This is a genomic window from Idiomarina sp. ST10R2A5, assembly GCF_051842325.1.
Classification (GTDB): Bacteria; Pseudomonadota; Gammaproteobacteria; order Enterobacterales; family Alteromonadaceae; genus Idiomarina; species Idiomarina abyssalis.
On the sequence record NZ_JBNIEX010000001.1, the window covers coordinates 115344 to 230686 of the forward strand.

Consider the following 115343-nt stretch of genomic DNA (forward strand, 5'->3'; position numbering starts at 1 on the left):
CGCAATACGCCGTTATGGGCTCTCAAAGCAGTGCGTCAGAGCTCAAAGAGCTTTTAGGCACTGAGGTATCAACACAGGTAACCTACGGCGAAAAAGCTTTAGCAGAAGTTAGTGCCGCAGGCGACGTCAATATTGTTATGGCAGCGATAGTTGGCGCTGCAGGACTTGCCCCGACATTAGCTGCTATTGATGCGGGTAAAGATGTCTTGCTGGCCAACAAAGAAGCCTTGGTAATGAGCGGTCAATTGTTTATTGACCACGCACAACGTTCTGGCGCTCGAATAATACCAGTAGACAGCGAACACAATGCTATTTTCCAGTGCTTACCCCAGGCTGCCCAGCAGTTGGTTGGCACTATGTCTTTAGCAGAGCATGGTATTCAGCATCTGTTATTAACTGGCTCCGGTGGCCCGTTTCGGGATATACCGCTTGAAGAGCTATCGAAACAAACTCCAGGGGCGGCATGTAACCATCCCAACTGGTCTATGGGACGAAAGATATCTGTCGATTCGGCCACTATGCTTAATAAAGGACTGGAATATATTGAAGCCCGCTGGTTATTCAATTGCTCACGTGAACAGTTGAAAGTGGTGATTCACCCTCAAAGTGTTATCCATTCTATGGTCCAGTACACAGATGGCTCGGTTCTGGCGCAAATGGGGGAGCCTGATATGCGCACCCCAATTGCCCATTCATTGGGGTATCCTGAGCGATTAGAAAGCGGTGTATCAAATCTGGATTTTACTCAAATTGGACAGTTAACGTTTAAACAGCCCGAGTCAGCTCGCTATCCCTGTCTGCAGCTTGCAATAGAAGCGTGTTGGGCAGGGCAGTGGGCAACGACAGCCTTAAATGCTGCCAATGAAATAGCCGTTGATGCGTTTTTGCAGGAACAGGTGGGCTTTACCGATATCGCTAAAGTCTGTGATTCCGTATTACAGTCGGTAACAACTCATGAGGCTGATAGCATCGAGACGCTATTAGCTATCGATAAAAAAGCGCGTTTAGCAGCTAAACAATGGTTGCAGGAGTACGCACAGTGATAGACGCAATTTGGTATTTCTTTTCGTTTGTTGTCACATTGGGAATTTTGGTTGCGTTTCACGAGTTCGGGCATTTTTGGGTTGCTCGACGCTGTGGCGTTAAGGTAATAACCTTTTCTGTTGGTTTTGGTCGCGCTATTTGGAAGCGTACCGGAAAAGACGGTACGGTCTATCAACTAGGTGTTATCCCTCTTGGCGGTTATGTTCGAATGCTGGATGAACGCATTGATGATGTTACCGAAGAAGAGCGAGATGTAAGCTTTAATGCACAGTCGGTTTATAAACGTTTTGCCATAGTAGCGGCGGGTCCTGTTGCTAACTTTGTCCTTGCGGTAGCGGTGCTATGGCTCATGTTCGGTATTGGTGTGCCGACGGTAAAGCCTGTTATTGGTGATATCAAAGAAAACTCCATTGCTGCAAAAGCAGATCTGGAAAGAGGCAGTGAAATTTTGTCAGTCGACGATGTAGAAGCTTATGACTGGCAACAAGTGCAGCTGGGCTTAATGTCCGCTATTGGCGATGACGAGACGATAATAACGTTAAGAACTCCGGCGGGAAGTGAAGTTCAGCGCAGGCTGGACTTGACCAGCTGGCGGTTTGATCCTGAGACAGAGTCGACCTTTGGAAGTTTAGGTATTGAGGTTTATCAGCCTGAAGTCTACACCGAGCTTAGTCAGGTTGAAGCAGACTCACCTGCTGATGCGAGCGGCCTTAAAGCGGGCGACACTATTATTTCTATTGACGGTGAGCAGGTCGATAGCTGGGAAAAAATACGTGAAATTATTGCTCAGTCGGCTGGGCAGAGTCTGTTGTTTACGGTTGAAAGAAATAGCGTTGAGCAGGAAGTTTCTGTTCAAATAGGGGAACGGGAAAGTCAAAATGGTGTCATAGGCTACCTTGGCGTAGTTCCGGTGACTGAACCGTTACCTGATAATTATGTTTTCAACCATCAATACGGGTTTTTCGGGGGCTTAGCGAAAGGCGCAGAAAAAACTTGGGAGTTGATGGTTGTTAGCGTGAAAATGATAGGTAAACTGCTGACCGGAGATGTTTCTGTAAAGAACCTGGCAGGGCCTTTAAGTATTGCTGAAGGTGCTGGTGTTAGCGCTAGTAACGGGTTCGTCTATTTTTTAAGTTTTTTGGCATTATTAAGTGTCAATTTAGGGATAATAAATTTATTACCTTTACCGGTGTTAGACGGCGGTCATTTAGTGTTTTACAGCATTGAATGGATTCGTGGTAAGCCGGTATCCGAAAGAGTGCAAGACGTTTGCTATAGGATTGGTGGGGTGCTGGTATTCGCGTTGATGGCGTTAGCAATATCAAATGACATCGCCCGTTTCGCATTCTGAGTCACGAATTAACAAAAAAGTAGCTAGTGATAATGACGTTTAAAAAGCTGTTAGTGAGTGCCATGATTGCAGGTGCAGTAGCACCAGCCTACGCACAAGACGAGTTTGTTGTTCAGGATATTGAAGTTAAAGGGTTACAACGTGTCGCTTTAGGTGCTGCGTTAACTTATATTCCGGTTAGGGTGGGTGATGAAGTGAGTGAGTTACAGATTCGTAGCGCCATTCGCTCACTCTACTCTTCGACTCACTTTAACTATATTGATGCACGGAGAGATAACGATACGTTAATTTTCACCGTCAGTGAGCGACCAACCATTGCTGAAATTACCTTTGAAGGTAACAGCGATATCAAAGACGAGCAGCTTGAAGAGAGCTTGCTTGATAATAATATTGTTACTGGTGAACCTCTGGATAGAACGACTATTTCAGGCATAGAGAAAGGTCTGGAAGATTTCTATCATAGTGTTGGTAAATATAATGCATCGGTGGATATACAAGTTGTTGATTTGCCGCGCAACCGAGTTGAGTTGCGTATGAACTTCGACGAAGGCGACGCTGCTGAAATTGCACAAATTAATATTGTGGGTAATAAGGCGTTTGCCGATGAGCAACTTCTTGATGCTTTCGAACTTCGCGATGACCTCCCGTGGTGGAACGTTATTGGCGAAAAGCGCTACCAGAAACAGCAGTTAAGTGGTGACTTAGAGACTTTAGAGTCTTTTTATCGGGACCGTGGGTATTTGCGTTTCCAGGTTGAATCAGTTCAGGTTTCTATGACACCCGATCGTGAAGGTATTTATATCACCATCAATGTTAAAGAGGGTGATAAATACAACGTAAGCGAAACCGATGTTATTGGGGATCTAAAAGGCCACGAAGAGCTAGTCAGCCGAATTGCGACTATTGAAGAAGGTACCCTCTATAACGCCGCACAGGTGACTTATATCGAGGATATGATTAGCCGCTTTTATGGTCGTTACGGTTATGCTTACCCTGAAGTTCGGGCCATTCCAGAACATAATGACGATGACAAAACGGTTAAAATTACTTTCTCGGTAGAACCGGGTAAGCGTGTCTATGTACGTCACATTAATTTTGAAGGTAATGGTGCGACAAAAGACCGGGTGCTTCGTCGTGAAATGCGCCAACTGGAAGGTGCCTGGTTATCTGACAATAAAATTGAACAAGGTAAGGTTCGTCTTGAACGTCTTGGTTTCTTTGAGACAGTTGAAACATCAACTGAGCGAGTCGAAGGCAGAGATGATCAGGTTGACGTGACCTATAAGGTGAAAGAGCAGCCATCGGGCTCCTTTAACGCCGGCGTTGGTTATGGTGACTACTCAGGTTTGCAACTTAATGCGGGTGTTCAGCAAAATAACTTCCTGGGCACTGGTAACAGAGTTGGATTTAATGTCAGTACCAGCCGCTTTAATAAAAACGTTAACGTTTCCTATACTGACCCGTACTTCACAATGAATGGTGTTAGCCTTTCAGGACAAGTGTATATGAGTGAGTTTGATGCCGGTCAGGCGGAAAACTTAATTCGTTACAATCAGAGAACCTTTGGTGTTTCAAGCGGTGTAGGCTTCCCGGTTGATGAAATCAACAGCTTTAACTTTGGTATTGGTTATAAAAACCAGGAAGTAACGAACGTTGACGGTTATGAGCAAATACGGAAATTTTACTCCGCATACTTAAACCGGGAGAACCCTGACGACGGTGTCGCTTTCGATATTTATGAGTTTAATATGGGCTGGTCCCGTGTAACCTTAAATAGAGGGCGCTTTCCAACTAGTGGTTCTTCTCAACGCGCTGGCATTGAGATCTCTGCGCCGTTTAGTGATGTCCAGTATTTCCGGACGAACTATGAATATAAACATTACTACCCACTAACGCGTGACCAGCAATGGACATTCCTGACACGCCTTAACCTAGGTTATGGTAATGGTTATGGTACAGATGACAGAGGCAATGATTACTTATTGCCATTCTGGGAGTCTTTCCGAGTTGGCGGACAGGGCGACTTACGTGGTTTCGAAGCTAACACTGTTGGACCACGAGCTATTTACAGTTCTGCAAGCCAGCTACCGGCACCACCAGACGTAACCGGGGCGCCAAATGGTTTGCCATCTGGCTCAGATTCACAACAAGTTCAGGTGAGCCGCTTTGCCGTTGGCGGTAACGCAAAAGTTGTCGGGGGGCTTGAGCTTATCGTACCGACACCTTTTGTCGATGAAGGTATGCGTAATAGCGTAAGAACAAGTGTCTTTGTTGACTTCGGTATGGTCTGGGATACAGAATTCGACTACGATAGGTATAAAGACCTGCAGCTGGCTCAGGGAAGTCAGCCGTTAACGGATTACAGTTCGCCAGGCGACTTCAGAGCTTCAGCGGGTGTATCCGTTCAATGGATATCACCAATGGGTCCGCTGACCTTTTCTCTGGGGCGGGCTCTGAAAGAAGTTGAGGGTGATGAAACTCAAGTGTTCTCGTTTAATATCGGAACCACATTCTGATAATAATAATTAAATATTAGTAACAAAATTTGAAGGAGTTTTACCTTGAAAAAGTTAATTAAATCTACAGCTGCAGCTGTTGCTGTTTCAACAGCACTTTTTGCAGGCGCCGCGCAAGCACAGCAGAAAATTGGTGTGGTCGATATGATGGAAGTATTCCAACAGCTACCACAGCGTGAGCAAATTTCAGAGCAGTTACAGAACGAGTTCCAGGATCGCTTTGAAGAAATGCGTCGTCTTGAGCAAAAGGTTCAGGAATTGCGTCAAAAGCAAGAACGTGATGCGTCAATTATGTCTGCGTCTGAAAAAACTCAGCTAGAGCGTGACCTGGAAGAGACTATCTCTCAGGCTCAGCTAAAAAGCAAAGCGCTTCAGGAAGACACCCGTCGTCGCCAAAACGAAGAGCGTAATAAGTTGCTTGGCAAGGTACAGGATGCAATTACTGCAGTAGCTGAAGACAAAGACTACGATATGGTTCTTGAAAGTAACGCTGTAACTTACATGAAAGCAGATAACGACTTGTCTGGTGCGGTTGTCGAGAAAATGACCTCAGGTAACTAATCTATGACTGAGTACACATTGCAGCAGTTGGCTGACCATGTGGGTGGGGAGGTGCGAGGAAATGCGCAGCTCCCCATTTTGCGCGTGGCGACCTTGCAGTCTGCTACTGGTGACGCTATAGCTTTTTTGGCAAATAGTCGTTACAAAAGTCAGCTAGAAACTACGTCTGCCGGGGCGGTTATTGTCTCCGAAAAAGACGACAGTGATGCCGTTAATAACGCAATTCGGGTATCCAACCCTTATGCTGCATTTGCCAAAATTGCACAGTTATTGGATACCACGCCTAAGCCTGCGAAGGGCGTGGCTGATTCCGCGAAAATTGCTGAATCAGCAAGTATTGGTGTTAACGTTAGTATTGGTGAATACGTCGTTATTGAAGACGGGGCCATCATTGGGGATAACACCAGTATTGGAGCTCACTGCTATATTGGAGCTGAAACACAGCTTGGTTCTGGCTGTACGCTCTGGTCGGGAGTAAAAGTTTATCACCGTTGTGTTATTGGTGATAACTGTCTATTTCATGCGGGGGCGGTTATTGGAGCTGATGGCTTTGGTTGGGCGCCTGAAAATGGTAAATGGTTGAAAATTCCCCAACTGGGCCGTGTTGTTATTAAAGACAACGTTGAAATTGGTGCTAGTACTACGGTTGACCGTGGTGCACTCGATGACACCGTTATTTCATCGGGTTGTATCATTGATAACCAGTGCCAGATTGCTCATAACGTATTTATAGACGAAGACACTGCTATTGCCGGTTGTACGGTTTTAGCCGGTAGTTGTCATATCGGTAAACGCTGTATGATTGGTGGTGCCTCAGCCATTAATGGTCATATTAGCGTATGTGATGATGTGCAAATCATGGGATTTGCTATGGTAATAAAAGAGATCACTGAGCCAGGTGTTTATGCGTCAGGTATACCTGCCAGCGGACACCGTGAATGGCGGCGTAATGGTGCCAGGTTCCGCCAATTGGATGATCTCTTTAAGCGTGTAAAAGAACTGGAAAAACAAGCTGACAATAACAACTGAGTAAGGTGAAAGGTTTGAAAATTACGGAATCAGGGTTTGATATTCAAGGGGTATTAGATTTACTTCCCCATCGTTATCCGTTTTTATTAATAGACAGAGTTATCGAGACAAACTCGAAAGACTCTTTGCACGCGATAAAGAATGTCAGCTTTAATGAACCGATGTTTAATGGCCACTTCCCGGGCAAACCAATTTTCCCGGGAGTTTTGTTGCTGGAAGCAATAGCTCAGGCCTGTGGTTTACTCGGTTTTAAAATTACAGAGAGTAAAAAGAGCGCAAACGACTTATACCTATTCGCTGGTATTGATAACGCGCGTTTCAAGCGTCAGGTTATCCCGGGCGATACAGTAGACTTTTATGTCACCTTTGAAAAAGAACGCCGTGGTATCTGGAAGTTTACCGGGCGTGCCGAAGTTGATGGCGATGTCGCCTGTACTGCTGAAATTATCTGTGCAAGAAGAGAAGTTTAAGTGATTCACGAAACCGCAATTATTGACCCGAGCGCAGAGATTGGAGCCAATGTCAGCGTTGGCCCATGGACAGTCATTGGTCCAAATGTTGTTATTGGCGATAACTGCGACATTCGCTCGCACGTTGTTTTAAAAGGCCCTACGACCATTGGGAAAAACAACACTATTTATCAGTTTGCTTCTGTTGGCGAGGATTGTCAGGATAAAAAGTACGATGGTGAGCCAACTGAATTAGTGATTGGCGATAATAATGTATTTCGTGAGTCCGTAACCATTCATCGTGGCACCGTGCAGGATGACTCGCTCACCAAGATTGGCGACAACAACTTATTTATGGCATATGTGCATGTGGCACATGACTGTGTAATAGGTAACGACAACATCTTTGCCAATCAGGTTACTTTAGCCGGGCATGTTCATGTCGGGGACTGGGTTATCCTCGGAGGTATGACGGGAGTGCATCAGTTTTGCCACATTGGTTCACATTCATTTGCTGCAGTTAATTCTATTGTGGTTCAGGATATTCCTCCTTTTGTTATGGCGCAGGGACATAATGCTAAACCCAGAACCATCAATGCAGAAGGCTTAAAGCGCCGAGGTTATACTCCTGAGCAAATTCAGAATGTGCGCCGGGCATACAAAATATTATATCGCTCCAGTCTGACAGTAGAAGAAGCATTGGAAGGTATTACTGCATTAAATGAACCGGCGCTTGACGGCTTCACTGCTTTTGTAGAAAACAGTTCACGAGGCATTATTCGTCCGTAATGAATAGCAAAAAGCCGCCGAAAATAGCCATTGTTGCCGGTGAGCACTCGGGCGATCTTCTAGGGGCCGGGCTTATGCAGGCCATTTCAAAACGTCATCCTGGTGCAAGCTTTATTGGCGTCGGTGGTCCTTTAATGGCAGCGCAGGGCATGGATTCTTACTTTCCCATGGATGACTTAGCCGTTATGGGGATAGCCGAAGTCGTACAGCAACTTCCTAAGCTGTTACGACACCGGAAAAATTTGGTGCACTATCTTATCGAAGAACAACCCGATGTAATGATAGGTATTGACGCTCCGGACTTTAACCTGACGGTTGAAACTCGCCTTAAGAATGCCGGTATAGCAACGATTCATTATGTTAGTCCATCGGTATGGGCGTGGCGAGAAGGGCGTATTAAAGGCATTAAGAAGGCAGTAGATCATGTACTGTGCTTGCTGCCTTTTGAAAAGGACTTTTACGATAAGCACGGTCTCCCGGCGACTTTTGTCGGCCACCCTCTGGCCGATGACATCCCAATGCAATGGCAGCAGACTCCAGCGAGAAAGGAGTTAAAACTCGAACCTGAAAGCGAGTATTTGGCTATTCTGCCTGGTAGCAGAAAAGGTGAAATTGCCCGTATGGCGCCTGTATTTTTGCGAGTTGCCAAAAAAATAGCAGAGAAGTATCCGAACCTTCGTTTCGTGGCACCGATGATAAGCGACGCTCGTGCTGAGCAGTTTCAGGAACTCATTAAGCAATACAGTCCAGAATTGACCATTGCGCTTCCTGTAGGCGAAAGCCGTAAGGTTATGGCGGCATCAAATTACCTGCTGCTGACATCGGGAACTGTGGCGCTTGAAGCATTACTTATTAAACGCCCTATGGTGGTAGCTTATCGGTTCCACTGGTTGTCTTATCAAATTATTAAGCGTTTATTCCATGCGCCGTTCTTTTCATTGCCGAACCTTTTAGCGGGCAAAGAAATTGTGCCGGAACTCGCTCAGTCAGAGGCGTCTGAAGAAGGTATCGAGCAGGCCTTAGTTGAGTTAATCGAGCAGGACAACACCGCTTTGCTTGAACAGTTCAAAACTATCCATCAGCAGTTGAAAGTCTCAGCCAGCGAAAAAGCGGCTAATGTTGTAGACTCCTTTCTATAGTTCTATTTTTTAGAAATAAAACCTGAATTCAATGCGCTAATAATTCCAAAAAATAGACCTTATTATAGGGGTATCTAAACAGGAGGAATTTATTATGGGTTTATTAGTGGATGGTCAGTGGCACGATAAGTGGTATGACACTAAAAAACATGGTGGGCGCTTTGTGCGCAGCGAATCACAGTTTCGCAGTACAGTCGCTAAAGGTACCGAGTTTGAGCCCGAATCCGGCCGATATCACCTTTACGTTTCTTATGCCTGCCCCTGGGCTCACAGGGCATTAATTTTTCGCAAGTTAAAAGGTCTGGAAAATCATATCGATGTCTCGGTAGTACATCCCTTGATGTTGGAGAATGGCTGGAAGTTTTCTGAGCCTCCTCTTAACGAGCCACTCTATGACGCTGACTTTCTCTATCAAATTTATCTGAAAGCAGATCCCGAATATACGGGACGAGTTACTGTACCAGTGTTATGGGATAAGAAGACCCAGACCATAGTCAATAACGAGTCAGCGGAAATTATACGAATTTTCAATTCTGCGTTTGATGAGCTGACCGGAAATACTCTGGACTTTTTTCCGGTGAGTAAGCAAAAGCAGATAGAAGAAATTAACGAGTGGGTTTACAACGACATTAACAATGGTGTTTATCGTAGCGGCTTTGCGACCACGCAAAAGGCTTACGAAGAGGCTTACCAGTCTTTATTTGCGGCACTGGATAAAGTCGAAGACATTCTCAGTCAGAGGCGTTACCTTGCCGGTGATGAACTGACAGAGGCGGACTGGCGATTATTTACAACTTTGGTTCGCTTTGATGCGGTTTACTTCGGTCACTTTAAGACCAATAAAAAACGCATTGTCGATTATCCTAATATGTGGAACTACTTGCTGGAGCTGTATCAACACCCGGGTGTGGAAGAAACGGTCGTGATGGATCATATAAAAACTCACTATTATGCCAGCCATACTACAATTAACCCGACTCAGGTGGTGCCTAAGGGCCCTGAAATCGATTTTCATCAAACACATAATCGGGGTCAAAATGGAGGTAAAAAATCATGAGCGCTATTTTGGCAAAACACCGGGGCATGCCGGCTCAGGACGGTGCAGGGGTTAAGCTTACCCGCATTATTAATCAGCCGGGTTTGAAACATCAGGATCCATTTTTAATGTTGGACGAATTTCGCTCGGATAATCCCGATGACTATATTGCAGGCTTTCCACCTCATCCGCATCGCGGATTTTGTACTTTGACTTATATGCTGGCCGGAACCATGGAGCACAAAGACTCGGTTGGCAATACGGGCGCAGTAGAGGCCGGTGGCGTACAATGGATGAAAGCAGCTAAAGGCATCATACACGCTGAAATGCCGAAGCAGGTTGAAGGTCTGATGTGGGGCTTTCAGCTATGGGTTAATTTGCCATCTGACGAAAAAATGAGCGAGCCTGATTGGCATGACTTTCCATCGGCGATTATTCCCGAAGTAAAAAGTGATGATGCTCTTGTCAGAGTTATTTCGGGGCAATATGAGCAGCAAGAAGGTCCGGTCAGAGCGCCCGGGCGTGATTTCTTAATGCTGGACGTACACTTAGGGAAGAAAGACTTTAGCTTGCCTTCTCAGGGACAAAAACGTCGCTTACTCTATGTTTATCAGGGCGGTTTAACGGTTAACGGAGAGCTCGCAAAGGAAGGTGAGTTGCTCGTGCTTGATCCGGCGGACACGTTAACGTGCACTGCTAACGAAGGTGCACGATTTATTCTACTGGCTGCAAAACCCATCGAAGAGCCGATTGCTCAGTATGGGCCGTTTGTCATGAATAACTCAGGTGAGATTGAACAGGCGATAAAAGACTACCAGGCAGGGACTCTGGCAGCCAATCAAAAGCTAAGTTAGCGCAGTTCTAATGCTTCAGTCTGCTCCAGTAATCGCTCATAGCGGTTACTGTGGCTGCTGGAGAGCTGCAGCCCCTCTAACACTTTAAAACAATGGTCACATTCTTTTTTCAATAACTTTCGTTCTGCGTTAGGAGTCTCTTCGATAAAGCGCACGGCCGCCTGGATAAAGTTAAGTGCAGCGCCACTATTCATTGGAGCCACCTCCATCGCTTCACGGAACAGCTCTAATGCGCGACTGTAATGACCTTCCTGATAAGCTTCAGCACCTGCTTTGTGCACTTTAAAGAAGGCGTCCTGCTGCTTTTGAGCGGCGGCAAGTCTGGCTTGCAGGATTTTAGTGGTGTAACTGTCAAGTAGCAGGTTGTCGTCTTTATACGCGGCAAGCGCATTGGCTTTTTCGTACTCGCCGACATCCAGAAGAACTGCGATAACGTCTGGTAGTAAATCTTTATTAATGGGTTGGTTCGTTGCCAGATTTTCCCCGACAACTTCGTTTAAACGCTGTTGGGCTTCACGTAAACGACCGTTAAACGAATCAATTCGTGACAGTAAAATGGCTTCTAAATCTTCAAATGAAATATCGGCATGCAATAGATGCTCATCGTAACGGGCTCGCTGAAGCTCCATCGTAGCTTCGGTTTGGTACTTACTAATCTGCTGTGGCGTGTCGCTGTGTTCAGCTGCATCAAGAATACTGCGCAAGTAATTACATAAGTGCTGTGCATTACGAAAGACCGATTTTCGTGCTATTTGCAGAACGTTATTCATGGCTTGCTTGGCTATATCAAAGTCACCATTGTCGCGTGCTATGTGAGCCAGTTTGGTTTGTCGCTCAATAGAAAAGGGCGCCATGGTTATTGCATCGCGTGCACTTTCCAGTGCCTCTTCAAGCTGTTGTTGTTGCAGGTAGCATTCGGTTTTTAAATCATGGGCCTCAATGGCATTGGGCATACGCTTAATAATATGATTAAGAATATTAAGCGCTTCTTCTGGTGAGTTTTGCAGCAGTCGGGTTTCCGCCAGCTTTAGAAACACCCAGCTATGGGAATTTTCTTCCAGCAGATCTTTAATGGCTATTTCGGCTTTATCCAGTTGCCCGGTTTTATTGTACAGCTCAATTTGCAGTTTTCGGCAGTAATTGCTGTAACGGCTGTTTGACTGGATGTGTTTCTGGCAAGCGCTAATGCAGGCTTCATAATCGTGTTTAGTCAGAGCTTTAAATACATCTTTTAACCACATGCGACGCTTGTAGGCACGCATTAAACGAGAGCGCAAAACACGATGGGAAAAAGGCTTCATCAAATAGTCGTCTGGTTGCAGCTCCAGCGCGCTTAAAACCATTGGACGGGTATTGTCGCCGGTAATAATAAAGAACAGGGTGTGCTCTTTCATTAAACCGCGAACCTGAAGCTCTTCCAGAACCTGTCGGCCATTTCGACCTCGGCCCAGATTATAGTCTACCAACAGAATATCGTGCGGGTTTTTGATGTAGGCAGCAATGCCCGCTTCACCCGTTGTCTTGATTTGGACGTCTTTTGCCCCCAAGTTTAACAGCAGGCCTTTGAGCATAACCTGAAAGGGCTTCTGGTCATCAATCAATAACACTCGTTTATCATTGAGCTCTAAGGTTTTGTCCATTAGTGTCAAACAGTATCCTGATAGTATTCAATACCGACAGCATACTGGCTAATTTCAATAATGTTAAGCGGCAACGGAGGCTGATGTGAAAGCAATTCAGATTTCAGAGCAAAAAGTGACATGGAAAGACGGTATTAATTTAAGCGAGCCGCGTGCAGATGAGGTTCAGTTGCGTGTTTTAAGCGCCGGGGTTAACCGCGCAGATCTAATGCAAATAGCAGGGAAGTATCCTCCGCCTAACGGCGTATCCGATATTCCCGGGTTAGAAGTCTGTGGCGTTATAGAGCAGGTGGGCAGCCAGGTTTCCGACTGGAAGACAGGGCAACGTGTTAGTGCCTTACTAGCCGGAGGCGGTTTTGCAGAGCGGGTCAATGTTTCGGCAAAACAACTGCTGGAAGTGCCGGATGACTGGAGTCATGAAACCGCAGCTGGCTGGCTTGAGACTTTTGCTACTGCTTATCTCAATGTTTTCCAGTTAGCCGGGCTAAAACAGGAAGAGCGGGTATTGGCGCATGCCGGTGCCAGTGGGGTCGGAACCTCGCTAATACAGTTGTGCCGTGAAAGCGGTAATGACGTTATTGCCGTCGTAGGCAGCGATGAAAAATCACGATTTTGTCTGAACCTCGGCGCGAAGCATGTAATTAACCGATATCAGCAAGACATTGTTGAAGAAGTTAAGGCGCTGGGAGAAGTCGATGTCATCCTCAATCCGGTTGCCGGCGAATCTATCGCAAAAGACCAGCAGTATTTAAAGCAAGACGGTCGTATTATTTTGATTGGCTTAATGGGCGGTCGTACGGGAGAAGTTGATTTCGGGCGAATGCTAATGAAGCGTCAGAAGCTTATGGGCTCGACGTTGCGGGCGCTGTCTTCAGTACAAAAAGGTCATATTTTAAACGGTTTATGGCATGACTTTAGCGATAAGTTTAAAACCGGCAAAATAAAACCTATTATCGATCAGGTTTTTACAGCTGATGATATTCAAAAAGCGCTGGACTATGTTGCGGCGAATAAGACGCAGGGAAAGGTAATACTGAAGTTGGCCGAGCAGTAGTAAATGGTGGAGGGGGCAGGATTCGAACCTGCGAAGGCTGAGCCGTCAGATTTACAGTCTGATCCCTTTGGCCACTCGGGAACCCCTCCACTCAAGTGGCGCGTATAATAACAGTCTTAGCTTAGCTGTAAAGAGAAAACTTAAACTTTTAGGACTTTGGCCGATACAGAACTATCGGTAATTGATAATCCAGAGTCTTAATGAGTCAAGTTTCTGCTGTTCAGAACAATGCCGCTCATTTTTTTGAGCAACACGCGAGCGAAGCCGTTAACCACGGTTTCTCCGGTGAGTTCGCTTATTGGGTCTCGGCACTCGGTGCTGACCCGGTTGTCTCTGAACGCCCAACTGAGGTGAATTGGCAGCGCTCTATCGGTGCAGGCAGGGCAAGACCTTTAGATGTTCAGCCAGGTGCTGTGATGGCCTCAGGCGTTTATGCAACCGTAAGCCAGCTGTCGGACTTTAAATTACAGGACGCGACTCATCCTCAACCCCTCATTCCGGATGCAACGCCGGATCGTTTGCCTTTAGAGCTGATTCAGAACCTGGACTGGAAAGTACGGCAGCGACTTGAGAAGAAAAAGCAACCTCAGGCTGATGACAAAAACGACTACCGACACAAAGGGCCCGCCGGTCTTTACGATGTGCTGCAAAAACTGGGAATTACCCACTAAGCTTTTTATTGGTGTTAAAGAGTTCCCGAGAACCTCTCTATATTGCATAATGCTGTTACCATTTCGCAAATTCGATAAAACATGAAGCAACTGCGCCCAGAGGACGAAGATCGTATTGACGCCTTTACTGAGCATTTGTGGCTGCATCATGGTTCCAGCGAAAACACTCAGGCGGCTTACCGTAGCGACTTACGACGTTTTTGTGAGTACCTTATACCCTCGAAAAAATCGCTGATGGACACCGATGAATTAGTACTTCAGGACTACTTGCTTTGGCGCAGAACTCAAGGGCTCTCGCCAAGAAGCACATCGAGATTTTTAAGTTCGGCAAAAAAGTTTTTCCAATTTGCGGTAAAACAGCAATGGGTAGCGGTTGATCCAACTGCGCGCCTGAAGCGTCCTAAATTGCCACAGAGCATTCCTCACTCATTAAGCGAAGCTGACGTTGAGTCGTTATTGCAGCAGCCTGATACAGAAACTCCCATTGGCCTGCGTGACAGAACCATGCTGGAAGTGCTTTACGCTACGGGGTTAAGGGTAACGGAGCTTATTCGTCTGCAGTATGACCAACTGAGCCGCCAGCAAGGCTTGGTAAGGGTTGTTGGGAAGGGAAATAAAGAGCGTTTGGTGCCTTTGGGTGAAGAAGCACTGGAATGGTTAGACACATACTTAAAGCATGGTCGCCCAGCGATAACGGATAAAAGTAGTCCCTGGATATTCGTGACGCAAAGAGGTTCGTTACTAACGCGTCAGGCATTTTGGTACCGTTTGCGGCATTACGCAGAGGAAGCCGGAATTTATGCTCATTTGTCGCCCCATACGTTACGGCATGCATTTGCCACGCATTTGCTGAACCATGGCGCCGATTTGCGCGTATTACAGCTACTTTTGGGGCATAGCGACTTGTCGACCACTCAAATTTACACCCAGGTTGCACGCGAGCGTCTGCAGGCCTTGCATGCTCAGCATCACCCTCGCGGTTAATTGCATTTTAGCCGTTAAAAGGGTAGGGTTCGGACAGTTAATTTACGAGGTTATTATGCGCAATTTGATGTTTGTATTAGGGTTTGCGGGGCTGGCAAGTGTCGGCTTTAGTACCAGCGCTGTTGGTGCTGGACAAAATGAAGTTGATGCCCGCCATTTGAATAAAATTGGTATTGAGGTGTTGTCGACCGCGCCGGGTGAAATAGACGGTTATGTCCGTGCTGTTACTAATCAGGGTATGTTTTATGTTTCTGACGATGGTACGCGCTTAATCAGTGGAAATGTTTTCGATATTACCGGTAAAGAGCCTGTTAATTTAAGCGAAACCGCAATGGCCAATGTGCGCTTAAAAATGCTGGAAGGTTTCACTGATGACATGATTGTTTATCCGGCAGAGAACGAAAAATATGAAGTTACCATTTTCACCGATACAACCTGTGGCTATTGTCAGCGTTTGCATCAAAACATGAGCAGTTATCATGCTGAAGGAATTACCATTAAATACTTAGCCTTCCCTCGTGGTGGTATGAGTAGCAAAGGTGCGCGTCAGTTGCAGACCGTCTGGTGTGCTGATGATAAAAAAGCAGCCATTGCCGCCTTTAAAGATGAAGAAAGTTTTAGCGGCAGCTCTAACTGTTCAAATCCGGTTGCTGAGCATTATCAACTGGGTAAATCCTTTGGTGTAACCGGTACACCAGCTATTATCCTGCCGGACGGACGTATGGTGCCTGGCGCATTACCGGCCTCAAGATTAGTGGCTGAAATCAAAAAAGGTGAGTCGCAGTAATTCATGAGTGACTATGAAATACGTCGTTATCAGGTTGTTGACGATGGTTTTCTGCCGCAGCAAATGCCTCCTTTGTTGCGGCAAATTTATGCACGGCGCGGAGTTCGCAGTGCGGACGAATTGTCTCTTAAAGCTTCAGGGCTTCTTCATTTCTCTTCGCTGAAAGATATTGCTAAAGCTGTTGAACTGCTTCGAACTGCATTAAAAAAGCAGCGACGCGTATGCATCTGTGGTGACTTTGACGCTGATGGAGCGACCAGCTCGGCGCTGATGGTTTCCGCTTTGCAGGCTTTTGGCTTAGAAAAGGTTGGTTACCGTGTTCCGAACCGAATGACAGACGGCTATGGGCTTTCTGTTGCTATGGTAGAACAACTGACCGCAGACAACGTCGATCTTATTATTACTGTTGATAACGGCATTGCGGCACACGACGCCATCTCTCTTGCGCGGGATAACGGCATACAAGTTTTGGTAACCGATCATCATTTACCTCCGGCGGAGCTTCCTCTTGCTGACGCCATTGTTAACCCAAACCAGCAGGGTTGCGAGTTCCCAAGTAAGAATTTAGCCGGGGTTGGTGTTGCATTTTACGTGTTGCTGGCGTTGCGCGCAGCGTTAAGAGAAGAAGGCATAGAACCTTTACCGAATCTGGCAGACTGGCTTGATCTTGTGGCTTTAGGCACTGTCGCCGATGTCGTACCGCTGGATTATAACAATCGCGTATTAGTGCAACAGGGTATAGCCCGTATTCGTAAAGGTATGAGTCGCCCCGGAATTAAAGCGTTGTTGGAAGTTTCCAACCGTGACGCGAGTCAGTTGGCAGCCAGTGATTTGGGGTTCGCCCTGGGGCCGCGTATTAACGCTGCAGGCCGGTTAGACGACATTGGGCTCGGAATAGAATGTTTATTAGCGGGTGAGTCCCGGGCAAAGCAGTTAGCGCAGCAACTTAACGATTTAAACCAACAGCGTAAGTCTATTGAAACGGAAATGCGTGAGCATGCCGAAAGTGCAGTCGCGAAATTACGTTTTGACCAGGGGCAGGTACCGGATTTAGTCACCCTGTATCAGCCAGACTGGCATGCTGGTGTTATTGGTATTGTTGCGGGCAGGGTAAAAGAGCAGGTGAACCGCCCGGTTATTGCATTGGCGAATGACGATGACAATTTACTAAAAGGCTCGGCGCGTTCGGTCAGTGGCCTGCATATGCGTGACTTATTGGAGCGTATTCATAGTCTGGAGCCTGGCATTATGGAACGTTTTGGCGGACACGCTATGGCAGCGGGGTTAACGCTAAAAAAAGTGAACCTAACGCGGTTTTCCGAACTGGCTGAACAAGTCGCATCCGAATGGTTATCGGAAGAACAAAAGCAGCGGGTATTCTGGTCAGATGGTGAGTTGACTGTACCGCAGTTGTCACTCGACAGTGTGAATACTCTGCAAAATGCAGGTCCATGGGGGCAGCAGTTTCCTGAGCCCATGTTTGACGGGCAGTTCGAATTGGTTGACCAGCGGATCGTTGGCGAACGCCATCTAAAATTGGTGGTGCGTCATCCTCAGGGGGAGTTGTTAGACGGCATCGCTTTTAACGTTGATACACAACAATGGCCAGCGCGGCAGGCTACGGTTGTTGAACTTTTATACAAGCCGCAACTTAATCACTTCCGCGGACGCACAAACGTCCAGTTGTTGGTGGAGCAAATCCGCGCAATACGTTAAACTACGCCCCTTTAAAATAAACAGAATTAGGTAGTCGCATGTTTGAGACCAACGCAACCTACAATAACATTAAAGATATGCGTGAGCGTAGCAATGCGCTTAGGGGGTATCTTTGACTACGATGCTAAGTTAGAGCGTCTGGAAGAAGTTACCCGTGAAATGGAACAGCCCGATGTCTGGGATGATCCACCAAAAGCGCAGGCGTTAGGTAAAGAACGTGCCGCATTAGAGCAAGTAGTAGAAACTCTGGATAAACTTCAGCAAGGTCTGGATGATGTAGAAGGCCTCGTCGATTTAGCTGTAGAGGCTGATGATGAAGATACCTTTAACGAAGCTCAGGAAGAATTATCAGGCTTAGAAAAACAGCTTGAAAACTTAGAGTTTCGCCGGATGTTCTCAAAAGACAATGACTCTGCCGACTGTTATCTGGATATTCAGTCAGGCTCTGGCGGAACCGAGGCTCAGGATTGGGCCAATATGTTACTGCGCATGTATTTGCGTTGGGCTGAAGCGCATGACTTTAAAGCGGAAATTACTGAGCTGTCAGAAGGTGATGTTGCCGGAATAAAATCAGCAACGGTGCGTGTAGCCGGAGAGTACGCTTATGGCTGGCTAAGAACCGAAACTGGTGTTCATCGCCTGGTTCGTAAATCACCTTTTGACTCAGGTAATCGTCGGCATACATCTTTTGCATCGGTATTCGTTTATCCGGAAGTTGACGACGATATAGACATTGAAATTGATCCGTCAGATTTACGAGTTGATACCTATCGTGCTTCTGGCGCAGGTGGTCAGCACGTTAACCGGACTGATTCCGCCGTTCGCTTAACACACGAACCGACAGGCATTGTTGTACAATGCCAAAGTGACCGTTCGCAGCATAAGAACCGTGACTCAGCAATGAAGCAGCTAAAGGCAAAATTGTATGAGTTTGAGTTACAGAAGCAGAACGAAGAGAAGCAGGCACTGGAAGACTCGAAAGCAGACATTGGCTGGGGCAGCCAAATTCGTTCATATGTTTTAGATGATGCACGTATAAAAGACTTACGTACCGGCGTTGAAAACCGCAATACGCAAGCCGTGCTAGACGGCGCTTTAGACCCATTTATTGAAGCCAGCTTAAAAAGCGGGCTGTAAGTTTAATTTAAGTATCCCGACAGAGGAAAATCGATAATGACTGATAAATCGCAAGCACCCGAAGTAGACGTAAACGAACAGATCGCGCAACGAAAGGCGAAACTGTCGGCGCTTCGCGATAAGGGTATCGCATTCCCGAACGATTTCCGTCGGGACTCGTTAGCGGCCGACTTACATGCAGAATACGATGAAGTGAGCAAAGAAGAGCTGGCTGAAAAGGGCATTCGTGTCAAAGTTGCCGGCCGTATGATGACCCGCCGTATTATGGGTAAAGCGAGCTTTGCCACCATTCAGGATATGAGCGGGAAAATTCAGCTTTATGTTGCCCGCGACAATCTGCCTGAAGGTTACTACAACACTGAATTTAAAAAGTGGGACTTAGGCGACATTATTGGCGCGTCAGGTACGTTGTTCATTACCGGTACCGGAGAGCTGAGTGTTCAGGTAGACGACATACGCTTGCTGACTAAGGCATTACGCCCATTGCCAGACAAGTTTCATGGCTTAGCCGATCAGGAAACACGTTACCGCCAACGTTACTTAGACCTTATTACTAATGACGAGTCACGCAGCACTTTCGTGGTTCGTTCTAAAGTTATTGATTACATTCGTCGCTTTTTAAGTGAACGTCAGTTTCTGGAAGTGGAAACGCCTATGATGCAGGCAATTCCTGGCGGTGCGGCAGCGCGTCCATTCAGTACGCATCACAATGCGCTGGATATGGAACTGTTTTTACGTATTGCGCCGGAACTTTATCTGAAGCGTCTGGTGGTGGGTGGTTTTGAAAAAGTTTTTGAAATTAACCGCAACTTCCGAAACGAAGGTTTATCGACGCGTCATAACCCAGAGTTCACAATGTTGGAGTTCTACTGGGGCTATGCCGATTATCACGACCTGATGGACTTAACCGAGCAAATGTTACGCGGAGCGGCTGAAGCCGTGCTGGGTTCCGCTCAGTTTACCAGTCAGGGTGTTGATTACGACTTCGGTAAGCCATTTGAGCGTATGACGGTACTGGAAGCTATTCTCAAATATATGCCGGAAGTGAAGGTCGAACAACTGAACGATCTGAACAGCGCGACAGAAATTGCTGAGCAGGTAGGTGTTAACGTTAAGCCTTCCTGGGGCCTGGGTAAAATTCAAATTGAGATATTTGAGACGGTTGCAGAACACCGCTTAATTCAGCCGACCTTTATTACCGCATACCCGGCAGAAGTATCACCGCTTGCTCGTCGTAACGATGACAATCCATTTGTCACGGACCGCTTTGAGTTTTTTGCCGGTGGACGAGAACTAGCGAATGGTTTCTCTGAGTTGAATGACGCAGAAGACCAGGCTGAGCGCTTCCGTGAACAGGTTGAACAGAAAGAAGCGGGCGATGACGAAGCGATGTTCTACGATGAAGACTATGTTACGGCTCTTGAGCACGGCATGCCCCCAACAGCGGGCGAGGGTATTGGTATTGACCGTCTGGTGATGTTGTTAACTGATTCAGCCTCTATTCGTGACGTACTTTTATTCCCTCACATGCGCCCAAAAGCCGACTAATTTAACCGGCTGAAAAGTGAATTTAATGCGCATAAAAAAACCCGGCTAATTAGCCGGGTTTCTTTTATCGAAATCAAAAAGCTGTGCTTAGTGATCTTCGCCTTCAGTATGCACGTGACCGTGCTCAAGTTCTTGCTCAGTTGCTTCGCGAACTTCAACAACTTCGACGTCAAAGTTCAGGTTAACACCAGCTAATGGGTGGTTACCGTCAACAGTCACTTCGTCGTCTTTTACTTCAACAATAACGACAGACTGTTCGCCTTGATCCGTGCTTGCACGGAACTGCATGCCAGGCTGTACTTCGTTGTCGCCGAATAAATTGCGCGGTACAGTCTGGATTAAGCCGTCATGGCGTTCGCCATAAGCTTCTTCTGGCTTAACTTCTGCGGTAAAGCTATCGCCAACTGATTTGCCTTCCAGTGCATTTTCCAGACCAGGAATCAGCATGCCACGACCGTGGATGAAGTTCAGTGGGCTGCCATCTTTAGACTGGTCCAGGGTCTGGCCATCTTCCGTTTTAACGGCATAGTTAATAGCCACGACTTTGTTTGGTGCAATGGTTTCGCTCATAAGTTTAACCTAATTGATAAGGCAGTGAGTGTATTTCCAGAAGACTTGCGTCGTCATCCCGAACCCGAATAGCTGTGTCAGCGTCTATATCGCTGGGTAAAACAGCTAGTAAGTCCACGTGGGTGTCGGTGCGGTTCACTGCCATAATGACCGTACCTGCACGACGCCAGTTATCGCCAATGGCTTTCTCTAATTGCATACCCGGGGTAACTTGAGCCGTTACTTTACCTGATAAGCGAAAGAGTGCCCGTTTCTGTTTGCCCAAATACTTCATTCGGGCAATAGTCTCCTGGCCGATATAACATCCTTTGTCAAAACTGATTCCATCCCACGCCTGCAAATTCATCATTTGCGGGACAAACGCCTGGCTGTTTTCAGACGTAAGTTGTGGGCGAACCCGTTCAATTTCCAACGCATCCCAGTAGGGTTGCGAATAATCCGTAGAAATTGGTTGTTGGCTGAGTAACAGATATTGGTCGGGACTTGTCCCAACCTGCATTACCCGGCCATCAAATTCTGATGCAACGCTGGCTGCTTTATTGCCAAAAACACCTGCAATGTTCCAGTCGTCACTGACATCTTCAGCTGTAATTTTACTAAACACACCGTATTTCTTTAATTGTGCCAAAGAGCCTTCAATTGCACTGCGATGCATAATCAGCAATACGGCATCGGCTTCACGACAAAGCCAAAAAACGCTAAAGGCTTTTCCGGTTTGATCACAATGTGCGCCATATAACCAATTATCCTGGTCGAGTTTGCGTAAATCACATGTCAGCTGACCCTGTAAAAAACTGTCAGCATCTGCACCGGAAACAGAAAGGATACCATAATCCGTCAGTTGAACGGAAAGGCTGTCCAGATTTGCGTCACTAAAATGCTGTGTTAACTCAACCACAATGACTCCTTATTAAATGGCTTACGTGGTAATATTAGGGCACATTATCGAATTACAAGGGCAATTGCTGCGGAGATTTTATGTTGCCGTTAAAACAATCGGAAGAAGCACTTAAAGACAAGCGTCGTTTACGTTGGGCCTGCCGCCGGGGAATGCTGGAGCTGGATGTATTATTTGAACCTTTTGTCGATCAGGCTTATGACGAATTGAGCGAAGAGCAGAAAGCGGTATTTCGTCGTCTGGTTACCTGCGATGACCCGGATCTTTTTGCCTGGTTTATGGGACACCAGAAGTGTGAAGATGAAGAGCTCGACGCCATGGTTCAGTTTATGCTGTCACGCGTCAAAGTGTGAATCCTGCTCATTTCTTTAATTTACAGCGGCCAATGGGGACACTGTCGGTTTCTTCATGTGGCCGTTATTGGTGGTGGCAACAGCAGCGCTGGCAGTTTTTTAGTAAAGCGTTGGTTATTGCTGGCTTGTTGGTGCTTTTACCTCTCACCCGTAGAACTGAAGCGAACAAAGAAGTACGCCACTGGCTATGGATTTGGTGGTTTCAGCTGCCGCAGGCGCAGCAATTTAAATTGCGACGCCAACTGCAGCAGTTGTCTGATTATTAACACTCAAGAGCTAAGCCTGGGTGATTAACTTAGGAGAGAGTACGGTTGGCTTTGTTTCAGGCAAAGTTTCAGGATAATCGAGTGTATAGTGCAAGCCTCGGCTTTCTTTGCGACTCATAGCACTTCTTACGATTAACTCAGATACCTGAACCAAATTTCGTAATTCAAGCAGGTTATTACTCACCTTAAAGTGAGAGTAGTATTCGTGAATTTCACGCTGTAACAACTCAATGCGATGTAACGCGCGCTCCAGCCGCTTGGTAGTGCGGACAATGCCGACGTAATCCCACATAAAGAGGCGTAATTCGTGCCAGTTATGCTGAATAATGACTTCCTCGTCAGAGTCTGCGACCTGACTTTCATCCCAGCCCGGTAGATGGGTCAACGCTTGTCGCTGTGACTGTTTCGACAAAATATCTTTAGCCGCGGCACGAGCGAAGACCAAACACTCCAGTAACGAATTACTGGCCATGCGGTTTGCGCCGTGCAGGCCAGTACAGGCAACTTCACCAACTGCATAGAGGTTCGGTAAATCGGTGGCAGCATTCATGTCTGTCTTTACACCACCACAAGTGTAATGTGCAGCGGGCACCACAGGCATAGGTTCTTTACTGATATCTATCCCAAGCGACAGGCATTTTTCCATAATAGTGGGGAAATGATGCTGGATAAACTCTTTAGGTTTATGAGAAATGTCCAGGTACATAGAGTCGGCACCCAGACGCTTCATTTCGTAGTCTATAGCCCGGGCGACGACATCGCGGGGTGCCAATTCTGCTGACTCGTGAAAGTCAGGCATAAACCGGCTGCCATCCGGACGCTTAAGTAATGCGCCTTCGCCACGCAAGGCCTCTGTGAGTAAAAAACTTTGTGCGTTGGGGTGAAACAAGCAGGTTGGGTGAAACTGATTAAATTCCATATTAGCAACCGAGCAACCTGCACGCCATGCCATGGCTATACCATCACCGCTGGCAATATCTGGGTTACTGGTATATTGGTACACTTTACTGGCACCGCCTGTTGCCAGAACAACACAGCCAGCAGCGACAGTTTCAACTTGTTCTTTGGGACGGTTCCAGATGTAGGCACCGTAACAGCCGGCAGGTTTCCCAATGCGTGAGCCGGTAATTAAATCAACGGCATTGTAACGCTCTAAAATGGTGATATTAGGGTGTTCTAAAGCCTTTTTCTGCAATGTTGTCTGTACTGCCTTGCCGGTGGCGTCAGCGGCGTGCAGAATCCGGCGGTGACTATGCCCACCTTCCCGGTTTAAATGGTAGGTAGGGCTGTCATCCTTTGATTGCACCTGATCGAAGCCCACTCCGGCATCTATAAGCCATTGCAGACTTGCACGAGCATTTTCTGTGGTAAACTTAACCGCTTCGGGGTCACAGAGGCCCGCGCCGGCTATTAAGGTATCTTCGATATGGCTTTCGATACTGTCATTTTCATCGAAAACAGCTGCGATGCCGCCTTGAGCATAAAACGTTGAGCCTTCTGTCAGCGGGCCTTTGCTTAAAACGGTGACTTTTAAATCATCGGCCAACTGTAAAGCGGTGGTTAAACCCGCGGCTCCCGAACCAATAATCAGCACATCGCATTGATAATTTGCAACAGGTTCCATAAAGTACTCAATGTGAATTTTGAACGATTTTACGCATTTGGCGATATTTTTGCGAACTTTTTACATGCGGTCCTGTCACAGTCAGTAAGATACAGGACGGGCCGCCAGTTCCAGCAGTTCCTGGGTTAAGGGAGAACAGGCTCGGATGAGCGAACAGGTGAGTGACCAACAGCTGGTCGAAAGAGTACAACAAGGTGATAACCGGGCTTTTGATCTGCTGGTAAAGAAGTATCAGCACAAAGTCATGAGTTTGATATCGCGTTATGTCAAACAACAGGGTGATGTAGCTGATGTTGCACAGGAAGCGTTTATAAAAGCGTATCGAGCGCTACCGAACTTCCGTGGTGACAGTGCTTTTTATACCTGGCTGTACCGAATTGCGGTGAATACAGCGAAAAACCATTTGGTTTCGCAAGGTAGAAAGCCGCCCGCATCCGATATTGATGCTGAAGACGCAGAGTTCTATGAAGGAGCTGGAGCACTCAGAGACAGTGCGTCTCCGGAAAGACAAATGTTGTCTGATGAAATCAGAGATGTGGTACTGAAAACAATTGATGATTTGCCTGAAGATTTACGTCGGGCAATTACATTAAGGGAAATTGAGGGTCTCGGTTACGAGGAAATTGCGCTAGAAATGGATTGCCCTATAGGGACTGTCCGCTCTCGCATCTTTCGCGCTCGGGAAGCAATAGATAATCAACTCCGACCGTTGCTGGAACGGTAAACTAAAGAGGGGCAGTTATGTCTCGGAATGAATCAGAATCAACATCCGCGCTGTTTGATGACCAGGTCATCAATGCTGATGAAATAGAAGCGCTACTGGATGATGAACAGGCAACGCAGGAATGGCATCGTTATAGTGTTATTCGTGCAGCCATTAAAGGGGATTTAAACGCCGATATCAGCCTGGACATTAGTGAACAGGTTCGTATTAGTGTTAATGAGGAATCTAATAAAGTTGTGACACCAGGTTTTGGTCGCTCTAAGAGCCAAAATAAAGCTGCGTCACGCTGGTTCCAGCCTTTCGCTAAAGTGGCTGTCGCGGCCAGTGTTGCTGTTGTTGCGGTAATGACTGTACAAACTTACCAGCAGCCGGCAATGCCTGAAGGGGGGAGTGCGGAACCTGCGTTACTAACCAGCCCAATTGGCGGTGGTCGTGAGCCTGTCAGCCTGAATCGGGTTGAACCAATGTCACAGATTAACGATCAGCAACGCCGTCGCCAGGTTCAGTCGTACATGATTGATCACCAGCAACAGCTTATGTTGCAGCAAAAAGCAGAAAGCGAAGAGAAACAATCTGAGCAGGAGCTCAACAAAGGTAATTAAAATCATGATATCTCGGTTGTACCGGTCTATTTTATGCGGGGCTTTTTTATTAGCAGGAAGCTCTGCTGTCAGTGCACAGCAAAATAGCGAACAAACAGAGAACGGTGCTGACTGGTTCAACCGTATGGCGGTCGCCTTAACCGAACTGAATTTTGAAGCTTCTTTAGTTCACGCGCATGGCGATCAAATCGAGCCCTACCAATGGTTACAGGGCAACGATCCTGAAGCAGGTAGTGCCGAACTTTTAATTCAAATGAACGGCCCTGATTTTCGTATTTTAAGAGTCGATGATCGGGTTGCTCACTTCAATACCTCTGCCAGTAATTACGCATTAAAATCTGATAGCATCACTGCAATTCTTCCAGCGGCTTTTGCTGAACCTTTCGAACGCTTAAGTCATAGCTACCAGGTAACAGTTGGTGGAGGCGCGAGGGTTTTGGGGCGCAATGCGCAACATATTCGCATATTAAGCAGAGACAGCCAGCGTTACAGCTATTCGTTATGGATTGATCGTAAGCATGGTATGCCGCTCAAGGTCATTATGCTGAATCAGTCAGGCGATGTGGTAGAGCAGGTACAACTGACCAGCTTATCTGTTCGTGAAACTGCGCCCGAAATAATGACCGAAATTAAAAATATTGAAATGCCCCCCATGCTTGAGGACCTTCGAGTTAAAAGGCCAACACAGTATGATGCGCACCCCCGCTGGGCACCACAAGGTTTTAGATTATTAAGTCAGCAAAGTCATACCCTGGTGTTGGATTCAACGCCAGTCGACCATTACTTGTTTTCAGATGGTCTGGCAGAGTATTCAGTTTATGTTGCAGAACTTACTGAGGGCATGGAAACCGATCTTGCGCTATCTTCCTCACAAACTTTATTCTCAAAGCGGTATAATAATTTTCTTGTGACCGTTGTGGGGCAGGTGCCGTTGGCCATGGCTCAACGCATAGCGACAGAAGTTAAATAATGAAAGAGATTGCCGAAGTTACTGCGGTTGAAGGTAACCGGGTTACAGTAACAACTGAACTTAAAACAGCCTGCTCTGGGTGTGCACAGGTTTCTAACTGTGGTGCCGGTATTCTGAGCAAGGTCTTTGCGGACAGAAATGCACAGTTCACGGTAGTAACGGAACAAGCTTTTCGTCCTGGCGAACGTGTGCAACTTGAAGTGCCTGACACTGCCGTAACGCGTTTTGCTTTATTACTTTATGGCTTACCTATACTGATGCTGCTTCTAATAGCCGTATTACTTGAGAATACAGGCACCTTAACTGAAGGCTTTATTATTTTGCTGTCTTTTGCGGGCTTCGCTTTAACCTTTTGGGGGCTAAAACGCTGGTTTCGCAAACGTGATATTCAAGTCAACGCAATGGTTAAACTGGAAACTTCAGCTGAGGTTCAGCACTCAAACCCCTGAACCGGCATAAAGTCCTTTGTTCTTGCCGCTAACATGAGTATGATCGGGGCTAATTTTTTAAGTTCCAGAATTTAGTTTTACAGAGGTATCATCAATGCCGAATAGGGCGTTCAAGCAAAGTAATATTCGTAACTTCTCGATCATCGCTCACATTGACCACGGTAAATCGACCTTGTCGGATCGCTTGATCCAGCATTGTGGAGGACTGACAGACCGCGAAATGGCCGAGCAAGTGCTGGACTCCATGGACTTGGAGCGCGAACGCGGTATTACGATAAAAGCGCAAAGTGTAACGCTCTATTACACGGCAAAAGACGGTGAGACCTATCAGCTAAACTTTATCGACACGCCCGGACACGTTGACTTTTCTTATGAAGTATCACGTTCATTAGCCGGTTGTGAAGGTGCCTTGCTGGTTGTTGATGCTGCGCAGGGTGTAGAAGCCCAGACGTTGGCAAACTGTTACACCGCAATTGAAATGGATCTGGAAGTAGTACCGGTACTGAACAAAATTGACCTGCCACAAGCCGATGCCATGGGTGTTGCTCAGGAAATTGAAGACATTGTGGGCATTGAAGCCGTTGATGCGGTTCAATGCTCTGCAAAAACAGGTCTTGGTATTGACGATGTACTGGAACGTATTGTTCGTCAGATACCGCCACCTAAGGGCGAACCGGAAGAGCCGTTGCAAGCCCTTATTATTGACTCCTGGTTTGATAACTATCAGGGCGTGGTCTCTTTAGTTCGAGTGCGTAATGGTACTTTACGGGCTGGTGAGAAGATGACTGTGATGTCTACCGGACAGTCTCATCAAATAGATAAAGTTGGTTATTTCGACCCTAAACCGCACGAAACCGGTATTTTGCATACCGGTGAGGTGGGCTATGTCATTTCTGGCATTAAGGATATTTTAGGTGCTCCGGTTGGGGATACGCTGACCAACACGCGTAATCCGGCGAAAGAACCGGTTCCGGGCTTTAAAAAAGTAAAACCTCAGGTTTATGCGGGTATGTTCCCGATAAGCTCGGACGACTACGAGTCGTTTCGTGATGCCTTAGGGAAACTGTCGTTAAATGACGCCTCGCTTTTCTATGAACCAGAAAATTCAGCAGCGCTTGGCTTTGGTTTCCGTTGTGGCTTCCTTGGTATGTTGCACATGGAAATTATCCAGGAGCGACTTGAACGTGAGTACGATATTGACTTAATCACCACTGCGCCGACCGTGGTTTACGAAGTTGAAAAAACTGACGGTAGTATGGTGAAAGTTGATAACCCGGTTAACTTGCCGCCGGTTAACGATATCGAAACCATTTATGAACCGATTGTAGAAGCTAATATTTTGGTTCCTCAAGAATTTTTGGGGAATGTCATCACTCTTTGTGTTGATAAGCGTGGTGTGCAAACTGCCATGGCTTATCATGGTAAACAAGTCTCGGTAACTTACGAACTGCCTATGGCTGAAGTGGTTATGGACTTCTTTGACCGATTAAAGTCGACCAGCCGTGGCTACGCATCGTTAGATTATCAGTTCAAGAAATTTGAACCTGCGGACATGGTTCGTGTCGATATATTGATTAATGGCGACCGCGTCGATGCTTTAGCAATGATCACTCACCGTGATCATGCGGAAGGGCGAGGCCGGTTGCTGGTTGATAAAATGCGTGAGTTAATTCCACGGCAAATGTTTGATATCGCGATTCAGGCGACCATTGGCAACCATGTTATTGCACGTTCAACGGTCAAGCAGCTGCGTAAAAACGTAACAGCTAAATGTTATGGCGGTGACATTAGTCGTAAGAAGAAGCTTTTACAAAAACAAAAAGAAGGTAAAAAGCGCATGAAGAACCTGGGTAACGTTGAAGTGCCTCAGGAAGCCTTCCTTGCGGTTTTAAAAGTGGGCAAATAGGAAATGGCCAATTATTTTTCAATTATTTTAACCTTTATTACTGTTATCTCCGGATTGTTCTGGCTCTACGATGCCAGAGTATTAAAGCCAAAGCGCAAAGCGGTTATTGCTGAGGTTGAGAACAAAACAACCAGTGCTTTAACCGATGAACAAAGAGAGAGTCTGGCACCTCAGCCTAAATTAATGGAACTGAGTGAGTCCATTTTTCCTGTTATCGCTTTGGTGTTAGTGGTTCGTACTGTGCTGTATGAGCCATTCCAGATACCTTCCGGCTCAATGATGCCAACTTTGCTGAAAGGTGACTTTATTCTGGTAGAGAAGTTCTCTTACGGTATTAAGGACCCTGTCTTTCAGGAAACTTTAGTTGAAACAAATCAACCTGAGCGCGGTGACATCGCTGTGTTTAAGTATCCGGAAAACCCAAATATTGATTATATAAAACGTATCGTGGGTTTGCCCGGTGATCGCATTATATACCGTAATAAAACACTTTATATTCAACCGGCGTGTGCTGAAGGTCAACGCGACTGTGAAGAAATGAAAGTCGTTAAATCGTCATTAAAAGAAGACGGAACCTACTTTTCCGGTTCGTCACCGCTACGGACGTACAGCGAAGACTTAGGTAACGTAACTCACGACATTCTCGTAGACCCGCGTGTTGCGTCACGTATGGCAATGTACTTTAATCAGCCGGGCACCCAAAGAGATGAATGGGTGGTACCGGAAGGCCAATACTTTGCAATGGGTGATAACCGCGATAACTCTCGTGACAGCCGCTACTGGGGATTTGTTGATGAGGAATTACTGGTCGGTCGAGCCGTATTTATCTGGATGAGTTTTGAAATGGATCGCAGTCGCGATAGTTGGTTGCCGTCATGGGTTCCTACCGGAGTTCGATTTGAAAGGCTAGGGAGTATTGAGTGAGTTTGCCCAGACCACCGTTCACGGAACTGGAAAAAATTGTAGGTCATCGTTTTGAACAGCAGGAATTGCTGCGCCAGGCAATGACCCACCGTAGTGCGTCATCGAATCATAACGAACGTTTAGAGTTTTTAGGTGACTCCATTTTGGGTCTGGTTATAGCAGAGGCTCTATACCAGCAGTTTCCTAATGTTGCCGAAGGTGATTTAAGCCGTATGCGCGCAGCCATAGTCTGCGGTCGCTCGTTGGCTAAGCTTGGTAAAAAGATGGGCTTGGGTGACTTTTTGTCTCTGGGGCAAGGCGAGCTGAAAAGCGGTGGGTATCGTCGTGAATCTATATTGGCTGACGCAGTAGAGGCAATTATTGGCGCCATCTATCTCGATAGTGAAATAGACACTGTCCGCCAAGTGATACTGAACTGGTTTCAGCCACAACTGGAACAAATTAAGCCGGGGGTCAGTCAGAAAGACCCTAAAACCCGATTGCAAGAATTACTGCAATCACGCCAGCAGCCTTTACCCGAGTACGACGTTGTTGCTACGCAGGGTCAGGCTCACAACCAACAATTTACCGTAAACTGTTCTGTAGAAGGTATCGATGACCCTTTTAAAGGCACAGGTACCAGCCGCCGTAAAGCCGAACAGGCAGCAGCAACGGCCGCTTTAGAACATTTGCAGGAGAGCGCATGACGCTGGATATTGAACTGGATGAGAATAAACACAGTGGCTTTGTTGCCATCGTTGGTCGTCCTAATGTCGGTAAGTCGACACTGATTAACCATTTACTTGGGCAAAAAATCAGTATTACCTCCAATAAACCTCAAACGACCCGACACCGTATTCTGGGCGTTGATACTGACGGTGACTGCCAGGCTATTTATGTGGATACGCCGGGTATGCATAAAGAAGAACCCCGTGCGATTAACCGTGTAATGAACCAAACCGCTTCTTCTGCTCTAAAAGACGTCGACTTAGTACTCTTTGTTGTCGAGAACTTAAAGTGGCTGGAAGATGACAAAATGGTGCTGGAGAAAATTCAGCGCAGCAAAACACCTGTTGTACTATTGGTTAATAAGGTCGACCAGCTTAAAGACAAAGAGCGGTTATTGCCGCATTTGCAGTGGTTGAATGAACAGCATTCATTTGCTGCTATTTTGCCAATATCGGCGACTCACGGCGATAATATCGACGAGTTGCGTAAAATTGTCCGTAGTCACTTGCAACCGGGGTATCACTATTATCCGGAAGACTATGTCACCGATCGTTCAGTACGCTTTATGGCGGCAGAAATTATTCGCGAGAAACTGATGCGCTTTACCGGCGACGAGCTGCCATACGAAACCACGGTAGAAATTGAGCAGTTCGGTCACTCCGAAAAGGGCACTACCCACATTCATGCATTAATATTGGTAGAGCGCGACGCGCAGAAGCGTATGATTATTGGGCAGGGCGGCAGTAAGTTAAAAACTATAGGCACTGAAGCTCGTCGTGACCTGGAAAAACTGCTGGATAATAAGGTGATGATGAAGCTTTGGGTAAAAGTGAAATCGGGCTGGTCAGACGACGAGCGTGCATTGAAGAGTCTGGGTTACCGCGAGGACTAAACAGTGGCGCAGCGGGCACTGGTGTTGCATCGTTGGGACTATCAGGAAACCAGTCTGATACTGGACTTGTTCACCGAAGATGACGGTCGAGTCCGGGTTGTTGCCAAAGGCGCAAAACGCCCGAAAAGCCCGTGGCGTGGTCTGGCTCAGCCCTTTATACCTCTACTGGCCGAATTTCAGGGGCGCAGCGAGTTAAAAACCTTAACCTTACTCGAGCCGCAGCAGACCACCGAAAGGTTGCAGCTACAAGGCGAGAAACTCTATAGCGGCTTTTACCTTAATGAGCTGATTCAGCGCTTGGTACCAGCAGAAGGTGAAGCTTCTGAATTGTTCCAAAGTTATTTATCCACTTTGCATAATATGACCGCGAGTGAGCGTGTAGAGCCTGCTTTACGTCAGTTCGAATGGCATTTGTTGCAACACCTTGGCGCTGCTTTTGACTGGTATTATGATGCCGATAGTGGTCAGGCATTATCGAATTACGACTGGTGTTACTTTATTCCCGATCATGGCTTTGTGACACAAGCCAGAGATGATCAACAACGAGCGTATTTGGTGGCTGATATTGAAAAACTGGCTGCCTGGGACGTTGACGACGAGAGTCGTTTACGGCAATTGAAATACATTATGCGTGAGGCATTATCTGTTTACTTAGGCGATAAACCACTGCGCAGTCGTGAACTGTTCCGCGGAAGCCACCCAAGCGAAAGGAGCTAAATGATGAAAGGTCTGCGTCTGGGCGTTAACATTGACCACGTAGCCACTTTACGTAATGCACGAGGCGTGCGCTACCCCGATCCTGTTGCCGCGGCTGGCATTGCCGAGCGTGCAGGTGCCGACGGCATTACCATTCATTTGCGTGAAGACCGTCGCCACATCACTGACCGCGATGTTGCCATGCTAAAGCAGACTCTGAATGTGCCAATGAACTTAGAAATGGCCGTAACAGAGGAAATGCTGGATATAGCGATAAAAACAAATCCGACATTCAGTTGTCTGGTGCCGGAAAAGCGTGAAGAACTGACGACAGAAGGCGGCCTTGATGTTGCTGGTCAACTGAACTCTATTACTCAGGCAACTCAACGTCTGACTGAGGCTGGTATTCAGGTGTCGTTGTTTATTGATGCTGATCGCGAGCAAATAGACGCCGCTAAAAATGCTGGTGCCCCTATTATTGAACTGCATACGGGGCAATACGCTGAAGCAGAAACTGAGCAGGAGAAAACACGGGAATTAGCTCGCTTAATGGAAGCTGCCGAATATGCGCACTCTATTGGGTTGCAGGTAAACGCCGGGCATGGTCTGCACTATCACAACACATTAGAAGTTGCACAAATACCACAAATGGTAGAACTGAACATTGGTCATTCTATTATTGCCCGTGCGGTACTAGATGGTCTGGATAAAGCTGTCCGCGATATGCGGGAGATACTCGATAAGGCAAGATAATGGCGATAGTAGGACTGGGTACGGACATCATTGAAGTGTCTCGTATCGAGAAGTCGTTAGCGCGCGGCGATAGTTTGACCAAGCGTGTATTGACCCCGACAGAACAGGAAGAAATGAGCGCATCGGTTGACGAAGCGGCGTATTTAGCCAAACGATTTGCCGCTAAAGAAGCTTGTGCTAAAGCCTTTGGGCGGGGTATTTCGGCCGGACTTTCATTCCAACATATGCAAGTGGTTCACGACGAGTTCGGTAAGCCGGGCTGGCATTTCACAGATACTGCCGCACAATGGATTGAAGAGATGGGGGTTGTTGCAAGTCATTTGTCGATAAGCGACGAGCAGCATTACGCCGTCGCAACGGTCATTTTAGAATCTGAATAAACTGGGTTAAAAACAACCAAAATGGCGCAATTCTTTAAACCGCAGAAGCGTAATAAATCCGTGAGTAAAACCCTGAGAGCGCAGGTTTCTGCGTTGGATCATCAGGCGCGGGCGGTTATCCGGGGTGAGGGTAGTAAAAAGCAAACACGCTTTATTATGGGGGCCTTACCCGGCGAAGTTATTCAGTACAAAACAACCGGCAAGCATAGCGGCACGCTTGAACGCATTCTGGAGCCAAGCGCTGACCGCCGGGATGCTCCCTGTAAATACTACGACCAATGCGGTGGTTGCGACTTTCAGCATGTGGCTGAAAGTTATCAGTTAGGCCACAAAAAACAAGTGGTGGAAGAGCTGTTCCAGAAGTTCGGTGTGTTTGACTCAGCGACCGAGAATTTGCCCTGGCAAGCACCGCTAGTTAGCGAGCCCACAAGGTACCGCCGGCGAGTGCGGTTAGCAACGCGCTGGTTAGGCAAAGAGCAAAAGCTGCTTATTGGTTTCCGGGAAGCGCAAAGCCATCAGATTGTTGCGGTTGATGACTGCTTAGTGGCCGACGAAAGTTTGTTGCAAGCTGTGAATAGGCTGTATCCGGTACTGAATACTTCAAGTATTGCAACTAAGCTGGGCCATTTAGAAGCTATTCACACCAATAAGCCAGTTATTTTATTGCGTATAACGGACAGCTTGCCAAAAGACGCTCTGCAGTCACTAGGGAGTTGGCAGGCAGAACATAATGTCGATATCTGGCTGCAAAGCGAAAACGAATTAACGCCACTGAACAACGCAGGTTTACCCTTTGATACATCCATAGACGGCGACAAACTCTACTTTCAGCCGGGTGACTTTCTGCAGGTTAACGGCGGTATTAACGAACGTATGGTGCAGCAGGCGGTCGACTGGCTAGCACCTGAGAAAACACAGCGAGTGTATGACTTTTTCGCAGGTATTGGTAATTTCAGCATTCCACTGGCACGCCGGTCGAAATCTGTGTTAGCCGTCGAAGGAGTCTACCGCATGGCGAAGCAAACGCTCAGCAACGCAGAAGCCAACGGTTTGAATAACTTAACGTCGCTGTCTGCTGACTTGAATGACATTAGTGCGTCCGACTTAAAAGATCCTGCAGATTTATGGTGTCTGGACCCGGCACGTCCGGGTGCGGAAGGTGTCATGACATTACTCAAAAAGCTCAAACCTGAGCAACGACCTTCCCGAATTGTGTATGTGTCTTGTGCGCCTGACACACTCGCGCGCGACTTGGCTATAATCGCTGGGTTAAAATCTGATAAAAAGAGCTCCGACTACCGTATAACTAAGCTCTGCACAGTTGACATGTTCCCGCAAACGCATCACATTGAAACCATGGTTTGTCTGGAACGAGCGTCGTAAATCATGGTCCATGTACGCAGTACCCACGTGGATGATCCCAAGTATAAAGACAGTGAACAGCATTGGCTGAACGCTGTGAGTGATCCTGAGCCATTAGAAAGCACTCTGGAGCAGTTAAAGCAGCAATTTCCGAAAGAAGAAGCAGCGCTGTTAAAAGGCCAGGAAATGGTTGAAATACTGGCTCCACTCAAGCTCGATGCCGAATCGCTGCTGGCGGCGCTGTATATGCCTCTTTTAGAAGCCGGCAAACTCGATTTAGATAAATTAAACGGTAAACAGTCTAAAACCCTGGTAGTGCTGTTGCGCAATGTGCAACAAATGCAGAGTATCGGTGACTTACAGCATTTTCAGCACGGCCAGCCCGACGGCGGCCAAATAGATAATGTGCGACGCATGCTATTGTCCATGGTAGAAGACGTGCGTGCCGTATTGATAAAACTGGCAGAGCGTATCTGCTACCTGCGTGAAGTGAAAAAAGCCGATGAAGAAACTCGGGTGCTGGCCGCCAAAGAGTGTGCTGAAATTTACGCGCCGTTGGCCAATCGCTTAGGCATAGGCCAGCTGAAATGGGAGCTGGAAGACATCTCCTTTCGCTATTTGCACCCTAATACCTATAAAACCATTGCCAAACGCCTGCATGAGCGTCGGACCGACCGCGAGCAATATATTGATAATTTTGTCTCTGAGCTGCAAAACGCGCTGAGACAGCAAGGTATCGATGCAGACGTTTACGGACGCCCTAAGCACATCTACTCGATTTGGCGCAAAATGCAGAAAAAGCATCTGCAGTTTGATCAGCTGTTCGATATTCGCGCTGTACGTATTCTGACGCACAACCTGAAAGACTGTTACGCAGCCTTGGGTGTGGTGCACTCGCGCTGGCGGCATATCGCGTCGGAGTTTGATGACTACGTGGCAACACCAAAGCCAAACGGTTATCAGTCTATCCATACGGTGGTTATTGGTCCCGAGCACAAAAACGTTGAAATTCAGATACGTTCGCACGACATGCACGACGACGCCGAGCTGGGCGTAGCCGCGCACTGGATGTACAAAGAAGGCGCGTCGGCGGGTAAACGTCACGGCTTTGAAGACAAAATAGCCTGGCTGCGTAAGCTATTAGCCTGGCACGAAGATATGGCTGGCAGCGAAACTCTGGTGGATGAAATTCGCTCGCAGGTATTTGAAGACCGCGTTTACGTTTTTACCCCAAAAGGCGAGGTAGTCGATTTACCCATGGGCTCTACGCCGCTGGACTTTGCTTATTACATTCACAGCCAGGTTGGTCACAAGTGTATTGGCGCGAAGATCGACGGTCGCATTGTGCCTTTTACCTATCAATTGCAGAATGGTGACAGGGTTGAGATTTTAACTCAGAAGAATGCTCAACCACGGCGTGACTGGCTTAACCCACAGCTAGGGTACTTGCATTCCTCTAGGGCGCGAGCCAAGGTTCATACCTACTTCAAAAAAGAAGACAGAGAAAAGAACCTTCAGGCGGGTAAAGAACTGCTGGAAAACGAACTGCAGAAGCATCAATTACATGTTCAGGACGCGAGCAAAGCGGTAGGGCGATTTAATGTGCCCACACTGGATGACTTACTCGCCGCCATTGGTGCTGGTGATGTGCGCCTGCATCAGGTGGTGAATTTCCTGAAACCTCAGGAAACCGAAGTAGAAAAAGTTGAGCGTTTAACTAAACGCCGTAAAGCCAAGCAGTCGCCGAAAACACCGAAGTCTGATGTAACGGTAGAAGGCATTGGTAATTTAATGATGCACTTTGCCAATTGTTGCGAGCCCCTGCCGGGTGAGCCTATTACCGGTTTTATTACTCAGGGCCGGGGCGTATCTGTGCACCATAGAGACTGTGATCAGTTAACGCATTTATTGCATCAGCACCCTGAACGCGGCATTGAAGTGTCCTGGTCTGGGCACTCCAAGCAGGAATACCGGGCCAGTTTGCGAGTATCCGCATTAGACCGTAACGGCCTGCTGCATGACATTACCAGCGTGTTGTCGAATGAGAAGGCTGCGGTAGCGCAAATGGACAGCGAAAGCGATGCTCAGTCACAGTCGGCTACGGTGGTGTTAACCTTAACGGTAAAAGACAGCGACGCACTCAGTCGAATTATGGACAGACTGCGGCAGGTGCATGGTGTTGAACAAATCCAGCGAATCACTTTAAAGCATTAGCCATTTGAAACATCAGCCAATAAAACAGTGGGGGTAGCTCAGTGAAAGGAATGCAACAGCTGCAACAGGTTATGGCACAGCTGCGAAATCCAGAAAGCGGTTGCCCATGGGACTTAAAGCAGAACATGATCTCGTTAATTCCTTACACCATCGAGGAAACCTATGAAGTTGTTGATGCTATTCAGTCGGGAAACTGGCAGTCGATAAAGGACGAACTGGGTGATTTGCTCTTTCAGGTGGTGTTCTATGCCCAATTAGCGCGAGAAGAACAGCAGTTTGAGCTCGATGACATAGCTGCACACACCGCCGATAAGCTTATAAGCCGACATCCTCATGTATTTGGTACTGATTCCGAACGGAACCTGTCTGACGCGGAAATTAAGGCTCAGTGGGAACAAATAAAGCAGCAGGAGCGTACAAAGAAAGACGCTAAAGGCTCCGTGTTTGATGACATTCCCAGTCAACTGCCCAGCGTTTTAAAAGCTGCTAAGCTGCAAAAACGTGCTGCGTCAGTGGGCTTTGACTGGACCGAGGCGGAGCCTGTTTACGCCAAAGTGGACGAAGAAATACAGGAAGTAAAAGAAGCTACAGACCAGGACCACATTGAAGAAGAAATTGGTGACCTGCTGTTTGCCGTTGTAAATTTAGCCCGCCACAAACAAGTAAACCCCGAAGCCGCACTGCAACGCGCCAATGAAAAGTTCAAAAGCCGTTTTCAGAATATAGAGCAGCGCTTAGGTGAGCAGGGTAAAAACGCTACCGACTGTAACCTCGACCAGCTCGAAGCTCTTTGGCAGCAAGCTAAGCAGGTCTAGTGGCATGGCGTAGCCTGACATTCAAATCAGGCACCTGGAACGTTCGCCCCAAAGTTGATGTTGAGTCGGTGGGTGATTGGTGCGAAGGTAATATCTTTGAAGAAGATCATGCTCATGGGGTGAGAAACCTGGTAACGGATCCTGAGCTGCTTTCCGAAATAAAATAATAGAGGCAGTGATGCGATTGTGGATGTAAGTTATAGAGTGTAAAGCTGAAAAACTGGAGACTGAAGATGCCTAATTTTTTATCATATAAATTAATGTCTGCTGCTTTAAAATGCAGTTCTCAGCTTATGCTCGGAGCACTCTTGATTGGCGTTCTTGGCTTTACACCTCAGTCTTATGCTCAGAGTTCTCAGGGCGCCACCCTGGATGCAACTTCTCATGAAGAATTAGCACAGTCGCTGGACGAGCTTTCTTACACGACGACCAAAGCTGACTACGAAGCTATGATACACACGTTGAATCTAATGGTGATTGACCGGTCCCATGGGGAAGTATTTCGACCCTTGCCTTCTGCAGTAAAAGAGGTAGGTGACATTGTGCACGGTATGACTCCTACCGAGATCATTGAGCTGGGACAATCACTGAAAAGTCCTCCGGGGACCGAATTGGTAGACCAACTCTATTTAATGTCGATACGACCACGCACAGAAGAGCAGAGCGAGAGAATTTACTCGCAAATTTTGCTTATTGCTCTTGCGGGGTCTGCATCACACCTGAAGTTTTCCGAGGACGTTTCAAGCGATATTTCTCTCTATAGCGGCTCTTCGTCCCCGAACAAGAAGCTGGAAGAAAATGTAAAAAAAGTGAGTCGCACTCTGATACCGACATTAGAGAAATGCTCTATAGCGGCTGAGGAGTTGAGAGCTAGTGGCGAGGATAATCTTAGTGATTTTCCTAAACTTGTGGCTATGAATAGTATTATTGACGTGATGTCTGATCGCCTAAGTAATATGGAAGAATTTAAACGCTACAGGGATACGCTTTACTCTTATTTCTCGGTGTATTTTTCCAGTCGGTCAGATCGACGAGTTTGTAAGAATACTCTTTTACCCGGACTGGGACTGGAAGAAGAAGATGAAAAATCACTCCTTTTGTGCGCAGTATATGACTCATTGAATACTTGTATGACCGAATTGCGTCATGAACAAAGAGTAATAAGAGGGACGGTTTCAGAAACGCCGTGAATAAACAAGAGATGGACAAAGACGCTCGGCGTATACGTTAGTTTGTTGAAGCCGTTGTGTGCGGGCAAAAACTCATAGCCACTGATTTGCTTTTCTGGGCTAAAAAAATTACCGTAGTTAACGTTTTTATAACGATTCGCTTAGAGTTTCACAGTCGGTTAGCGAGGTTACCCACAAAGCACAGGGGAAGTGGCATGATAAAACAGTTTATTTTTACTCTAGTTGGTGTCCTCGCTGTCAGCGGCTGCGCATCCACAAAAAACACCGTTGAATACCCTAACTTAGCAGTAACCGATAATGAGTTGGCACAGCCTAAGTGGGCTGCTCTAAAAAGGTTTCCCGCAAGGTATCCCGAGCAAGCGGTGGTTAATTCGCTAGAGGGCTGCGCCACAGTTGAATACGTTATAACGCCGGATAACGAAATCAAAGACGTTGCGGTTGTCGAATCTACTAATAGGCATTTTTCTGTGGCAGCCAAAGACGTTATTACAAACTGGAAATGGAAAGACCTTTCCAACAACATTATTTCTGAGCCCGTTAAAACACAAACACGCTTCGATTTTTGTTTCGATAAAGCAAACCAGGCTTGCTCAACGATAGAACCAGAGTATTCCTGCCCGGGGGAAGATATTATTTATTCACGTGGGATGAAGGTGCGTTAACTGGGAGTAAATAATGACGGATTTAAAAGATTCTTTTTTGTTTATAGTCGCAGTTGTTTGTTTATTAGTTTTCATCGGAGCAATAATTGACATTGTTTTTTACTGGCCAAGCACCGGCTTTGACTGGATGTTTCTTGGTAAAAATATCCTTTACGCCTTAGGCACCGGTTATTGGGTTTGGAGGCTTCTGATTATGCTTTACCGAAAACGAAAAGTGCTTGAAACAGAGAGTTATTAGGGAAGTGTTGTAATGCGTTGCATGGAATACGTCAGATTTAGACATATTAGCTAGTGAAAAACGTGCTAACGACATTCGGAGAAAAGTTGTGAGTGATTCATCTTATCAAATGCCTTTTGGTTCGCTCCTTATTCCCTGCATTATTGCCGCTATTGGAGCCCCTATATTGCTGAATCAGTTTGGTTTTGAATATAACCCAATAAGTGACGGATTTGATATTGCAAACTTTGCGATAGATATGGGCGTATTTGTAGCCATTGCTGTGATTGCTTCGTTCCTCTATCAATCAATTTTTAAGGTAGTCAAGAAAGAACACTAGGAGACTCCCATTAAATACCTCTGGATAGTGATTTTTACCATAGTTTTAGTCTGGTCGGGTATTAACCCTAAAGACCCATTTACCTGGTTGCTTGAAGTAGCTCCGGCGGTAATTGGGGCTGTGCTGTTGGCTCTCACCTATAATTCATTTCGTTTAACGCCTTTGCTATACGCATTCATTCTGGCGCATTGTGTGGTTTTAATGGTGGGCGGACACTACACATACGCGGAAGTACCTTTCTTCGAGGGGCTATTCGGCGCAGAGCGAAATAACTATGACAAGTTAGGTCACTTCTTTCAGGGCTTTGTGCCTGCGCTGTTGGCAAGAGAAATATTAATTCGAAAAAACATTGTGAATGGTGCTGTATGGCGCAACATTATTATTGTTTCAATATGCCTGGCCTTTAGCGCCTTTTACGAGTTACTGGAATGGTGGCTTGCCCTTGCAACCGGTGAGGATGCTGAAGCTTTTCTTGGTACTCAGGGTTACGCTTGGGATACTCAATCTGACATGGGCTTTGCTCTGATTGGTGCCATTCTCTCGTTGTTTATCTTGTCCAAGAGTCATGATAAGCAACTTAAAAGTAAATAAGGTTTCATGTGAAGTATTCGTGATGTTTTTCTAGCGAAATCTCTTTAGAGATCATGAACTGATCTTTTAATTAGGTATATATTTCTGTATAAATAATGTTTCAATTTTGCATTGGAAGGCTATTTAGGCTTAAGGACAGGGCGTTGAAAAAAGTAAGTATTATTTTTGCGAGCACGTTATTCGTTATTTCTTGTAGCTCAAATACCCAGAGCGATAAGACAGAGACAAAGTTCCTGGATCTGTCAGCTGCGGAGCACTCGGAACTTGCTGATGACTACTGGACTATCAGCAAACATATCCCTCCTCAATACCCGGCTTCAGCCGCGCGGAATGATGTGTCCGGTTGCGTCAATGTTGCTGTAGGTATTGGTTCAGATGGACGCGCTAAAGGGTATGAAGTTCGCTCATCTTATCCAAAGGGTGTATTTGATGACTACGCAGTTGCGGCACTTCAAAAATGGAGGTGGGAAGCAACTGAAAAAAATTCGGGGCGTACACCGATATTAAAGACCGTTCAGTTAAACTTTGCGATGAAAGAAACCCCGGATGACCATGAATATATTGAGAATTGCTCATCTAAAAGGTAAGAAGATTAGCGTGTAAGAAGTTTTTCCAATGGAGCCTGTTTGAAGGCTATAAGTGGGCTAAGAACGAATCAATCGTTTAACGACATAAGGAATTAAGTTTTGAACTTTAATGCAACACTGTTAGGTCAAGTAATTTTAATCTTTATCCCAATAATAGTCATTTTAAGCTACTACCTTGGGAAAAGGAAAACACAAACACCTAAGCTGGCAACCTTAATCGGTTTTATTTTAGCTTTCATTCCACCCTTAGCGTTAATCTATGTAGCGGCATTAGTGATTAAAAATGACGTTCGGGTCTCAGAATAAAAGGTTTTTATATGAATAAAATTTTATTACTTCTCGGCGCTTTACTTTTATCGGGATGCACAAGTTCGGACATGCTTTACTATTTGACTCATCCTACCGATTCTTCCGATAAACCTTCTACGGCGGCTATCTATACAGGAGCGGCACTTATTCTAGGTGAAATGAAAGAAGAGTGCAGTTATGGTCATCCTGAAGACCAAATTAACTGCAAAAAAGAAAAGGAAGCTAGAGAGCGCAAGAAATAATGCCGACTTTAAAAAGTCAGCCTACTTTAGCCGATTTTCAGGAATATGTTACTGAGCTTGAAGCGGAACGGGGTTTTTCTGAACAAACCGTTAAAGACAAGTGCTTGCTACTCGGAGAGGAAGTGGGTGAGTTATTTAATGCTGTTAGAAAAGTTGAAGGGCTAGCGATAGATCACCAATCTGAGATCGGTGAGGTCAATGATGAACTGGCAGATGTTTTTATTTATTTATGCGCTATTGCTAACCGTTACAACGTAGATCTTGAAAAAGCTTTTCTAGCGAAAGAAGCGAAGAATAAGCAACGAACCTGGACAAAAAGTCGATGAGCTTTAAGTTTTAACGTGAAGATTAACCACAACATCCCGAAATATCGGTTTTATCACCGGCTTTTACTGCTCGAGCATCGCGAATAATGCGTATTGCAGAGCGCAGCACAATTAAAGCAATTACTGTGGCTATCAGTAAATCTGGCCATGCCATGTCTAGCTGAGCAACCAGCAGAGCAGAAGCAATTACACCCGTGTTCATGAGCATGTCATTGCGAGAACATATCCAGCTGGCGCGGATATTAATATCACCGTTTCTGGAACTGTATAAAAGCGCAAAGCAAAGCACGTTAACCACCAGCGCTAAGCCTGCCACCCATAACATCATGTTTGCATTGGGTTGGCTGCCAAAAATTAAACGTTGCAACACATCTGCCAAAACCACCAGCGCTAGGACGGTTTGTAGTGTACCGTTAAAAATTGCTGCATTGGCTTTGTATTTAATGGCTTTGCCAACCGCGTATAAACTGACCGCATAAACCAATGTATCGGCCAACATATCCAGTGAGTCAGCAATAAGGCCACTGGACTGTGCTAACCAACCAGCAATAAATTCAACGAAAAACATAACGCCGTTAAGAACCAGTACAGTCCATAACAATCGTCTTTGTGCTTTATCGATGTGTTCTTGTGCGGTGGTGCCACAGCAGGATGACATAAGGTAACTCCAGATGGGTTTGGCTGGCGCTATACTAACAAAAGTGCTTTGCAAAAGACTAGGCGGCGTGCTTTTTATTTGTTGTTGGGGCGGTCTTTCGGTATACTACTTTCCCGTCTGAATGCAATCCCAAATTTGACCTGACCAACTAGGTATCACATGGCGACAAACTATATTTTCGTAACCGGCGGAGTTGTATCCTCGCTGGGTAAAGGCATTGCTGCAGCCTCTCTGGCGGCAATTCTAGAAGCACGGGGCCTCAACGTTACCATCATGAAGCTGGACCCCTACATTAACGTAGATCCGGGTACCATGAGCCCAACTCAGCACGGTGAAGTTTTTGTCACTGTAGACGGGGCTGAGACCGATCTTGACCTGGGACACTACGAGCGTTTCATTCGCACCCGTATGACCAGCAGCAACAACTTTACCACCGGCCGTGTCTATGAAGACATTATCCGCCGTGAGCGTAAAGGTGAATTTTTAGGAGCGACCATCCAGGTCATTCCTCACATCACTAACGAAATTAAACGTCGTGTTATTGAAGGCAGTAAAGGCTTTGATATTGCCATTATTGAAATTGGCGGCACGGTAGGTGACATAGAGTCACAACCTTTCCTTGAAGCTATTCGCCAGTTGGGCACGGAAATAGGTCGTGATCACACCTTATTTATGCACCTGACTCTGGTGCCATTCTTAGGCGCTGCAGGTGAGGTGAAAACCAAGCCGACTCAGCACTCTGTGAAAGAACTGCGTTCTATTGGTATTCAGCCAGATGTATTGGTGTGTCGTTCGGATCGCTCCTTACCGGCAACAGAGCGTTCGAAAATCGCTTTGTTTACCAATGTAGAAGAGCGAGCGGTTATTGGCTTGCGCGACGTAGACAGCATTTACAAAATTCCTTCTATGTTAAAGGCCCAGAGTTTGGATGACATAGTCACCAAGCGCTTTAATTTAGATTGCCCCGAAGCCGACTTGCATGAATGGGAAGAGGTTCTGTATCAAGAGTCGAATCCGAATGGTGAAGTGACCGTCGGTTTTGTCGGTAAGTACGTTGAACTGCCGGATGCCTATAAGTCGGTGAACGAAGCCTTGGCTCATGCCGGCCTTAAAAACCGTTTAACGGTAAACATTCGTTACATCGATTCTCAAGACTTAGAAACCAAAGGTACGTCTAAGCTTGAAGATGTGGACGCTATTTTGGTGCCAGGCGGTTTTGGTGATCGTGGCATAGAGGGCAAGCTTATTGCGGCGAAATACGCGCGCGAGAATAACATTCCTTACTTAGGCATTTGCTTAGGCATGCAAGTGGCAATGATTGAATTTGCCCGTAATGTTGCTGGTTTAACCGGCGCTAACAGCACTGAGTTTGATGAAAATTGCAGTGACCCGGTAGTTGGTCTTATCACTGAATGGATGGACGCCAGTGGTCAGAAAGAACTGCGCGACAAGCATTCTGACTTAGGCGGCACGATGCGTCTTGGTTCACAGGAATGTCATTTAGAAAAAGGTTCTAAAGCGCTTAAAATGTATGGCAAAGAAACCATTGAAGAGCGTCACCGCCATCGCTACGAAGTGAACAACCATTACATTGAACCGCTGGAAAAAGCAGGCTTAAAAATCACGGGTTACTCGCATGACAAGCAGTTAGTTGAGATTCTGGAAAACCCGAAACACCGTTGGTTTGTTGCGGTACAGTTCCATCCGGAGTTCACTTCAACGCCGCGTGACGGGCACCCGTTATTTAAAGGCTTTATAGAAGCTGCAGGCGAATTTCATAAAGAGCGTTTGGGTTAATAACCCGGCTAATGATTAAGCATTAAACAGGATTAAAGCATGAGTAATATTGTTAAAGTTATTGGTCGCGAAATCATGGATTCCCGCGGTAACCCAACCGTTGAAGCTGACGTTTATTTAGAGTCGGGCCATATGGGCCGTGCAGCGGCACCAAGTGGCGCTTCAACCGGGTCACGTGAAGCTCTGGAGCTGCGTGACGGTGACAAGTCGCGTTACCTGGGCAAAGGTGTTGAAACGGCGGTTGCTAACATTAATGGTGCTATTGCTGAAGCATTAAGCGGTATTGATGCGACTAACCAGGACGCTGTCGACAACATTATGCTAAAGCTCGATGGTACTGATAACAAAGAAAAGCTGGGTGCTAACGCCATTCTGGCTGTTTCTCTGGCGGTGGCTAAAGCAGCGGCTTTGAGCAAAGGTATCGAGCTTTACGAACACATTGCTAACCTGAACAACACCAGCGGTAAATACAGCATGCCATTGCCAATGATGAACATCTTAAACGGCGGTGAACATGCGGATAATAACGTGGATATTCAGGAGTTCATGATCCAGCCGGTTGGCGCTGAAAGCTTCAAGGAAGGCCTGCGTATGGGCGCTGAAGTGTTCCATGCTCTGAAAAAGGTTCTGCAGAAGCGCGGTTTAAGCACAGCAGTTGGTGACGAGGGCGGCTTTGCGCCTAATTTATCGTCTAACGAAGAAGCCTTGCAGGTTATTGTCGAAGCGGTTGAAAAAGCGGGCTATAAAATGGGCAGCGACATTACCCTGGCTTTGGATTGCGCGGCCTCTGAATTCTTCCGTGATGGTAAATACGAATTGTCCGGTGAAGGCAAGTCCTTTACTGCGGAAGAGTTTGCAGACTATCTGGCAGAGCTTTGCGACCGTTACCCAATTATTTCTATTGAAGACGGCCTGGATGAAAGTGACTGGGACGGCTGGAAAGTCTTAACCGAAAAACTGGGCAGCAAAGTACAGTTGGTCGGTGATGACCTGTTTGTGACCAATACGCGTATTCTGAAAGAAGGTATCGATAAGTCGATTGCCAATTCAATTTTGATTAAATTTAATCAGATTGGTAGCCTGACAGAAACCTTAGCAGCTATAGCAATGGCGCGTGAAGCGGGGTATTCGGCGGTTATTTCTCACCGTTCGGGTGAAACCGAAGACGCCACCATTGCCGATTTAGCAGTAGGCACCGCAGCGGGTCAGATTAAAACCGGTTCACTGTGTCGCTCTGACCGGGTTGCTAAGTACAACCAATTATTGCGTATAGAGGGCGATCTGAATGGCCAAGCGCCTTACCGCGGACGACAGGAAGTCAACGCTGGCTAGTCAACAGGCGGACATATTTCAGCCGCTGGCACAGCAGGGCGATTTTGCCGAGCTGTGCTCAGCGCTGTATGAACGCGAATTACCGCAACTTGCGCAGGTTAATGATATGCCTGTTGCGGCTTTGCAACGTCGTTTAGCCAGCCTTCCGCACTATATTCGTCATGCCGCGCATGGTTGTCTTAATGCGGTAAGACATTCGCCGTTAAAGCTGGATGTTCAGAACGCCAGCTGGCAAGCCCCTCAGCCGACAAAAGTTCCTTCAGCCGGTATATCTGCCGAAGGGCAAAGCCAATGGTTTGCTAAGCATGCCGCTTTGGGCCTGGTGGTTCCGGTTCGCTATCAAACCCCTGAATTCACGACCATAATGCTGGACAGTATCGACCGAGTGGATCCTGATAAAAAGCGCCTGCACCTTAACTACCGTGGCTGGTTTGATTTTTCCGGGCAGGGTGAGCACACTCAGGATACCTTACTCAAGCCTAATAAACGCATTATGACCGCAGCCAGCTGTGGACATCAGTGGAATCATAAAGGGCGCATTAATCCACGCACCTTAACGCTGCGTGAGCTGTTATTAGTGGCTACCCTGGACTGGAAAAAGTTTCAGGTGGCATTGCGGATAGCTCGTTAAGCCAGTCTTGCCATACCGGTTGTAATCCTTTCGCTCTAATTGCCTGTGCCACCTCACTTACTGGCCTGTCGTCATCTATCGAAAACTGTTCCAGCTCTTGTTGCTCGTTGGCGTAACCGCCGGGCTGCGTTTTTGATTCCGCACTGACCGAGGTCACACCTAGCCGAAACAACCCATCACGAAGCGCTTGTTGTTCGCGGGTGGAAAGGCTGAGCTCTACATCGGGGAACCGCAATCGATAGGTGCAAATTAACTGAACCAGTTGTTTATCAGAAATTGTCTTTGCGTTATCGACACCTCCGGCACAGGGACGTAGCCGGGGAAATGACAATGAATAACGACTGCGCCAGTAGCGTCTCCGTAGATAATCCAGGTGCATGGCGGTAAAGGTGCTGTCGATACGCCAGTCCTCCAGTCCAATCAGCGAGCCGAGGCCAATTTTATCGATACCGCATTCGCCCAGGCGGTCAGGTGTTTCAAGCCGCCAACGGAAGTCGCGTTTCTTGCCTTTTAAGTGATGCTTAGCATACGTAGCTGCCTGGTAAGTTTCCTGATACACCATAACCGCATCCAGACCCAGCGTGCGTAATTCAGCGTATTCATGGGTAGCCAATGGCTGCACTTCAAACATGACATAGCTGAAATAGCGTTTGATAATGGGGAGCGCCTGACGAAAGTAATCAATACCTACCTTGGCTTCATGCTCGCCAGTCACTATCAGCAGGGTGTCAAAACCTTTGGCTTTTATGGCCTGACATTCCTGCTCGATTTCAGCTGGCGACAGGGTCTTACGCTTTAAGCGATTACTCATGGAAAAGCCGCAGTAGCTGCAGTCGTTAGCACAGAGGTTCGATAAATACAGCGGAATGAACAGGTGCAGGGTATTACCAAAACGCTGCCGGGTCAGTTGCTGTGAGCGTTCGGCCATAAGGGGCAGATAAGGCTCCGCCGCCGGCGACAGTAAGACCATGAAGTCGTCCGTATTCAGATGTTTTTTGCTTAAGGCGGTTTCAACGTCAGCCGCGTTTTTACTGTAAAGCTGCAGGCGGGTATCATCCCAGCTGGTTTGCTCCCAAACAGTGTAAAAGCTCATAATGACTCCAGAAACTCCGTTAACGGACTGGATGCGGACGCTTTTAGCGAAGCGTTTTGACTTAAGCCTGCTTCAAAGGCCTGACGTCCAACAATAACCGCGTCGCGAAAGGCTTTTGACATAGCGACAGGGTTATTCGCCGTGGCTATCGCGGTATTCACCAGCACAGCGTCTGCGCCCATTTCCATGGCTTCAACGGCGTGGCTGGGTGCGCCAATGCCCGCATCGACAATGACCGGCACCGATGCCTGCTCGATAATAATTCGTAGGAAGTCTCGAGTAAGCAGGCCCTGGTTTGAACCTATGGGGGCGCCTAACGGCATAACCGCCGCGCAGCCAACTTCTTCTAAGCGTTTACACAAGACCGGATCAGCACCGCAGTAGGGCAGTACGGTAAAGCCTTCTTTTACCAAAGCTTCAGCGGCTTTTAGGGTTTCTATGGGGTCTGGCAGCAAGTAGTTAGGGTCGGGGTGTATTTCCAGTTTAAGCCAATGGGTGCCTAAAGCTTCACGAGCAAGGCGTGCAGCAAAAATAGCGTCCTGTGCGGATTTTGCGCCGGAGGTATTTGGTAGTAGCTGTAAACCCAAATTTTTAATGGGTGTGACGATGTCGTCAGTGGGGCGTTCAAGTTCAACGCGCTTTAACGCCAGCGTTACTAATTCGCTACCGGAAGCAGCAAGGGACTTCTGCATAACGTCCGCACTGCTGTATTTGCCGGAGCCTATGAGTAATCGGGAATGAAAATCGCGATCGGCTATTCTCAGCATGGTTTAACCTCCGGCCACGGCCTGAACAAGTGTAATGGTATCGTTGTCTTTAAGCTCGGTCTGTTGCCATTTTTCCCGGTGTATAATCTGTCCGTTTAAAGCGACGGCAACGGCCGAGGTATCTACGTTCTGAGCAGACAATAGCTGCGATAAATTGCTTTTTTCAGTGATCTCAAGATGTTTGTCATTAATTTGAATGCGCATTTTGACCTCCGCATACAGGGCATGAAGCGGCCCGCGGTAAATAGAGTTGTTGCCAGTTTTGCGATAATCCATTGAAGGTGTGCAGGTAACCCCAGGCAAGCTTATGTCCGGTAAAATAATTAATTGCCTGTAGCGCCTGACTGGATCCCATAATGCCCACAACAGGAGCGGCTATACCCGCGTTACTGCAGTTCAGTGGCTCAGTAACAGCGTCGGGATAAAGGCACTGATAACAGCCGTGGGAATTCTCTGGGTTAAGCGCAATAAGTTGCCCGTTAAAGCCGCGCGCCGCGGCAGAAATGAGCGGCGTATTCACGCGGTAGCAGCTTTGGTTGATCAGGTACCGGGTCTCACGATTGTCGGTGCAGTCGAGGACTAAATCGGCTTGTTCGGCGAGCGCGTCCAGGTTTTCTTCATAGGCCTTTTCTTCAATAGCGGTGATACGAATGTCCGGGTTTAACCGCGACAAAGAATGACCAGCTTGCCGCGCCTTGGACAAGCCAATATCATCGCTGGAATAGAGTGTTTGCCGCTGTAAGTTGCTGAGGCTGACGGTGTCATGATCGACCAGTGTGATTTGCCCAACGCCCGATGACGCCAGATATTGGCTGGCAGGACAACCAAGACCACCCAATCCAATAATCAGCACATGCCTTTTGAGCAAACGCTGTTGTCCAACTTCGCCTATTTCTTTCATCAGTATGTTACTGCTGTAGCGCAGAAGTTGTTCGTTACTCAGCATGGGCAGCCTCGTTCTCTTCCTTAATTTCGGCTTCAGCGTCCATCGCAGTCAGTAACTGATGGACAGCCTGCTCGACGTCGTTCGCAGCAGTAATCGCGCTAACAACCGCTATGCCGTTAATTCCGGTAGCTTTTACGGCAGCTACGCGATCTAAAGAAATGCCACCAATAGCGACTGCCGGTATGTTCGTTGGCGCTAATAACGCGACATAGAGGCGCAGTCGCTCCAGACCTTGGGGTTTAGACGGCATAGCCTTGGTCTGAGTTGGAAAGATATGACCCAGAGCGATGTAAGAGGGCGTGTACGCTTGAGCAATTAATAACTCGGTGTAGCTGTGAGTGGAAATGCCCAGTCGCAACCCTGCTTGCTGAATAGCGTGAAGGTTAGCTTCCGTTAAGTCTTCCTGACCTAAATGCACGCCATAAGCGCTGTGCTTAATAGCGAGTTGCCAGTGGTCATTAATAAACAACTGAGCTGAATATTGCTCCGCCAGCTGAATGCTTTTTTTAATAGCGGCTTCCAACTGAGGAGCATCTGGGTCTTTAATACGCAGCTGAAGCGTTCTAATGCCCAGTTTTAAGAGCTTTTCTATCCACTCATAAGAATCTACTACCGGATACAGTCCGGGTTCCTTGTCCAGCCTGGGAAACTGGAGGTCAACGCAGGGCAACTCCGGCGTTTTAATCCTTGGAAAATGTTTAATTTTCTGTGGCCAGTGTGTATGAGCAACAGGGCCTGGTCCGCGGCCTATACCTTTCGCCTCAATCAGGCCCTGATGCAGATAGGCATTAGCTACCGTAATGGCATCCTCAAGTGGATAGTCATGTGCTAGTGCCGCGGCAATGGCAGAAGACAAGGTACAACCTGTTCCGTGGCTGTGCTTTGTTTCCAGCTTTTGCTGAATGTACTGAATATGCTCATCGGCGCTAAGGTAATAGTCAGAGATTTCATCGGAGTGACCAAACTCAGTACCAGTGATAAGGATCTGAGTTAGTCCCGCATGAAAGAGTTTTTCGGCGGCGCGACACATTGAGTTTTCATCAATAACTTCTACGCCGCTCAACCAACTGAGCTCATCCAAATTCGGTGTCATAATATCAACCAGTGGGAGCAACTCCGTACAGTGTTCCGGGAGCAGCTCTGACAGCCTATCCTGCTGAGTGCTGACAACCACCGGATCCCAGACTATACAAGGTTTAGGTATGGTATCAGGCCATTGCTTTAAAAAGTCAGCCACACACTGAAGCTGTTGCACATTACTAAGCAACCCCACTTTTATCGCAGCAGGGGGCATGTCCTGTTGCAGGCATTCCAGCTGCTGACGAATGGCGTCAGCAGCTAAAGGGAATAACCCGGTGGTTTCAACCGAATTCTGAGCGGTCACTGTGGTTATGACACTGCAGCCATGCACGTTCAGGCTTCGGAAGGTGTTCAAGTCCGCCTGAATGCCTGCGCCACCGCCGCTGTCAGAACCCGCGACGGTCCATACGACAGGTACCGACATTATTCTGCTCCTTCGGTCGCCGCATCTTTTACTTTTACATCAATACGGGTGTCAGGATTATACTGACGCACCTCGTGCGAAATTTTCATGGAGCAGAACTTAGGACCGCACATGGAGCAAAACTGCGCGGTTTTGTTCGAATCCTGCGGCAGTGTTTCATCGTGATAGCTGCGAGCGGTAACCGGGTCCAACGCCAGGTTAAATTGATCCTCCCAGCGGAATTCAAAGCGGGCTTTTGACATAGCGTCATCCCGCGCCTGAGCGCCTGGGTGTCCTTTGGCTAAATCGGCCGCATGAGCCGCTATTTTGTAGGCGATCATCCCTTGTTTAACATCTTCTTTATTAGGCAGGCCTAAGTGTTCTTTCGGTGTTACGTAGCAGAGCATGGCACAGCCAAACGCGCCGATCATGGCAGCACCAATACCTGAAGTAATATGGTCGTAACCGGGTGCTATATCCGTGGTTAGCGGCCCTAAGGTATAGAACGGCGCGCCATGACAATGCTTTAACTGCTCATCCATATTTTCCTGAATTTTATGCATGGGCACATGGCCTGGGCCTTCTATCATCACCTGCACATCGTATTCCCAGGCAATTTGAGTCAACTCGCCGAGTACTCTCAGTTCAGCAAATTGAGCTTCGTCGTTAGCGTCGGCTATGGAACCGGGGCGCAGGCCGTCACCTAAAGACAGCGACACATCATATTTCGCACAAATTTTGCAGATATCCCGGAAGTGTTGATAAAGAAAGCTCTCTTGCTGATGCGCCATGCACCATTTCGCCATAATTGAACCGCCACGGGAGACTATGCCGGTAACTCGTTTTGCAGTCAGTTTAATGAAGTCGTGTAGTACACCGGCGTGAATCGTAAAGTAGTCGACCCCTTGCTCAGCCTGTTCCAGCAGTACGTCTTTAAATACTGGCCAGCTCAGATCTTCTGCAATGCCATTGACGCGCTCTAATGCCTGGTAGATAGGCACCGTACCAATAGGAACAGGACTGTTGCGTAAGATCCACTCACGGGTTTGGTGAATATTACGGCCGGTAGATAAGTCCATTACGGTATCAGCGCCCCAGCGAGTCGCCCATACCAGCTTTTCAACTTCTTCTTCAATCGATGAACTGACCGAGGAGTTACCAATGTTGGCGTTCACTTTAACCAAAAAGTTGCGTCCAATAATCATTGGCTCTGATTCGGGATGATGGGTATTAACGGGTATAATCGCACGTCCGCTGGCGACTTCATCGCGAACAAACTCGGGCGTTATGGGGTTTTCAAGGTGCTCTCTACCCATATTCTCCCGCAGTGCAATAAACTCCATCTCCGGCGTAACGATGCCGCGCCGGGCGTAGGCCAGTTGAGTAATACCGTGGTTGTTTTGTTTGTTTTCGCTGTGGCGTTGCTGAATCCAGTTTTCACGAACCTTTTTCAAACCCGCTTTAACGTCAATTTTAGCGTCCGGGTCGCCGTAGACACTGGAGGTATCATACACATCCACCGGTTCGTTAGGTGGTAACTTAACGCCAGGCGTGGGCTGGTGCAAAGTTTCGCTTAGATGAATGCGGCGAAAGGGCACCTGGATATCGTTAGTGCCGGACAGAAATTCACGGCTGGAATTAGGGTAATAATGCCCGGAAAGTGAGGATAAAAAAGATTCAGCCTGTTGGCGGTTTAAACGGTTATTCGATGGTGCAGTTGACATAGCATTCTCTCATTTTGTTGATGTTAGAGATGCTTGTCAGGAGTGTTGAAAGGAACACCAGCGCAGAAACGACGGTTGTGTCATGCTGGTGCTCTCTTGTTCCCTTCGCAGGTATTAGCCTGATCAGGTTCAACGGATCCCGCAATTGCGGTCTCAGCCGACTACTTACTCAATAAAGTAACCGGCACTCCGACAAGATTCTTTTTTAGTGGAACAAAATCTTAGAGCGAATGCAACCGCCGTTATTATCTAACCAGTTTAGTGACAACTTTTGCAGGCTTATCCATCGGCTGGCTTAAGCCCTCTATACGCTCAGCAATAACCCCTTGCTTATCGAGAATGGTGATCAAATTGCTGTGATCAAAATCACCGTCGGGACGTTGGCGATATCTCACTCCAAGTACTGTAGCAAGTGTTCTGATGTCCTGCTCTGAACCGTTCAGAAACAGCCAGTTGTCGTTGTTAAGCTTATATTGCTTAACGTAGTCGGCTAGTGCCTCGGGTGTATCGCGATTAGTGTCGAAGCTCACCATAACAAGCTTAACGTGCTTTTGGGTATCTTCGTCCAGCTTGGTGTATAAGCGTTTTACGTCATGAACCAACACCGGGCAGGCGGTGGTGCAACTGCCGTAAATCATCGAAATAATTACCGGTGTTCCCTCAAGCTCAGACAGTTTTAACTCATTTTTTTGATGTGTCTTCCAGGACGCATCAATTTGGTATACCGACTGGGAGTGAGACACTTCTGCCGCATTCATTGTTGTGTGATTGCTATGGTCACCGTGCTTATTGTGGTGTGAATGATCTTGCGCCATTAACTGCGCAGAGAACACCAATGAAGCCAGAGCAGTAAGTTGAAAGAATTTATTCATGGTCGTTCTCCAGGTCGTATGCGCAGCGGAATCCCATAGTGCTGGTTGCACTTTGAGGAGCGTAATCACTGCGCGACTGATAACGGAAAAATGTGGCGTAATTGGCGTTGGTGAAACTGGACATAAAGCGCGCTCCGTCGCCACAAGAACCGGAGAGCAAATCGACATCATCGCCGTTACTTAATAATAATTGATAGTCGTTCACCCATTCGTTGACGCGGTCGTGCATATGCATCAGTTGGTCTGCGTTTGGATCAACAGTTTGTTGTTTACTCGTGTGTGGCTGGCTATACCAGGCAAACAGTTTGCGTGCGTAGTCATTGTCACTAATGTTTTGCTGTTGCCGATATTGCACAGAAGCATATTCCCACTCATTAAGACTGGGCAACCGACCACCTTGAGCGGCGCAGTATTCTCGTGCGGCAAACCAGGAAACATAAGTCACAGGTTCGTTTTCTCTATCCTCTGCAATAGCGGTGTTCCCACTCCAGTGTTTCAGATAGTTTCCATCGTGGAACAGGGCAGCGATGTTATCTCGCTGCCAACGAGGGTTCTCATGTACAAATTCCAGGTAAGCTTGGTTAGTGACCGGAGTTGCATCCAGCATAAAACTCTCCATTTCAATGCTGAGGCGCTCTTTGTCCAGTAATACCGGAGGTTCGAAAGGACCACCGTTAATCAGGACTGGGTCCGCGAGCACTAACGGTGAAAACAAAACACCTGCAACTCCAAGCCACTTAACCATAACCTTTCCCCTTATTTCTCTTTACGAGGGCCAGCAATTAACGCACCAGCTGCACCACGTTCTGCATCAGCAAATTCGTGATCGACCAGTTTGTAAATTCCTTCTTCCGGAACAATAAAGTCGATGGTTGCACTGTTACTTGCACCTAACAGGACGGTTTGCATACCGTACCACTCGTTACGCGGGTCGCCTTCGTACCAGACGCGGTCAAAGATGGCTCCAATAACGTGGAAGCTTGAAGTGCCGGACGGGCCTGCGTTTAATACATGTAGGCGTACCCGGTCACCTTCGTTTGCACGTAATGGGTTGTCGCTAAGAGCTGCAACATGGCCATTAAAGGTAACGTGGCTTGGTTGACGATCGAGCGCTGCGCCGTGGTTGTAAATATAATTACCTTCAGCCGCTTCTTCCAAATAGTGCTCGGACTGAACCAAAACGTACTCGTGATCAACGTCTTTATCAGTTGGGTAACCGTCTTTGGGCGATACAACAACCGCACCGTACTGGCCCATAGCTGTGTGCATAAGCACACTGGAAGTACCACAGTGGTACATGTAAGTACCGGCGTAGTTGGCTATCCATTCAAACTCAATAGTTTCACCCGGAGAAATGGTACGCCACTTGTCTTCCGCCGCTACTGTTCCGCTATGGAAATCCATAGAGTGTGGCATAGGATTAATCACTGGCTGACTATTCTGATAATTGTTCGCTTGTACTTGCTGGAAAAATGGTGAACCATTTTTGACCGGTTTTGTAATAGTTACTTCTTCATCAGACCGATTTTTCATTTTAAAAATGACGCGATCGCCTTCACGTACGTGCAATACAGGACCTGGTACTGAGCCACCGAATGTCCAGGCTGAATAGCTGACGCCAGGGGCAACCTCAATTTTCTGAGAAAAAACGTCCATGCGTACGTCGTGAGTTTTGTTACCCTCATAATCCAGTTCCGCTAAATGGGGGACTGAAGTCAGGTAGTCACCAACAACCGCCGGACCGTTGTATTCTTCGCGATAGACTTTAGCTTCTGGTAAGCCATAGATTTTACCGTCAATAACATACTCGCTGTCGTGCTTAAGTTTCATATCGGCAGCAGTGGCAGGAGTTGATACAGAAGCCATAGCGGCTAGCAGAGACGCACTGATAATGGATAAGCTTAGAGTTTTCATAGTGATATTTCCTTTAACAACTAATAAATAAATTTAACGTAAACTGCTAACCGCATCGGCAGTTGTTTCTTCGCTGCCTTGCACCAGTTCTGTGTTGATGTAATTAACTAACGCAGCAATATCTGCGTCTTTTAGGTAACCCATGGGCGGCATTGAGCCGTTGTAGTTGGTTCCGTTGACAGTGATAGGACCTGACTTACCTTTAATGATGGTTTCAGCGATATAAGCTGGTTTGTCTTTAAGATTTGAATTGTTAGCTAACGGGGGAAAAACGCCCTGCATACCTTTACCGTTTGGCTGATGGCAGGCTTGGCAATATTTTTTATAGACGTTCTCGCCGTCGCTGGCGTTGACTGGCTGGCTTATAAATAGACCGGCAAGTGACACTGCAATGAGTGATACTTTAACGAAAGAATGAATGCTCATAATGACACCTTAGTGACTGACTTAAGATGTCCCTAGAATAGCGCTGTGGCGGGTTTTAGCTAGTGATATGAAGAGGTAAGAAAGACCTACTCCTATGGGTATAATGGGAGTAGGTCAAAAACCAGGAAAGGGGTACTAAATACTGCGTGCTTCTAATTCAATACGAGACGCAGCCCCATAAATTTTACTGGGTTCGCCATCAACTTTGCCTTCCGGAGTGGTAGTCGGCCAGAGGTTATTCAGATTATTAATAACTTGACGAGTTTCATTGATTGCATCCTGGGCTTTATGAGCTTCTGCATCGTTAATGCGATTCAAACGATCCAACGCAATCTCTTTAAAGCCCATGGCATCCTGATATTCGTGTACGTTTGCAACTTCGCCATTTTGGATGCCGATGGCGTACTCGTCGGCGGCAACCATTAACATTGATGAAATGCTTAGTATCACATCTTTAGCCGACATATTATCAATGGGCTCATTAGCGCTGATAGCATCCCGGAGTTCGTTGTAATTATTCATAACAACGTCTTTACTCTGGTCATTAATCACGCTTTCTGCCAACGTATTTAAAGATTCAGCGAAACCCGGTAAACCGCGGGCTTCAAAGGCTTCAGTCAGGCCACTGTAAAGTTCGTCGCCGGGGTGCTTCATATGAGTCTTGGCCATTTCAATGTGGCCTTGCTCATAAAGTTTCATGCCCACCCACAAGTGACCACGAATAAAACCGAGTTGCGCCAGAAAAGCGGTGTCATTAGTGTTTAGATCTATTTCTGGGGCCGCCATTTCGCCTTCTGCCATAGGGGCAGCCATAAACATTGTCGGTGCCGCACTGGGTTGCGTGAGCGCCGTGGCTGATACTTGTGACGCGGCTACGGTGGTGGCAAGAACACTACCAACACCTAACCAGACTTTTTTCTTTTCAAACATAGATAAACCTTAGTAAGCTTTTTTAAAAGAGTGAACTTCTGTATATTTGCAGAAATGATAACTATTCGCAAGTTGGAAATGCAGCAGTATGATATTACAAATCAGTAATGCCATTGATAAAGAGACCATAAGCAGCGTTGTTTCCGGTCTGGATGTCAGTCAGTTTAGTGACGGTAAAAGCACGGCTGGTTGGGCGGCAAAGGATGTGAAAAACAATCAACAACTAGCCGGCAAGAAATCGCAGGCAGCCACGGAGGTATTGCTGGACAGGCTGCAGCAAAATAACCTGGTGCAATCAGTAATGCGACCTAAGCAGGTTGCCAGGGTTTCTATCAACCGGTATCAACAGGGAGAGTATTACGGTACTCATATGGATGATTCGTTAATGAATGGCGTGAGAACGGATATCTCTTTTACCTTGGGCTTATCACCATTGTCTGACTTTGAGGGAGGAGAGCTTGTCATAGAGGATGCCAGTGGAGAACGGAGTTGGCGTCTGGGGCAGGGTGATATTCTAATGTATCCAAGTCATTACCTCCATCGGGTTAATTCGGTAACAAAAGGGGAGAGGCTGGCGATGATAGGTTGGGTACAGAGCTTAGTGAAACAGCCTTCCCACAGAGAACTGCTGTTTGATCTGGAGCAATCCCTAAAAGCAGAGTTCGATACCAATGGTAAATCTGAAAACTTTGACCGCCTGACGAAAGTATTTCATAACCTGCTAAGAGAGTGGGCTGATGTTTAATCAGCCCTTTTAGAAAAATGCTTAGACAAGGGTTATACCGCACAAAATCAGTAATGCGACGTTGGCTGCCAGGCCAATCATAAAGAAATAACTGCGTGGGCTTGGGTTTTTCTCTGTAGCAATTTTGTAGTAGAGAATCATGTGAATTAAGCGCGCAATTGAGAATATCCAGATAAACAAACTCGTCCAGAACGCACTGGCACCAACGAAGAAAGCAAGAAATACCGTTCCCAGCATTAATGGGTAGTTTTCCAGCGAGTTCATTAAGGTGCGATGAGCCCGGAATACAAAGGATGAATGACTGAGTGAGTCATCAATTTTTCCGGGTACGGCCCCTGGTTGTTTGGCTTTCTGACCACTGGCTATAAGCCATTGAACCAGCAAAATGAGCAGAGCAATGAGCACGCCCCAATAAGCCATAGTATAAGTTTCACTTCCGTTCATGTTATGTCTCCTTTTTCAAATTAAGCCAGGGTATTTACCCAGCCGATAATTGCGATACCAATGATTATCATAATAAACTGCCGAACCGATGAGGCAGGGTTGTGTTGTCGCTGCAGCGTCGGGATAAGATTTGCTGCTGCAATATAAATAAAGCTTGAAGCGGAAATTGCTAATACGTAGGGAACAGCGGCGCTGACCTGGGCAAGCCAGAAATAAGCAATTAAAGCACCGGGGATGGCTGTTAATGAGGCCAGACTATTCAGTAAAAGTGCTCTTTTCCGTTCAAAGCCACTCTCCAGTAAAATAGCGAAGTCGCTGACTTCTTGCGGTATTTCATGCGCTATGATTGCGACTGCGGTGGCAATGCCTAAAGGTACAGAGGTGAGAAAAGCCGCGGCAATAACCACACCGTCGGTAAAGTTATGAACGGCGTCGCCAATAAGTATTAAGGGGCCTGCACGTTCGTGAGGGTCGCAGTCGCGGTCGCGGCAGTGGCGCCAGAGAATCAGTTTTTCTACTACGAAGAATAAAATAATACCGGCCAGTACACTCGCCGATACCTGATAACCCTCAGCAAGTTCTAAGGCGGCGGGGATCATGCCAAGAAAAGCCGCGGCTAACAGGGTACCGGTGGCAAAACTCATTAAGCTGGGGGTTAGTAACTTACGGACACTTTGCGGAAACGTCAGAAACAGACCAGCGCAAAAAATAGCACCTAAGCTGCCTAATAGCGTAAAGCCTAGAATCCATAGCAGCATATTATGATATCCCTTAGTTACTTTTGTTAGTTAATTAAGCCGGACTTCCACAACTCCAGCAGACCTCAAAAGCGGCTCCGTTAACTTCCTGACAGTTATTGCAGCGCCAGTCATCACCTTCCGCTTGTTCTTCCATTCTCTCAAGCAATGCCTTGGCTTTGTCCAATTGTATCTCATCGACAAGCCAAAGCTCAGGCCAGGTGTCTTGTGGCGCCAGGTCACCCGCCGCGCCACTGGAAAACTCGTTCTTCATTACTGTTTCAATACCTTCTATTTGCAGTAAGTTACGGGCGTTTTCCACTAATAGTTTGTTTTCGCGGGTATAAATAAGTTTCATAAGATCTTCTTCGGCTGTCACTAAAGTGTTTGTGGTTTTTACGTTATAATTAATGTATCAGACTAAGAGTTCGTTTGTGTTCTCCATTTTGTTTTGAGGAGTTAATTATGGCCGGTGGCTGGTCACACGATGGTGCGGTGCAGGAACAAATTGACGCAAGCACAGAAGACGAAGTAAAACGGGTAAGAAGCCAATTATCGGATGGCAAGAGCCTGGAGTATTGCGAAGAGTGTGGTGAGGCCATTCCTCAGGCCCGGCGAGAAGCTATTGCCGGTGTTCGTTTATGTGTCGACTGTCAGGCTGAGCAAGATAAGCAAGATTCACGCGAAGGCAGCTTTAATCGACGCGGAAGTAAAGACAGTCAGCTTCGTTAAATCGAAACACTCGTTGTGGAAAACTGAGCCTCAGGCAAGGGTTTACTGAAGAGATACCCCTGAAATGTATCGCAGTTTAGTCTGGACAAATAATCGAACTGTTGCTGAGTTTCTACACCTTCGGCAACAATGTTTAGCTTAAGGCTTTCTCCTAACTGAATGATAGTGTGCACAATCTGTGCTTTTTCTTCGCTGTCTAGCATATTACGGACAAAAGAAACGTCAATTTTAAGTGTATCGAACGGAATTTGCATAAGGTAAGAAAGGGAAGAATAGCCGGTTCCGAAGTCATCCAGTGCAAACTCGACGCCTACCTCTTTTAGCTGTTGTATCTTGTTCGTAATATCGGAAATATCATCCATGAGCAAACTTTCCGTTAATTCCAGTTTCAGTTGATGCTTTTTGACTGCATATGCTTTTATTAATCCTTTTACTTGCTCAACAAAGTCAGGCTGTTGAAATTGCTTAGCGCTGACATTGATTGACAACTGCAAAGTGGATTTAACCGGGTCTTGTTGCCATTGCTGCAAAATGCTACAAGCTCGTTCCGTTATCCAATAACCCAAAGGGATGATTAATCCCGTTTCTTCCGCAAGTGGTATGAAGTCGGCGGGAGAGATAAAACTGCCGTTCTTTTGCGGCCAACGGATAAGTGCTTCTGCTCCGGTTATCTTTTCAACGGAATTTACCTGAGGTTGCAGGTAGAGCTCGAACTCCTGTTGCTTAATGGCATGGCGCAACTGTTCCTCGAGTTTCACTCGCTTTGTTACGGCATCAGCAAGCTCTTGATGAAAAAGTGAGACCTCACCAATGCCTTTGCGCTTAGAGTGAGATAACGCCAGCCCTGCCTGTGTCATTAAAGTTTCTGCGTTTAGTTGACTGTCCTCGAAAAGCGAGGCTCCGGCGCTAAAAGAGCATAGGTGAGTATAACTATTCAGTTGATAAGGTTGCTGGAGTTGTTCCTGTAACTGATAAATTCGGGTTAATAATTGTTGCTTTACATTGGCAAGGTTACCACTGCTTATTCCAGTTAAAACAATTGCAAACTCGTTAGCGCTTAAACGAGCGAGAAAGGAGTTACTTTTGGTGGAGTTTTGTAATCTTTCTGCCACACGTTTCAGTAACAGGTCGCCCATATCCGAGCCCAGAGTATTATTGAGTATTTTAAACTTATCAATGTCACAAAGAATTAGCGCGCCGGTTTCATCATTTTTCTCACTATGTGTCAGCTCTTGGTGTAGATGGTCCAGTAATGAGCGGCGGTTTGCCAGTCCGGTCAATGCGTCGTTATAAGCTAGGTTTCGTATACGCTCGCTGGCCTCAACCTCTGCGGTGATATCTGTTACTGTGGCAACGAAATGACGTTCTTTTTGAGCCTGATAACGCACTTCGGAAATGCTTAAACGTACTGGGAAGCTAATCCCCGAGCGCTTCTTTACTTTGACTTTGCCATGCCAGGCTTTACCGCTGTCCAATGTACTTTGTATATATTCTAATAACTCATTCGCGTGTTCGAGATAGTGTTCGATATCCAGCTTTTGAGCCTTAATTTTATCCAGGTTGTCACCCGTTAACCTTGCAAAGGCTTCATTAGCGAGAAGTACGCGGTTGCGCTCATCAAATAACAGCAGTCCATCATCAATTGCACTGATGACCTCATAAAGCTGTTTGGCAGACATTTGAGCTAATTTCTGCTGTTGCTGAAGACGGTGATCAATTCGGGTTGCAACAATTGCCATACACGCACTGAAAGCAGCGCCAATACCCACACCGTATGCAAGCCAACTACTATGGCCAGTAAACAGAGTTTCCGGTTCGCCCGTTGGATAAAAGTTAGCGGCAATCATGGCGGTATAGTGCATTCCGGATATCGCCAATGCCATAATGGCCGCGACGATAATTTGCACCGTTCGACGTTTGCTTAACGTCATATTTTCCGCATGTCGGTAACGACGGTAGGTAAGCAGTGCAATTATGCCCAGCGAGACAGCAACAACGACAGAAAACACAAACCACAGAGGATCGTAACGCAGCGACGCTGGCAATATCATCGCGGCCATACCCGTATAATGCATGAGCCCTATACCGGCACCTAAAACAGTTCCTCCGAATAAAGTCTGTCGTACCGATGGCGCGGCTACTTGCCCTTTTAAAGCGCAAAAGCTACCGGCTATTGCCGGGATGATAGAAAGTAAGGTTAAGCCTACGCCATGGTTCATTGGTAAGTTAAGCTCAAAGGCAAGCATACCAATAAAATGCATACTCCAGACGCCTATGCCGGCAATAATTGAGCTGACTAATAACCAGCTGTATCTGGAGGCCTTTCGCGTATGAAGCTGCACTCGCTCAAGTGTTAAAATGGCGGTATAAGAAGCTAATAATGCGACACAGTAGGAGAGCGCCACCAAACCAGAGTGATGGGACCCCGTCAGTGGTAGCCGAGCAAACTGACCTAAATCAAAAAATGTATAAAGAGTGTCTTGCATAATCTTGACTTTACCAGAGCCGGTGGCCTGAGTACTAAGACTATTTAATGCTTTGTATTACGACGCTTAGGCCGGAAAGTATCATAAGTATGAGAGTAAACTGACGAAAACGTCTCTCTGAAACATGGTGCTGAAGCCTATGGCCGACACTTGCGCCAATCAGGGCGCAAGGTAGTAGGGTCAAAATGAGATAAAGATGCGGTTCGGCGTAAATCGATTGGCGCGAAAAGTTTGCGACATTCGCAATGGCAATACAGCAAAAGAATAAGCTGAGGGTGGCGCGGAACTGCTGTTTAGGGATACGAGCATTGGCCAAAAATAATACTATGGGCGGTCCGCCTAAAGTCATTAAACCATTGAGTAGCCCAGAGCCAGTGCCTACGGCAATGTGCCCGGGAGCGTGCTCAGCTGTCGGCAGTTGCTTACCGCTGGCGAGGATAAGCGCGACAGCAAGTATGACAAACCCAAGAATGAGTTTAATAAATTGTTCATTAACGGTTAATAGCAAAGAGCCTGAAATTAAAGAGGCGATAACGCCGGACAGAATAAGCCACTTCCACTGCGACGGTCGCGCTGCTTCTTTGTTTTTCCAGTAGATCCAACCGCCGACAATAATATTAATAACAGATAACGCTGGAGTAAGAACGCTAATTGGGAACCAAAGAGCAAGAATTGGCACGGCTAGTAGTCCGGAACCAAAGCCGCTGATACCCTGCAGTAAGGCCGCAAAAAAGAACACCAAAGCAGCAGCAAAATACTCCAAATTAACCTCTTTTATCTGTAAATTCTGAAAACGGCTTTTCAGCCACGCGAATAGTCTTCATAATGATAACAGGAAAAACAACGGAGCTGGGTATGCGGGTGACTCTGGTCGTGTTGTTGGCCTTGTTTATTGCGTTACAGTATCGTCTGTGGTTTGGGAAAAATAGCTTACCTGACTATTGGCGGTTGCAGCAAGAAGTCAGCAATCAGATAACAACGAACGAAAACCTGGAACGGCGCAATCAACTGATTTACGCGGATATTGAAGACTTGCGTGAAGGGGAGGATGCGCTGGAAGAACGTGCTCGCAACGAACTAGGGATGATTAAAAAGGATGAAGTTTTCTTCCGTCTTGTTCCTGACCGCAACCCGTAGCGTCAGATGGATAATCAGGTGGAGAGTCAGGTGAATAATGCATTGATGGCAGTAATTCCGGCTGCCGGCAACGGAAGCCGCATGCAAACCGATGTTCCTAAGCAGTTTTTGACCGTCGCTGGAAAGACCTTATTGGAGCATAGCATTGACGCGGTTTGTCAGGATCCTCGCGTACAGAAGGTTTTTGTTGCTGTTTCAGATCCCGATGCTGAGTTCATAGACGATATTAAAAAGAGACAGTCATTACCGGTAGCATGGTTAAAAGGCGGAAGTAGTAGAGCTGAGTCTGTGTTAGCCGGAGTACGGGCCGCGGTTTCGCAGGGAGCAACCCATGTACTGGTTCACGATGCAGCGCGCCCCTGTCTTCCTGAACCTGCGTTAAAGCGTGTTATCGATACCGGTTTATTTGACCCTCAGGGTGCTATTCTGGCTATCCCTGTGCGTGATTCATTAAAGCGTTCACTTATTTCAACGGAGTCCGGAAAGGGATCTGTCCACATTGAATCCAGCGTTGAACGCGAAGCCCTATGGCAGGCTCAAACCCCTCAGGTTTTTAGTGCAGAGAAACTGCAACATGCCATTGAACATATGGGCACACAAAATCCCCAGTTAACGGATGAAGCATCGGCAATGCAATGGTGTGGTTTCCAGCCGGCGCTTATTACGGGTTCTATTCGCAATTTAAAAGTGACTCACCGGGAAGATTTCGACTGTGTTCGTGACTGGTTGCTTGCCAAAGACAACAATAAGGAAAATGGTTCATGAAAATCCGTGTTGGTCATGGTTATGACGTTCACCGTTGGGGCTCTGATAAACCTTTGATTTTGGGTGGTGTTAACGTTGAACATCATCAGGGATTGTTGGCTCATTCTGATGGCGATGTGGTGTTGCATGCAGTAACCGACGCTGTATTAGGGGCTCTTGCATTAGGTGATATAGGACAGCATTTCCCAGATACCGATGAGCGGTATGCGGGTGCTGACAGCGCTGAGCTGCTAAGTCATGCCGTTCAACTTTGTCAGGAGAAAGAATTCCGAACGGGAAATATCGACGTAACCATTGTTGCTCAGGCACCTAAAATGGCACCGCACATCGACGATATGCGAGCCAGCATTGCTCAGTGCTTAAAAACTTGTGTTGATAACGTCAATGTTAAAGCTACAACAACTGAAAAGCTCGGCTTTGTCGGGCGTGAAGAAGGTATAGCTTGCCATGCAGTGGTTCTGATGGAGTCTCTTTAATGCTGGCTCCGCAAAAAGTGACACTTAATGAGCTGCCGCGTTTAAATCATGGCGACCGGCCAGAGGCTGAGTTTAAGCAAACACCGCAGGACTTTCAGGTAATTGAGCAATTGGATGTACCCGATGACGGGGAAGGCGAACATCAGTGGCTTTGGGTTAGAAAAGAAGGTGCAAACACCAATTTTTGTGCTGAGAAAATAGCGCGTTTTGCTGGCGTATCTGCAAAAAATGTTAGCTATTCAGGATTAAAAGACCGTCAGGCGGTAACCTGGCAGTGGTTTTCAGTTCAATTGCCGGGTAAAGAAACGCTGAACTGGCAAGAGTTGAACGACGAGGAAATGTCTGTCGAGCGAGTCATTCGCAGAACAAAAAAGCTAAAGTCTGGCTTTCACGACGGTAACCGATTTGTGATTCGGCTTAGCGGTGTCAGCTCTGCGCAGCGGCTGGAAGCGTTATGGAAGAGCGTTACTGAGAAGGGTGTTATAAACTACTTCGGTGAGCAACGCTTTGGTCGCAACGGCGACAACGTTGCACAGGCTGAACGCTGGTTGATGGCAAACCGTCCTGCACGAATTAGCCGTAATAAACGAAGCTTGTATTTATCGTCTCTGCGCAGTTATTTATTCAACCAGATTGTGGCCGAACGACTGCGTCAGTTTGGGCCAGAAGGCACACTGGCGGGTGATTGTGTCATGCTAAAAGGCTCTCGGTCTGTTTTTACCGTTGAACAATGGGACGATGAACTCAGGCAACGCTTTGCAACTAACGATATTTATTTAACCGCACCTCTGGTTGGCACGACCAATAAACCGTTGGTAAAAGATGAGGCAGAAGCGTTTGAATCAAGTTTTTTAGAGCCTTATAAAAACTGGCTAGAAGCATTGAGAAAACTACGGGTCGATGCGGCGCGACGCAGTATACTATTGCGCGTAAAAGAGCCAGAGTTAAGCTGGCAGGGCAAGGATGCTGAATTGCGCTTTACGCTGCCTTCAGGCGCCTATGCAACGACTGTGTTAAATGAAATTGTGGACTTAAGTGGTGAATCCAGATGATGAAAATTCTATTAAGTAACGATGATGGCGTCCATGCACCGGGGATTCGGGCATTGTATCAAGCGTTAAAGGAAGTCGCTGATGTAAGAGTCATCGCCCCGGATCGTAACTGCAGTGGCGCAAGTAATTCATTGACACTGCATAATCCATTGCGGGTGCGTCGTCTGGATAACGGTTTCTTTTCAGTTAACGGCACACCGACCGACTGCGTTCATTTGGGCACGAACTCACCGATGGCGGAAGACGTGGATTTAGTTGTTTCCGGCATTAATGACAGCCCAAATATGGGCGACGATGTGCTGTATTCCGGCACTGTTGCAGCGGCAATGGAAGGGCGCTTTATGGGGCTTCCTTCTATTGCAGTGTCGATGGGCGGTCGAGGACACGACTACTACGATACTGCCGGACGTGTTGTCGCCGAGATTGTTGCCAGCATGGAAAATGATCCGCTTCGCCTGGACACAGTATTGAATATTAATGTGCCTTACACGACTTACGATAAGTTAAAAGGTACGCGGGTAACTAAACTGGGTCGTCGGCACCGTGCAGAAACTATGGTCCACGATCGCGACCCTTTTGGCAGTGAGATATTTTGGTATGGCCCAATTGGTCACCACGCAAGTGACGAGCCAAATACCGATTTCACAGCAATACATGAAGGTTATGTATCTATAACTCCGTTAAGTCTGGACATGACAGCTCAACGACATACCGACACACTGACAGACTGGTTAGAACAACAAAAATGATGATTAGTAATGGACAGTCGCGGGTAAAGCGGCTGATTCAACAACTGGAAGAACTGGGTATTACCAATAAAGAGGTGCTGCGGGTTATTGCTAATACCCCGAGGCACCTTTTTATGCCTGAGTCATTAGCTCATAAAGCCTATGAAAATACGGCGTTGCCCATTGGTAACGGGCAAACCATTTCGCAGCCGTTAATGGTGGCAACAATGACGCAGTTGTTAATGCAGCATCATTGTAAAAACGTGCTGGAGATAGGTACAGGCTCGGGTTATCAGACGGCAGTGCTGGCTCAGCTGGTTGATAAGGTCTTTAGCGTCGAACGTATTGCTACTTTGCAGTATCAGGCGAAGCGACGTATGCGTCAGCTTGACTTGCATAATGTGTCTATGCGCCACGGTGATGGCTGGAAAGGCTGGCGCAGTAAAGGTCCTTTTGACGGTATTATTGTCACGGCTGCGGCAAGCGATATCCCTCAGGATTTAGTCGATCAACTTGCGGATGGCGGTGTGATGATCATTCCGGTTGGTGAACAGAATGAATCACAAAGTTTGGTCGTTATGCGTCGTTTTGGAGACTCATTAGAGCAACAGCGCATTGGCGATGTTCGTTTTGTGCCTTTAGTTAAGGGAGATGTCATTTGAAGTTGTTCTCAGCATTGTACGATAAGGTATTATCCTGGGCACAACACCCCAGAGCGAATGTCATCCTCGGTTTATTAAGTTTTGCTGAGTCCGTTATTTTTCCAATCCCTCCCGATGTCATGCTGGCGCCAATGGCTATGACTCAACCCCAAAAAGCCTGGAGGCTGGCGTTTTTAACGACCGTTACTTCAGTAGCTGGGGGGATTCTGGGGTACTTCCTCGGTTATTGGGCTTATGAGTCACTGGTATTGCCTGCTGTGGAAACGCTCGGTTATCAAGACAAACTCTTAACCGTACAGGGTTGGTTCGCCGACTGGGGCGTATGGATAGTCTTTATTGCCGGATTTTCACCAATTCCTTATAAACTATTTACGGTAACTGCAGGTGTCATGCAGATAGCCTTTTTCCCTTTTGTTATTGCATCCGCTATTAGCCGTGGAATGCGTTTCTATCTTGTCGCATGGTTACTACGTACCGGCGGTCCTGAAATGGGTGTAAAACTGCGTGAATATGTTGACCGTATTGGCTGGACACTGGTAATACTGGTTATTATTGGGTACGTAATAGCGCAATTGGTGTAATGATGGTTTTATCGTCCGGGGCAATCAAGCAATTAATATTATTGATTTTTGCCATTACTCTGCTTCAGGCATGCAGCGGTCGTTCAGCACCTGCACCGGTCGATGAACTGTACACCGGAAAAACCTACCGGGATTTTGAGCCAAACTCATTGAACGATAAAGAATATGAAGTTCAACGCGGCGAAACCCTCTATTCAATCGCATTCAGAGCCAATATGGATGTTCAGGATATTGCCCAAATTAATAATTTACAAAAACCTTACACTATTTATCCGGGACAGAAACTGAGTCTGGTGAGTAAGCCGCAATACGGGGCCACCTCAGCCAGAAAGGCGCAGCGAACGACTAGTGCTAAACAGAATAATAAAACCTCAAATAACGCACAAAATAATATAAAAACGCCCGTTGCTAATACTGAACAGAAAGAGTATGGTCAAAAAACGAGCACAAAAAAAACAGTTGCAAAACAAACCGATAAGCGTCGTAAGAGACAGCCTAAGCAGCAGATTAAAAGGCCTGAAGTTGATCTGCCCAGTAACGATAAAATTGTCTGGCGTTGGCCTTCATCGGGAAAAGTCTTAGCTGATTTTTCGTTGCAGGAACAGGGTAATAAAGGTATTGATTTTGCAGGTGAGCGCGGCGATTCGGTGAATGCTGCAGCAGCTGGAAAAGTCGTTTATGTCGGAAATGCATTACGCGGATTTGGTAATTTAATCATATTGAAACATAACGATGATTTTATTACCGCCTACGCCCACAACGATAAAATTCTCGTAAAGGAACAGGAATGGGTGGACGTAGGTGAGACAATTGCCCGAATGGGAGATTCAGGCAGTCCGCGAGTGAAGTTACATTTTGAAGTTCGTTTCCGTGGTAAGTCGGTTAATCCGAAGCATTACTTACCAAGATCTCGCTAGTAATGTGGGAATAATAATAACAAGATAGGGAAGTCGACGTGTGTAGTAACACGGTGTTCAGTATAACAGGAGCTTGTTATGAGCCGCATAAAGGAAGAATCAGTCGACAATGCAGAAATTAATGGTGAAGTTAACGAAGAAACGTTAGTCGATAGCGCGGACAGTTCTGCAGAAGAGCTGGAAGAAGCGTTATTGTCATCATCCACCAGTTATCAAAAAAAGATGGACGCAACGCAGCTTTATTTAGGAGAAATAGGGTTCTCCCCTTTATTGACTGCTGAAGAGGAAGTCTTTTATTCCCGCCGAGCCTTAAAAGGCGACAAGGCAGCTCGCCGCCGAATGATTGAGAGTAATTTACGATTAGTGGTTAAAATTGCCCGTCGCTATTCTAACCGGGGCTTACCCCTTTTGGATTTAGTTGAAGAAGGCAACCTGGGTCTTATCAGAGCAGTCGAAAAATTCGACCCTGAACGTGGTTTTCGCTTTTCAACTTATGCCACATGGTGGATACGACAAACTATCGAGCGCGCTATTATGAATCAGACGCGAACCATCCGTCTGCCAATTCATGTAGTTAAAGAGCTGAATGTGTATCTTCGTGCTGCTCGGGAACTAGCGCATAAGCTGGATCACGAGCCAACGGCTGAAGATATTGCAGAAAGTCTGGATAAACCAGTCGGTGACATTACCAAAATGCTGCGCTTGAATGAACGAATAAGTTCAGTTGATACGCCCATTGGTGGTGATAACGATAAAGCATTGCTAGACATATTAACGGATGATTCTGACACGGGCCCGGAAGGCATTCTTCAGGATGAAAACCTGAAAATTAACATTACCGAGTGGCTGCAGTCTTTAAATCCTAAGCAAAGGGAAGTACTTGCACGTCGCTTTGGGCTTATGGGTTATGAGCCGTCAACACTGGAAGATGTTGGCCATGAAATAGGGCTGACGCGTGAACGTGTTAGGCAGATACAGGTTGAGGCTTTGCGAAAACTGAGGGACTCCCTTAAGCAGCAAGGGTTAACACTTGATTCGTTGTTTAGCCCGGAATAGAAGCCATTAGAAGAAAAGCTCAACCTCAGGTTGAGCTTTTTTGTTTCTGCTGCCATTGGTAAAGGATATCCAGTGCCTGTCTTGGTGTTAAATCGTTTAAGTCGAGCTGTTCTAACTCGCTAAGCAAAGGGTTCTGCTCTTCAGTTGGCAAGGGGAGTTCCATAGCTTTTTGTTGGGGTGCTTTTGAAATGCCATGGTGAGTGTGTTCGAGCTCTGTTAGCTTTTGTTTTGCGCTTTTTATGACATTATCGGGAACCCCGGCTAACTTCGCAACTTGCAGACCAAAACTCTGGCTTGCAGCTCCCGCACTGACTTTATGCAAAAACGCTATGGTGTCGCCATGTTCTTTAGCATCAACATGCACGTTGATGGTTGCCGGCAGCTCTTCAGCAAGCTCCGTCAACTCAAAGTAATGTGTCGCAAATAAGGTGAGACATTTAAGCTGTCGGGACAGATAGTCCGCACAGGACCAGGCCAGGGATAAACCATCGTAGGTTGAGGTGCCACGACCTATTTCATCCATAAGAACCAGGCTTTTTGCGGTAGCGTTATGCAAGATATTAGCGGTCTCTGTCATTTCAACCATAAAAGTCGAGCGGCCTGAGGTTAGATCGTCGGAAGCCCCAATGCGCGTGAAAATACGATCGATATCTCCAATAACTGCCTTATCTGCAGGCACGTAGCAGCCCATGTGAGCCAGAATAATAATGAGCGCGGCCTGTCTCATATAAGTCGACTTACCGCCCATGTTTGGGCCTGTAATCATTAGCATCCGTTGTTCGGGTGTCAGAGACATCGGGTTAGCGATAAAGGGCTCGTCACTTAGCTGCTCAATAACAGGATGACGGGCCGCTTCAAGCTCAATTAAGCTACTGTCTTTTTTAAGTTGAGGCCGACAGTAGCGGTAGTTATCCGCTAGCTTTGCAAAGCAACAAAGAGCATCGAGTTGCGCAAGGCCGGAAGCACTCTTTTGTAAAGCATTAACCTTTGGCAGAAGATGTTCAAAAAGCTGATCGTACAGCCATTTTTCTCTGGCCAGCGAGCGAGCCTGAGCGTTAAGTACTTTATCTTCGTGCTCTTTTAGCTCGGGAATTATATAACGCTCAGTGTTTTTAAGCGTCTGACGGCGCTGATAATCATTTGGTACGGACTCTGATGACTGCCGGCTGACTTCAATAAAGTAGCCGTGGACTTTATTGTATCCAACTTTTAGTGTGGCAATGCCGCTTCTTTCCCGTTCGCGCTGCTCTAACTGCTTAAGGTAGTCGGTAGCTCCGGTGGCGAGATCTCGTAATTCATCCAGTTCTTTATCGTAGCCTTTTGCAATGACTCCACCATCACGAATTAATAAAGGCGGTTGTTCAATTACGGCTCTGGTCAGCAGCTCGACAATTTCCGGAAAGGGTTGGATGTTCTGCTTCAAATAGCTTAAAGCGTTATGAGACAGGTAGTTGCGGATTTCGGGTACCTGCGCCAGGCTGTCGCGCAGCCTGGCAAAGTCTTTTGGGCGGGCACTTCTCAAACCAACCCGCGCGACAATACGTTCAATGTCTGCCAGCTTCTTCAGCGACAACTGCACATTTTCGTAACCATTATTTTCCTTTAAAGCGTCGACAGCGTCGTAACGTTGATTCAGTTCCTCATGATTACGGATAGGGCGTTGTAACCAGCGTTGGAACTGACGGCTTCCCATAGCGGAAACAGTTTTGTCGAGTACCGCAGAAAGATGGGTGTTGCCATCGCCCATGCTTTGTTGCAGCTCTAGGTTTCTCCGCGTTGCCGCGTCCAGAATAATGGCATCCTGCGGATGTTCAGTTACCAGGGCCTGAATATGGGGCAGAGCGGCGCGTTGGGTCTCTTTTACGTAGTGTAGAATAGCTCCGGCAGCAGCAAGGGTCGGCTCATTGTTTTTAATACCGAAACCTTCAAGGTGCTGAGTTCCGAATTGGCGGGTCAGCAACATGAAAGCTGTTTGTTGTTCGAACTCCCAGGCAGGGCGGCGTTTACACTTAGCTTTTGCCAGTGGCAGCCCAGCCAGAGAAATCGACTCTGGGTAAAGAAGTTCAGCGGGTTCAAGGCGTTGCATTTCTGCTGCTAGCTGCTCGGCTGAGTGCGCTTTGGTTAACCAAAAGCGCCCACTGCTAAGCTCAAGACTTGAAATGGCATACTCGCCTTCTGGTTGTTTCGGATCCAGAGGACAAATAGCGACTAAAAGGTTTTGCTGCTTCTCAGTTAATAGTGACTCATCAGTGACAGTTCCGGGAGTGACAATACGGACTACCTTTCTTTCAACCGGGCCTTTACTGGTCGCCGGGTCGCCAATTTGTTCGCAAATTGCAACGGACTCTCCCATATTGACCAGGCGTGCTAAGTAGTTCTCTACCGCATGATAAGGCACACCTGCCATAGGGATAGGCTCGCCATTACTTTGGCCACGCGCCGTCAGAGAAATATCCAGTAACTGTGCCGAACGTTTAGCGTCTTCAAAAAACAGTTCGTAAAAGTCCCCCATACGATAGAATAAAAGCATGTCAGCATGTTCTGCTTTTATACGTAGGTATTGCTGCATCATCGGGGTATGTGATTGGATCTGTTTGTCAGAGAATTCAGGCATAGTTGAATATTCTTATCTGGAGCCATTGTTATGTTAGCAACCACGGCAGTCGCGCCGCAAACCTTTGAACTCGCGGAACAAGTCGGTCTAAACCTGCAGCAAAAACAGCAGACAGTCTGTACCGCAGAATCCTGTACCGGAGGAGGAATAGGATACGCTATTACCGAAGTTGCTGGAAGTTCTGCTTGGTTTAATGGTGGAATAATCACCTATACTAATGCGCTCAAACAAAAGCTGCTGGCGGTTGAAACACAAGTACTGGAAGAACATGGGGCTGTTTCTGAAGCTTGTGTTGAACAAATGGCTTCCGGGGCTTTGTCCTTATGCGGTGCTGACTGGAGTATTGCAGTTAGCGGTGTAGCAGGGCCGGGAGGTGGCACTGCTGATAAACCGGTTGGTTTGGTCTGGATGGCTATTGCGAATAATAAAAGCTGCTGGATCTGGCATGAGCACTTCTCAGGTAACCGCGCCGAGATTCGTTTGAAAACAATGGACTCAGTTTTAAATAAGCTGATAAATACAATTGAATTACAATAACTTAGTTGTATTTCAAGGAAAAAGTCAGAACAATACTTGATACTGTAAATGTGTACAGTATACTGTGTATAAAACCAGTGATTAATAACGGAGCTTATAATGAGCAATGATCGTCAAAAGGCGTTAGATGCAGCGCTCGGACAAATCGAACGTCAATTTGGTAAAGGTTCTATCATGCGTCTGGGCGATAACCAGACCCTGGATATCGACTCTGTTTCAACCGGTTCGTTAGGGCTGGATATTGCTCTTGGTATCGGCGGTTTACCTTTTGGCCGGGTCGTAGAAATTTATGGGCCTGAGTCTAGTGGTAAAACAACAATGACTCTGGAAGTGATTGCCGAAGCCCAAAAAATGGGTAAAACTTGTGCTTTCGTTGACGCTGAGCATGCGCTGGACCCTATCTATGCTGAAGCACTAGGCGTTAATGTTGATGACTTATTAATATCACAGCCAGATACCGGTGAGCAGGCTTTAGAGATTTGTGACATGCTGGTTCGTTCCGGTGCTGTTGATATTGTGATTGTTGACTCAGTTGCTGCTTTGACACCAAAAGCAGAAATTGAAGGCGAAATGGGTGACAGCCATGTTGGTTTGCAAGCACGTTTAATGTCGCAGGCTTTGCGTAAATTGACATCGAACATTAAGAAGTCAAACACCATGTGTATTTTCATCAACCAGATTCGGATGAAAATTGGTGTTATGTTTGGTAACCCTGAAACCACGACAGGTGGTAACGCATTGAAGTTCTACTCCTCGGTTCGTCTGGATATTCGTCGTACCGGCGCTTTGAAAGAGGGCGATGAAGTTGTAGGTAACGAAACCCGCGTAAAAGTGGTTAAAAACAAGGTTGCACCACCCTTTAAAGAAGCACATTTCCAAATTTTATACGGCAAAGGCATTTCTAAAGAAGGTGAGCTGATTGACCTGGGTGTTAAACATAAGATGGTTGATAAAGCCGGTGCCTGGTACAGCTATAACGGCGATAAAATAGGTCAAGGTAAAGCTAACTCAATGAAGTTTTTACAGGAGAATCCTAAAATTGCCGATGAGTTAGAAGCTCGTATCCGCGAACTGCTGTTATCTAAGCCAGAGAAGAGAACAAAAGAAGATCGTGAAGCCGAGCGCGCTGCGGCAAAAGAAGAAGCTAAGAGCGAAGCAAAAAACAATGAGAAAGATGACATTAGTTTGTCATAAATAAAAGCTTCTTTATTAGAGTTAAGGGCCGAAGCTTATTGCTTCGGCTTTTTTGTCTAGAAGTGTTACTGAAAAGCGCTTTTGGGTGAGCTAACAGAGAACAGCTCCTGATACAGCTTAGCAGCGTAACCGTCGGTCATTCCTGACAGGTAGTCGGAAATAACGCGTAATGCATTTTCACCTTTCTGCTTTTGCTGCATATAACGTAAGCGTGTATTTTCTGGAAGTAACCGTTCAGGTTCTACAGCCAGAACTTCGAATAATTCCATGACAATTTGCTGGCCTTTAAACTCCTGAGCCTGCATTTCCGGCTTACGAATTACCCAATTAAAAATAAACTGTTTCAATGAATTCAGCAGAATTTTCTCGGCTTCACCGAGCTGAACTTGATACTGAAGTAACGGACATTCGAAGTCATAGGCCGTTCGTTCTAACTTTGCAGATGTCAGTAAGCGGTTCACTAAGCCACCAATGGCTTGTTTTCGACGGTGATGACTTCCGGAAAAGAGATCCTCTGTCAGTTCCTTTGCATTAAAGTTAGGTAGCTCTGCTTCCAGTTGTCGCAGGTCAGAAAGCATTTGGTCTTCCCAGTGATGTCGCTGAATAAGCCCTACGACAATAGCGTCTTCAAGATCGTGGACGCCGTAAGCGATGTCATCTGCAGCTTCCATAATGGATGCATCAATGCTTTTGAGCGCGCTTTTGCCATGGGTATTGCCAGAAGGTTGCTGTAATAATTCCTGGAAGCCTTTCTTATCCGAATCACTTAAGGGTTGAAGGACCCAGTTCAACTGCTCAGAGTCATCATCGTATAAGGCTTTAGGAGGTAACCACTCGCGGGTGCGTAAATGGCGAAAGTTAGTCACATCGGCAGGGAGTTTCTGTTGGCAAATACGACTGGCTAAGACCGGATACTTTAGTAACCCCATTAAGGTTCGCCGGGTTAAGTTCATGCCATGCTGGGGCGTGTAGGCTTCAAGTTGAGTTACAATCCGAAAGGTTTGGCCATTACCTTCAAACCCTCCGTTATTTCGCATCATGTAGTTAAGAGCAATTTCGCCGCCGTGACCAAATGGTGGATGACCTATATCGTGAGCCAGGCATAATGATTCAAGTAACGGCTCTGACAGCTCAAGCTTAGAAGCGACGTCTGGATCCTGGTTACTTAAATGAACAACCAAACTTGCACCTATTTGGCTGGCTTCGAGCGAATGCGTCAACCGAGTTCGCGGGAAGTCGTGCATACCAACATACATGACTTGCGTTTTAGCCTGCAGTCTCCTGAATGCAGCGCTATGAAGAATCCGGGCTTTATCGCGTTGAAAGTCCGTGCGGGTATCGTTCGGGCGCTGTTCTGATGTACCTGACTGGCGTTCTGTCCAAATCATCTAACTGCTCAGTGATGTTGTTGACGAATGAATAATCATAGTACGATAGATGCATTAGTAAGAAAAGCAGGAAAAAGAACATGTCGGAAGTGAAAGTCGCTTTGGCTCTGGGCTCTGGTGCTGCCCGGGGCTGGTCGCATATTGGTGTTATAAAGGCGCTGGAAGAAATGGGCGTCCGGATTAATATGGTGGCAGGAACGTCAATAGGCTCTTTAGTCGGAGCGGGTTATGCTTCAGGTCGGTTAGCTGAAATCGAGCAATGGGTTCAGGGCATGAACCGTTGGGAAGTATTCAATTTGCTGGATTTCGGTTTTAACCATGGCGGTATTATTGGCGGCGAAAAGGTATTTAACCGTGCGCGGGAAGAGTTCGGTCAGCGAAATATAGAAGACTTGCCAATTACTTATGGTGCCGTGGCTACAGATTTATACAGCGGCCGCGAAATTTGGTTGCGCGAAGGCGACCTCTACGACGCTTCACGCGCTTCTTGTGCGATGCCGGGAGTTTTATCCCCTAAATCTTTTGACGGAAGATGGCTAATTGACGGTGGTCTGGTTAACCCGGTACCTGTGTCTTTGTGCAGAGCTCTAGGCGCAGACTTTGTTATTGCAGTACATCTTAACTCGCAGTTGAATTCTAAAGCACTACAACGGCGTGGGCGCAGTATTCCACCTCAAACAGAAGCTGAACAGCTTGAAAAAGAAAAAGCTGATATGGAAGTTCAGGATAACGAAAACGGCTTTTTCGATAACATGTGGTCCGGTAGTAAGGAATATCTGGATAGTTTTAAAGAACGCTTTAGAAATAATGGTGAAAAAGCACCGGGTATGTTCAGTGTTATGGCCAGCTCCATAGACATTATGCAGGAGCGTATTACTAAGGCCCGTATGGCGGGTGATCCGCCGGACATACTCGTACAACCAAAACTTGGTCATATTGGTATTATGGAGTTTTATCGTGGTCAGGAAGCCATTGATCTTGGTTATGAGACAACAACAAGAATGCGCGACTTGATCATGGAAGAAATTGAGCTGTATCGCGAGAGAAGAGGTTAATTCGATACAGTAAAAACAAAGCCGTTTCGCTGCTCGGTAAGCAGCGAAACGGGTGCTTAATTAGTAACCAGCTGCGTGGCCGTCTTTACGGCTTTCAGAAGCACCAATGTAGACATCTTGCTCATGGTCTTTCCAAATAGCCTGATAACCACCGTATGGACCAACAGCCTCCTGTAGGGTGTGCCCCATTTTAATTAGCTCTCGGCGTGTATGCTTTGAGAAGCCATTTTCCAGACTAACGACACCTCCGTCGTTCATTTTAGAGCCTGTTGGCTGACTTGAGCCTGTGTGCAGTATGCGAGGAGCGTCACCAGCTTCTTGTAGGTTCATACCAAAATCAATCATATTGATAAGAATTTGTGCATGCATTTGAGGCTGTGTTGCGCCACCCATAACACCGTAGCTCATTACTGGTTTGCCATCTTTAGTCACAAAGGCAGGAATAATGGTATGGAAAGGGCGCTTTCCTGGCTCAAATACGTTGCGATGGTTTGGATCTAAAGCAAAGAGCTCTCCACGGTTTTGCAGAACAAAACCTAAGCCTGTCGGGGTGACACCAGAGCCCATACCACGATAATTACTCTGGATAAGAGAAACCATATTGCCGTCTTTATCGGCTGTGGTGAGATAAATAGTATCGCCCTCCGTTGGCGGGTTGCCTGGTTCATAAGAACGTCCGGCACGTTCAGAGTTAATCAGTTTAGCGCGTTCTTTGCCGTACTCTTTGTCAATAAGACCTTCAACCGGTACGTCGCTAAAGTCCGGATCGGAATAGTATTTAGCACGGTCTTCAAAAGCGAGCTTCTTGGCTTCAACAAAATGATGAATGTATTCCGGGCTGTCATAACCCATCGCTTTGATATCAAACTGTTCAAGCATGTTTAAAATTTGAAGAGCGGCAATTCCCTGGGTGTTAGGCGGCAATTCCCATAAATCGTACCCGCGGTAGTTAGTCGAGACAGGGTCGACCCAGGTTGATGTATGCTGAGCTAAGTCCTCGTAGGAAAGAAAGCCACCATGTTCCTCCACGAAGTCACTAATGGTGCGGGCAATTTCACCTTTATAAAAACTATCACGACCGTCGTTGGCTAGCATCTTGTAAGTATTGGCCAGATCCGGATTTTTAAATAGCTCTCCCTTTTCCGGTACATTACCGTCACGCATAAAGACATTTGCAAAGCCCGGTATGTCTTCCAGTACTTCAGCGTTACGCTTCATGTAATAAGCGATGACTTCAGTTACCGGGAAGCCGGATTCGGCATAGTTTATGGCCGGTTGCAGGATATTATCCATACTCAAATTGCCAAATCGGTCGTGTAATTCAAACCAACCATCTACGGCACCGGGTACAGACAGTGGCAATACGCCCCGGGCCGGAATCGACTCATAGCCATTCTCTTGAAAGTATTCTAGCGAAAGACTTTGTGGCGAACGGCCAGAGGCATTCAACCCATAGAGTTTTTCTGAGTCGGCATCCCATATAATGGCGTATAAGTCGCCGCCTATACCGTTACCTGTGGGCTCAACCAGTCCTAATACAGCATTGGCAGCAATTGCCGCGTCAATAGCGTTGCCGCCTTCCTGCATAATATCTAACGCAACCTGAGTTGCTAGGGGTTGACTGGTTGCAGCCATAGCTTTCGGTGCCATAGTTTCAGATCGGGTCGCAAAGTGATGGCCAGTAATGCGGTCACTGGCATTGCTTGGTAGAGTTGCCGCTGCGCATGAAAAAGCAATTGCGGCCGATGCAATAATATTGAGTTTAGCCATAGTGTTTACCTTTTTTGTTTTCTATCACTATAGGCTGGACTCTTAAAACAAAAAAGACCAGCCGCGATGGGCTGGTCTTTTTATCAGTTACATAGCAAAAGCTACTTTAGCCTTTCTTGTCACCATGGTAGTAGTCATCAATGACGCTTTCCATTTCAACAAATTTATCCTGAAGCTCTTGCTCTGGTTCAGCGGTAACTTTGCTGAAGATAATAACTGCCAGAGTTGAGAGGATAAAGCCGGGCACAATTTCATAGACGTACGCTGAAAGGTGCTCGCCGCCAAAGGTTGGTCCGTAAATCCAGAACAGCACTGTGATAGCACCGGCTAACATGCCTGCTAATGCGCCATTACGGTTCATGCGTTTCCAGAAGAGACTCAGAATAACTACGGGGCCGAATGCGGCACCGAAGCCGGCCCAGGCGTTACTGACCAGACTCAAGATGGTGTTTTCCGGGTTCCATGCCAGCCAAATAGCGACTAAAGAAACCGCTAAAACGGACATGCGTCCAACAAAGACAAGTTCTTTATCGCTGGCGTCTTTACGCAGGAATGCTTTGTAAAAGTCTTCTGTTAAAGAGCTTGAGCTAACCAACAATTGTGATGAGATGGTACTCATAATTGCGGCCAGAATAGCTGCCAGCAGGAAACCACCAATTAATGGGTGGAACAAGAACTGCGAGAATATGATGAAGATAGTTTCTGCATCAGGCAGGCTCATTTTGGTTTCTGCCACATAAGCTATGCCGACAAAACCAGTTGCCATGGCACCGATGATAGAAACGGTCATCCAGGAAACACCAATACGGCGAGCCGCTTTTACGTCACTCACTGAACGAATCGCCATAAAGCGTACGATAATATGTGGCTGACCGAAGTAGCCAAGACCCCAGGCCAGAAGCGAAATGATACCCAGTGAGCCTAACATTTCCCCGGTAGCTCCGTCCTTAAAGAAGGCAAGGAAGTCCGGATTTATGTCTCCAACCTGACCAACAACACTGCTGTAGCCACCGAGTTCGGAAAAGGCCACTATAGGCACTAAGACCAAAGCGACAAACATGATACAGCCTTGCACAAAGTCAGTCATACTGACCGCAAGGAAGCCTCCGAACAGTGTATAAGCACAAACAACACCGGCTGTTACCCAGAGGCCTGTGGTGTAGTCCATGCCAAAGGAGCTGTCGAACAGCTTGCCTCCCGCAACCAAGCTGGCAGAGGTGTACAGGGTGAAGAATATAATGATAACGACTGAAGAGAAAATACGCAGCCGACGACCTTTATCATTAAAGCGGTTGGCAAAGTAGTCGGGAATGGTAATAGAGTCGTTAGCGACTTCTGTATAGGTTCTTAGGCGTGGTGCGACAATCACATAGTTAAGATACGCACCGATGACCAGACCCACTGCAATCCACAACTGTGATACGCCAGAGACGTAAATTGCACCGGGTAAGCCCATCAACATCCACCCACTCATGTCGGATGCACCAGCTGACAATGCTGTAACACCAGGTCCTAAACCCCGTCCTCCAAGCATATAGCCTGAAACTGAGTCAGTAGATTTTTTGTAGGCATAAAGCCCAATACCTAGCATGACAATAAAGTACAGCGCTAGTGATATCAGAGTACCTGTTTCCACATTAAACTCCTGTTTTTTTTAGTTTTAGTCAGCGATCTTAGCGCTTCTGTCGCTGTTATATTGAATGTTCTGTTTCAAGTGCTCGTGCAGCAACTGTTGAACATAAGGTTGCTGCGTGTCTTCTAGTACTATGTCTGTTTTATCAAACGCGATCATTTTACCACGATATAAAATTAAGATCTTATCAGCAATGTGTTTCACGATTTGCGGCGAATGTGTCACTAAAATGTAAGATATACCCATATCTTTCTGAAGATCGAGCATTAGGTTAATGATTTGAGCTCTAACTGATGGGTCAAGTGCAACCAAGGCTTCATCGGCAACGACAATTTGTGGTTCAAGAATAATAGCCCGGGCAATGCATACTCTCTGTTTCTGGCCACTAGAAAGCATATGAGGATAAAACTCCCAATGCTCTCTCAGCATTCCAACACGCTGTAAAGTTACGTTGACCCTTTCCCGGCGCTCAGCAGGACTAAGCTCCGTATTGAATAACAAAGGCTCTTCCAACTGCTTACCTATGGTGAGGTGAGCGTTCAGTGAGTTTTCGCTGTCCTGAAAAATCATGCGAATATTGTTGCATAACTGAGAGTAGTTCTTGCTATGAACCTTTTGACCATTAAGCCAAATTTCTCCGCTGCTGGCGGTCGCAACGCCACCGATAATTTGCGCAAGAGTGGATTTCCCCGAACCTGTCTCGCCCATAACAGCCAGTATTTCGCCAGCTTCAAGCGTAAATGAGAGTGGTTCTATCGCAACCGACTTGGGCGACCAGGGCCAGCCTTTACGCGAACGAAAGGTCTTACCCAAATTGCGCACTTCGAGTAAATGACTCATGGCGTTGTATCCAGTAACGGAAAGTGACAATGAAAGACACGTTGCCGCTCATGGGTTGCTACAGGTGCTTTTACACAGGTTTTTTGCGCGTATGGGCATCTTGGTCCTAAGCGGCAACCAATGGGCATATGGCGCAGCGTTGGAATAGTACCTGGTAAGGTCGGTAGCCGAGCTTTATGAGGAAGCTGCTGTTGCGTTTGTAACGACATGCGAATCATAGAGTCGGTGTAAGGGTGCGCAGGCTCTGACAATACTTCATTTGCCGGACCGGTTTCCATTAACTGACCACAGTAGAGCATTGTTAGCCGCTTAGTTTCCGGCAAAATTGATGCTACGTCCTGTGAAATAAGTACGACAGACATCTGCTGACTGACAGCCAGCCGGGCAATCAAACGATGAATCTGCAGTCGTGTCGATGGCTCCATGGCAGTGGTTGGCTCATCAGCAATGAGTAGACGGGGGCGGTGAGCTATAGCGATGGCGATACTCACTTTCTGTGCAATGCCCTGAGACAATTCGAAAGGGTAACTGTCCATAATTGATTCATGGTCGCGAATACCAACTCGATGCAATAGCCTTTTTACCCGAGTTTTACGATCTACTCTGCGGCGCATAAAGGTGCCGCGCACATCGCCTTGTGGAATGGCCTCAATAATTTGTTGTTCAACCGTGCTGTTAGGGTCAAGATAGGCGTTAGGATCCTGAAAAATCATTGCCATGTCGCGACCAGTGATATGGCGACGTTGCTTAGGTGTCATTGCCAGCAAATCCTGACCGTTCCACCAGAGTCTGTCTGCAGTAACTTGCCAGTTCGGATTAATAAAGCCGACAATCGCTTTAGCCAGCAAGCTTTTACCTGAGCCAGATTCGCCCACTATGCTGTGTATTTCGCCTTCGCTGAGTTGCAGGTTGACCTTATCGAGCACGCGAACAACACCTTGTGGTGTTTGCATTTCAACCGTCAAATTGCGGATATCGAGTAACTGCATTAGCTGTTAACCCTTTCTTTTAACGCACGACGTAAACTGTCTCCGACGATATTAATAGCCATTATCGTAATAAACAGGGTAACGCCCGGTAACACCATTGACCAGGGTGATAAATAAACTTCGTCCAGGCTCCGCGCCAACATGCTTCCCCACTCTGGAGTAGGGGCCTGAATACCCAGACCAAGAAAGCTAAGCGCAGCAATATCCATAATAGCAACAGAAAGAGACACCGTTAACTGCATGACCAGTGTTGGCGTAACATTGGGTAAGATAACCCGATAAAGCAAATAAGCCTTTGAACAACCATTTAGCCGTGAAGCTGTTACGTAGTCTTTATGCCACTCTTCGTGAACAGCATTGCGCGTGACAAAAATGAACTGTGGAATGAGCGACAGTGTTATAGCAAAGGCAACGTTGTTAAAACCGGTGCCGAGAATAGCAATAATGATAAGAGCCATCAAAAAGGATGGGATAGATAGCAGAGTATCAAATAATCGCGACAGACTTTGATACTTGATGGTGCGATCAATGCCCGCAAGTGCGCCAATACTCATTCCTATTAATGACGATACAGCAACCATAAGTATGGGAAGGCCAAGGCTGTATAACCCGCCTATCAGAAGCCTTGAAAGCATGTCGCGACCAAGATCATCCGTACCGAATAAATACTTCATATTACCGCTTTCAACCCATGAGGGTGGTAGTGCGATAGCGTCAGAAAATTGAGCTGAAGTGTTAAACGGCGCCAGCAGTGGCGACAAAATAACCACGAGAATCATTGCTAATAAAACATAAAGCGCTGCCATGGATAAAAATCGGGTCTGATAGCTTTTCCAGACCAGTTGCAGCGGAGACGGTGTTTCGTCGTGATGATAGAGGTTAATCTGTGGCATTTTGTTCATGCCTCACTATTGGAAAGCGCCAGCCGTGGTAAAGCTCAACCAGCAGGTTGAATAGTAAAATCACGAAAGCGAACATAAGTACTGCAGCCTGAATAATAGGGTAGTCGCGTTCAAATATACTGCGGATAAGCCAATTCCCCATTCCGGGCCAGTTAAAAATCGACTCGACAACAATGCTGTTCGTTAGCAGTAAACTAAAAAGTAGTGTGGTTTGTTGCAATACCGACTGCACGGCGTTGGGAATAGCGTGCTTTATTAACACGCGCCATTCGCTTAAACCACGGGCTCTGGCCGCTTTGACAAAAGGTTTCTGCAGCATTTCCTGAGTTGCGTTTCGCATAAGTCTGAGTAGCAACATCATAGGCATAATGGCCAATATCAGCACCGGCAAAACAATATGGTTTAAAGCGTCCTGAAGTGCTTCAGCTTTATACTCTGACTGACTAAGGAATACATCGATTAGAATAGAGCCTGTTTGTGGTTCTACGCCATATAGTGGATTAATTTGGCCCGTAATGGGAAACCAGCCCAGCTTTATAGCGAACAGTAAGATCAAGAGCTGTGCCAGCCAGAATACCGGAATAGAGTAGCCCATCATTGCCAGGCTTATTACTGCCTTGTCTGAGCGTTGTCTGAAGCGGGTCGCTGCAAACACGCCCAAAGGTAAACCAAAGATGACTGCAACCAATAACGCCAGAATAACCAGCTCCATTGACGCCATAAAATGCTGGAGACCGTCAGCAAACACTGGTGTGCTATTACTTAACGACAGCCCCCAGTCACCTGCGAACAAGTGGCGTAAGTAATGCAGATACTGCGCGGCAATGTTTTCGTCTCCGGCACGTAACTCCATCACTAATGAATAATTGTTCTGGAAGGTACGAACACCGGTCATATTGGTTATCGGGTCACCCGGAAACAGGTAATTAAGACTGAAGCTAAAAACTGTCAATAAAAAAACGGCAATAATAAAAACACTTAAGCGGCCAACAAGATAGCGAGTCATTGCGATTGCTCCTGTACAGGCTTTTTAGTCGCAAGGCGAAAGTTAATGCCGCCATAAGGAGGCAACTCGACACCGCTAATACTTTTTTGTTGTGCCTGAAAACGTTTTGAATGAGCAATTGGCAGTAAAGGCTGTTGTTGATTCAACAAGTGCTGCGCTGACTGATATAAAGCTTTGCGCTCCTCTGGGTTTGTAGTTGCAATGGCACTGTATAGAAGTTGGTCAAAACCGATATGGCACCAGTTAGCCCGATTGCCACCGGTCGCTACTGCGGCACAACTCAGCAGGGGCCGGAAAAAGTTATCAGGATCGGCATTATCGGCATACCAGCCTATAAGTACTGTATCGTGCTCCCCCCGAGAGAGGCGTCGCCGAAAGGTATTCCATTCGTATGAAACAATGCGCGCAGATACGCCTATTTGAGCTAAATCCGATTGCATCAACTCCGCCATTCTACGGGCATTGGGGTTGTAGACTCTCTGCACGGGCATAGCCCAAATCGTAATGTCCAGGCTGGAGTGACCTGCTTCCTGTAACAGGCGTCTGGCTTTTTCCGGATCGTATTGATATTGAATGCCCCGGTCATCGTATGCCCAGGATGTAGGCGGCAATATCGACTGCGCCAGCTCTGCGTTGCCGTAATAAATTGTCTGAATAATGGCTTCGCGGTTAATCGCGTGACTTAAAGCCTGACGAACGAGAGGATCATCAAAGGGTTCTTTTTGCGTGTTAAAAGCCCAAAATGAAACGTTAGGACTGACCTCATTGGTGACCATGAGTTGCTCCCGGTTAAGAGCTTTTAACTCGCTTACCAATGGGTAAGGAATGATGTCACATTCGCCGGTAACTAATTTCAGCATGCGTTTATTGGCGTTGGGGGTAATGGAGTACACCAAGTGCTTAATACCTGGCCCTTCACGCCAGTAGTTAGGGTGACGTGAGTAGCGAATTAAGACATCTTTTCGGTAACTTTCAAAACGATAAGGGCCGGTCCCTATCGGTAAGCTGTCAATTTGCTCTGGTCGTTCCGCGACTAAAAGCTTCTGTGCGTACTCGGCGGATAAAACGATAGCGAAGTCTGTTGCTAAATTTGCCAGGAATGAGCTGTCGGCATTGTTAAGTACAATATCGACTGTCATTTCGTCAATCTTCACGACTTTATTGATGAGTTGATCGAGGCCGGTAGCACTGAAAAACGGATAGCTTCCGCCGACATGATGGTAAAGACTGGTTTCATCGAGCCAACGGTTAAAACTAAATTGAACATCTTCAGCGGTTAATTCTCTGGTTGGTTCAAAATAGTCAGTTTTATGAAACTGAACGCCTTCACGTAAATAAAATCGGTAGCGTGTTCCATTGTCTAAAGTTTCCCAGCGCTTTGCTAATGCCGGTACAAACTTTTGCTGCTTGGCATCGTAGTCTATTAGGCGGTCGTATAACTGAGCTGCCGTAGCATCTACTGTTGTTCCGGAAGTGATGAGCTGCGGATTAAAGGTATCCGGGTTTCCTTCTGAGCAGTAAATAATGCCGTCAGCCAGAGGCGCGGGCTCTGGCTCTTCCGACTGGCAACCCGATACCAGTGCGGCCGCAATAATAGCGACGTTGGCGTACGCTTTAATCATTAGCTGCAGAAGCCCCTTCCAATAACTGGTACTTTTTTAAGTAACCACGTAATTGATGATATGTCAGTCCGAGAAAACTTGCTGTCTTCTTTTGGTTAAACTGACATAAACGTAAGGCTTGTGACAAGACTTCAGTTTCATACTCCTGAGACTTCAGCTTAAAGTCGATGGGTTGCTCTGGGTTCAACTTAGGCAGGTCGTTCGATCCGTTATTGTCCTGAGGCGCTATTTCGCTGACCACCGGCTCCTGTGCCGCAGTTTTCGTGACTGAAGTTTTAGGGCGGAACGGACTATTAAACGGATCAATAATAATATCGTGAATAGGGACATGCCCATTGCCCAGTCGGTACAGGCTACGCTCGACGGTATTCTTTAATTCCCTTACGTTACCGGGCCAGTGGTATTCCATTAATGTTTTTCGGGCTTTTTCTGAAAAACCGCTAAACAGTTCAAGCTCCATTTCTCTGGCCATTGAAATCGCAAAATGCTCAGCAAGTAACATAATGTCGTCGCGTCTTTCACGTAAGGGTGGCAGGGTGATGACATCAAAAGCGAGGCGGTCAAGCAAATCTGAGCGGAATTTACCACTGGCAGCAAGTGAAGGAAGGTCTTCATTTGTAGCGGCTATCAGGCGCGTATCCACTTTAACCGGGTGGCGTCCGCCGACTCGTTCGAACTCTCCATACTCAATAACGCGCAGGAGTTTCTCTTGTACTCGTAATGAAGTATTTGCCAGCTCGTCAAGAAACAACGAGCCGCCGTCGGCGCGTTCAAAGCGGCCTTCGTGTTTTTTAGCGGCCCCGGTGAATGCGCCGGCTTCGTGCCCGAACAGTTCACTGTCTAACAGGTTTTCATTAAGCGCAGCACAGTTAAGTGTAATGTATTGTTGTTGCCAACGTCTGGAAAGATAATGACAGCGCGAGGCGATAAGCTCTTTCCCGGTGCCGCGCTCTCCAATAATAAGGACAGGTTTATCGAGAGGCGCAATTTGCGAAACTTGTTCCAGTACGTCGGAAAAACTATTGGACTGGCCAATGAGGTTGTCGGGTTTTCGCTCAGGGCGCATGTCGAATGCCTTATATTATAGTTATTTTTGCTAATTATTAGTTTATTTTACGAACTGGCGCAAGTGAAAAATGTTCGTAAAATCAAAAAAACTTTTATAAAACAGCTTGTTAAAAAATAAATAAAAGTTGGCTTGATACTTGAATAATAAATTACCGAATCGTTTATTAAACCAGTATGAGGTAATTATTATGGGTATTTTTTCACGTTTTAGCGATATCGTGAACTCCAATATCAATTCTTTATTGGATAAAGCTGAAGATCCGCAGAAAATGGTGCGCCTGATCATTCAGGAAATGGAAGATACTTTAGTTGAAGTACGCTCAACATCTGCACGTTTGTTGGCTGAAAAGAAAGACATTCAGCGTCAGCAGCAGCGTATGGAAAACGAAGTTCAGGAATGGGAAAACAAAGCTGAACTGGCGTTAACTAAAGAGCGTGAAGATTTAGCACGCCAGGCTTTAGTTGAAAAGCAAAAAGCACAGCAAGGCGTTGATGCGCTGCAGCAGGAAATGGATCGTGTTAACGAAAGCCTGGATAAGCTGAATGATGAAATTGGTCAGCTTCAGGAAAAACTGGCCGATGCTAAGTCTCGTCAAAAAACCATTTTAATGCGCCAGAAAACTGCGAGCAGCCGCTTACAGGTTAAGCAACAGGTTGATAGTGGTAAAGTCGATGATGCAATGCAGCGTTTTGACCGGTATGAAGCGAAGATTGATGATTTAGAAGCTCAGGTCGAGTCCTACGATATGGGTAAGCGGACATTGCGTGATGAGTTTGCAGAGCTGGAAAACGAGAGTAAAGTGAATGACGAGTTGGAAGCTTTACGCGCTCGTATGAGCTCAAAAACAAAACAAGACTCTTAAAGCAGGCTGAACAAAATGGATATTGAAGCAATTTTAGGGATGTTTATGGCGCCGATCATTCTGTTTGTTCTGGTGGTCGCGCCCATCTGGATCATCCTTCATTATCGCAGTAAGCGGCAAATGAACCAGGGGTTGAATGAGGAAGAAAGGGAATCCTTGGCGTTACTGGCCGATCAGGCGAAACGCATCCGGGAGCGTGTACAGACACTGGAACGCATTTTGGATGCTGACGCTCCGGGTTGGAGGAACAGACAATGAGTGTGCAATTACCGAAACGTGAACTACGTCGTGACTCAGAAAGAGGAAAAATTGCCGGTGTTTGCGCCGGGCTGGGGGAATACCTGAATTTAGAACCCTGGTTGGTGCGCGTTGTATTTTTTACCGGCTTAATTTTTTCCAGCGGATTCTTCTTTGTTCTTTATATGGCAGGTTGGCTGATTCTGGATAAAAAGCCCGCGAATGGCATACGTCATAATGTCGATGTGAAGACAAAAGTATGGCAGGGCGGAGAGCCGCCAAGAGATGCTTTTCGTGACATTAAACGTGAGTTTGATGAGCTGGAAGAGCAGTTGCAATCAATGGAAAAATACGTAACCTCGAATCACTATAATCTTCAACGAGAATTCAATCGTCTGTGAGCCGTTTTCAGAAGTTTAAACACCAAACCCGCGACGCTATTCATCGCGGGTTTGATCGTCATATCCGTCTTGCTGTAACAGGTCTAAGTGGTGCCGGTAAAACCGCTTTAATTACAGGAATTTTAGAGCAGCTGCTCTACGCCAACGAGACTCAGCAACTGCCGTACTTTAAGGTGAAACAGCAACAGCGGCTTAATGGCTGTCGTTTACATACCAGCAGCAACTGGCAGGTTTCCCGTTTCGATTATGAGGGCGCTATTAATTGTTTAACCGGAGAAACCCCAAAGTGGCCTCAGTCAACCCGCGACGTTAGCGAAATACGGGTAGAAGTAAAATATCAGCCGCGAAGTGGTCTTGCTGGGCGGGTTTTGGATACGCGCCGATTAACCTTAGACTTAATTGACTACCCGGGTGAATGGTTACTCGATTTACCCTTATTGCAACTGAGCTATGATGAATGGAGCCAGCAACAGCAACGGTTGCTGAGCGCGGAGCTACGCCATAAACTGGCCAGTGAGTGGCTGGAAAAAGTTAACTCAATGGCAAATGAGGCATCGGAAGACAGTGCTGAGAAGCAGCTACGCGAGTTAGCGGCCGACTATCGTGCCTTCTTGCGTCAGTGCAGGAGTCGAAAATTATTACTGTTACAGCCCGGGCGGATGGTGTTACCGGGTGAGCTTGAAGGAGCTCCGGCTCTTGAATTCTTCCCCTGGCCCTTGTCCCGCCCAGTACCTGATGTCTGGGCAAAACGACTGCAGGAAAAATACCGCTATTATCAACAACACGTTATTACACCGTTTTACCAAAAGTACTTTAAGTATTTTAATCGACAGGTTGTATTGGTTGATGTGCTGCAGGCGCTACAAAATGGTGAACACCATTTTGCCGAGCTGCAACTGGCTATCAATGAGCTGATGAAGAGCTTCTCTTATGGCAATAACAGCTTGCTGAAACGATTGTTTTCACCCGTGATTGATAAAGTGGCTCTGGTTGCCACTAAAGCTGACAGCATAGCTCCGCAAGACCATCAAAAACTGACTAATCTATTACGATTGATGACACAAAAGCAGCGTCAGGAGCTTCAGTTCGACCAAATTCCGCATCAGGTATTTAGTGTTGCCGGCATTGCGACCAGTCAAATTAAGAAACTGAGTGACGGAACTACGGTGCTTGACGGTATTAATGAACAGCGAGAGTTTGTGCGGGTGGGGGCTCCGGAGATGCCGGACGCTATACCAACCGGAGCAGACTGGCGACGGGGTTATGTTTATCCGCAATTTTATCCTGGCTTCACCGTGCAAGACTCGCCGTTGCCACATATTCGTCTCGATCAGCTACTTGAATACGTTTTAGGAGATAAACTGAAGTGAGTGACTCGCGCAAGCTAACTTATTATTCGGTGGAAGAACCGGCAGTTGAAGTCTCAGAAAGCAGTAATGTGCCAGAGGGATTAAAGCCAGAGCCGACAGCAGGCACAGTTGACCGCAAACACGGCCGTTGGGGTAAGTGGCTGGCAGTTGGTGTGGTTTTTGCGTTGTCAGCCGCCTTAATTGAAGCGGTATTGATGGTTCTTGAGCGGCTGCAGCAGAATGTTTTTTTAGGCAGTTTATGGGCTGTTGGCTTTGGCGTTATTGCTTTGGCATTTTTAAGTTTTATTGTGCGGGAAGTTTGGTTGTTACAGCGCTTGAAGCGGCGTTGGAAAAAGCAATCTGTTGAACCGGAACCTGAGCAACAGCTGCAATTGTTGCAACATCCCGATTTAGAGCACCGCTGGCAGCAAATCAAGCAGCCGTATTGGTCCGCAGATGAAGAGCGTGAGCGATTTGAAGTCGATATTCTAAGCCGGGTTGATCAGCAGGCGACCCGGGTTATCAGCCGCTGGTCAGCTGAAGCTGCAGCTATGGTGGCTGTTAGTCCCTTTGCTTTACTGGATATGTTGATTGTGATGTGGCGTAACCAGCGCATGATATCGCGTATTGCTGAACTTTACGGCGTAAAACTGGGTTACTGGGCCCGTATTCGTTTATGGCGTCAGGTATTCGCAAATATTGCTTACGCCGGGCTCAGTGAAGTTGCCGTTGACCTGGGTGCGCAGTGGGTAAGTGCAGAGCTGTTAACACGCTTGTCTACCCGGGCAGGACAAGGGCTCGGTGCTGGTTTGCTCACAGCTCGCCTGGGATACCAGGTCATTGAACTCTGTCGGCCGATGCCTTTTGTTAAAGTAAAAAAGCCAGGCTACCTTAAATTACAAAAGGACTTACTGAGCCAGTTAAAGAGTGTTTTGCCTTTTATCTATAAGTCTCGTCAGGCAAAGGCTAAAGCTGCTTCAGAGCGGAAAGTGGAAAATTAGCGTTACAGTTTTTTCAAGTTTTGACGCAGCGCAAAGATTGCCAATTAAGGTAAGCTCGTTGCACTCTGTTGCTCGTTAACAAATTTCTGACAAACGAGCCAAAAACGCATGTCCTCTGATGTAAAAACACATAATAATAATTGGCAGCCAGCGACTCAGGTTATTCACGCGGGTGCAGCGTACGATGACCCTCATGGGGCGTTAACCTCACCGCTTTATCAAACGTCCACGTTTAAGTTTTCTTCTGCCGAGCAGGGCACTCGCCGTTTTGCAGGCGAAGAAGAAGGTTATATTTACAGCCGTTTAGGCAACCCTACAACAGCAGAGCTTGAACGCCGCATGGCAACGCTTGAAGGTTATGAGGCAGCGGCAGCTGCTGCGACCGGAATGGGCGCTATTGCCGCCGCCACTATGGCTTTTGTGCGCAGCGGTGATCATATTGTGGTATCTGATGCCATTTACGGCTGCAGCTTCGCATTGTTCAGCGAGCTGTTTGAACGCTTTGGGGTCGAAGCCGACTTTATTGATTTAAACAACGAAGGCCTGTTAAAAGAAACTTTGCGTGAAAATACCCGCTTAGTATTCCTGGAAACTCCGGCTAACCCTCACCTGAAAGTGGTTGATATCGAAAAAGTTCATGCGGTAATCGCTGATTTAGACATTCGGCTGGTGGTTGATAATACGTTTATGACGCCGCTGATGCAGCAGCCCAAAAGACATGGTGCAGATATTGTTGTGCATAGTGCCACCAAATTTCTTAACGGGCATGGTGATGTGGTTGCCGGCATTATTTGTGGCAGTGACGAAGACATTAGCACCATTAAAAGTACGACGTTAAAAGACATGGGGGCAACTATCAGCCCGCATGACGCCTGGCTCATACTTCGGGGCCTGAAAACTCTGGATGTGCGTATGCAGCGTCACTGTGAAAACGCTGACGCGGTTTACCAGTTTCTGGCAGCACGCAACGATATTAAAAAGATTTACTACCCGGGAGCGCCGGATCACGAAGCACAACCCTTAATGGGTAAGCAAATGAGCAGTCACGGCGCGGTTATTGCGTTTGAACTGGAAGGTGATGAAACAAAAGCGCGTTATTTTCTGGATCAACTGCAGATGATTACTCTGGCAGTCAGTCTGGGGGATGCCGAAACTTTGATTCAGCACCCGGCGTCCATGACTCATTCGCCTTACACGCCAGAAGCACGGGCTAAAGCGGGTATTTCAGATACATTGATTCGAATTGCCGTTGGCTTAGAGGCGGCGGACGATATTATCGCAGATCTTGAACAAGCGTTGGAAGCGTGCCGTGTGCAATGGATGCAATCTGCGTAATCTGAACTAATAATAACAACAACGATCTAACACTAATGAGGAAGCAACAAGGCTGAATTATGGGTAAACAAAGTCAATACGTATCAAAGCAACCGGACGAAAACGGTATTATTCACTGGAGCGACGAAGAGAACGGTATCTGGAAAGATCTCGTTGAACGTCAGTTGGAATGCATACCAGGAAAAGCTTGCGATGAGTATATGAAGGGACTGGAATTACTCGACCTGCCGAAGGATCGCTTGCCACAGATGCATGAAATTAATGAAGTACTGGAGAGAGAGACCGGCTGGCAAGTTGCAGCAGTTCCAGCGTTAATTCCATTTGACGAGTTTTTTCGCTTACTGGCAAACAAGCAGTTTCCGGTAGCAACCTTTATTCGCACACGGGAAGAGTTTGATTACTTGCAGGAACCGGATATTTTTCACGAAATATTCGGACACTGCCCGCTATTAACCAACCCGGCGTTTGCGCATTTTACTCACCAATACGGTAAATTGGGTTATGCAGCTACACCTAAAGAACGGGTCTATCTGGCTCGTCTGTACTGGTTTACCGTAGAGTTTGGTTTATTGAAAACCGAAGAGGGTATCCGAATTTATGGCGGCGGTATTTTATCGTCACCTGCGGAAACGGAATATGCCGTTAATAGTGATACGCCAGAGCGCAAACCGCTAAAAGCGTTGGATGCACTGCGTACACCGTACCGAATTGATATCATTCAACCTATCTACTACACCATAGAGAGTGTGGACGAGCTGTTTAAGATATCCGACATGGATATTATGGCGTTGGTTCATGAGGCTATGGAGCTTGGGTTGTTTGAGCCGAAATTTCCACCAAAAGATGCAGCTTAAGGCAAAGGAGTAATAAATAATGTCAAACTTGGAAAATGCACGTTGTGAAGCGTGTCATGCAGACGCACCGCAAGTGAGCGATGAAGAACTGAAAGAGTTGATGCGTGAGATACCAGACTGGACTCCGGTAACAAAAGACAACGTTATGATGCTGCAGCGCGAGTTTAAGTTTAAGAACTTTAAACAGGCGTTGGCTTTTACTAACCGAGTTGGTGACATTGCTGAGGAAGAAAAACATCATCCTGAGCTAATCACTGAATGGGGTAAAGTAACGGTTACCTGGTGGACTCACGCCATCAACGGTTTGCATAAAAATGACTTTATTATGGCAGCAAAAACCGACAGCGTGCTTGACGCATAACTCACTTTTGTCGGTGAATGACATAAAACCCCGGTCTGTTGGCCGGGGTTTTTGTTTTTTAAGCGTGAACAATAGTGTATTATTTGCTTTACATTTAGTTCGATGCAGTAGGGTTTATGCGACTTGAGATAACGTGTGATGACCGTCTGGGTATCTGCCAGGACGTTCTGCAAATCTTGCGAGACCACGAGATTGATTTACGTGGTATTGAGGTCGATCCTAAAGGAAAAATCTTCCTGAACTTTCCTGAATTAGCTTTCGATGACTTTCGGCATTTAATGCCCCAAATTCGTCGCATCCCTAATGTCATTGATGTGAAAACCATTCCTTATATGCCGTTTGAACGCGAGCACTATGAGTTCAGCTTGTTGTTGAGCACGTTACCTGATCCGGTGCTGTCCATTGATAGCAAAGGCTGTATAGACATCATTAATGATGCCGGACTGCGGCTACTGGCTGGCCACGAAGACAGTCTTAAGGGCGAACCACTAATGCAGTATGTACACGGTATCTCTTTGCAGCGGTGGTTGGACAAAAAGCCTCAGGACCCTATTTATGAAGCGGTTACTATTGGTAACTCGGAATACTATGCTCAGCTTTTACCTATCTGGGTCAATGACGAGGAAGGCAGCACCGCGTTTGCGGGGGCGGTAATGACCTGTAAGTCAGAACCCGTAACAGCAAGCTGGCAGAGTCAGAGTAACGAAAAAGCCTTTGAACGCTTGCTGACGGACAACAGCACAATGAAACGGGTGATTAAAGACGCTCAGCGCATGGCTGAGCTGGATGCACCACTTTTGATTGAAGGTGAGACCGGAGTTGGCAAAGAGCTGCTGGCAAAAGCTTGCCATCTGGCCAGTCCGCGTAAAGACAAACCATTTTTGGCGATAAACTGTGCAGCGTTACCGGATAATGTTGCAGAGAGTGAACTCTTTGGTCATGGTGAAGGTAGCCTGAGTGCTCAAAGTACTCGTAAAACTGGCGTTTTAGAGCAGTCCGCCGGCGGTACTGTGTTATTGGACTCGGTTAGTGAGATGTCTATTGGCCTGCAGGCTAAGCTACTGCGTTTTTTAGAAGACGGCGTTTTTCGGCGCATCGGGGAAGAGCAGGAAGTGAGTGTCGATGTGCGGGTCATTTGCACAGCTCAGGGAAATCTCTATGAGTTGGTTGAAAGCGGTGAGTTTCGTGAAGACTTGTATTATCGACTCAATGTATTAGCGCTCAATGTTCCACCATTGCGTGAACGTAAAAGTGATATTTTGTTGTTGGCGGAGCATTTCGTTACCCAGGCCTGCAAGAAGCTCGGGCGAAGCCAGGTGAGCTTAAGCCGGGCAGCAAAAGAGCGGCTCAAGCGTTATCAGTGGCCAGGTAATGTTCGCCAACTGGAAAATACCATGTTTCGTTCTGTCTCAATGATAGAAGGCTACACGCTGGAGCCCGCCGATATACGTTTGCCCGAATTAAATCAGGAAGACGACCAGTTAGCATTAGACATTGATGATATGAGCCTGGATGATGCAGTACGCCGTTTTGAAAGCCACGTACTGCGCCGTTTATACCCCAGCTTTCCGAGTACCCGCCAATTGGCGAAACGTCTAGGGCTCTCACATACTGCCGTTGCGAATAAACTGCGTGATTATGGCATTGGAAAGCAGCGTAGCGGACGCGCTCGTAAAGCAGAACGGACAAAAAACTAGATTTGTAAATTTAACTTTACGACTTAACAAGGCTGCACCTTGATCCAGAGCAAGTGTGCAGACTGTACAGTAAACTTTACGTTCTGGTCATAAATTCCCCGCTCAGTTATCTTTTTCTCTTATTCGCCTTTTTCCCTCATGTACCGCTACAGTCATGTTGTTAACAACCGAATAATAAGAGGAAGTAACCATGACAGATAAGATGATTAATCCGTTAAACACAGACGGTTTTGAATTCGTTGAGTATACCGCTCCGGATCAAAAAGGCATTGATGCGTTAAAAGACTTGTTCGACAAGCTGGGTTTCACTGAAGTGGCTAAGCACAAAAGCAAACAGGCCTGGTTGTACAAACAGAACGACATTAATTTCATCATTAACGCTGAGCCGGGCGGACAGGCTGAAGAGTTTGCTAAAGACCACGGCCCGAGTGTCTGCGGTATGGCATGGCGTGTTAAAGACGCTGACCACGCGTTAAAGCACTCTCTTGATAACGGCGCCAAAGCTTTCCCAGCTGATAAAGGTGTTGTTGAAGGTGTACCGGCGGTGTTTGGTATTGGCGAAAGTGCGTTGTATTTTGTCGATAACTACGAAAACCATGAAATTTATAACCAGCATTTCGATTTCTATGAAAGCTGGGAAGCGAAAATGAATGATCACGCAGCCGGGTTGTTCGAAATAGACCATCTGACGCATAACGTATTCCGTGGAAACATGGATACTTGGGCGGGTTTCTATGAGCGCATTGGTAACTTCCGCGAAATTCGCTATTTCGACATTGAAGGTAAGCTGACAGGCTTGTTAAGCCGCGCTATGACAGCGCCTTGCGGTAAAATCCGCATTCCAATTAACGAATCTCACGACGACAAATCGCAAATTGAAGAATACTTAAAAGAGTACAAAGGTGAAGGCATTCAGCACATTGCTTTAACCAGTGACAATATCTACAAAACCGTAAAAGATCTGCGTTCCATTGGTATGGATTTCATGGACACACCTGAAACCTACTACGAGAAAGTTAATGAGCGCGTTGAAGGGCATCAGGAAGACTTAGACGCACTGCGTGAACAGCGCATTTTAATTGACGGTGCGCCAATGAAAGACGGCATCTTACTTCAAATATTTACTCAAACCGTCATTGGTCCGGTGTTCTTTGAAATTATTCAGCGTAAAGGCAACGAAGGATTCGGCGAAGGTAACTTCAAAGCGTTATTCGAAAGCATTGAAGAAGACCAGATCCGCCGGGGAGTGTTAAGCGATGCGTAAATGGATCAGCTTTCCGAAACAGGTGGGCAAGTCGTCTCGACAAGCTCACGCTGATTTTCCGGAGCAGGCCATTTATGAACGTGAAGCTGGCCGTAGTGGCTTTTTTGGCCCGGCCACGCATTTTCACCATCAGCATGCTCCGACCGGCTGGTCGGAGTGGCGTGGGCCCTTGCGTCCACGGGCGTTTGACTTTAATAAGTTAGAAGCCATAGCTCCGGAAAATCCCTGGTTAACGCCTGACTTACTGCACAATAGTAACTGTCGTTTTCGTTTGTGGCATTGCCACAGCAAAATGGATTATTTAGTGCGTAATGCCGATGGCGATGACTTACTCTTTGTGCATGAAGGTAGCGGTCATTTACATTGCGACTACGGCCACATTCACTTAGTGAAAGGGGACTACTTCTTAATTCCCCGTTCTACTAACTGGCGTCTGGAACCTGATGAGACCATGCAGTTGTTGATGATTGAAGCAACCAATGGCTCTTATAGCTTGCCGGAAAAAGGTCTGGTCGGTAATCATGCCATTTTTGACCCTGCGGTTCTGGATACGCCGGATATTGATGAGGCGTTTCAGGCGCAATACAGCGAAGAGCAGTGGCAGGTGTATGTAAAACGCCATCAGCAGGTATCGGTTATTACGTACCCTTATAACCCGCTGGATGCGATAGGCTGGCACGGTGAGTTAGCTCCGGTTCGTTTGAATTGGCGTGATATCCGGCCGTTAATGAGCCATCGTTATCATTTGCCGCCGTCGGCACACACGACTTTTGTTGCTGATCGTTTTGTGGTTTGTACCTTTGTTCCGCGTCCTATTGAGTCAGACCCGGGCGCATTGAAGGTGCCTTTCTACCACAACAATGACGATTACGATGAAGTGCTTTTTTATCATGAAGGTGACTTTTTCAGCCGTGATAATATCGATCGCGGTATGGTAACCTTTCATCCGGCAGGCTTTACTCATGGCCCACACCCGAAAGCGTTTAAAGCCGGGCGTGAGCATAAAAAGAAATTCACTGACGAAGTTGCGGTCATGCTCGACACCCGCGATGCCTTGCAAGCAAGTAACGAGGCTATGGCGGTTGAGAACCCAGACTACGTTTACAGTTGGCAGGAGAAATAACAACTTATGAAACTCGCCACATATAGAAATGGTACACGTGACGGCCAGTTAATGGTGGTCAGCAAAAATTTAAATTCAGCAGTAGCGGTTCCGGCCATTGCATCTTGCATGCAAGAGCTGCTGGACGACTGGGACGGTATTGCACCCAAGCTTGAGAAAATTTATCAGCAATTGAATGACAGTGATGTTGATGGCAGCGTCCAGTTCGATGAAGCTTTATGTGAATCGCCTTTACCTCGTGCGTATCAGTGGGCCGACGGTAGTGCCTATGTGAACCATGTTGAATTGGTTCGCCGTGCACGTGGCGCTGAAATGCCACCAAGCTTCTGGGAAGACCCTTTGATGTACCAGGGCGGCTCTGATGACTTTTTAGCGCCGTACGACGACATTGAAATGGGCAGCACCGACTGGGGTATCGACTTTGAAGGCGAAGTTGCCATTATTACTGATGATGTCCCTATGGGCGTTGATGCTAAAACCGCAGGGCAGCACATTAAGCTGTTGATGCTGGTTAACGATGTATCATTGCGCGGTCTTATTCCAGGCGAACTGGGTAAAGGTTTTGGCTTTTTCCAGAGTAAACCATCGTCAGCTTTCTCACCGGTAGCGGTAACACCCGATGAACTGGGTGATGCCTGGAAAGCGAATAAAGTCCACTTACCGTTATTGTCAGAGTACAACGGTAAGGCCTTTGGTAAGCCTAACGCTGGCGAAGATATGACTTTTGATTTCGGTCAGTTAGTTGCTCATGCTGCGAAGACACGTCACTTAGGTGCCGGAGCTATCATTGGTTCAGGAACCGTCTCAAATAAACAAGGGACTGATCACGGTACGTCCATCGATGAAGGTGGCGTAGGTTATAGCTGCATTGCCGAAGTGCGCATGATTGAAACCATTCGTGATGGCAAGCCGGCAACTCAGTTTATGCAATTTGGCGACACCATTAAAATTGAAATGAAAGATGATGGTGATCAGTCAATATTCGGCACCATTAATCAGAAAGTTGTTCAATACGAAGGTCCTCAAAAGTGATGAAACTCTACGGCTACTGGCGCTCAAGCGCCAGTTACCGGGTTCGTACTGCTTTAAACCTGAAGGGCTTATCCTACGAGTATGAACCGGTACATTTAGTAAAAGATGGCGGGCAACAGCACAGTGAGGCTTATCGAAAGCTTAATCCAGCGCGGTTGGTTCCTACCTTTATCGATGGCGATGTTAAGTTAAACCAGTCCTTAGCCATTATTGAGTATCTGGAAGAGTGTTACCCACAAAACCCATTATTACCGTCGGCTCCCGCTGATAAAGCCAGAGTCAGAGCCCTGGCTTATGATTTAGCCTGCGAGTTGCAACCTGTTACCAATTTACGGGTGTTACAGTATTTAACCGGTGAGTTGAATTGCAGCGATAAACAACGCTCAGAATGGATAGCAAACTGGGTAGAAAAAAGTTTTACCGCATTTGAACAGCGGCTGACCGAGTATGCAGGTGATTATTGCTATGGTAATTCGGTAACATTGGCTGATATCTGTTTGATACCTCAGGTATACAATGCACAACGCTTTAATTTGGATTTGTCTTCTTATCCAACCTTAATGGCGGTGCATGAACGTTTGCAAGCGCTTGACGCGGTGCAACAGGCTCGGCCTGAAAATCAAGCGGATGCACAATAATCCAGCGGATCCTAAAAAGGAAAAATAATATGGTGAAATCACGTCTGGTGATGGCCATTGGGGCGACATTGTTTGTCGCCTCTTGCGCATCAACCTCCCCACAAGGCACGACCACTGCTGATACGCAGAGAAGCACACCGACCATACAAGCCAACTCACTTGCCAGTGCGCAAGGAACGGCTGAACTGACTATGGAACAAATTATGGCTGATCCAGACTGGATGGGGAGATTCCCTGAACAGGCTTTCTGGAGCATGGACGGTGAAGAAATTCTGTTTTACCAGAAGCGCGAAGGTAGTGATATTCGTGACCTAATGATGCTGGAAAGTGGGGCTGGGGAACCGCAGAAAGTTGCTGTAGAAAACCTGCATCAGTACGTGGCAGATGAAAAGGTTCATGCAGCGGATGGTAGCTTTTTAGCCTATACCTTTGAAGGCAATGTTTTTGTTCGCTTTAATGACGGTACGGTTCGCCAGTTGACACGTGACGACGCCAGGCAGCACAACCTGCAGCCTATGACGAATGGACAACTGAGTTACCAGCAGGGTAATAACTTCTTCATTATTGATGTGAACTCAGGTTTAAGCCGTCAGGTCGCTGCTTTGGCCTTTCAGGAAAAGCCGAAAGCGAATGAAGAGCCGAAGGATTACCTGGCCCGGGAAGAACAACAGTTAATTCAGTACGTGCAGAAAGAACGAAAAGCATCTGAAGAGCGTTTTGCTCAGCGTTCTGAATTACAAAACCGAAATTCGACATTGGCGCCGGAGCCGTTCTATTTGCCAAAGGATAAAGAACTGGTTTCTGCAAGCTTATCGCCAAAAGGCGACTTTATGCTGATAGCCATTACTGAGCCGCAAAGCTGGCGTGACGAAGGCGATATTATGCCGAATTACATTAGCGAAGATGGCCGTGTAAAAAGCGAAAATGTGCGTCGTCGTGTGGCCGATGCAAAGCCGGTTGAACACCAGTTGGTTTTACTTAATTTAAGCGACGGCAGCCAGTCGACGCTAACCTACAACACCTTACCGGGCTGGAATGAAGATGTTCTGGCAGAAGTTAAACGTGAAAACCATGAAGCTCGTGGTGAAACCTATAAGTCGGAAGAGAAACCTCGCCCAATTACGCTAATGGCTGACTGGGGCTGGGAAAACGGCGCTATTCAGTGGAATGAAGAGGGCACTGAAGTTGCGGTTATGCTGGAAGCCTGGGACAACAAAGATCGCTGGCTTACAACGGTAGACACCGCCGGTAAAAAACTGGTTTCTCAAGACCGTTTACACGATGACGCCTGGATCAACTACACTCATAACGAATTCGGCTGGTTAGACAGCGATGAGCTGTGGTTCATGTCAGAGGCCGATGGTTATTCGCACTTGTATGTTAAACCGCTTGACGGCAGCACGCGTCAATTGACTGACGGAAGTTATGTCGTTGAAGATGCAGACTTAAGCAGTAATGGCGATTACTTATACTTTCAGGCAAACATCGAGCACCCGGGTATCTATGAAGTGTACCGGGTGAAGACTGATAGTAGTGGTGACCCGGAAGCGCTGACGGACCTTGATGGTATGACAGCCTTTGAGCTCAGCCCTGAAGATGATGAGTTATTGCTGACGCATTCAACGCCGTTAATGCCACCAGAGCTATACCATAAGTCTGTCAATGCTTCTGGAACAGCAGAGCGTTTGACTCATACGGTTTCGGAGAAGTTTTTAAGTATTGACTGGACGGCTCCTGAGTTGGTGGGGGTGGATTCCTCTCATGTTGACGAGCCTATTTATACCCGCATCTATAAACCAGAAGGCTTTGATGAAAACCGAGCTGAGGAATATCCCGCGGTTGTCTTCATACACGGTGCTGGCTATTTGCAAAATGCGCACATGGGTTGGTCAGGGTATTTCCGTGAGTTCATGTTCCATAGTCTGTTGAATAAGCACGGTTACGTGGTTGCTGACCTCGATTACCGTGGCTCAAAAGGTTATGGACGCGACTGGCGCACCGCTATTTATCGTCAAATGGGAACGCCGGAAGTTGAAGATCTGGTCGATGTTGCAAGTTACTTAGAAAGTGACCTGAACGTTGATGGTGACAAATTAGGAACTTATGGCGGTTCTTACGGTGGCTTCCTGACCTTTATGGCTTTGTTTAATGAACCCGGATTATTTGAAGCGGGCTCGGCGCTGCGTCCGGTTACAGACTGGGCTCATTACAACACAGGCTATACGTCTAATATCTTGAACCTGCCGCAGGATGACGCTATTGCGTACCGTCGCAGTTCACCTATCTATTTTGCCGAAGGCTTAGAAGATGCTTTGTTAATCAATTCACCCATGATTGATGACAACGTTTTCTTCCAGGACAGTGTTCGCCTTGTTCAGCGCCTTATTGAGCTGAAGAAAGAAGACTGGGAAACGGCAATTTACCCGGTGGAGCCGCACGGTTTCCGCCAGCCAGAAAGCTGGCTGAACGAATACCGTCGGATATTTAAATTGTTTGAGGAAAACTTAAAGTAAACTTGTTGGTTTTACTCATCCCGACTAACGGCGTCGCTAATGCGACGCCGTTCTAGTTTGTACAGCAATAAAGAACTCACTAAACCCGCTACGTGAATATAGCTAACGTGCTCTCCGACAAAGTGGGTAGGTCGCCAGCCCAGGAGTTCAGCAATGACTTTGGCAACCAGTGCTATCAATATTAACCACATCCATTTCTTACCCGAACGAATGTCCTTAATTAAACAGTAAGCCAGTAAGCCATGGAGTACTCCTGATAAACCAACAAAGCTAAGGTTCAATGGAGCCAGCCAGAGCAATACAGCAGTTGCAGTGCCACTGAGCAATAACGCATTAATTAACCAGCGGGTGGTCCAGTATTCCCGCCAAATTAGAACAATAAGTGTTAAGCCAATAAAATTGAATAAGGCATGCCACCAGTCAAGATGAATAAAATGGGTCGTAATGAGTGGCCAACCCTCGGACATGACAGTACTTGAGTTAAAGCTCAGTGTCGCATGCCAGTGAGGCATCAATTGCAGAAAAACCGATAGTAGCAGAACCAGAATGAGCCCTGCCCAATATTGGTTAAACCTCTCCATTTACTTTCCTTTTCGTTGCGTCATTGGTTTCTGGTTCGTATGATAGGGCAAATTGTTCCTAATATGAATGAGGCCTTATGAAGTTCTGGCTCCCTGGTTTAATAGCTGCAGGCGTTTTATCTGCCTGTAGCCCTGGTACTGAACAAGAAGTCCGTGAACCGGAAGCGGCTACTGGTTTTTCCGAGAAAACCGCTTCGACCGCCAATAAGTACATGGTTGCTGCCGCAAATAAACATGCAGTTGAAGCCGGGTATCATGTATTAGAAAAAGGCGGCTCCGCCGTGGATGCGGCTGTAGCAGTTCAGTCTATGCTGGGATTAGTTGAGCCTCAGTCTTCAGGTATTGGTGGCGGCGCTTTTATTCTCTATTGGGATAACAACGAAAACAAACTTTATACCATTGATGCGCGTGAGACTGCACCTCAGGCTGCTACAGAGGAACTCTTTCTGGACGACAAGGGTAATCCCCCCAAATGGATTGAGGCTGTCGTTGGCGGCCGCTCAGTAGGGACTCCCGGCGTTCTTCGCGGACTGGAGCTGGCTCATGAACGCTGGGGTAAGTCAGACTGGTCTTCACTCTTTAGTGAAACCGTTGAGTTGGCAGAAGCGGGGTTTGAAGTGTCGCCAAGGCTCGCTAAGTTAGTGGAAATGGAGATTAACCCCGGTGTTAAGAAAATGCCGGTGGCCAGCAGCTATTTCTTCCCTAATGGTACCGCCTTAAAAGCTGGAGACACACTGAAAAACCCTGAGTATGCAAAGAGCCTTAGTTTGATTGCTGAGCAGGGGGCTGATGCCTTCTATGAGGGAAAATTAGCCGAGAAAATTGTTAAGGCCGTGCAGAACAGTGCTATTGAACCCGGTGTGTTGAGCCTTGAAGACCTGAGTCAATACAGCGCAAAACTGCGCGAACCGGTATGTAATGATTACCGTGAATATCAGGTTTGCGGTATGGGACCGCCTAGCTCGGGAGGAATAACAACGCTGCAGACATTGGGCGTACTGGAGAATTTTGAGCTAGGTAAACTGAAACCAAATTCTGAAGAATTTGTGCATTGGTTCACTCAGGCATCGCGTTTAGCTTATGCCGACAGAAACCAGTGGATAGCTGATCCTGATTTTGTTGAGATTCCGGTCGAGGCTATGTTGGATAAAGCTTATTTATCGAGCCGGGCAGAAACCATTAAAAAAGACGATATGGGGAAAGCCAAGCCGGGTGTTCAACTGCAGCCCGCGTACGAGCAAGATATTGCCTACGAGCTGCCTAACACCAGTCACATTTCTATTGTCGATGCCGAAGGTAACGTGGTTTCCATGACCACCAGCATTGAAATGGGATTCGGTTCCACTGTTATGGCCGGTGGCTTTCTGCTCAATAATCAATTAACTGACTTTTCTCTGGCGCCGGGTGACGGTAAGGAGAAGTTTGCTAACCGTGTAGAGCCTGGCAAACGGCCTCGTAGCTCAATGGCGCCGACTGTGGTTCTTGATAAAGAAGGGCAGCAGCTTATACATGCTATTGGCTCGCCCGGCGGAAGCAGAATTATTAACTACGTTACTCAAACGTTAGTTGGTATGCTGGACTGGAACCTTAACGTGCAGGAAGCGATTAACCTTGGTCATGTAACCAACCGTAATGATTACACCTCTCTGGAGAAAGGACGGGATATCAGCGAATTCAAAGCGGCTTTAGAGAAGCGAAAGCATGATGTCAGAGTCATCGACTTAAACAGCGGCTTACACGGAATTAGTATTAATGCAGACGGCACTTTGGTGGGTGGCGCTGATCCGCGTCGTGAAGGCGTGGCAAAAGGAGAATAGAGTATCATGGCACTATTACGAGTAGTTTTTTTAGCCCTGGTCGTAACTGTTATTTCCGCTTGTAGCGGTGACGAACAGTCCGACGACTATACATCTGCGAAACCTGCTGAAGTGATCAGCGGATTTTATAAGGCGGTGTACGAACAGGAAGACTTGGAACAGGCGAAAAAGCTTTCGTCGAAACGACTGGCTGACCTAATTACGCATTACGGAGCTGTCAGTCAGGTTCAGCGTTATGTGCTTGGGCGTTATTTCGATACCGTTGAAATTGAAGTTGTCAGTGATTCGCTTACCGATTATTTGAACGATTCAAATGAGCTACGAGCAACGGTTATTTTTGAAGGAACTTACGAAGGCGATAACATTAAAGACAGTCGCGATGTGGTTCTGATTCAACAGGACGGCAGCTGGGTTGTCGATAAAATCCTCGACGCCAGATACCGCCCATAACGGCTTAGCCTTGCTTCTTTTTATCGGTATAAGGTGGCCAGCCCATTTGCTTTCCAGCTAAAACGTGCAGGTGAATGTGGTATACGGTTTGGCCGCCGTATTCGTTACAGTTCATTACAAGTCGATACCCATCTTCTGCAAAACCATGCTTAGCAGCCAACTTAGCGGCTACAACATAAAGGTGTCCCACCAATGCGGCGTTGTCTTCATTAATGTCGTTAGCTGTAGCAATAGGGGTTTTAGGAATTACTAAACAGTGGAAAGGTGCTTGCGGGTTGATGTCTTTAAACGCAAGCGCCTGATCGTCTTCGTAGATAATATCCGCAGGAATTTCACGGTTAATAATTTTCGTAAAAATTGTCTCTTCTGCCATTACCTTGCCCTTATTACGCTATTTTAGTCTATGGTAACTATAGCAGTGGGCATCGGCAAATTTAGTTAAGATTTTCAGACAGCTTATATTGGCTGGCAGATTTCCCGGAAAATAAAAGGTCCACCATAGGGTGCTGAATTTCTTGTTCTGAAAAGTCAGCCTCCAGACTGCTTTCGCTGACATAGGTTTGGATTGATGAGTTGTTCACTAGAATATGGTACCAAGGCTGATTTTTTGCCGGTTTAGAGGTCGCCATTTTGTCATACCAACTGTCAGATAATGTGAAGCAGGGGTCAGCATCAATGATAACACCGCGGTAACCATAAAGGCTGTGGGTAATGAGTTGACCAATTGAAAACTTTGCTTCTACCATGATGACGGTTCCTTGTTATCCGATACTATTTTTTTTATCGGCCAGACCGTGCTAAAACTGAAGTAAGATTTACACTTTTTAAACAAAGTTGAGGGCAACATGCTGGAATCGCAGGAAAACCGGAATTTTATGCGGATGGCTGTCAATGCGGATGCGAAAGTTACTTTGGCAGAGGGTGAGAGTAAAAAAGTACTCGAAGGCGTTTGTCTTGATTTGAGTGCAGAGGGGTTGTCACTTCAGCTGTCGGCTAATCTCGAGGTTGGCGATAAAGTCTTTGTTGAAATTTCGTCTTCGGGCCCAGTTGCGCCTTTAAAAATCAACGCTGAAGTCGTTCGCAGCCAGCGACTGGACGACAACAGCGGAGACTCTCTTGTAGGCTGTCGTATTATTTCAATGGATTGACAGTCTGGTTATTACATAACTCTCATTCCTGGTTTTGCGCCATCATGCGGGTTCAGAATATAGATTTCATCTTTACCCGGACCAGCTGCAAGCACCATGCCTTCGGATAGACCAAAGCGCATTTTACGGGGAGCCAGATTGGCGACCATAACAGTCAGTTGGCCTTTCAGAGCTTCTGGCTCGTAAGCTGATTTAATACCGGCGAAAACCTGTCGAGTTTCACCACCCAGATCCAGCGTCAGTTTCAATAGTTTATCAGCACCCTCAACGTGCTCAGCATTGGCAATAAGAGCAACCCTTAAGTCAACTTTAGCAAAATCATCAAAGTTAATTTCATCGGCAATTGGCTCTTTTTTGAGCTCATCATTAACTTCAGTCACAGGCGCTTGCGAGGCTTGCTCTTCTTTTGATGCTTCAATCATGGCGTTTACGTCGTCCATTTCAACACGCTGCATGAGCGCTTTAAATTTATTAATAGGATGGTCGGTCAAAGCTGTTTTGTGACTTTCCCAGGTAAAAGTATCGTTTAAAAAGTGTTGTACTTCTTCAGTCAACTTAGGAACTACCGGCGCAAGGTAAACCATTAACACGCGGAACAAGTTGATCCCTAAAGAGCAGATTTCATGAACTTCCTGCTCGCTGCCTTCCTGTTTAATTAACTGCCAGGGTTCTTTATCAGCAATATACTGATTGGCACGATCCGCTAATGCCATAATGTCGCGCATAGCACGGGAAAATTCGCGTTTTTCGTAAAGGACAGCAATATCATCACCGGCGATCTGGAAATCTTTTAGCAGTGTTGAGTCAGCTATATTGGCAGACAACTTCCCGTCAAATTTTTTCTGAATGAAACCGGCGCAGCGGCTGGCGATATTAATGACTTTACCGACGAGATCAGAGTTCACTCGTTGAGTGAAATCCGTCAGGTTTAAATCCAAATCATCAATACGACTGGTTAATTTTGCTGCGAAGTAATAACGCAGATATTCCGGATCAAGATGTTCGAGGTAAGTACGAGCCTTAATAAAAGTGCCCTTAGACTTTGACATCTTAGTGCCGTTAACTGTGATAAAACCATGCGCCCACACATTGGTTGGCTGGCGGAAGTTTGCGCCTTTAAGCATGGCAGGCCAGAATAAGCTGTGGAAGTAGATAATATCCTTACCAATAAAATGATAAAGCTCTGCTTCACTGTCAGCTTGCCAATAGGTATCCCAGTCGGCTTTGCCTGTGGTTGTGCAGTAGTTTTTAAAGCTGCTCATGTAACCTATTGGAGCGTCTAGCCAGACGTAGAAGTATTTGTTTTCTGTGCCCGGAATTTTGAAACCGAAGTAGGGGGCATCGCGGGAAATATCCCAGCGCTGTAAACCTTGCTCGAACCACTCGTTCAGCTTGTTCGCCATTTCATTTTGCAGTGAACCCGAACGGGTCCAGCTTTTTAACATGTCACCAAATGCCGGCAGATCAAAAAAGTAGTGTTCTGATTCACGCAGTTGCGGCTCAGCACCAGAGACGACTGATTTTGGATTCTTCAGGTCGGTCGGCGCATAAGTTGCTCCACAGACATCACAGTTGTCTCCGTATTGGTCCTCGGCACCACAGTCGGGACATTCGCCTTTAACGAAACGATCGGGAAGAAACATTTCTTTTTGCGGGTCATAAAGCTGTTCAATGACTTCTGTTTTAATATGACCGGCTTTATCAAGACGCGTGTAAATGGTTTCAGCCAGCTCACGGTTCTCATCACTGTGTGTGCTGTAATAGTGATCGAAGCCGACCAAAAAATCGCTAAAGTCTGATTCATGCGAGCGTTGCATGTCGCCAATCATTTGCTCCGGCGTTATTCCAAGCTGCTGAGCTTTCAGCATTATTGGGGTGCCGTGTGCATCGTCTGCACAAACAAAGTGGCACTCGTTACCGCGTAGCTTTTGAAAGCGTACCCAGATATCGGCCTGAATATAACCTAACATGTGACCAATATGGATAGGTCCGTTAGCGTATGGTAGTGCGTTAGTAACCAGTATTTTACGTGCGGATTGGCTCATGCGAAAATCTGCTTCCGTTTCGTTGATTAATCGAATCTAAACCCAAAGTTTTATGCCGCTCATGTTAGCATAGCTCTTGCCTGATACACAGATCCTTGAGGTTGATGATGACAGATTTTACTCACCCCTTATTGCCGAATGGTATTCCTGAGAACTGGGTGACCGGCTCTGGTAAAGAGCGGGTCCTGAACTTACCTTTTGTTGCCGGCGAAAGTTTACTTCAGGCTATTCAGAATGACGCCGAGTTGGGGGAGTTTGAATGGCAACTTAACTGTCACATCAAAAAGCTGAAAAATTCTCAACCAGAGTTACCGCTAACGACTGGAAATGTCATTGTCGTCTCTTCCGGTAAGGGCGGCGTTGGTAAGTCATCGGTAAGTGTTAACCTGGCTTTGGCCTTATCTGAGCTTGGTGCTAGTGTTGGCCTGCTTGATGCCGACATTTATGGCCCGTCGATTCCTACCATGTTAGGTGGAAGGCACGGCGATATGGAGCTGACAAAAAACAATAAAATGCAGCCACTGCAACGACACGGCCTCCATGTGCATTCGCTGGGTTACTTAGTCGATGATAAAGACGCGACAATTTGGCGTGGGCCAATGGCCAGTGGTGCGTTGCAGCAACTCTACAAAGATACTGCCTGGCCGGCATTGGACTATCTTATTGTCGATATGCCACCCGGCACTGGCGATATTCAGCTGACCATGGCTCAGAAGCTGCCGGTTACCGGGGCGGTTGTGGTGACAACACCGCAAACGGTAGCGTTGAAAGACGCAGAAAAAGGTGTGGGCATGTTTAAAAAACTGAATATTCCATTAGTGGGTATATTGGAAAACATGAGCTATTACCAATGTCCGGCCTGCGGGCATGAAGATCCGGTTTTTGGCAAAAATGGAGGAGCGGACATGGCAACAGAGCATCACTTGCCGCTACTCGGGCAGTGGCCTTTAAATAGTGAGCTAAGAGAAAGTCTTGATGGTGATACCCCGCTGTTAATAGCACAGCCACAACACCCGTTAAGTCAGTTAATTTTTAATTCTGCACAACAAGTTGCGGCAAACCTCTATTATCAACAGGAAAATTCGTTATAGTACTGGCCTTAAGGTCTTAAACGACAACACGGAGATAGATCAACCATGCGCCTAAACGACACTGAAATAGAACAACATTTGAAAGACGGAATTATAGGTGTCGAACCTGCACCCCAAGCCAGTAATATTTCAGGCGTGACACTGGATATTCATTTAGGCAACGATTTTCGTGTATTGCAGGATCATGCCGCACCTTTTATCGATATCAGTGGCTCACGTGAAGCCATTGAAGCGGCGATTCGTGAAGTCATGAGTGATGAAATTGTGCTAAAAGATGATCAGGCTTTCTTCATTCACCCGGGCGAGTTTGCACTAGCCGTAACGCATGAATCAATTACATTACCCGCAGATATGGTTGGCTGGCTGGACGGACGTTCGTCGTTAGCACGCTTAGGTTTAATGGTTCACGTAACGGCGCATCGTATTGACCCGGGTTGGTCAGGGCAAATAGTGCTGGAATTTTACAATAGTGGAAAGTTACCTCTGGCTCTGAGAGCCGGTATGAAAATTGGTGCCATCAGCTTTGAGAAGTTGAGCAGTCCCTGCGCAAGACCTTATAACAAACGAGACGATGCTAAATATAAAGATCAGCATGGAGCGGTGGCTTCGCGGATTTCAGCTGACGGCGGTTAAGCACTTTCTGTTAAAAGCTGCTTGCTGGCCTCTTGCAGTTTAGCCAATAAATTACTGGTGTTATGGCGGTAATGGACATCTTTATCACTTTCCAAGCCGCCAATAACCGGTAACTTCAGGTCTTTCTCTTCTTTATTGCTTAGCGCTAAATCGATAATTTGCTGACCGAGCTGTTTTTCAATAAATGAGATTTTATCGGCCAGACTCATTGCGCCAGCCGGCCCACTCTCATCAGCCAGGTTATCAATAAAGACGACTTTCGCATTTGTTGTCAGCAGCGCGTCGCGTATACCAGAAACCAATAGCGGAGGCATAACCGACGTCATAAAGCTACCCGGTCCCAGCAATATTAACTGGCTATTCTGTATATGGCGAATGGCTTCAGGAGTGGCTTTAACTGTGCCTGATAGAGACAGCTTCCGAGGCATGGCAGGAAGCTTATCAATACGAATTTCGCCATGGCACTGAATGCCGTCCGCCGTTGTTGCTATAAGATCTGTCGGGCATTCCGACATAGGTAAAATTCGGTTGTCGATATTCAAAAGACGACTTAAAAGCTGAATACCGTCTAACGGGCGGGCACTGAGTTGGTCCAGTGTATAAAGCAGCAAATTGCCGAAATTATGACCATGAAGAGAGGAGGTACAGTCAAAACGGTAATTGAGTACTTCAGCCGCAAGGGGTTGCTCCACAAGCTGTGATAAGCAGTTGCGAATATCACCCCAGGCAATGCAATGCTGCGATTCACGCAATAAACCAGTAGCGCCGCCGTTGTCTGTAGTCGCGACAATACCTACGAGTTTATGTTTCATAAAGGACAGAGTCGATAAAACTCGACCGAGTCCATGACCACCACCTATTGCTGTAATACGTCGTAATGAGTGCAATTGCATCCGGCTTCCTTTGCTGCCTTTGGTCGAACGCTGCGACCTTAGCTGATTTATTATGAATTATGCAAGCCTCGCTGACTGTGTAACAATCTAATGAGCAGGAGGATGTATGCCAATAGTTTTTGATAACCGTTATGCTCGGAAGTTCCCTGAAATAACAACAAGTCAACCGATTAAGCCGGATGGTAAGGCTAACTTATTGTGGCTGAACGAACCGTTATGGGCTGAACTATCAGCAGGGGATAAGCCGCCGGCTAAACTTGCCGAGTGGCTGGGCGGCCTTGAGCCATGGCCGGGCGCAGAGCCTGTGGCTCAGAAGTATGCCGGGCATCAGTTTGGCCATTTTAATCCTTATTTAGGAGACGGGCGAGGGCTACTGTTGGGTCAGGTTGTTGTTGGTGAGAAGCTACAGGACATTCATGTAAAAGGAGCAGGGCCAACGCCATACAGCAGAGGGGCGGACGGCAGAGCTGTTTTACGCTCGTCTGTGCGTGAGTTATTGGCAAGTGAGGCCTTTTACGCACTGGGCGTGCCGACAACTCGGGCACTGGCGTTAGTATCAACTGAAGGAAAGATACAGCGGGAACGTCTGGAGCCAGGCGCGATTTTGGCCCGCACTGCGGCAACTCACGTGCGTTTCGGGCATTTTGAGCACTGTTTTCATCGTAACCTTGAAGATACTATGAAACGCCTGTGGCAGGACACTATTGAAACGGTCTGGCCACAGTTAGCCGATGCCAGCGTTGCTGAAGGCTTTGCTCAGGTGGTCAAAAGCACAGCGGAGATGATAGCCGGATGGCAGGCCTATGGGTTTATTCATGGCGTAATGAACACCGACAATATGAGTATAGCCGGGGAAACCTTTGACTTTGGGCCTTATGCATTCTTAGATAATTATGAACCTGAAAAGATTTTCAATCATACCGATGCTGGCGGGCGCTACGGATTCTTTCAGCAACCGGGCATTGGATTATGGAATTTAAAGCGGCTGGCTCAGGCATTGAGTCCCATTGTAGAGTCTGACGGATTGCAGAGCGCACTTGATAATTATGAAACTCAGTTGCGCCAGGCGTATCTTAATCTTATGACCAAGCGGCTGGGCTTATCCGCTGTTCCGGATGAACAGAAAATGGCGTTAATAGGGGGGTGGTTGGGTTTGCTTGAAGTCAATAACGCGGATTACCAGCTCTCGTTCAGAGATTTAATTGATTCGGTTGAAGCGGGCGAACCGAAAGGGCTGCTTAAGCAAAGTGGAGAAAGCTGGTGGCAGGAGTATCAATCAGCAATTAATGGTTATACTGACATTGATGTCATGAAGCAGGTAAACCCTTGGGTTATTGTCAGAACGCATCATGCTCAGCGTGTAATAGAGGCGTCAGAGGCTGGTGATAATTCATTATTGGAAGAGTATACGCAGGCGTTAATGAATCCGTTTGACGATGCTTTAAGTGACAGTGTCTGGGCCAAGCCCCCGAAGCCCAATGAACAGGTATCTCAATTGTCGTGTTCCAGCTGAGGTTTGAATTGCGATCTCCCGTTGGATAGGACAGAATCGAAGGAATGAATAATGACAGGGGTAATGGAATGAATTACCGAGTGTTTTTCGCTTTAATTTTTATGCTGCCATTTTGCGTTCAGGCGCAGCAGTGGCAAGTTCCTGAGCCTCAGGAATTTGATACGACTAAAGTTTGCCTGGGTGACTTGTCTCAACCTTTAACGGTAGAGCTTGCCGATACTCAGGAACAGCATGCTCGTGGATTGATGCAACGGGAGTCGCTGAGCAAATATAATGGCATGTGGTTTCGTTATGGGCAGGAGAGGCCTGGTTATAGCGGTTTCTGGATGTACCAGACTTTGATTCCACTGGATATCGCATACCTTGATAAAAATCGGCGTATTGTAAAAACTTTTACGATGCGACCTTGTGGCAGTAACGACCCGAATAACTGTCGAAGCTATTCTCCGGGTAAACGTTACTGGAGTGTGCTTGAAGTGAATGCGGGATTTTTTGCTGAGCACGATATACGTACGGGTGATCAATTAAATAAAAGCCCGGACGGTAATTGCGAGTCGGCAAAAGAAAATAACAATAACGAAAAGTAAATAATAGGAGAGACCATGAAGTACGTCATAATGGGGGCGCTGAGTTTGACTGTATTAGCAGCCTGTGGACCGGCCACTCAGTCAGATAATGACACCGATAAAGCTGTTGCAGATATTCAGGACTCAGCCTTTAACCCTAACTACAGAGATTATTTGAAAACCTTATCTTCTGATGAGTTCGAAGGGCGTGCACCTGCATCTGCTGGCGGCGAAAAAACGGTGAGCTTTATTGAGAACCACTTTCGTGAATGGGGACTGAAACCTTATGACGAAGAAAATGATAGCTACCGTCAGCCGGTTCCACTCGTAAAGCTTATGCCGTACAAAGTCACTTCTTTAAACTTCAGTGGTGAGTCAGCTCCTGAGTCTATGGAATACCGCACCGAGATGATGGCCTGGACGCCGCGTGTGGTGGATGAAGTGAAAGTTGAAGACAGCGATGTTGTTTTTGTCGGATACGGTATTGTTGCTCCTGAATATGACTGGAACGACTATGAGGGACTGGACGTTGAAGGTAAGACCGTTGTCATGTTGGTTAATGACCCGGGCTACGCAACCGGTGACCCAGAGCTATTTAATGGTAACGCAATGACCTACTATGGCCGTTGGACTTATAAGTTTGAGGAAGCTGCTCGGCAGGGGGCTGAAGCCGCCTTTGTAATACACGAAACAGGACCTGCCGGTTACGGTTGGGGCGTTGTGGCTGGTGGCTCACCAGTGCGTTTTGACTTAAAACGTGAAAACAAAAATATGGATCGTTCGGCGATTGAAGGCTGGGTAACTGAGGAAAGCGCAAATGCACTTTTTTCCAGCGTCGGTAAAGATCTGGAACAAATGCGGGAGCTGGCGCTGAGTGGTGAGTTTAAGCCAGAGCCACTGAATATTGAAGCGTCATTAACAATTAATAATAAATTTGAGTATTTAGATACCAACAATGTGATTGGTTATATTGAGGGCTCTGAATATCCTGAAGAGCACGTTATTTATATGGCTCACCACGATCACCTGGGAACGGATCCTGTCCGTGAAGATGATCCTATCTATAACGGAGCGCAGGATAATGCTTCAGGTACTGCCGCGCTAATGGCCATGGCAGAGCAGTTTGCAAAAGGACCTCAGCCTGAACGCTCAATTGTTTTTGCTGCTGTAGGTGCAGAAGAAAGTGGTTTATTGGGCTCTGACTGGTACGCGACTCACCCCATGCTGCCGCTGGGCAAAGCGGTTGGTGGTATTAACATGGACGTTATGAACGTCTATGGCCCGATGAAAGACATGGTTGTGGTGGGTTATGGTAATTCTTCTATGGAAGACTACTTGAAACGCTACGTAAAGGCCCAAGATCGTTATGTAGCACCTGAACCAACTCCGGAAGTTGGCTCTTTCTATCGTTCAGATCATTTCAATTTGGCTAAACGAGGTGTGCCTATGCTGTATGCGAAAGGCGGAAACGATCACGTCGAGAACGGCCGTGAATGGACCGAAGAGCAACGTGCTATCTTTAATCGCGATGCTTATCACAAACCAGCAGATGAGTATAATGAAGATTGGGACCTGCGCGGTGTTCAACAGGATATGTCTATCTTCTACTCAATAGGTAACGAGTTGGCAAATTCACGCGAGTGGCCTCAGTGGGCACCCGGAAATGAATTTGAGGCAGCGCGTAAAGCAACAGAAGATATGCGAAAATAAGTGTTAAGATAACCTTGTAGGAACGGTCGCAGCCGTAAGTTGTCTTAACTTTGCAGTCATTTTTTAGGAGCAGTTATGACTCATAAACGAGATAAAGTTTATGTCCGTTTCAATCAAGGTTCACGTACCGGAGGAAGTTCCTCCGGTAACTGGCTCAGTCGTTTGCTGGGCCTTTTTTTATTGCTGGTTTTAGTGGGTCTTGGACTGGCGTTTGGTATGGTCATTGCGGTAGTTTTATTGCTGCTGGCGATTCCTGTAATGTGGCGTCAGCGCCACACAATTAAACAGGTTTGGCGAATGCGTAAACAAGCCAAAGAGCACTATCAGGAACAACAACGCCAACATCAAAAACAACAAGAACATTATGAGAATAGGCGAGAGGATGGCGGATCGGTTATCGACGGGGAATACGAAGTTAAAGACGATCAGGACAAAAAATCTTAAAAAACAGGGTTCAGTGCTCGAATGAAAAAACCTTATATAGTTATTCCTGCGCTGGACCCTGATCATCACTTGCTGGCGCTTGTTGATGAGGTCTCAGCGAAAGACCCGGACTGGAGCCACTTTCTGGGAATTATCATTGTTGATGATGGCAGTCAGCCCAAATCCGTTTTTCAGGAACTTGCCAACCGACACCGCATTCACATTTTAGAACATGAGAAAAACCAGGGAAAAGGTGCTGCATTACGTACCGCTTTTCGATGGATTCTGTCGCAGAAAGAGGAACGTTGTTCAGGAGCGGTTACTGCTGACGCTGACGGACAACATCTTGCTGAAGACATACTTGCTGTTTGCACACGCCTAAAGGGGTATCCGGATAAGTTATGGCTGGGTAGCCGAACTTTTGATGAAAATGACATTCCTTTGCGTTCTAAAGTGGGCAATAAGTTAACTCGCGTTATTTTCAGGCTTGTAACAGGGCAGGATATTAAAGACACACAAACTGGACTGCGGGGAGTTCCTGTCGGCTTTTTGGAAGAGCTTGTTGACTTCAACAGCTGTGGTTATGAGTTTGAATTAGAGATGCTTTTGTCCGCTAAACGTTATGGTTACCGGATAAAGTCTCAGGAAATTACCACGGTCTATGAGGAAGGCAATGAAACCAGTCATTATCGGCCCATTGTCGACTCCATAAAAATTTATCGAAAGTTTTTAAAATTTGCCAGTATTGGTATTTTGTCTGCCGGACTTGATTACTCGGTTTTTGCTACGGCTTACTTTTTTTCAGGACAAGTGCTTGAGTCGATTATTTTAGCCAGAGTGATTTCCGGAGTATTTAATTTTTCTTTAAACCGTCAGTGGGTATTCAAGCAAGGTTCTCATATTGCGTGGGATGCGACAAAATACGGATTTTTAGCGGTAGTTCTGATCGCTGCTAACTATGGGCTAACAGAGGTGTTTAGATACATAGGGCTGACACCATTTATTGGCAAACCGCTAGCGGAAGGGTTGGTCTTTTTATTGAGTTACAGAGGTCAAAAGTTGTTGGTCTTTAAAAAGGCGGTTTAAAAATAGCTTCCAGCTTCCAAAAAAAACCGGAGTTCAAACTCCGGTTTTTTTTGTTTCTGTTACTCTTCAGGTTGTTTGGGCGGGAAAATTCGTCGTATCACATAAAAGAACAGTGGAACAAAGAAGATTGCCAGCACAGTACCGCCTATCATACCGCCGATAACACTGGTTCCGATGGCATTACGGCTTGCAGCACCGGCACCATCACTTAGTGCCAGAGGCATAACACCGAATACGAAGGCCAGAGATGTCATAAGAATAGGGCGCAAACGTAAACGTACGGCTTCGAGAGTAGCTTCTAACAGCTCCTTGCCCTGTTCCTGTAAGTCTTTGGCAAACTCCACGATGAGTATCGCGTTCCGTGCCGATACACCAACAGTGGTTAGCAGACCAACCTGGAAATAGACATCGTTAGAAATACCCCGCAGCATGACGGCGATAACAGCACCTAAAATTCCCAAAGGTACAACGAGCATGACAGAGAAAGGTATCGACCAACTCTCGTAAAGCGCTGCAAGGAAAAGGAATACGACAATCAGGGATACGCTATAAAGAATTGGGGCGAAATCACCGGATTGACGTTCTTGCAGTGAAATACCTGTCCACTCAAAGCCTATTCCCGGCGGCAGTTGCTCGATCATTCGCTCCATTTCAAGCATCGCTTCACCGGTGCTAACGCCCGGAGCCGCTTGCCCCTGGATCTCCATTGCAGAAACGCCGTTATAGCTCTCCACTCGCTGTGGACCATAAGTCCATTCCCAACTGGAGAAGGAGCTGAATGGCACCATGTCGCCCTGGTTATTTCGTACGTACCAGTCGTTAATATCCTGCGGCAGCATACGAGATTCAGCTTCGCCCTGAAGGTACACTTTTTTGACCCTTCCCCGGTCAATAAAGTCATTCACATAGGATGAGCCCCAGGCAGTGCTCAAGGTGTCGTTGATACTTGCGATAGTTAGCCCCTGTGCCTGAGCTTTTTCAAAATCGATATCAATTCGCAGCTGTGGAGCGTCTTCAAGTCCGTTCGGGCGTACCTGAACCAGTTTATCGTTTTGTCCGGCCATACCCAGTAATTGGTTACGGGCTTCGAGCAAACCGGCATGACCCAGGTTCCCCCGGTCTTGTAAAAACAGAT

Annotated in this window: 119 protein-coding genes, 1 tRNA gene, 1 pseudogene and 1 riboswitch (2 of these 122 cut by a window edge); of the genes and pseudogenes, 83 read left to right on the forward strand and 38 right to left on the reverse strand. The window is 46.8% G+C overall.

The genetic code is table 11. The features are described from left to right. The 10 genes from ispC to ACP7FG_RS00595 all read left to right on the forward strand — a co-directional run. Positions 1–1043 carry the 3' portion of a 1-deoxy-D-xylulose-5-phosphate reductoisomerase gene (gene ispC, locus ACP7FG_RS00550; RefSeq protein ID WP_439225204.1) on the forward strand. It extends 151 nt beyond the left edge of the window, so only the last 1043 of its 1194 coding nucleotides appear in the window; its start codon lies off the left edge, out of view; it ends in the stop codon at positions 1041–1043. Continuing rightward, positions 1040–2395 (forward strand): sigma E protease regulator RseP, encoded by a 1356-nt coding sequence (gene rseP / locus ACP7FG_RS00555; RefSeq protein WP_278354625.1) that lies wholly within the window; start codon positions 1040–1042, stop codon positions 2393–2395. The genes ispC and rseP overlap by 4 nt, the downstream gene beginning before the upstream one ends. Positions 2396–2427: 32 nt before the next feature. Continuing rightward, positions 2428–4911: an outer membrane protein assembly factor BamA gene (gene bamA, locus ACP7FG_RS00560; protein ID WP_439225205.1), complete on the forward strand. Its 2484-nt coding sequence runs from the start codon at positions 2428–2430 to the stop codon at positions 4909–4911. Positions 4912–4956: 45 nt separating this feature from the next. After that, the gene (locus tag ACP7FG_RS00565; RefSeq protein ID WP_224797305.1) at positions 4957–5472 is read left to right on the forward strand and encodes an OmpH family outer membrane protein; all 516 of its coding nucleotides are present in this window, start codon (positions 4957–4959) and stop codon (positions 5470–5472) included. Positions 5473–5475: 3 nt separating this feature from the next. Continuing rightward, the gene (lpxD, locus tag ACP7FG_RS00570) at positions 5476–6501 is read left to right on the forward strand and encodes a UDP-3-O-(3-hydroxymyristoyl)glucosamine N-acyltransferase (RefSeq protein WP_199494880.1); all 1026 of its coding nucleotides are present in this window, start codon (positions 5476–5478) and stop codon (positions 6499–6501) included. Between the two features lie 14 nt (positions 6502–6515). After that, positions 6516–6971 (forward strand): 3-hydroxyacyl-ACP dehydratase FabZ, encoded by a 456-nt coding sequence (fabZ, locus tag ACP7FG_RS00575; protein ID WP_054488152.1) that lies wholly within the window; start codon positions 6516–6518, stop codon positions 6969–6971. Beyond that, entirely contained in the window at positions 6972–7739 is a 768-nt protein-coding gene (gene lpxA / locus ACP7FG_RS00580; protein ID WP_054488150.1) for an acyl-ACP--UDP-N-acetylglucosamine O-acyltransferase, read from the forward strand. Next, positions 7739–8878: a lipid-A-disaccharide synthase gene (gene lpxB, locus ACP7FG_RS00585; protein WP_439225206.1), complete on the forward strand. Its 1140-nt coding sequence runs from the start codon at positions 7739–7741 to the stop codon at positions 8876–8878. The genes lpxA and lpxB overlap by 1 nt, the downstream gene beginning before the upstream one ends. Positions 8879–8972: 94 nt before the next feature. Then, entirely contained in the window at positions 8973–9935 is a 963-nt protein-coding gene (locus tag ACP7FG_RS00590; RefSeq protein ID WP_439225207.1) for a glutathione S-transferase family protein, read from the forward strand. Beyond that, positions 9932–10768, forward strand: a complete 837-nt coding sequence (locus tag ACP7FG_RS00595; protein ID WP_439225208.1) for a pirin family protein — start codon at positions 9932–9934, stop codon at positions 10766–10768. Before ACP7FG_RS00590 ends, ACP7FG_RS00595 begins: the two co-directional genes overlap by 4 nt. Here the strand turns inward: ACP7FG_RS00595 and ACP7FG_RS00600 are convergent. Further along, on the reverse strand, positions 10765–12408 hold the full coding sequence (locus ACP7FG_RS00600) for a response regulator (protein WP_439225209.1): 1644 nt from the start codon (positions 12406–12408) through the stop codon (positions 10765–10767). The two genes, ACP7FG_RS00595 and ACP7FG_RS00600, sit on opposite strands and share 4 nt — an antisense overlap. An 85-nt stretch (positions 12409–12493) precedes the next feature. Here ACP7FG_RS00600 and ACP7FG_RS00605 point away from each other — a divergent pair, with 85 nt between their 5' ends. Further along, the gene (locus ACP7FG_RS00605; RefSeq protein ID WP_439225210.1) at positions 12494–13462 is read left to right on the forward strand and encodes an NAD(P)H-quinone oxidoreductase; all 969 of its coding nucleotides are present in this window, start codon (positions 12494–12496) and stop codon (positions 13460–13462) included. Positions 13463–13466: 4 nt separating this feature from the next. On the opposite strand, the gene ACP7FG_RS00610 is transcribed toward ACP7FG_RS00605, so the two are convergent. Then, positions 13467–13551, reverse strand: a tRNA-Tyr gene (locus ACP7FG_RS00610). Positions 13552–13662: 111 nt separating this feature from the next. Between ACP7FG_RS00610 and ACP7FG_RS00615 the strand changes: the two genes are divergently transcribed. From ACP7FG_RS00615 to lysS, 6 genes are all read left to right on the forward strand, one after another. Continuing rightward, complete coding sequence (locus ACP7FG_RS00615; RefSeq protein ID WP_222235453.1) at positions 13663–14133, forward strand: VC2046/SO_2500 family protein; 471 nt, start codon at positions 13663–13665, stop codon at positions 14131–14133. An 81-nt stretch (positions 14134–14214) separates the two neighbouring features. Beyond that, positions 14215–15117, forward strand: a complete 903-nt coding sequence (gene xerD / locus ACP7FG_RS00620) for a site-specific tyrosine recombinase XerD (protein ID WP_054488138.1) — start codon at positions 14215–14217, stop codon at positions 15115–15117. A gap of 55 nt (positions 15118–15172) precedes the next feature. Then, positions 15173–15904, forward strand: a complete 732-nt coding sequence (dsbC, locus tag ACP7FG_RS00625; RefSeq protein ID WP_439225211.1) for a bifunctional protein-disulfide isomerase/oxidoreductase DsbC — start codon at positions 15173–15175, stop codon at positions 15902–15904. A gap of 3 nt (positions 15905–15907) precedes the next feature. Further along, on the forward strand, positions 15908–17620 hold the full coding sequence (recJ, locus tag ACP7FG_RS00630) for a single-stranded-DNA-specific exonuclease RecJ (RefSeq protein WP_439225212.1): 1713 nt from the start codon (positions 15908–15910) through the stop codon (positions 17618–17620). A 38-nt stretch (positions 17621–17658) separates the two neighbouring features. Further along, a protein-coding gene (prfB, locus tag ACP7FG_RS00635; RefSeq protein WP_224797314.1) for a peptide chain release factor 2 occupies positions 17659–18757 on the forward strand; the annotation gives its coding sequence in 2 pieces (ribosomal slippage) (positions 17659–17733 and positions 17735–18757; 1098 coding nt in all). Positions 18758–18793: 36 nt separating this feature from the next. Beyond that, positions 18794–20305, forward strand: a complete 1512-nt coding sequence (lysS, locus tag ACP7FG_RS00640) for a lysine--tRNA ligase (RefSeq protein ID WP_054488136.1) — start codon at positions 18794–18796, stop codon at positions 20303–20305. Positions 20306–20392: 87 nt separating this feature from the next. On the opposite strand, the gene slyD is transcribed toward lysS, so the two are convergent. Together slyD and ygfZ are read right to left on the reverse strand one after the other, a co-directional pair. Continuing rightward, positions 20393–20875, reverse strand: a complete 483-nt coding sequence (slyD, locus tag ACP7FG_RS00645; protein ID WP_439225213.1) for a peptidylprolyl isomerase — start codon at positions 20873–20875, stop codon at positions 20393–20395. A gap of 4 nt (positions 20876–20879) precedes the next feature. Continuing rightward, positions 20880–21773, reverse strand: a complete 894-nt coding sequence (ygfZ, locus tag ACP7FG_RS00650) for a CAF17-like 4Fe-4S cluster assembly/insertion protein YgfZ (RefSeq protein ID WP_439225214.1) — start codon at positions 21771–21773, stop codon at positions 20880–20882. Positions 21774–21853: 80 nt separating this feature from the next. Here ygfZ and ACP7FG_RS00655 point away from each other — a divergent pair, with 80 nt between their 5' ends. Further along, the gene (locus ACP7FG_RS00655; protein ID WP_054488124.1) at positions 21854–22126 is read left to right on the forward strand and encodes a succinate dehydrogenase assembly factor 2; all 273 of its coding nucleotides are present in this window, start codon (positions 21854–21856) and stop codon (positions 22124–22126) included. Further along, a complete protein-coding gene (locus ACP7FG_RS00660; protein ID WP_439225215.1) occupies positions 22123–22392 on the forward strand; it encodes a hypothetical protein in 270 nt (89 codons plus the stop codon). Before ACP7FG_RS00655 ends, ACP7FG_RS00660 begins: the two co-directional genes overlap by 4 nt. Before the next feature lie 10 nt (positions 22393–22402). Here ACP7FG_RS00660 and nadB read toward each other — a convergent pair whose 3' ends face one another. Continuing rightward, the gene (gene nadB / locus ACP7FG_RS00665) at positions 22403–24016 is read right to left on the reverse strand and encodes an L-aspartate oxidase (RefSeq protein WP_439225216.1); all 1614 of its coding nucleotides are present in this window, start codon (positions 24014–24016) and stop codon (positions 22403–22405) included. 145 nt (positions 24017–24161) lie between these two features. Here nadB and rpoE point away from each other — a divergent pair, with 145 nt between their 5' ends. The 23 genes and pseudogenes from rpoE to ACP7FG_RS00780 all read left to right on the forward strand — a co-directional run bounded on the left by rpoE (position 24162) and on the right by ACP7FG_RS00780 (position 41875). Further along, positions 24162–24740, forward strand: coding sequence for an RNA polymerase sigma factor RpoE (gene rpoE / locus ACP7FG_RS00670; RefSeq protein WP_054488120.1), 579 nt, complete (start codon positions 24162–24164; stop codon positions 24738–24740). Positions 24741–24757: 17 nt separating this feature from the next. Beyond that, positions 24758–25342, forward strand: a complete 585-nt coding sequence (locus ACP7FG_RS00675; RefSeq protein ID WP_439225217.1) for a sigma-E factor negative regulatory protein — start codon at positions 24758–24760, stop codon at positions 25340–25342. 4 nt (positions 25343–25346) lie between these two features. Continuing rightward, entirely contained in the window at positions 25347–26312 is a 966-nt protein-coding gene (locus tag ACP7FG_RS00680) for a MucB/RseB C-terminal domain-containing protein (RefSeq protein ID WP_439225218.1), read from the forward strand. Further along, positions 26312–26761 carry a SoxR reducing system RseC family protein gene (locus ACP7FG_RS00685; protein ID WP_439225219.1) on the forward strand — a complete coding sequence of 150 codons (450 nt, stop codon included), beginning with the start codon at positions 26312–26314 and terminating at the stop codon, positions 26759–26761. The genes ACP7FG_RS00680 and ACP7FG_RS00685 overlap by 1 nt, the downstream gene beginning before the upstream one ends. Positions 26762–26855: 94 nt before the next feature. Then, the gene (lepA, locus tag ACP7FG_RS00690) at positions 26856–28667 is read left to right on the forward strand and encodes a translation elongation factor 4 (protein ID WP_054488116.1); all 1812 of its coding nucleotides are present in this window, start codon (positions 26856–26858) and stop codon (positions 28665–28667) included. A 3-nt stretch (positions 28668–28670) separates the two neighbouring features. Further along, positions 28671–29591, forward strand: coding sequence for a signal peptidase I (gene lepB, locus ACP7FG_RS00695; protein ID WP_199494191.1), 921 nt, complete (start codon positions 28671–28673; stop codon positions 29589–29591). After that, a complete protein-coding gene (rnc, locus tag ACP7FG_RS00700; RefSeq protein WP_439225220.1) occupies positions 29588–30277 on the forward strand; it encodes a ribonuclease III in 690 nt (229 codons plus the stop codon). Before lepB ends, rnc begins: the two co-directional genes overlap by 4 nt. Then, a complete protein-coding gene (gene era, locus ACP7FG_RS00705) occupies positions 30274–31191 on the forward strand; it encodes a GTPase Era (RefSeq protein WP_417434929.1) in 918 nt (305 codons plus the stop codon). Before rnc ends, era begins: the two co-directional genes overlap by 4 nt. A 3-nt stretch (positions 31192–31194) precedes the next feature. Continuing rightward, positions 31195–31908 carry a DNA repair protein RecO gene (recO, locus tag ACP7FG_RS00710; RefSeq protein ID WP_439225221.1) on the forward strand — a complete coding sequence of 238 codons (714 nt, stop codon included), beginning with the start codon at positions 31195–31197 and terminating at the stop codon, positions 31906–31908. 3 nt (positions 31909–31911) lie between these two features. Beyond that, a complete protein-coding gene (gene pdxJ, locus ACP7FG_RS00715) occupies positions 31912–32640 on the forward strand; it encodes a pyridoxine 5'-phosphate synthase (protein ID WP_439225446.1) in 729 nt (242 codons plus the stop codon). Further along, a complete protein-coding gene (gene acpS / locus ACP7FG_RS00720; RefSeq protein ID WP_439225222.1) occupies positions 32640–33020 on the forward strand; it encodes a holo-ACP synthase in 381 nt (126 codons plus the stop codon). Before pdxJ ends, acpS begins: the two co-directional genes overlap by 1 nt. Before the next feature lie 21 nt (positions 33021–33041). Further along, entirely contained in the window at positions 33042–34403 is a 1362-nt protein-coding gene (locus ACP7FG_RS00725; protein WP_439225223.1) for a 23S rRNA (uracil(1939)-C(5))-methyltransferase RlmD, read from the forward strand. A 3-nt stretch (positions 34404–34406) separates the two neighbouring features. Beyond that, positions 34407–36596 carry a GTP diphosphokinase gene (relA, locus tag ACP7FG_RS00730; RefSeq protein WP_222235445.1) on the forward strand — a complete coding sequence of 730 codons (2190 nt, stop codon included), beginning with the start codon at positions 34407–34409 and terminating at the stop codon, positions 36594–36596. Positions 36597–36646: 50 nt separating this feature from the next. After that, positions 36647–37411, forward strand: coding sequence for a nucleoside triphosphate pyrophosphohydrolase (gene mazG / locus ACP7FG_RS00735; protein WP_439225447.1), 765 nt, complete (start codon positions 36647–36649; stop codon positions 37409–37411). Between the two features lie 32 nt (positions 37412–37443). Beyond that, positions 37444–37578, forward strand: a pseudogene (locus ACP7FG_RS00740) (delta-class carbonic anhydrase); the annotation flags it as partial. A 126-nt stretch (positions 37579–37704) separates the two neighbouring features. Next, positions 37705–38601, forward strand: coding sequence for a hypothetical protein (locus ACP7FG_RS00745; RefSeq protein ID WP_439225224.1), 897 nt, complete (start codon positions 37705–37707; stop codon positions 38599–38601). Between the two features lie 194 nt (positions 38602–38795). Next, positions 38796–39263 (forward strand): energy transducer TonB, encoded by a 468-nt coding sequence (locus tag ACP7FG_RS00750; protein ID WP_439225225.1) that lies wholly within the window; start codon positions 38796–38798, stop codon positions 39261–39263. A gap of 13 nt (positions 39264–39276) precedes the next feature. Then, entirely contained in the window at positions 39277–39501 is a 225-nt protein-coding gene (locus ACP7FG_RS00755; protein WP_439225226.1) for a hypothetical protein, read from the forward strand. Between the two features lie 88 nt (positions 39502–39589). Then, a complete protein-coding gene (locus tag ACP7FG_RS00760; protein WP_416510751.1) occupies positions 39590–39820 on the forward strand; it encodes a hypothetical protein in 231 nt (76 codons plus the stop codon). Between the two features lie 9 nt (positions 39821–39829). Next, a complete protein-coding gene (locus tag ACP7FG_RS00765) occupies positions 39830–40411 on the forward strand; it encodes a DUF2238 domain-containing protein (protein WP_439225448.1) in 582 nt (193 codons plus the stop codon). Positions 40412–40554: 143 nt separating this feature from the next. Next, positions 40555–40998 (forward strand): energy transducer TonB, encoded by a 444-nt coding sequence (locus tag ACP7FG_RS00770; RefSeq protein WP_439225227.1) that lies wholly within the window; start codon positions 40555–40557, stop codon positions 40996–40998. A gap of 317 nt (positions 40999–41315) precedes the next feature. Next, entirely contained in the window at positions 41316–41549 is a 234-nt protein-coding gene (locus ACP7FG_RS00775) for a hypothetical protein (RefSeq protein ID WP_199494953.1), read from the forward strand. Further along, entirely contained in the window at positions 41549–41875 is a 327-nt protein-coding gene (locus ACP7FG_RS00780; RefSeq protein ID WP_224797326.1) for a MazG nucleotide pyrophosphohydrolase domain-containing protein, read from the forward strand. Before ACP7FG_RS00775 ends, ACP7FG_RS00780 begins: the two co-directional genes overlap by 1 nt. 22 nt (positions 41876–41897) lie before the next feature. Here ACP7FG_RS00780 and ACP7FG_RS00785 read toward each other — a convergent pair whose 3' ends face one another. Then, on the reverse strand, positions 41898–42533 hold the full coding sequence (locus tag ACP7FG_RS00785) for a cation diffusion facilitator family transporter (protein WP_224797327.1): 636 nt from the start codon (positions 42531–42533) through the stop codon (positions 41898–41900). A 159-nt stretch (positions 42534–42692) separates the two neighbouring features. Between ACP7FG_RS00785 and ACP7FG_RS00790 the strand changes: the two genes are divergently transcribed. From ACP7FG_RS00790 to ACP7FG_RS00800, 3 genes are read left to right on the forward strand one after another with little or no spacing between them, the layout of a single operon-like run. Continuing rightward, on the forward strand, positions 42693–44330 hold the full coding sequence (locus tag ACP7FG_RS00790; RefSeq protein WP_199494951.1) for a CTP synthase: 1638 nt from the start codon (positions 42693–42695) through the stop codon (positions 44328–44330). A gap of 39 nt (positions 44331–44369) precedes the next feature. Continuing rightward, positions 44370–45662: a phosphopyruvate hydratase gene (eno, locus tag ACP7FG_RS00795; protein WP_439225228.1), complete on the forward strand. Its 1293-nt coding sequence runs from the start codon at positions 44370–44372 to the stop codon at positions 45660–45662. After that, positions 45616–46293 carry a hypothetical protein gene (locus tag ACP7FG_RS00800; protein ID WP_439225229.1) on the forward strand — a complete coding sequence of 226 codons (678 nt, stop codon included), beginning with the start codon at positions 45616–45618 and terminating at the stop codon, positions 46291–46293. Before eno ends, ACP7FG_RS00800 begins: the two co-directional genes overlap by 47 nt. Here the strand turns inward: ACP7FG_RS00800 and thiH are convergent. The 11 genes from thiH to ACP7FG_RS00855 all read right to left on the reverse strand — a co-directional run bounded on the left by thiH (position 46244) and on the right by ACP7FG_RS00855 (position 56448). Then, positions 46244–47386 carry a 2-iminoacetate synthase ThiH gene (gene thiH / locus ACP7FG_RS00805; protein WP_439225230.1) on the reverse strand — a complete coding sequence of 381 codons (1143 nt, stop codon included), beginning with the start codon at positions 47384–47386 and terminating at the stop codon, positions 46244–46246. The genes ACP7FG_RS00800 and thiH overlap by 50 nt on opposite strands. Continuing rightward, the gene (locus ACP7FG_RS00810) at positions 47383–48153 is read right to left on the reverse strand and encodes a thiazole synthase (protein ID WP_439225231.1); all 771 of its coding nucleotides are present in this window, start codon (positions 48151–48153) and stop codon (positions 47383–47385) included. The genes thiH and ACP7FG_RS00810 overlap by 4 nt, the downstream gene beginning before the upstream one ends. A gap of 3 nt (positions 48154–48156) precedes the next feature. Next, positions 48157–48357: a sulfur carrier protein ThiS gene (thiS, locus tag ACP7FG_RS00815; RefSeq protein ID WP_278358732.1), complete on the reverse strand. Its 201-nt coding sequence runs from the start codon at positions 48355–48357 to the stop codon at positions 48157–48159. Beyond that, positions 48341–49099 (reverse strand): HesA/MoeB/ThiF family protein, encoded by a 759-nt coding sequence (locus ACP7FG_RS00820; protein WP_222235428.1) that lies wholly within the window; start codon positions 49097–49099, stop codon positions 48341–48343. The genes thiS and ACP7FG_RS00820 overlap by 17 nt, the downstream gene beginning before the upstream one ends. Further along, positions 49089–50603 carry a thiamine phosphate synthase gene (gene thiE / locus ACP7FG_RS00825; RefSeq protein ID WP_439225232.1) on the reverse strand — a complete coding sequence of 505 codons (1515 nt, stop codon included), beginning with the start codon at positions 50601–50603 and terminating at the stop codon, positions 49089–49091. The genes ACP7FG_RS00820 and thiE overlap by 11 nt, the downstream gene beginning before the upstream one ends. Then, a complete protein-coding gene (gene thiC, locus ACP7FG_RS00830; RefSeq protein WP_439225233.1) occupies positions 50603–52306 on the reverse strand; it encodes a phosphomethylpyrimidine synthase ThiC in 1704 nt (567 codons plus the stop codon). The genes thiE and thiC overlap by 1 nt, the downstream gene beginning before the upstream one ends. 83 nt (positions 52307–52389) lie before the next feature. Then, positions 52390–52508: riboswitch (TPP riboswitch) on the reverse strand. A 43-nt stretch (positions 52509–52551) separates the two neighbouring features. Continuing rightward, positions 52552–53178 carry an SCO family protein gene (locus ACP7FG_RS00835; RefSeq protein WP_439225234.1) on the reverse strand — a complete coding sequence of 209 codons (627 nt, stop codon included), beginning with the start codon at positions 53176–53178 and terminating at the stop codon, positions 52552–52554. Beyond that, a complete protein-coding gene (locus ACP7FG_RS00840) occupies positions 53171–53923 on the reverse strand; it encodes a formylglycine-generating enzyme family protein (protein ID WP_439225235.1) in 753 nt (250 codons plus the stop codon). Before ACP7FG_RS00840 ends, ACP7FG_RS00835 begins: the two co-directional genes overlap by 8 nt. Positions 53924–53934: 11 nt before the next feature. Further along, complete coding sequence (locus ACP7FG_RS00845) at positions 53935–55092, reverse strand: multicopper oxidase domain-containing protein (protein WP_439225236.1); 1158 nt, start codon at positions 55090–55092, stop codon at positions 53935–53937. A gap of 33 nt (positions 55093–55125) precedes the next feature. Beyond that, a complete protein-coding gene (locus ACP7FG_RS00850; protein WP_439225237.1) occupies positions 55126–55518 on the reverse strand; it encodes a c-type cytochrome in 393 nt (130 codons plus the stop codon). A gap of 135 nt (positions 55519–55653) precedes the next feature. Further along, positions 55654–56448 (reverse strand): hypothetical protein, encoded by a 795-nt coding sequence (locus ACP7FG_RS00855; protein WP_439225238.1) that lies wholly within the window; start codon positions 56446–56448, stop codon positions 55654–55656. An 88-nt stretch (positions 56449–56536) separates the two neighbouring features. On the opposite strand from ACP7FG_RS00855, the gene ACP7FG_RS00860 reads away from it, so the two are divergent. Then, positions 56537–57193, forward strand: coding sequence for a Fe2+-dependent dioxygenase (locus ACP7FG_RS00860; protein ID WP_439225239.1), 657 nt, complete (start codon positions 56537–56539; stop codon positions 57191–57193). A 21-nt stretch (positions 57194–57214) separates the two neighbouring features. Here the strand turns inward: ACP7FG_RS00860 and ACP7FG_RS00865 are convergent, their stop codons facing one another. From ACP7FG_RS00865 to ACP7FG_RS00875, 3 genes are read right to left on the reverse strand one after another with little or no spacing between them, the layout of a single operon-like run. Further along, positions 57215–57637, reverse strand: coding sequence for an MAPEG family protein (locus ACP7FG_RS00865; protein ID WP_439225240.1), 423 nt, complete (start codon positions 57635–57637; stop codon positions 57215–57217). A 20-nt stretch (positions 57638–57657) separates the two neighbouring features. Then, on the reverse strand, positions 57658–58395 hold the full coding sequence (locus tag ACP7FG_RS00870) for a ZIP family metal transporter (protein WP_439225241.1): 738 nt from the start codon (positions 58393–58395) through the stop codon (positions 57658–57660). A 34-nt stretch (positions 58396–58429) separates the two neighbouring features. After that, positions 58430–58732 (reverse strand): putative signal transducing protein, encoded by a 303-nt coding sequence (locus ACP7FG_RS00875; protein WP_439225242.1) that lies wholly within the window; start codon positions 58730–58732, stop codon positions 58430–58432. A gap of 107 nt (positions 58733–58839) precedes the next feature. Here ACP7FG_RS00875 and ACP7FG_RS00880 point away from each other — a divergent pair, with 107 nt between their 5' ends. Next, entirely contained in the window at positions 58840–59106 is a 267-nt protein-coding gene (locus ACP7FG_RS00880; RefSeq protein ID WP_439225243.1) for a DksA/TraR family C4-type zinc finger protein, read from the forward strand. Here the strand turns inward: ACP7FG_RS00880 and ACP7FG_RS00885 are convergent. Together ACP7FG_RS00885 and ACP7FG_RS00890 are read right to left on the reverse strand one after the other, a co-directional pair. Then, positions 59103–61592, reverse strand: a complete 2490-nt coding sequence (locus tag ACP7FG_RS00885) for a bifunctional diguanylate cyclase/phosphodiesterase (protein WP_439225244.1) — start codon at positions 61590–61592, stop codon at positions 59103–59105. The genes ACP7FG_RS00880 and ACP7FG_RS00885 overlap by 4 nt on opposite strands. A gap of 40 nt (positions 61593–61632) precedes the next feature. After that, on the reverse strand, positions 61633–62355 hold the full coding sequence (locus ACP7FG_RS00890) for a sulfite exporter TauE/SafE family protein (RefSeq protein ID WP_199494546.1): 723 nt from the start codon (positions 62353–62355) through the stop codon (positions 61633–61635). Between the two features lie 92 nt (positions 62356–62447). Here ACP7FG_RS00890 and ftsB point away from each other — a divergent pair, with 92 nt between their 5' ends. The 9 genes from ftsB (at position 62448) to rpoS (ending at position 68966) form a co-directional block, all read left to right on the forward strand. Then, positions 62448–62729 (forward strand): cell division protein FtsB, encoded by a 282-nt coding sequence (ftsB, locus tag ACP7FG_RS00895; protein ID WP_054488026.1) that lies wholly within the window; start codon positions 62448–62450, stop codon positions 62727–62729. A gap of 6 nt (positions 62730–62735) precedes the next feature. After that, positions 62736–63494: a 2-C-methyl-D-erythritol 4-phosphate cytidylyltransferase gene (gene ispD / locus ACP7FG_RS00900; protein ID WP_199494545.1), complete on the forward strand. Its 759-nt coding sequence runs from the start codon at positions 62736–62738 to the stop codon at positions 63492–63494. After that, a complete protein-coding gene (gene ispF, locus ACP7FG_RS00905) occupies positions 63491–63970 on the forward strand; it encodes a 2-C-methyl-D-erythritol 2,4-cyclodiphosphate synthase (protein WP_054488022.1) in 480 nt (159 codons plus the stop codon). The genes ispD and ispF overlap by 4 nt, the downstream gene beginning before the upstream one ends. Further along, positions 63970–65022: a tRNA pseudouridine(13) synthase TruD gene (gene truD / locus ACP7FG_RS00910; protein ID WP_439225245.1), complete on the forward strand. Its 1053-nt coding sequence runs from the start codon at positions 63970–63972 to the stop codon at positions 65020–65022. The genes ispF and truD overlap by 1 nt, the downstream gene beginning before the upstream one ends. Beyond that, a complete protein-coding gene (gene surE, locus ACP7FG_RS00915) occupies positions 65019–65771 on the forward strand; it encodes a 5'/3'-nucleotidase SurE (RefSeq protein WP_054488018.1) in 753 nt (250 codons plus the stop codon). Before truD ends, surE begins: the two co-directional genes overlap by 4 nt. After that, positions 65771–66412: a protein-L-isoaspartate(D-aspartate) O-methyltransferase gene (locus ACP7FG_RS00920; protein WP_404813262.1), complete on the forward strand. Its 642-nt coding sequence runs from the start codon at positions 65771–65773 to the stop codon at positions 66410–66412. The genes surE and ACP7FG_RS00920 overlap by 1 nt, the downstream gene beginning before the upstream one ends. Next, positions 66409–66993, forward strand: a complete 585-nt coding sequence (locus ACP7FG_RS00925; RefSeq protein WP_199494542.1) for a YqaA family protein — start codon at positions 66409–66411, stop codon at positions 66991–66993. Before ACP7FG_RS00920 ends, ACP7FG_RS00925 begins: the two co-directional genes overlap by 4 nt. Then, positions 66993–67910, forward strand: coding sequence for a peptidoglycan DD-metalloendopeptidase family protein (locus ACP7FG_RS00930; RefSeq protein ID WP_439225246.1), 918 nt, complete (start codon positions 66993–66995; stop codon positions 67908–67910). Before ACP7FG_RS00925 ends, ACP7FG_RS00930 begins: the two co-directional genes overlap by 1 nt. A gap of 78 nt (positions 67911–67988) precedes the next feature. Continuing rightward, positions 67989–68966 carry an RNA polymerase sigma factor RpoS gene (gene rpoS, locus ACP7FG_RS00935; protein ID WP_054488010.1) on the forward strand — a complete coding sequence of 326 codons (978 nt, stop codon included), beginning with the start codon at positions 67989–67991 and terminating at the stop codon, positions 68964–68966. Positions 68967–68991: 25 nt separating this feature from the next. On the opposite strand, the gene mutS is transcribed toward rpoS, so the two are convergent. Next, the gene (gene mutS, locus ACP7FG_RS00940; protein ID WP_439225247.1) at positions 68992–71580 is read right to left on the reverse strand and encodes a DNA mismatch repair protein MutS; all 2589 of its coding nucleotides are present in this window, start codon (positions 71578–71580) and stop codon (positions 68992–68994) included. A 30-nt stretch (positions 71581–71610) separates the two neighbouring features. Here mutS and ACP7FG_RS00945 point away from each other — a divergent pair, with 30 nt between their 5' ends. Beyond that, the gene (locus tag ACP7FG_RS00945) at positions 71611–72117 is read left to right on the forward strand and encodes a CinA family protein (protein ID WP_439225248.1); all 507 of its coding nucleotides are present in this window, start codon (positions 71611–71613) and stop codon (positions 72115–72117) included. 99 nt (positions 72118–72216) lie between these two features. After that, complete coding sequence (gene recA / locus ACP7FG_RS00950) at positions 72217–73311, forward strand: recombinase RecA (RefSeq protein WP_439225249.1); 1095 nt, start codon at positions 72217–72219, stop codon at positions 73309–73311. A 65-nt stretch (positions 73312–73376) separates the two neighbouring features. Here the strand turns inward: recA and ACP7FG_RS00955 are convergent, their stop codons facing one another. Then, positions 73377–74699: an anti-phage deoxyguanosine triphosphatase gene (locus tag ACP7FG_RS00955; protein ID WP_439225250.1), complete on the reverse strand. Its 1323-nt coding sequence runs from the start codon at positions 74697–74699 to the stop codon at positions 73377–73379. 80 nt (positions 74700–74779) lie between these two features. On the opposite strand from ACP7FG_RS00955, the gene rssA reads away from it, so the two are divergent. Continuing rightward, positions 74780–75754, forward strand: a complete 975-nt coding sequence (gene rssA / locus ACP7FG_RS00960; protein WP_287817509.1) for a patatin-like phospholipase RssA — start codon at positions 74780–74782, stop codon at positions 75752–75754. 60 nt (positions 75755–75814) lie between these two features. Here rssA and ggt (ACP7FG_RS00965) read toward each other — a convergent pair whose 3' ends face one another. The 8 genes from ggt (ACP7FG_RS00965) to pspF all read right to left on the reverse strand — a co-directional run bounded on the left by ggt (ACP7FG_RS00965) (position 75815) and on the right by pspF (position 85582). Next, on the reverse strand, positions 75815–77524 hold the full coding sequence (ggt, locus tag ACP7FG_RS00965) for a gamma-glutamyltransferase (protein WP_439225251.1): 1710 nt from the start codon (positions 77522–77524) through the stop codon (positions 75815–75817). Between the two features lie 106 nt (positions 77525–77630). Then, positions 77631–79160, reverse strand: a complete 1530-nt coding sequence (gene putP, locus ACP7FG_RS00970; protein WP_439225252.1) for a sodium/proline symporter PutP — start codon at positions 79158–79160, stop codon at positions 77631–77633. 24 nt (positions 79161–79184) lie between these two features. Then, positions 79185–79997 (reverse strand): peptide ABC transporter ATP-binding protein, encoded by an 813-nt coding sequence (locus tag ACP7FG_RS00975; protein ID WP_224797348.1) that lies wholly within the window; start codon positions 79995–79997, stop codon positions 79185–79187. Continuing rightward, complete coding sequence (locus ACP7FG_RS00980; RefSeq protein WP_054487993.1) at positions 79994–80986, reverse strand: peptide ABC transporter ATP-binding protein; 993 nt, start codon at positions 80984–80986, stop codon at positions 79994–79996. The genes ACP7FG_RS00975 and ACP7FG_RS00980 overlap by 4 nt, the downstream gene beginning before the upstream one ends. Further along, positions 80986–81879: an ABC transporter permease subunit gene (locus ACP7FG_RS00985; RefSeq protein WP_224797349.1), complete on the reverse strand. Its 894-nt coding sequence runs from the start codon at positions 81877–81879 to the stop codon at positions 80986–80988. Before ACP7FG_RS00985 ends, ACP7FG_RS00980 begins: the two co-directional genes overlap by 1 nt. Further along, positions 81866–82894, reverse strand: coding sequence for an ABC transporter permease (locus ACP7FG_RS00990; protein WP_278354652.1), 1029 nt, complete (start codon positions 82892–82894; stop codon positions 81866–81868). The genes ACP7FG_RS00985 and ACP7FG_RS00990 overlap by 14 nt, the downstream gene beginning before the upstream one ends. Beyond that, positions 82891–84516 carry an ABC transporter substrate-binding protein gene (locus ACP7FG_RS00995; protein ID WP_439225253.1) on the reverse strand — a complete coding sequence of 542 codons (1626 nt, stop codon included), beginning with the start codon at positions 84514–84516 and terminating at the stop codon, positions 82891–82893. Before ACP7FG_RS00995 ends, ACP7FG_RS00990 begins: the two co-directional genes overlap by 4 nt. Further along, on the reverse strand, positions 84509–85582 hold the full coding sequence (gene pspF / locus ACP7FG_RS01000; RefSeq protein ID WP_224797352.1) for a phage shock protein operon transcriptional activator: 1074 nt from the start codon (positions 85580–85582) through the stop codon (positions 84509–84511). Before pspF ends, ACP7FG_RS00995 begins: the two co-directional genes overlap by 8 nt. 190 nt (positions 85583–85772) lie before the next feature. On the opposite strand from pspF, the gene pspA reads away from it, so the two are divergent. The 14 genes from pspA (at position 85773) to ACP7FG_RS01070 (ending at position 100252) form a co-directional block, all read left to right on the forward strand. Further along, positions 85773–86447 (forward strand): phage shock protein PspA, encoded by a 675-nt coding sequence (gene pspA / locus ACP7FG_RS01005; RefSeq protein ID WP_054487984.1) that lies wholly within the window; start codon positions 85773–85775, stop codon positions 86445–86447. Positions 86448–86462: 15 nt separating this feature from the next. Continuing rightward, positions 86463–86705 carry an envelope stress response membrane protein PspB gene (pspB, locus tag ACP7FG_RS01010; protein ID WP_199493744.1) on the forward strand — a complete coding sequence of 81 codons (243 nt, stop codon included), beginning with the start codon at positions 86463–86465 and terminating at the stop codon, positions 86703–86705. Continuing rightward, positions 86702–87085 (forward strand): envelope stress response membrane protein PspC, encoded by a 384-nt coding sequence (pspC, locus tag ACP7FG_RS01015; protein WP_199493745.1) that lies wholly within the window; start codon positions 86702–86704, stop codon positions 87083–87085. The genes pspB and pspC overlap by 4 nt, the downstream gene beginning before the upstream one ends. Then, the gene (locus tag ACP7FG_RS01020; protein WP_439225254.1) at positions 87082–88455 is read left to right on the forward strand and encodes a YcjX family protein; all 1374 of its coding nucleotides are present in this window, start codon (positions 87082–87084) and stop codon (positions 88453–88455) included. The genes pspC and ACP7FG_RS01020 overlap by 4 nt, the downstream gene beginning before the upstream one ends. After that, the gene (locus ACP7FG_RS01025) at positions 88452–89435 is read left to right on the forward strand and encodes a YcjF family protein (protein WP_224797354.1); all 984 of its coding nucleotides are present in this window, start codon (positions 88452–88454) and stop codon (positions 89433–89435) included. The genes ACP7FG_RS01020 and ACP7FG_RS01025 overlap by 4 nt, the downstream gene beginning before the upstream one ends. 108 nt (positions 89436–89543) lie before the next feature. Then, entirely contained in the window at positions 89544–90770 is a 1227-nt protein-coding gene (locus ACP7FG_RS01030) for a trans-sulfuration enzyme family protein (protein WP_224797355.1), read from the forward strand. A 59-nt stretch (positions 90771–90829) separates the two neighbouring features. After that, positions 90830–91624: a phenylalanine 4-monooxygenase gene (phhA, locus tag ACP7FG_RS01035; RefSeq protein WP_054487971.1), complete on the forward strand. Its 795-nt coding sequence runs from the start codon at positions 90830–90832 to the stop codon at positions 91622–91624. A gap of 19 nt (positions 91625–91643) precedes the next feature. Further along, complete coding sequence (locus ACP7FG_RS01040; protein WP_054487969.1) at positions 91644–91985, forward strand: 4a-hydroxytetrahydrobiopterin dehydratase; 342 nt, start codon at positions 91644–91646, stop codon at positions 91983–91985. Between the two features lie 116 nt (positions 91986–92101). After that, a complete protein-coding gene (gene tyrR, locus ACP7FG_RS01045) occupies positions 92102–93682 on the forward strand; it encodes a transcriptional regulator TyrR (protein ID WP_199493748.1) in 1581 nt (526 codons plus the stop codon). Positions 93683–93872: 190 nt separating this feature from the next. Further along, a complete protein-coding gene (gene hppD / locus ACP7FG_RS01050; RefSeq protein WP_224797356.1) occupies positions 93873–94946 on the forward strand; it encodes a 4-hydroxyphenylpyruvate dioxygenase in 1074 nt (357 codons plus the stop codon). Beyond that, positions 94939–96069: a homogentisate 1,2-dioxygenase gene (locus ACP7FG_RS01055; protein WP_439225255.1), complete on the forward strand. Its 1131-nt coding sequence runs from the start codon at positions 94939–94941 to the stop codon at positions 96067–96069. The genes hppD and ACP7FG_RS01055 overlap by 8 nt, the downstream gene beginning before the upstream one ends. 6 nt (positions 96070–96075) lie before the next feature. After that, the gene (locus ACP7FG_RS01060; protein ID WP_439225256.1) at positions 96076–97101 is read left to right on the forward strand and encodes a fumarylacetoacetate hydrolase family protein; all 1026 of its coding nucleotides are present in this window, start codon (positions 96076–96078) and stop codon (positions 97099–97101) included. Continuing rightward, on the forward strand, positions 97101–97739 hold the full coding sequence (gene maiA, locus ACP7FG_RS01065) for a maleylacetoacetate isomerase (protein ID WP_054487959.1): 639 nt from the start codon (positions 97101–97103) through the stop codon (positions 97737–97739). Before ACP7FG_RS01060 ends, maiA begins: the two co-directional genes overlap by 1 nt. A 29-nt stretch (positions 97740–97768) precedes the next feature. Then, positions 97769–100252: a prolyl oligopeptidase family serine peptidase gene (locus ACP7FG_RS01070; protein ID WP_439225257.1), complete on the forward strand. Its 2484-nt coding sequence runs from the start codon at positions 97769–97771 to the stop codon at positions 100250–100252. 11 nt (positions 100253–100263) lie between these two features. Here the strand turns inward: ACP7FG_RS01070 and rrtA are convergent, their stop codons facing one another. Then, entirely contained in the window at positions 100264–100833 is a 570-nt protein-coding gene (rrtA, locus tag ACP7FG_RS01075; RefSeq protein WP_439225258.1) for a rhombosortase, read from the reverse strand. Between the two features lie 77 nt (positions 100834–100910). On the opposite strand from rrtA, the gene ggt (ACP7FG_RS01080) reads away from it, so the two are divergent. Both ggt (ACP7FG_RS01080) and ACP7FG_RS01085 read left to right on the forward strand, forming a co-directional pair. After that, the gene (ggt, locus tag ACP7FG_RS01080; RefSeq protein ID WP_439225259.1) at positions 100911–102650 is read left to right on the forward strand and encodes a gamma-glutamyltransferase; all 1740 of its coding nucleotides are present in this window, start codon (positions 100911–100913) and stop codon (positions 102648–102650) included. Between the two features lie 6 nt (positions 102651–102656). Continuing rightward, positions 102657–103100 (forward strand): hypothetical protein, encoded by a 444-nt coding sequence (locus tag ACP7FG_RS01085; RefSeq protein ID WP_224797359.1) that lies wholly within the window; start codon positions 102657–102659, stop codon positions 103098–103100. A 4-nt stretch (positions 103101–103104) separates the two neighbouring features. Here the strand turns inward: ACP7FG_RS01085 and ACP7FG_RS01090 are convergent, their stop codons facing one another. Both ACP7FG_RS01090 and hspQ read right to left on the reverse strand, forming a co-directional pair. After that, positions 103105–103473, reverse strand: a complete 369-nt coding sequence (locus ACP7FG_RS01090; RefSeq protein WP_224797360.1) for a histidine triad nucleotide-binding protein — start codon at positions 103471–103473, stop codon at positions 103105–103107. A 61-nt stretch (positions 103474–103534) separates the two neighbouring features. Further along, positions 103535–103846 carry a heat shock protein HspQ gene (gene hspQ / locus ACP7FG_RS01095; RefSeq protein WP_199493755.1) on the reverse strand — a complete coding sequence of 104 codons (312 nt, stop codon included), beginning with the start codon at positions 103844–103846 and terminating at the stop codon, positions 103535–103537. A 99-nt stretch (positions 103847–103945) separates the two neighbouring features. Here hspQ and ACP7FG_RS01100 point away from each other — a divergent pair, with 99 nt between their 5' ends. Next, positions 103946–104248, forward strand: a complete 303-nt coding sequence (locus ACP7FG_RS01100) for a PilZ domain-containing protein (RefSeq protein ID WP_287816842.1) — start codon at positions 103946–103948, stop codon at positions 104246–104248. Positions 104249–104259: 11 nt separating this feature from the next. On the opposite strand, the gene metG is transcribed toward ACP7FG_RS01100, so the two are convergent. Further along, positions 104260–106293: a methionine--tRNA ligase gene (metG, locus tag ACP7FG_RS01105; protein ID WP_416510803.1), complete on the reverse strand. Its 2034-nt coding sequence runs from the start codon at positions 106291–106293 to the stop codon at positions 104260–104262. Between the two features lie 104 nt (positions 106294–106397). Between metG and apbC the strand changes: the two genes are divergently transcribed. Then, positions 106398–107384, forward strand: a complete 987-nt coding sequence (gene apbC / locus ACP7FG_RS01110) for an iron-sulfur cluster carrier protein ApbC (protein ID WP_439225260.1) — start codon at positions 106398–106400, stop codon at positions 107382–107384. 45 nt (positions 107385–107429) lie between these two features. Then, complete coding sequence (gene dcd, locus ACP7FG_RS01115) at positions 107430–108017, forward strand: dCTP deaminase (protein WP_054487937.1); 588 nt, start codon at positions 107430–107432, stop codon at positions 108015–108017. Here dcd and ACP7FG_RS01120 read toward each other — a convergent pair. Next, positions 108014–108910, reverse strand: coding sequence for a gluconeogenesis factor YvcK family protein (locus ACP7FG_RS01120; protein WP_439225261.1), 897 nt, complete (start codon positions 108908–108910; stop codon positions 108014–108016). The two genes, dcd and ACP7FG_RS01120, sit on opposite strands and share 4 nt — an antisense overlap. 106 nt (positions 108911–109016) lie before the next feature. On the opposite strand from ACP7FG_RS01120, the gene ACP7FG_RS01125 reads away from it, so the two are divergent. The 5 genes from ACP7FG_RS01125 (at position 109017) to ACP7FG_RS01145 (ending at position 114208) form a co-directional block, all read left to right on the forward strand. Beyond that, positions 109017–110423 carry a protein adenylyltransferase SelO gene (locus ACP7FG_RS01125; protein ID WP_439225262.1) on the forward strand — a complete coding sequence of 469 codons (1407 nt, stop codon included), beginning with the start codon at positions 109017–109019 and terminating at the stop codon, positions 110421–110423. Between the two features lie 68 nt (positions 110424–110491). Beyond that, a complete protein-coding gene (locus ACP7FG_RS01130; protein ID WP_439225263.1) occupies positions 110492–111010 on the forward strand; it encodes a DUF192 domain-containing protein in 519 nt (172 codons plus the stop codon). A gap of 15 nt (positions 111011–111025) precedes the next feature. Beyond that, entirely contained in the window at positions 111026–112699 is a 1674-nt protein-coding gene (locus ACP7FG_RS01135) for a M28 family metallopeptidase (protein ID WP_439225264.1), read from the forward strand. Positions 112700–112774: 75 nt separating this feature from the next. Continuing rightward, positions 112775–113143, forward strand: a complete 369-nt coding sequence (locus ACP7FG_RS01140) for a hypothetical protein (RefSeq protein ID WP_054487928.1) — start codon at positions 112775–112777, stop codon at positions 113141–113143. 21 nt (positions 113144–113164) lie between these two features. Then, the gene (locus tag ACP7FG_RS01145) at positions 113165–114208 is read left to right on the forward strand and encodes a GtrA family protein (protein ID WP_439225265.1); all 1044 of its coding nucleotides are present in this window, start codon (positions 113165–113167) and stop codon (positions 114206–114208) included. Positions 114209–114267: 59 nt separating this feature from the next. Here the strand turns inward: ACP7FG_RS01145 and ACP7FG_RS01150 are convergent, their stop codons facing one another. Beyond that, positions 114268–115343: the 3' end of an efflux RND transporter permease subunit gene (locus ACP7FG_RS01150; RefSeq protein WP_439225266.1), read on the reverse strand. It continues 2026 nt past the right edge of the window; the window shows 1076 of its 3102 coding nt (coding positions 2027–3102); its start codon lies off the right edge, out of view; its stop codon occupies positions 114268–114270.

Coding starts and splice junctions, on each gene's coding strand:
- bamA (WP_439225205.1), top strand. CDS start 2,428: ATGACGTTTAAAAAGCTGTTAGTGAGTGCCATGATTGCAGGTGCAGTA.
- lpxD (WP_199494880.1), top strand. CDS start 5,476: ATGACTGAGTACACATTGCAGCAGTTGGCTGACCATGTGGGTGGGGAG.
- lpxB (WP_439225206.1), top strand. CDS start 7,739: ATGAATAGCAAAAAGCCGCCGAAAATAGCCATTGTTGCCGGTGAGCAC.
- ACP7FG_RS00590 (WP_439225207.1), top strand. CDS start 8,973: ATGGGTTTATTAGTGGATGGTCAGTGGCACGATAAGTGGTATGACACT.
- ACP7FG_RS00595 (WP_439225208.1), top strand. CDS start 9,932: ATGAGCGCTATTTTGGCAAAACACCGGGGCATGCCGGCTCAGGACGGT.
- ACP7FG_RS00600 (WP_439225209.1), bottom strand. CDS start 12,408: ATGGACAAAACCTTAGAGCTCAATGATAAACGAGTGTTATTGATTGAT.
- ACP7FG_RS00615 (WP_222235453.1), top strand. CDS start 13,663: ATGAGTCAAGTTTCTGCTGTTCAGAACAATGCCGCTCATTTTTTTGAG.
- xerD (WP_054488138.1), top strand. CDS start 14,215: ATGAAGCAACTGCGCCCAGAGGACGAAGATCGTATTGACGCCTTTACT.
- dsbC (WP_439225211.1), top strand. CDS start 15,173: ATGCGCAATTTGATGTTTGTATTAGGGTTTGCGGGGCTGGCAAGTGTC.
- recJ (WP_439225212.1), top strand. CDS start 15,908: ATGAGTGACTATGAAATACGTCGTTATCAGGTTGTTGACGATGGTTTT.
- lysS (WP_054488136.1), top strand. CDS start 18,794: ATGACTGATAAATCGCAAGCACCCGAAGTAGACGTAAACGAACAGATC.
- slyD (WP_439225213.1), bottom strand. CDS start 20,875: ATGAGCGAAACCATTGCACCAAACAAAGTCGTGGCTATTAACTATGCC.
- ACP7FG_RS00655 (WP_054488124.1), top strand. CDS start 21,854: ATGTTGCCGTTAAAACAATCGGAAGAAGCACTTAAAGACAAGCGTCGT.
- nadB (WP_439225216.1), bottom strand. CDS start 24,016: ATGGAACCTGTTGCAAATTATCAATGCGATGTGCTGATTATTGGTTCG.
- rpoE (WP_054488120.1), top strand. CDS start 24,162: ATGAGCGAACAGGTGAGTGACCAACAGCTGGTCGAAAGAGTACAACAA.
- ACP7FG_RS00675 (WP_439225217.1), top strand. CDS start 24,758: ATGTCTCGGAATGAATCAGAATCAACATCCGCGCTGTTTGATGACCAG.
- ACP7FG_RS00680 (WP_439225218.1), top strand. CDS start 25,347: ATGATATCTCGGTTGTACCGGTCTATTTTATGCGGGGCTTTTTTATTA.
- ACP7FG_RS00685 (WP_439225219.1), top strand. CDS start 26,312: ATGAAAGAGATTGCCGAAGTTACTGCGGTTGAAGGTAACCGGGTTACA.
- lepA (WP_054488116.1), top strand. CDS start 26,856: ATGCCGAATAGGGCGTTCAAGCAAAGTAATATTCGTAACTTCTCGATC.
- lepB (WP_199494191.1), top strand. CDS start 28,671: ATGGCCAATTATTTTTCAATTATTTTAACCTTTATTACTGTTATCTCC.
- era (WP_417434929.1), top strand. CDS start 30,274: ATGACGCTGGATATTGAACTGGATGAGAATAAACACAGTGGCTTTGTT.
- pdxJ (WP_439225446.1), top strand. CDS start 31,912: ATGAAAGGTCTGCGTCTGGGCGTTAACATTGACCACGTAGCCACTTTA.
- acpS (WP_439225222.1), top strand. CDS start 32,640: ATGGCGATAGTAGGACTGGGTACGGACATCATTGAAGTGTCTCGTATC.
- ACP7FG_RS00725 (WP_439225223.1), top strand. CDS start 33,042: ATGGCGCAATTCTTTAAACCGCAGAAGCGTAATAAATCCGTGAGTAAA.
- relA (WP_222235445.1), top strand. CDS start 34,407: ATGGTCCATGTACGCAGTACCCACGTGGATGATCCCAAGTATAAAGAC.
- mazG (WP_439225447.1), top strand. CDS start 36,647: ATGCAACAGCTGCAACAGGTTATGGCACAGCTGCGAAATCCAGAAAGC.
- ACP7FG_RS00745 (WP_439225224.1), top strand. CDS start 37,705: ATGCTCGGAGCACTCTTGATTGGCGTTCTTGGCTTTACACCTCAGTCT.
- ACP7FG_RS00750 (WP_439225225.1), top strand. CDS start 38,796: ATGATAAAACAGTTTATTTTTACTCTAGTTGGTGTCCTCGCTGTCAGC.
- ACP7FG_RS00755 (WP_439225226.1), top strand. CDS start 39,277: ATGACGGATTTAAAAGATTCTTTTTTGTTTATAGTCGCAGTTGTTTGT.
- ACP7FG_RS00775 (WP_199494953.1), top strand. CDS start 41,316: ATGAATAAAATTTTATTACTTCTCGGCGCTTTACTTTTATCGGGATGC.
- ACP7FG_RS00780 (WP_224797326.1), top strand. CDS start 41,549: ATGCCGACTTTAAAAAGTCAGCCTACTTTAGCCGATTTTCAGGAATAT.
- ACP7FG_RS00785 (WP_224797327.1), bottom strand. CDS start 42,533: ATGTCATCCTGCTGTGGCACCACCGCACAAGAACACATCGATAAAGCA.
- ACP7FG_RS00790 (WP_199494951.1), top strand. CDS start 42,693: ATGGCGACAAACTATATTTTCGTAACCGGCGGAGTTGTATCCTCGCTG.
- eno (WP_439225228.1), top strand. CDS start 44,370: ATGAGTAATATTGTTAAAGTTATTGGTCGCGAAATCATGGATTCCCGC.
- ACP7FG_RS00800 (WP_439225229.1), top strand. CDS start 45,616: ATGGCCAAGCGCCTTACCGCGGACGACAGGAAGTCAACGCTGGCTAGT.
- thiH (WP_439225230.1), bottom strand. CDS start 47,386: ATGAGCTTTTACACTGTTTGGGAGCAAACCAGCTGGGATGATACCCGC.
- ACP7FG_RS00810 (WP_439225231.1), bottom strand. CDS start 48,153: ATGCTGAGAATAGCCGATCGCGATTTTCATTCCCGATTACTCATAGGC.
- thiS (WP_278358732.1), bottom strand. CDS start 48,357: ATGCGCATTCAAATTAATGACAAACATCTTGAGATCACTGAAAAAAGC.
- ACP7FG_RS00820 (WP_222235428.1), bottom strand. CDS start 49,099: ATGCTGAGTAACGAACAACTTCTGCGCTACAGCAGTAACATACTGATG.
- thiE (WP_439225232.1), bottom strand. CDS start 50,603: ATGTCGGTACCTGTCGTATGGACCGTCGCGGGTTCTGACAGCGGCGGT.
- thiC (WP_439225233.1), bottom strand. CDS start 52,306: ATGTCAACTGCACCATCGAATAACCGTTTAAACCGCCAACAGGCTGAA.
- ACP7FG_RS00835 (WP_439225234.1), bottom strand. CDS start 53,178: ATGAATAAATTCTTTCAACTTACTGCTCTGGCTTCATTGGTGTTCTCT.
- ACP7FG_RS00840 (WP_439225235.1), bottom strand. CDS start 53,923: ATGGTTAAGTGGCTTGGAGTTGCAGGTGTTTTGTTTTCACCGTTAGTG.
- ACP7FG_RS00845 (WP_439225236.1), bottom strand. CDS start 55,092: ATGAAAACTCTAAGCTTATCCATTATCAGTGCGTCTCTGCTAGCCGCT.
- ACP7FG_RS00850 (WP_439225237.1), bottom strand. CDS start 55,518: ATGAGCATTCATTCTTTCGTTAAAGTATCACTCATTGCAGTGTCACTT.
- ACP7FG_RS00855 (WP_439225238.1), bottom strand. CDS start 56,448: ATGTTTGAAAAGAAAAAAGTCTGGTTAGGTGTTGGTAGTGTTCTTGCC.
- ACP7FG_RS00860 (WP_439225239.1), top strand. CDS start 56,537: ATGATATTACAAATCAGTAATGCCATTGATAAAGAGACCATAAGCAGC.
- ACP7FG_RS00865 (WP_439225240.1), bottom strand. CDS start 57,637: ATGAACGGAAGTGAAACTTATACTATGGCTTATTGGGGCGTGCTCATT.
- ACP7FG_RS00870 (WP_439225241.1), bottom strand. CDS start 58,395: ATGCTGCTATGGATTCTAGGCTTTACGCTATTAGGCAGCTTAGGTGCT.
- ACP7FG_RS00875 (WP_439225242.1), bottom strand. CDS start 58,732: ATGAAACTTATTTATACCCGCGAAAACAAACTATTAGTGGAAAACGCC.
- ACP7FG_RS00880 (WP_439225243.1), top strand. CDS start 58,840: ATGGCCGGTGGCTGGTCACACGATGGTGCGGTGCAGGAACAAATTGAC.
- ACP7FG_RS00885 (WP_439225244.1), bottom strand. CDS start 61,592: ATGCAAGACACTCTTTATACATTTTTTGATTTAGGTCAGTTTGCTCGG.
- ftsB (WP_054488026.1), top strand. CDS start 62,448: ATGCGGGTGACTCTGGTCGTGTTGTTGGCCTTGTTTATTGCGTTACAG.
- ispD (WP_199494545.1), top strand. CDS start 62,736: ATGGATAATCAGGTGGAGAGTCAGGTGAATAATGCATTGATGGCAGTA.
- ispF (WP_054488022.1), top strand. CDS start 63,491: ATGAAAATCCGTGTTGGTCATGGTTATGACGTTCACCGTTGGGGCTCT.
- truD (WP_439225245.1), top strand. CDS start 63,970: ATGCTGGCTCCGCAAAAAGTGACACTTAATGAGCTGCCGCGTTTAAAT.
- surE (WP_054488018.1), top strand. CDS start 65,019: ATGATGAAAATTCTATTAAGTAACGATGATGGCGTCCATGCACCGGGG.
- ACP7FG_RS00920 (WP_404813262.1), top strand. CDS start 65,771: ATGATTAGTAATGGACAGTCGCGGGTAAAGCGGCTGATTCAACAACTG.
- ACP7FG_RS00930 (WP_439225246.1), top strand. CDS start 66,993: ATGATGGTTTTATCGTCCGGGGCAATCAAGCAATTAATATTATTGATT.
- rpoS (WP_054488010.1), top strand. CDS start 67,989: ATGAGCCGCATAAAGGAAGAATCAGTCGACAATGCAGAAATTAATGGT.
- mutS (WP_439225247.1), bottom strand. CDS start 71,580: ATGCCTGAATTCTCTGACAAACAGATCCAATCACATACCCCGATGATG.
- ACP7FG_RS00945 (WP_439225248.1), top strand. CDS start 71,611: ATGTTAGCAACCACGGCAGTCGCGCCGCAAACCTTTGAACTCGCGGAA.
- recA (WP_439225249.1), top strand. CDS start 72,217: ATGAGCAATGATCGTCAAAAGGCGTTAGATGCAGCGCTCGGACAAATC.
- ACP7FG_RS00955 (WP_439225250.1), bottom strand. CDS start 74,699: ATGATTTGGACAGAACGCCAGTCAGGTACATCAGAACAGCGCCCGAAC.
- rssA (WP_287817509.1), top strand. CDS start 74,780: ATGTCGGAAGTGAAAGTCGCTTTGGCTCTGGGCTCTGGTGCTGCCCGG.
- ggt (WP_439225251.1), bottom strand. CDS start 77,524: ATGGCTAAACTCAATATTATTGCATCGGCCGCAATTGCTTTTTCATGC.
- ACP7FG_RS00975 (WP_224797348.1), bottom strand. CDS start 79,997: ATGAGTCATTTACTCGAAGTGCGCAATTTGGGTAAGACCTTTCGTTCG.
- ACP7FG_RS00980 (WP_054487993.1), bottom strand. CDS start 80,986: ATGCAGTTACTCGATATCCGCAATTTGACGGTTGAAATGCAAACACCA.
- ACP7FG_RS00985 (WP_224797349.1), bottom strand. CDS start 81,879: ATGCCACAGATTAACCTCTATCATCACGACGAAACACCGTCTCCGCTG.
- ACP7FG_RS00990 (WP_278354652.1), bottom strand. CDS start 82,894: ATGACTCGCTATCTTGTTGGCCGCTTAAGTGTTTTTATTATTGCCGTT.
- ACP7FG_RS00995 (WP_439225253.1), bottom strand. CDS start 84,516: ATGATTAAAGCGTACGCCAACGTCGCTATTATTGCGGCCGCACTGGTA.
- pspF (WP_224797352.1), bottom strand. CDS start 85,582: ATGCGCCCTGAGCGAAAACCCGACAACCTCATTGGCCAGTCCAATAGT.
- pspA (WP_054487984.1), top strand. CDS start 85,773: ATGGGTATTTTTTCACGTTTTAGCGATATCGTGAACTCCAATATCAAT.
- pspB (WP_199493744.1), top strand. CDS start 86,463: ATGGATATTGAAGCAATTTTAGGGATGTTTATGGCGCCGATCATTCTG.
- pspC (WP_199493745.1), top strand. CDS start 86,702: ATGAGTGTGCAATTACCGAAACGTGAACTACGTCGTGACTCAGAAAGA.
- ACP7FG_RS01030 (WP_224797355.1), top strand. CDS start 89,544: ATGTCCTCTGATGTAAAAACACATAATAATAATTGGCAGCCAGCGACT.
- phhA (WP_054487971.1), top strand. CDS start 90,830: ATGGGTAAACAAAGTCAATACGTATCAAAGCAACCGGACGAAAACGGT.
- ACP7FG_RS01040 (WP_054487969.1), top strand. CDS start 91,644: ATGTCAAACTTGGAAAATGCACGTTGTGAAGCGTGTCATGCAGACGCA.
- tyrR (WP_199493748.1), top strand. CDS start 92,102: ATGCGACTTGAGATAACGTGTGATGACCGTCTGGGTATCTGCCAGGAC.
- hppD (WP_224797356.1), top strand. CDS start 93,873: ATGACAGATAAGATGATTAATCCGTTAAACACAGACGGTTTTGAATTC.
- ACP7FG_RS01055 (WP_439225255.1), top strand. CDS start 94,939: ATGCGTAAATGGATCAGCTTTCCGAAACAGGTGGGCAAGTCGTCTCGA.
- ACP7FG_RS01060 (WP_439225256.1), top strand. CDS start 96,076: ATGAAACTCGCCACATATAGAAATGGTACACGTGACGGCCAGTTAATG.
- maiA (WP_054487959.1), top strand. CDS start 97,101: ATGAAACTCTACGGCTACTGGCGCTCAAGCGCCAGTTACCGGGTTCGT.
- ACP7FG_RS01070 (WP_439225257.1), top strand. CDS start 97,769: ATGGTGAAATCACGTCTGGTGATGGCCATTGGGGCGACATTGTTTGTC.
- rrtA (WP_439225258.1), bottom strand. CDS start 100,833: ATGGAGAGGTTTAACCAATATTGGGCAGGGCTCATTCTGGTTCTGCTA.
- ggt (WP_439225259.1), top strand. CDS start 100,911: ATGAAGTTCTGGCTCCCTGGTTTAATAGCTGCAGGCGTTTTATCTGCC.
- ACP7FG_RS01085 (WP_224797359.1), top strand. CDS start 102,657: ATGGCACTATTACGAGTAGTTTTTTTAGCCCTGGTCGTAACTGTTATT.
- ACP7FG_RS01090 (WP_224797360.1), bottom strand. CDS start 103,473: ATGGCAGAAGAGACAATTTTTACGAAAATTATTAACCGTGAAATTCCT.
- hspQ (WP_199493755.1), bottom strand. CDS start 103,846: ATGGTAGAAGCAAAGTTTTCAATTGGTCAACTCATTACCCACAGCCTT.
- ACP7FG_RS01100 (WP_287816842.1), top strand. CDS start 103,946: ATGCTGGAATCGCAGGAAAACCGGAATTTTATGCGGATGGCTGTCAAT.
- metG (WP_416510803.1), bottom strand. CDS start 106,293: ATGAGCCAATCCGCACGTAAAATACTGGTTACTAACGCACTACCATAC.
- apbC (WP_439225260.1), top strand. CDS start 106,398: ATGATGACAGATTTTACTCACCCCTTATTGCCGAATGGTATTCCTGAG.
- dcd (WP_054487937.1), top strand. CDS start 107,430: ATGCGCCTAAACGACACTGAAATAGAACAACATTTGAAAGACGGAATT.
- ACP7FG_RS01120 (WP_439225261.1), bottom strand. CDS start 108,910: ATGCAATTGCACTCATTACGACGTATTACAGCAATAGGTGGTGGTCAT.
- ACP7FG_RS01125 (WP_439225262.1), top strand. CDS start 109,017: ATGCCAATAGTTTTTGATAACCGTTATGCTCGGAAGTTCCCTGAAATA.
- ACP7FG_RS01130 (WP_439225263.1), top strand. CDS start 110,492: ATGAATTACCGAGTGTTTTTCGCTTTAATTTTTATGCTGCCATTTTGC.
- ACP7FG_RS01135 (WP_439225264.1), top strand. CDS start 111,026: ATGAAGTACGTCATAATGGGGGCGCTGAGTTTGACTGTATTAGCAGCC.
- ACP7FG_RS01140 (WP_054487928.1), top strand. CDS start 112,775: ATGACTCATAAACGAGATAAAGTTTATGTCCGTTTCAATCAAGGTTCA.
- ACP7FG_RS01145 (WP_439225265.1), top strand. CDS start 113,165: ATGAAAAAACCTTATATAGTTATTCCTGCGCTGGACCCTGATCATCAC.